Here is a 115,343-nt window from a genome sequence, read left to right as displayed (position 1 = left end):
TTCTCGCCGCGCGCGGCCGGGCTCGCCATGCTGCCGATGGCGCTACCGCTGTTCATCGTGCCACGGATCGTCACGTCGTATCTTTCCCACCGCCTGACCGGACGCACCCTGCTGACCGCGGGGCTTGCGCTGGTGAGCATCGGCCTTGGCCTCGTGGCGCTCGTCGCCGGCCATCAGGATTATCGCTGGATGCTGGCGGCCATGCTGGTGACCGGCCTCGGGGCCGGCCTATTGAACGGCGAGACCACCAAGGTCGGGATGACCGTCATTCCCGCGGAACGGGCCGGCATGGCATCCGGCATCTCCGGCACGATGCGGTTCACCGGCATCGTGATCGGGTTCGCGGCACTGGGCGTGGTGTTGTTCAGCCGGATCTCCGTGCTGATCAGCGCGGCGCTCCCGGCGATCGATGACAACGCGAGAGCTGGATTTATCCGCGATGTCGCCTCGGGAAACCTGTCGGGCGACGGCATACCGTCAATTTCCGCAGCAACGCTCCACGCGCTGGCGCTGCAAAGTTTTACGGCGGGCTATACGATGCTGTTTGCGGCCAGCGCCGCATTCTGCCTGGTCGCCACCATCCTCACCTGGTGGCTGGTGCAGGCTTCCGACACCCAGCCGATCGCAAAGAAGCAACGCAGGACCGAACGCCCTGTTCAAGCGCCATTGGCCGTGCCAGCAGAAGGCGAACCATCGGACCGCGCCCTGATGCCGCGCGAACGCCGCCGGGTTTAAGATTCGTCTCACGCCATTCGCTGGCTCGCTATACCGTGCCCGGTTAGCGGCTACTCGATCTTCAGGCCCGACGATTTCACGACCGCCGCCCAGCGCGCATCCTCGCTGGCGAGATAGGCGCCGAACTCCTTCGGTCCCAGATCGCGGGGGATAGCGCCCAAGCTCACGAACTTTTCGGCCATCTTTTGCGACTGCATCACCTTGGTGATCTCCGCACCGAGCTGATCGACACGCGCTTTCGGCGTGCCGGCCGCGACCACAATGCCGAGCCACGCCGACAGATTGATCTCCGGAAAGCCTTGCTCGGCAAGCGTCGGTGTATCCGGAAATGAGGGGACACGCTTGGAATAGGCGCTGGCAAGCAGCCGCATCTTGCCCGCGCGGATGAAGGGCTCGGTCACAGTAACCGTATCCATCGCGACGTTGACGACGCCCGCCATGAGATCGTTCATTGCCGGCGGGCTGCCCTTGTAGGGAACATGCAGGATGGTGATGCCGGCGCGCTGCTTGAAGACTTCCATGCCGAGGTGCGAGAGCGTGCCATTGCCGGAGGATGGATGCGTAAGCTTCTCCGGGTTCGCCTTCGCATAGGCGATCAACTCAGGCACGCTTTTGATCGGCAGCGATGGATTCACCACCAGCAACAGCGGCAGATCGGCGACCAGCGCCACCGGTGCCAGATCCTTGAAGGTGTCATAGCCGACCGTCCTGTACATATGCGGGTTGACGACCAGCGAGGCCAATGGCGCCAGCACCATCGTGTGGCCGTCAGCCGGCGACTGAGAAAGTGAGGCCAGCGCCATGCTGCCGCCCTGCCCTGGCCTATTTTCCACAATCACGGTTTCGCCAAGCAACGGGCCGAGCTGGTCGGCCAACAGACGCGCGACCAGATCGGTTGCCTGTCCCGGCGGAAATCCGACCAGGATCCGCGTGACTTCGGCGCTTCGCACATCGCCTGCCATCAGAACAAAGGCCATGACCGCCATCAAGACGCGTCGCATATCGAATCCTCCCCTTGAGCCTCTTTGGGCTGTTTATTAAATGACCTTGGCGTCGCGCAGCCGCTCTATTTCCTGAGCGTTTAATCCGAGCGAGCCGAAAACCTCTTCATTATGCTGTCCGAGCGACGGACCGGCATTGCGCACCGAAACGGGAGTTTCCGAAAACCGCGGCACGACGCATTGCATGCGGACGTCCCCGAGTTCGCCGTCAGGCACGGTAACGATGGTTTGCCGCGCTACGAAATGCGGATCCGCGAAGACGTCGGCAGCATCATAGATCGGCGAGAACCCCACCTCATGGGCCTGCAAGCGAGTACGCAATTCATCCAGCGTCAGGCGCGAGACGGCATCGCTAACGATCCTGTCGATCTCCTGATTGTTTTTCACGCGCGAGGGATTGTCGATGAACCGCGGGTCTGAAATCAGCTGTTCGAGCCCAAGCGCGGTGCAGAACCGCTCAAAAATGCTTTGCGTCGACGCCGCGATTGACGCCCATTTGCCGTCGGCCGTCGCATAGATGTTACCCGGCGCGGCATACTGACTGCGGTTGCCGCTGGCAACGCGCACCGCACCGAGCTGGTCGTATTCGATCGCCAGGAATTCCAACGTCCGCATCATGGCTTCGGCGACCGCGCAGTCGATCTCCTGCCCGCGCGCGGACGGATCGCCCTTGATCCGGTACAATTCCGCCAGCACGCCCACGGCGCCGAACAGCCCACCGACTGGATCCGAAATCGGGTAGCCGAGGTGCAGCGGGGTACCGCCCTCTTCGCCGCACATCCGGGTAAAGCCGCTCATCGCTTCAAATACGCGCGCAAATCCGGGCGTGCTGCGATAAGGCCCGGTCTGGCCAAAGCCGGTTACGCGCAGGATGGTGAGGCGCGGATTGATCGCCTGCAGCCAGTCTCGCGTGATCCCCCAACCATCCAGCGTACCGGTGCGGAAATTCTCGACCAGAACGTCGTATTGCGCGGCCAAGCGGCCAAGTAGCTCCTTGCCGTCCGGCTTACGCAGGTCGAGCGTGATGCCTCTCTTGTTGCGGTTGGTGACCTTCCACCATAATGGAACGCCTTCCTTGTGCGGCGCCAACCGCCGCAAGGCATCGCCGGCGCCCGGCATTTCAACCTTGAGCACTTCGGCGCCGAGATCGGCGAGCAAGGTCGAGGCGAACGGCCCGGCGATCACCGTCGAGATATCGAGGACGCGCAATCCGGCGAGCGGGCCGGAGGGAATGGCGACTTTGGGAGTTTCTGACATACGCGATCGTATCGCCGCGCCATCTTATGCGATATCTTCACATCCGATAAATCAGAATTGCCAGATCAGCATATCCCGACATGATGGATATCAAGCAGCTCAAAATCTTTGTCGACGTCGCGGCCAATGGGAGTTACGCGCGGACGGCGGCAATCGTGGGCGTTGCGCAGTCCGCGCTCAGCCGTCAGTTGGCCGCGCTGGAGCGGGGTATCGGCGGCAGGCTGTTTCACCGCACCGGCCGCGGCGTGGTGCTGACCGAACTCGGCGAGCGCATGCTGCCGCGCGCCCGCGCATTGGTCGCGGACGCCGAAGCCTGGGAAGACGCAGCGAGACAGCAGCACACGGAGCCTCATGGTGAAGTCACGCTCGGCGTGGTGCCGGTCGCCTCGCGCGGACTGATAGCCTCACTCGCTGCAGAGCTCCGCCAGCATTATCCGGGCATCCGGCTGCGGGCGCTGGAAGCCTATAGTGGCCAGGTCGAGGAGTGGCTGGCATCAGGGCGCATCGAGATTGCAATCTACAACCGCTACCGCCGCGGTCGTGTCGCCAACGCGGAAGCGCTTGCCCGCGCCGACGTGCATCTGATCGCACGGCGCGATCACCCGCTGGCGCGACGGCGCGAACTCCCGGTTCGTTCCTTCTCCGAGCTTCCGCTCGCCATGCCGATCCGCCCGAACAGCCTGACCAGCATGTTGATCGGGCTGGCCGCCTCCCAGCACTTCGAGCTGGATATCCGGCTCGAAGCGGGCTCGACACCGCTGACCAGGGACGTGATGCTGGCATCCGACCTCGCCACCGTCTCGCCCCGCCACGTATTCGCGCGTGAGATCGCCTCGGGCGAACTGGTTGCCATTCCGGTCGTTCGGCCCAGGATCGTGCAGACGACCTGGATGTCCCTGAGTTCGCATCATCCGCCATCGAGCTCAGCGCAGATCGTGGCGCGCCTCATTCGCCGGTTGGCTGCAAGGCTGCGCACGGACAAATAGATTGAGTGCTGAACGTTGCTTAAACAGGCGCAGTACCTTCCGTCAGCCAATAAGGCCCGCAGGTGGCAAAGACAGCTTTACCACATGTCGATTGATGTGAAACGGCTGCTCGGCCACGTCGTGCTTGCCGCGCTTACCGCTTGCAGCTTCCTTGCCGGCACCAAAACAGCGACAGCGCCGCGTTGAGCTGGATGGCGGACCGGTTCGCGAACGTTCCGGCGACGAGCGATTGCCCGGGCTGAACGAAGCTGCCCGGGCGAGGGTAAGGAGGCCAGTGGTTCGATTCTTGCATTTACCGGCAGGCTATAGCGATCTCGAGCGAGAGATATCATGGCTGTTCTCATTCGCGGCGGCACGGTCGTCAATCATGATTATTCCCGGCGCGCCGACGTGCTCGTCGACGGCGAGACCATCGTGGCCGTCGGCGCCGCCATCGATCCGCCTGCGGGTGCCGAACTGATCGACGCCGGCGGCTGCTATGTGATACCGGGCGGCATCGATCCGCACACCCATCTCGAAATGCCGTTCATGGGCACCTTTACGACGGACGATTTCGAATCGGGAACCAAGGCCGCGCTGGCCGGCGGCACCACCATGGTCGTCGATTTCTGCCTTCCCGATCCCGGGCAATCGATGCTGGCGGCCTATCAGGATTGGCGCCGCAAATCCGAAACGGCCGCGGCCGATTACGGCTTCCACATGGCGGTGACGTCGTGGTCGAAACAGGTGTTCGACGAGATGGAAATTGTCGTCAAGACCTACGGCATCAACACCTTCAAGCACTTCATGGCTTACAAGGGCGCGCTGATGGTCAATGACGACGAGCTTTACAACTCGTTCGCGCGTTGCGCCCATCTCGGCGCCATGCCGCTGGTCCATGCCGAGAATGGCGATGTCATCGCGCGCATGCAGGAGGCCCTGCTCGCGCGCGGCGTGGTCGGCCCGGAAGGCCACGCCTATTCACGGCCCCCGATCGTCGAGGGCGAAGCGACCAACCGCGCCATCATGATCGCCGACATGACCGGAGCGCCGCTCTATGTCGTGCATACGAGCTGCCGCGAGTCGCACGAGGCGATTGCGCGGGCGCGCGCCGGCGGCAAGCGCGTCTATGGCGAACCGCTGATCCAGCATCTTCTGCTCGATGCGAGCGAATATGAGAGCAAGGACTGGGACCACGCCGCACAGCGCGTGATGTCGCCGCCATTCCGCGACCGGTCGCACCAGGATAGCCTGTGGGCGGGCCTGCAATCCGGATCGCTTCAGGTGGTCGCAACCGACCATTGCGCTTTCACGACCGCACAGAAGCGGCTCGGCCAGGGTGATTTTCGCAAGATCCCCAACGGCACCGGCGGCCTCGAAGACCGCCTGCCTCTCCTATGGACCGCCGGGGTCGCGACCGGCCGGCTGACCAGGGAGGAATTCGTCGCGGTCACCTCGGCGAACATCGCCCGCATCCTCAACATCTATCCGCGCAAGGGCGCGATCGCCCCGGGTTCGGACGCCGACATCGTGGTGTGGGATCCGGCCGCGAGCAAAACCATCAGCGCCAAAACCCAGCTCAGCCGCATCGATTACAATATATTCGAGGGCTACGCCTGCACCGGCGCGCCGGCGATCACGCTGTCGCACGGCAGGATCGCCTGGCAAAACGGTGACCTCCGCGCCGAAAAGGGCGATGGCCGCTATATCGAGCGGCCGCCGTTCTCGCCCATTCATGTCGCCAATTCGACCTGGAAGGCACAGAGCGAGCCGAAAGCGGTGTCGCGTTCCGCCGTTACGCCGTAAGCGTCACAGTTGTTGGGTCGCGCTACGGATTTGCCGCTGCCGTCATCTGGCGACCAGCCTGGGCGGATTCGGTCGGAGCGGCGGAGGGCTCGGACAGGCAGCCACGGCAGATGACGAGCCTGTCCTTCAACTGCGCTTCGGCGATCGCGGTCTGGTCCGGCTGTTGTGCCGCGAAGCTATCGGCAGCGCGCGCCTGCGCCGCCTGATCGGGCTGCATCGCATTCAGCGATCCGGTGACAATTTCCGCCTCGGGGCGGCGCGGCCGCCTGGTCCGCGGGGTTCCCTGGTCCGGGGCCTGCCCTGCTCCATCCCATGCCATCGCCGGACCCGAGGTCGGCGCCGCCATATACATATTGGCGACGCTGCCGCAGCCGGTCAGGCCAAGACAGAACAAGATCAGGGCCGCCGATCGCTGCATGGACATCCGGACACTCCGCTCAAAACCGCCGTTCCCCTGCTTATGCTAATTTCTTGAATTAAAGCCTAAGGCATCGGCGATTGCGGGATTGCCGGTCCCGTCAGTATTCGCGCCCAGACCGGCGAACCGATGGGAGGGACCATGCGAAGGCGGATTTATAGAGATTGATAAGGTGGTGGGCGCGACAGGGATCGAACCTGTGACCCCTACCATGTCAAGGTAGTGCTCTCCCGCTGAGCTACGCGCCCTAAAACCAATCGTGTCGGGTGGCGTCCGTATATCGGCTCCGGGGCGGGCAGGCAAGGACGCTTGGCCGCGATCCTTCACCTTCCTTGGGCCGATCCGGGGGCCGAATTAGGCCGCCAGCATCTTGTTCACTTCGCTGACCAATTCGCGAAGGTGGACGGGTTTGGCCAATACTTTGGCATTCTTCGGCGCTTCCGAATCCGAATTCAGCGCCACCGCCGCAAAGCCGGTGATGAACATGATCTTGATGTCGGGATCGAGCTCCGAGGCGCGGCGCGCCAGCTCGATGCCGTCCATTTCGGGCATCACGATATCGGTGAGCAGCATCTCGAACGGCTCCTCGCGCAGCCGCTGATAGGCCGACATGCCATTATCGTGGGACGAAACCTGAAAACCCGCATTTTCCAGTGCCTTGACCAGGAAACGGCGCATGTCGTTGTCGTCTTCGGCAAGAAGGATTTTATGCATGGCGGTGGATCGTCGAATCCGAATGAGAGGGGAGGTGTCCGGTTTACTAAGCCGACCGAGAGTAAATTTCGGGTGAAAAGCCCGCCGGCGCGGCTCGCTGTGTTCAAGAAGATTTGTGGACCGGAACGCCGGATAAATCAATCAACGCAGGCGTTTTCTCCCATCTCAGAGACGTTCCAGCCGGTTTCGGATTTTTTCGCTTGGCAGGACGGCCGCGATTACCGACAATGTGCCTCCATAAGAATTTCCGTCCTTTTGGCAGGATGATACGTCCAGAGCGACGGATTCCAGGGACGGCGCCAAGGATGACCCCATTGGAAGGCGAACTATCGCCCCCGTTCGAAATCGTGGAGCCATCCGAGTGGCGGGCGCCCGTTATCTTCAATTCCCCCCATTCGGGCTCGGTCTACCCGCTCGACTTCCTCAACGCCTCGCGCATCGATCTCACGGCGCTGCGGCGCTCTGAAGATTCGTTCATGGACGAGTTGATCGAGGGCCTGAGCGCGCGCGGCTTCCCGGTGGTCCGGGTCAACTTTCCGCGCTCCTATGTCGACGTCAACCGCGAGCCCTACGAACTCGATCCGCGGATGTTCATCGGGCGATTGCCCAGCTTCACCAACACGCGGTCGATGCGGGTGGCCGGCGGTCTCGGCACCATTCCGCGCGTGGTCGGCGACGGGCAGGAGATCTATCGCGAGCGCCTCAGCGTCGACGACGCGCTGGCGCGGATCGAGGCGCTCTACAAGCCCTATCATCGCGCGTTGCGCCGGCTGATCAACAAGGCGCATCAGGCGTTTGGCGCGGTGGTCGTGGTCGACTGCCATTCGATGCCGTCGATCGGCGTAGCGCGGGACGAGCCGCGGCGGCCGGACGTGGTGATCGGCGACCGCTACGGCACCAGCTGCGCGCCGCTATTGCCCGATTTGGTCGAGCAAACCATGCGCGCGCTGGGCTATTCGGTCGGACGCAACAAGCCCTATGCCGGCGGCTTCATCACCGAACATTACGGCAATCCGGCCAGCGGACTGCATACCGTCCAGCTTGAACTCAACCGCGCGATCTACATGGACGAGCGGCGGCGCGAACGCGGCCCGAGATTCGAACAGATCGCGAAGGATTTCGCTACCCTTGCCGATGTGCTGGCGACCGTGCCGCTCGGCGAGCTCGGACCGTTCCAGGCCGCGGCGGAATAGCTCGCTTCCCCGTCGACCTCTTTCGTCATTCCGAAGCGATGCCACCGACTCCCCGCGAAGTGCGGCCCGATGACAGCTTAAGCATCGAACCTAGAATTCAGAAGTTGCAGCTTGAGATTCCAAGTCCGCGCCAACGTCCGCTTCCCGGAAAAAAAGCAATGAGCGAGACCCCAAAAGAAAAAAGGGCCGCTTGAATGACAAGCGGCCCAAGTCTAGGGAGGAAACGCCCAAGGAGGGCAGCGATAGCGCAAGGCGCTACCGCACCGCAACAATATGCGAGCGCGCTGCACAAAAGGCAAGGGTTTTTAATCCATTTCCCATGCAAATTTCGCCGGGCTTGCGCGCATACAACACATGGCGAGGACTTCCGGTCCTTCTGTAAATCCAATGGCTTAAGCCAATGCCCGGCCGGACGAGCGCCTGATCCGCGGATCGCTCTCGATTTCGTGACCGGCTTGGTTACCAAAAACCCACCGCCGCTCCGGCCGATTCCTGCATGCAAAATACCAGTGACTGAATCGGGATGTCCGTGCGTGATTCGCCGGATTGGGCTAGGCAATAGCCGAAGCAGTTTCCGCATCCTGACTTTAAGGAACAACCGTGACGGTCATCGATTTCACAGCCTTCATCGGCCGGCTTGCGACCGCCTCCGGCGAGACCATCCTGCCGTTCTTCCGGACCTCGCTCAGCGTCGACAATAAAAGCGTCGGACGCGACTTCGATCCGGTGACCGAAGCCGACCGCGCCGCGGAGGCGGTGATGCGGCGGCTGATCAAGGCGAATTTTCCCCAGCACGGCATTATCGGCGAGGAATTCGGCAGCGAGCGCGAGGACGCCGACTATGTCTGGGTGCTCGATCCGATCGACGGCACCAAATCCTTCATCGCGGGTTTTCCGATCTGGGGCACGCTGATCGCGCTGCTGCACAAGCGCACGCCCGTATTCGGCATGATGCACCAGCCCTATATCGGCGAACGTTTTAGCGGCGACAGCGGCTCGGCGCATTATCGCGGGCCAACGGGCGAGCGGAAGCTGGCGGTACGGCGGTGCGCCGCGCTCAAGGACGCGACCCTGTTCACCACCAGTCCGCTGTTGATGAACGCCGCCGACCGCGCCATCTTCGGCCGCGTCGAGGAAGCGGCGCGGCTGACGCGCTATGGCGGCGACTGCTATTCCTACTGCATGCTGGCGGCCGGCCATCTCGACCTCGTCATCGAGACCGAGTTGAAACCCTACGATATCGCCGCACTGATTCCGATCATCACCGGCGCCGGCGGCGTCGTCACCACCTGGGAAGGCGAACCCGCGCAGAGCGGCGGCCGGATCATCGCCGCGGGCGATCCGCGCCTGCACGAAGCCGCCCTGAAGCTGCTCAACAGCTAAAGCCTTATCGGTTCTGATTGAATCAGAACCGGGCTCTAACATTTTATTTGACGCGTTTTCTTCACGCGAACCGGAAGCCATTTCGCTCGAAAACGCTATCGAGCAATGCCGGCCCGACTGCCTCGAAAGCCTATGGAATGGCGGCCCCGCGCAAATGCTCGACCAGCAGCTTGGCCGGCCGCGGCAGCGACTTGAAACTGCGCGCGCAGATCACGAGCTTGCGGTTGGCCCAGGCGTCGCGGATCCGGACCGTGGCAAGCGGCATCGATCTCGCACAGCGTCTCGCCGCCACTTCCGGAACAACCCCGATGCCGACATCGGCCGCCACCATCTGGCAGATCGCGTCGAAATCGCGCAAGCGGGCCCGGAAACGCAGGCGCATGCCGAGCCGCGCGGCATGCTTGGCGATGTGAAGCTGGAGCGCCGTCGCATTCGTCAGCCCGACGAAATCGTGCCCGGCAACTTCCTGAAAATCGATCTGGCGGCGGCCGGCGAACACTCCGCGTCGCGCCGTTACCAGCATCAGGCGATCTTCGCTGAACAGAAATCGCTCGATATTGTCAGGCAAGGCGTGTTCGGCGGCAAAGCCGACATCGGCCGCGCCGGTCGCAACCGCCGCGGCAATATCGGTGCTTTCGCGTTCCTCGACATCGACATTGATATCCGGATGCGCGCGCAAGAAAGCCGCGAGCGCTTTCGGCAGATGCTCGGACAGGCCGGAAGTGGTGGCGAGCAAAAGGACGCTGGCCTTGGCGCCGCTGGCGAAGGCTGCGAGATCGCCCTGCATCGCCTCCACATTGTGGATCACGACCCGGGCATGATCGAGCAGGCTTTCCCCCGCCGCGGTCAGTTCGATCCCGCGCCGGCCGCGCTTCAGCAATGTCACGCCCAGCGCCTGTTCCAGCCCCTTGATGCGCGCACTGGCCGAGGCCAGCGCCAGATGGGCCGCCAGCGCGCCACGCGTGATGCTGCGCGCATCGGCCACCGCGATGAAAAGCTGCAAGTCGATCAGGTCGAAACGCATGGCGGTTTCCTAACCCTCATGGCGAGGAGGCGCCTTGCGCCGTCTCGGGCCGTGAGGCCGGTGACATCATCCTTCGAGATGCGGCCAAGCGGCCGCTCCTCAGGATGAGGATTGGCGGGATGCCTTCGTCATAGCCGAAGGCTATATCCGTAACCTCCAGATTGTGCCGGTGGCGCCGATCGGTCAATGTGCCCGGCATGTTCGACCCTCTCCTCTTCTTTATCGCGGCGGCGTTCCTGCTCGCCGGTTTCATCAAGGGCGTCATCGGCCTCGGCCTGCCGACGGTGTCGATGGGCTTGCTAGCGGTGACGATGCCGCCCGCGCATGCGCTTGCCATCGTGATTGCGCCGGCGATCATCACCAATATCTGGCAGACCTTTGTCGGCCCCTATCTGCTCGGCATCATCAAACGGTTGTGGCCGCTGATGTTGGGCACGGTGGCCGGCATCTGGTTGAACGGGGGGATGCTGACCGGGCCGTATGCCCGCTATGGCACCATCGTTCTGGGCGTGTTGCTGATGATTTACGCCGTCGTCGGCCTGAATAAACTCGCTTTCAGCGTCGCGCGGGGCAACGAAAAATGGATCGGCGGTATCGTCGGGCTGGTCACCGGTATGATTTCCGCCGCGACCGGCGTGCAGGTGATCCCGTCGATGCCGTATATGCAGTCGATCGGCATGGAGAAGGACGAGCTGGTGCAGGCGCTCGGGGTGTATTTCACCGCCGCGACGCTCGGGCTCGCCTACAATCTCACCGGCGCCGGCCTGTTGAATGCATCGACCGCGCTGCCCGGGATGGTCGCAATGGCCTGCTCCTTCGCTGGCATGTTCATCGGCCAAGGGGTGCGCTCGCGGCTGGAGCCGGAAGCCTTCCGCCGCTGGTTCCTGATCGCGATGATCTTTCTCGGCATCTATCTCGTGGCTATCGCGATCTACAATATCGCGCGCGCCTAGAGCGTTTTCGAGCGAAAGCCTGCCCCGGACTTGATTCGGGGTGGATACCGGTGCGCGTGAAGAAAACGCGTAGAACCGATCATGACGACCGCACTCACCCAAACAGCGGCGTACCCGGCACGAAGGCGTCGAACGCCGCCCAGAATTGCGACCGGTAGCGGTCCTGTTCCTGCAAGATTTCGTGCTTCGAGCCGGCGATGACGAGATGCGAGCCGGCGCGCAAATGATAGGCGAACTCCTCGATCGCCGGCGTCGAGACCACGCTGTCGTTGCTGGCGGCCAGCATCAGGATCGGCTGCCGGATCAGCGAGGGATAATGCGTGGCGCGGAAAGTATGCATCGCGCTGAACGCCGCATCGGCCCACGCGATGGTCGGCGCCGCGATGCCCAGCGTGGGGTCTTCCGCGAGGATCGCCGCGTTGCGCGCATAGCGCACGGGATCGCTGGTCACGGGATTGTTGACAAAGGACGACAGCCCCACCAACTGGCCGTTGCCGCCCGGGATGTAGCGGCCGCCCTGCCCCGTCAGCCGCAACAGACGCAGCAGCGCGGTCGGCAGAAACGAGGTGCGGCGCCCGGGAAGGTCGATCATCGGCGCCGACAGCACCATGCGATCGAACCAGCGCTTGCCGGCATAGGCGATGCGCAGCATCACCGCGCCGCCCATCGAATGCGCCAGCGCGAAAAACGGCGGCGGGCAGTCCGGCAGCACCACCTGCTGCACGAAGGTTTCGACGTCGATTTCGTAATCGGAGAAACGGCGGACATAGCCCTTGCGCGGATCGCGCAGGCGGCGGGACGAATGGCCCTGCCCGCGCCAATCGATCATCGCCACCGCAAAGCCGCGGTCGCGCAGGTCGCGCACGGTCTCGAAATATTTTTCGATTGTCTCGCCGCGCCCGGTGAAGACGCAGACGGTGCCTTTGCGGCCGGCAGGCGGCGCCCAGCGCGCAAACCGCAGTTCCGCGCCATCCGGCGTCTTGATCGTGCCCGAGACGACATCTTCCGGAACGGGATTGGCGGGAATCGAGACGAGCGTCATGGGGGACCGGCTAGGGGAAAAACGCTGGAAATCAAGGGCGCAAGCAGCAAAAAACGGCGCGTCCCGACCCTCTTGAACGCCCTTGGCGTTTCACCCATATCATCCCCGTGCAGGCCGCTACCAGTGTTTCGGAACCGAAATCACAAGGCTTCGAAATCACCAGGCTGCACAAGGACGAAAGCCCGGCCCTATGGCGGGCGGGTTAACTGCAACAGTCGCTCAATGGAGGACTATCCTATGCGTACCTACGACCTTACCCCGTTTTATCGTTCCACCGTCGGCTTCGATCGTCTCTTCTCCCTGCTCGATCAGGCGACCTCGGACGGCAGCCCCGGCTATCCGCCCTATAATATCGAGCGTACCGGTGAGAACAGCTACCGCATCACCGTCGCCGTGTCCGGCTTCGCGCTGGGCGAGCTTTCGATCGTCGCGAAGGAAAATACGCTGACGATCAAGGGCGAAAAAACCGCCAACGAGAACGGCCAGGATAAATCCGAGGTGCTCTATCGCGGCATCGCGGCCCGCGCCTTCGAGCGCGCATTCCAGCTTGCCGATTTCGTGCAGGTGAAGAACGCCTCGCTCGAGCACGGCCTGCTCCACGTCGATCTCGTCCGCGAAATTCCCGAGGCCAAGAAGCCGCGCAGCATTCCGATCAGCTCCGGCGGCCAGGCTCCGCAGGTGGTCGACGGCTCGGCTGCCAAGGTCGCCGCCTAAACAGCGGCTTCTGATTTCGGCAGGTATTGGCTGAAACGAAACGCCCCGGGAAACCGGGGCGTTTTTTGTGGCTGGAATGACGCGTGACGTTGAGCTCACTCAAACCCCTGCACCTTCGGCATCTCCTGCGTCGGCAGGATCTGCGGCGGCGAAGGCTTGGCCTCGGCCGTGCCCGGAGTGGCAAGTGCCGGAGCGGGCGGCGTATCGGCCGGCCTTACCTGATTGGCCGCTGACTGCTGCTCCGGCGCTGGAGTGGGCTTGGCTGCAAGCGGTTTCGACTCCGGCCCGCCCTCGATGACATGCGGCGGCGTCTCCCTCGGCAGCGGTACCACGGACGGCATGCGGCTCGCGACGCGCGGTATCAATGCCGGCGGCCGCGGCACGCCGCTGGCCTGGCTCACCGGCGGCAATGGCCCCGCCGGTCCATAGGCGCCGGTCGGGCCGTCATAAAAATTTGCGCCCATACGATAAGCCGGAACGAAGCGGATGATCCGCCCGTCACGGGCGTCGATCACCAGGCGGCCGTCGTCTCCACCGCGATCGATCACGGCAATCGTATAGACGAAGCCGTGCTGGTGCGGAGTTCCGAGCGGCGAAAACCCGTTCTCGCGCACCACCGTATAGACCTCCATCGCCGGCAGCAGCCGCGGGCCATCGCGCTCGACCGCGCCCGGCGGCATCGCCGCGGAAGGTCCGTCGAAATCGGAAACCAGGACATAGCGGGGATTTCCGGCCCCAGATGGGGCCAGCATCTGGGCATTTGCGGACGCGGCGGCCAGAATAACGCCTGCCGACATGATCCATCCCGTGAACAGCTTCATCGCCTCACTCCTGTAAGCCCCCGATTCTTGCAGACCCCTACTCCTGTAGGCATCCTGGTTCCGGAGCTTTTTTGCTCCTTGGTCCCACCCGTAATCTCGGTGCGGAATCCGGCGGTCCTTGGGCCGGATCGCGGCGCGGCCGCCTCAAATCCGCGGCGCTGGCTGCATCGGACGAGCGACTTTCACGCGCTTGTGTGATAGAAAAAAATTTGGCATGGTCGGATTTAGGACAGCTTAACTGTCTTAATTGCGGTGCTTGCCCGGCACGGGGATTGCACTGAGCGTCGGGCGCGCACGCGCCAGAAGGCCAAGGGCAAGGTCGTTCATCCTGACGTTGAACGCCCGGGCCTTTAATTCTGAAAATGCGGCTCGCGGAGGACGAGCGGTGGCCCGGTGGGTGCCGCAGCAGCCAAGGTGCGCCGCCACAACGGTGAGGCACTGAGAGGACTTGAAAATGAGCGGGTCGGAATTCGAGCACGAAAACGTCGTGACGGCTGTGCGGTCGGCGGCCTCGGATTCGAAACCTGTCGAAGCCTTGCACACCGAAACCTTGCACAACGAAACCTTGCACGCGTCACAGCGCGAACATGATTGGCGGCCGCCGGCCGAGGGACTTTACGACCTCAGCCTGGAAAAGGATTCCTGCGGCGTCGGCTTCATCGCCAACATCAAGGGCAAGAAATCGCACCAGATCGTCTCCGACGCGATCAGCATCCTCTGCAATCTCGAGCATCGCGGCGCGGTCGGCGCCGATCCGCGCGCCGGCGACGGCGCCGGCATCCTGGTGCAGATCCCGCACGCCTTCTTCGCGCGCAAGGCCGCCGAAATCGGCTTCCAACTGCCGAATCCCGGCGAATACGCCATCGGCGCGCTGTTCATGCCGAAGGAAACGGCGTGGCGCAAAGTCATCAAGAGCATCATCGCCGACCAGATCAAGGCCGAAGGATTGGTGCTGCTCGGCTGGCGCGACGTGCCGACCGACAATTCCTCGCTCGGCGAAACCGTCAAGCCGACCGAACCCGCCAACATGCAGGTGTTCATCGGCCGCAACGGCACGGCCAAGAGCGAAGACGATTTCGAGCGCCGGCTCTACATCCTGCGCAAGTCGATCTCGCAGGCGATCTACCAGCGCCGCGAGCGCGGCCTGGCCGGCTATTACCCGGTCTCGATGTCGTGCCGCACCGTGATCTACAAGGGCATGTTCCTCGCCGACCAGCTCGGCAGCTACTATCCCGACCTGCACGAACCGGATTTCGACAGCGCGCTGGCGCTGGTGCATCAGCGCTTTTCCACCAACACTTTCCCGACCTGGTCGCTGGCGCACCCCTATCGCATGGTGGCGCATAACGGCGAGATCAACACGCTGCGCGGCAACGTCAACTGGATGGCGGCGCGGCAGGCTTCGGTCAGTTCGGAACTCTACGGCAGGGACATCAGCCGGCTGTGGCCGATCTCCTATGAAGGACAAAGCGACACCGCCTGTTTCGACAACGCGCTCGAATTCCTGGTGCAGGGCGGCTACTCGCTGCCGCACGCGGTCATGATGATGATTCCGGAAGCCTGGGCCGGCAATCCGCTGATGGATGAGCAGCGCCGCTCGTTCTACGAATACCACGCCGCGATGATGGAGCCGTGGGACGGCCCCGCCGCGATCGCCTTCACCGACGGCCGCCAGATCGGCGCCACGCTCGACCGCAACGGCCTGCGGCCGGCGCGCTATCTCGTCACCCGCGACGACCGCATCGTGATGGCGTCCGAAATGGGCGTGCTGAAGATTCCGGAGGACCAGATCGTCACCAAGTGGCGGCTGCAACCCGGCAAGATGCTGCTGGTCGACCTCGAACAGGGCCGCCTGATTCCCGACGACGAGATCAAGTCACAGCTGGCCAAGAGCCATCCCTATCGCGAATGGCTCCGCCGCACCCAGATCGTGCTGGAAGAACTGCCGGACGCGCCGGTCAAGGGCATGCGCTCCAACCTGCCGCTGCTGGACCGGCAGCAGGCGTTCGGCTATTCGCAGGAAGACATCAACATCCTGATGACGCCGATGGCGGCCACCGGCGAGGAAGCCGCGGGCTCGATGGGCAACGACACGCCGATCTCGGCGCTGTCGGACAAGCCGAAGCAGCTCTTCACCTATTTCAAGCAGAATTTCGCCCAGGTCACCAACCCGCCGATCGATCCGATCCGCGAGGAACTGGTGATGAGCCTGGTCTCGATCATCGGGCCGCGTCCCAACCTGTTCGATCTGCAGGGGCTTGCCGCCACCAAGCGGCTTGAAGTGCGCCAGCCGATCCTGACCGACGCGGATCTGGAGAAGATCCGCTCGATCTCCGACATCGTCGACAGCCATTTCAAGTCGCGCACGCTCGACACCACCTTCCATGCCGGCTTCGGCGCGGCCGGGATGGAGCAGGTGCTCGACGAATTATGCGCGCGCGCCGAAGCCGCGGTCCGCGAGGGCGTCAACATCATCATCCTGTCCGACCGCATGACGGGCTCGGACCGGATTCCGATTCCCTCGCTGCTCGCCTGCGCCGCCGTGCATCATCATCTGATCCGCGTCGGCCTGCGCACCTCGGTCGGTCTGGTGATCGAATCCGGCGAGCCGCGCGAGGTGCATCACTTCGCCTGCCTCGCCGGCTACGGCGCCGAGGCGATCAATCCCTACCTCGCATTCGAGACCATCGTCGCGATGAAGGACCGGCTGCCGGGCGCGCTCGACGATTACGAGGTCGTCAAGCGCTACATCAAGTCGATCGGCAAGGGCCTGTTGAAGGTAATGTCGAAGATGGGCATCTCGACCTATCAATCCTATTGCGGCGCGCAGATCTTCGACGCGATCGGATTGAAGGCGGATTTTATCTCGAAATATTTCGCCGGCACCCACACCCGCATCGAAGGCGTCGGCCTTGCCGAAATCGCCGAGGAAACCACCCGCCGCCACGCCGACGCGTTCGGCGAGGCGCCGGTCTACAAGAACGCGCTCGATGTCGGCGGCGAATATGCCTACCGCACCCGCGGCGAGGACCACGCCTGGACCGCGGAATCGGTCTCCGCGCTGCAACACGCGGTGCGCGGCAATTCGCTGGAGCGCTACAAGGCGTTCGCCAAGATCCTCAACGAGCAGTCGGAGCGGTTGCTGACGCTGCGCGGCCTGTTCAGGATCAGGAACGCCGAGGACGAGAAGCGCAAGCCGGTACCGCTCAGCGAGGTCGAGCCTGCCAAGGACATCGTCAAGCGTTTCGCCACCGGCGCGATGTCGTTCGGTTCGATTTCGCGCGAGGCGCACACCACGCTCGCCATCGCCATGAACCGGATCGGCGGCAAGTCCAACACCGGCGAAGGCGGCGAAGAGGCCGATCGCTTCAAGCCGCTGCCGAACGGCGATTCGATGCGCTCGGCGATCAAGCAGGTGGCCTCGGGCCGTTTCGGCGTGACGACGGAATATCTCGTCAACTCCGACATGATGCAGATCAAGATGGCGCAGGGCGCCAAGCCCGGCGAAGGCGGACAACTGCCCGGCCACAAGGTTGACGCCACCATCGCCAAGGTCCGGCATTCGACGCCGGGCGTCGGCCTGATCTCGCCGCCGCCGCACCACGACATCTATTCGATCGAGGATCTGGCGCAGCTGATCTACGACCTGAAGAACGTCAATTCGGAAGGCCAGGTCTCGGTCAAGCTGGTTTCCGAAATCGGCGTCGGCACCGTCGCCGCCGGCGTCGCCAAGGCGCGCGCCGACCATGTCACCATTTCCGGTTTCGAAGGCGGCACCGGCGCCTCGCCGCTCACCTCGATCAAGCATGCCGGTTCGCCGTGGGAGATTGGCCTCGCCGAAACCCACCAGACGCTGGTGCGCGAGCGGCTGCGCAGCCGCATCGTGGTGCAGGTCGATGGCGGCTTCCGCACCGGGCGGGACGTCGTGATCGGCGCGCTGTTGGGCGCCGACGAGTTCGGCTTCGCCACCGCGCCGTTGATCGCGGCCGGCTGCATCATGATGCGCAAGTGCCACCTCAACACCTGCCCGGTCGGCGTCGCGACCCAGGACCCGGTGCTGCGCAAGCGCTTCACCGGCCAGCCCGAGCACGTCATCAACTTCTTCTTCTTCGTCGCCGAGGAAGTGCGCGAGATCATGGCTTCGCTCGGCTACCGCAGCTTCAACGAGATGATCGGCCAGACCCAGATGCTCGACCAGTCGAAGCTGGTGGCGCATTGGAAGGCCAAGGGACTCGACTTCTCGAAGCTGTTCGTGCGCCAGAAGGAACTGCCCGGCCAGAAGATCCACCATTCCGAAAACCAGAACCATCATCTGGAAGCCGTGCTCGACCGCCGGCTGATCGAGAAGTCGCAAGCCGCGCTCGACCGCGGCGCGCCGGTCAAGTTCGACATGGAGATCAACAACACCGACCGTTCCGCCGGCGCGATGCTGTCCGGCGCGGTGGCGAAGATCTATGGCCATGCCGGCCTGCCGCTCGACACCATCCAGGTGAACTTCAAGGGCACCGCCGGACAGGCGTTCGGCGCCTGGCTGGCGCGCGGCGTCACCTTCGACCTCGAAGGCGAAGGCAACGACTATGTCGGCAAGGGCCTTTCCGGCGGCCGCATCATCGTCAAGCCGCCGCGGGAATCCGGCATCGTGCCGGAAGAATCGATCGTGGTCGGCAACACCGTGATGTACGGCGCGATCGAGGGCGAATGCTATTTCCGCGGCATCGCCGGCGAGCGCTTCGCGGTGCGCAACTCCGGCGCGGTCGCGGTGGTCGAAGGCGCCGGCGATCATTGCTGCGAATACATGACCGGCGGCATCGTCGTGGTGCTCGGCAAGACCGGGCGCAACTTCGCGGCCGGCATGTCCGGCGGCGTCGCCTATGTGCTGGACGAAGAGGGCTCCTTCGACAAGCTCTGCAACATGGCGATGGTCGAACTCGAACCGGTGCTCTCGGAAGAGATGATCAACGAGGACGCCTATCACCACACCGGCGATCTCGAGGCGCATGGCCGGGTCGACGTGTTCAAGGACCTGCTCGATGCCGATGTCGAGCGGCTGCATATCCTGATCACGCGCCACGCCAAGCTAACCGGCTCGAAACGCGCCGCCGATATCCTCGCGAACTGGAAGACGTGGCTGCCGAAATTCCGCAAGGTGATGCCGGTGGAATACCGCCGCGCGCTGAAGGAAATGAAGGCCAACGCGGACGCCGAGCCGAAAATCGCGATCGGGGCGTAGTCACACGAGACCGTCATTGCGAGCGTAGCGAAGCAATCCATCGGGCCGCAGTGCAAGAATGGATTGCTTCGTCGCTCCGCTCCTCGCAATGACGGGGGCGTGGCGGAAAGAAACGAAGACGAACTTGAGAGATGCAGGGGCCTGGACGTAATGGGCAAGATTACAGGTTTTCTCGAAATCGAACGTCACGATCGCAAATATGCGCCGGTGGCCGAGCGCCTCAAAAGCTATCGCGAATTCGTCGTTCCCTTGAGCGAGAAGGAAACCCGCGACCAGGCCGCGCGCTGCATGAATTGCGGCATTCCCTATTGCCACGGCACCGGCGCCGTCGCGCCGGGCACGCCGGGCTGCCCGGTCAACAACCAGATCCCCGACTTCAACGATCTGGTCTATCAGGGCAATTGGGAAGAGGCCGCACGCAACCTGCATTCGACCAATAATTTTCCCGAATTCACCGGCCGCATCTGTCCCGCGCCGTGCGAAGCCTCCTGCACGCTCAACATCGACGACAATCCCGTCACCATCAAGACCATCGAATGCGCGATCGTCGACCGTGCCTGGGACAATGGCTGGCTCAAGCCGGAAATCGCACCGCACAAGACCGGCAAGAAGGTCGCCGTGATCGGCTCCGGCCCGGCGGGGCTGGCCTGCGCGCAGCAGCTCGCGCGCGCCGGCCACGAGGTGCATGTCTATGAGAAGAACGCCAAGGCCGGCGGCCTGCTGCGCTATGGCATTCCCGACTTCAAGATGGAGAAGCATGTCATCGACCGCCGCGTCGCGCAGATGGAAGCCGAGGGCGTGACGTTCCATTACGGCGCCCCTGTCGGCGGCGCGGCGCCGGGCGCGATTGATCCGCACGAGCTGGCGAAGCAGTATGACGCGCTGGCGCTGACCGGCGGCGCCGAAGCGCCGCGCGACCTGCCGATTCCCGGCCGCGACCTCGCCGGCATTCACTTCGCGATGGATTTCCTGCCGCAGCAGAACCGCCGCGTCGCCAGCGAGCCGCTCAACGGCACGGCCGACATTCTCGCCGGCGGCAAGCATGTAGTGGTGATCGGCGGCGGCGACACCGGCTCGGACTGCATCGGCACTTCGTTCCGGCAGGGCGCGCTCTCGGTGACCCAGCTCGAGATCATGGCTGCGCCGCCCGAGCACGAGGACAAGGGCCTGACCTGGCCGAACTGGCCGTTGAAGATGCGCACCTCCTCAAGCCAGGCCGAAGGCGCCAGGCGCGAATTCGCGGTGCTGACGCAGAAGTTTTCCGGCGCCGACGGCAAGGTGGCAAAACTGCATGGCGTGCAGGTCGATGACAAGTTCAAGCCGCTGCCCGGCACCGAGTTCGAGATCGAGGCGCAGCTCGTGCTGCTGGCGATGGGTTTTGTGCATCCGGTGCATGAGGGCCTGTTGAAGACGCTCGGCGTCGATCTCGACCAGCGCGGCAATGTGCGGGCCAACACCGAGAACTATCAGACCTCGAAGCCCAACGTGTTCTCGGCCGGCGACATGCGCCGCGGCCAATCGCTCGTGGTCTGGGCGATCCGCGAGGGCCGGCTCTGCGCCCGCGCGGTCGATCAGTTCTTGATGGGGACGACGAATCTGCCGCGGTGAGATTCGGCTGGCCGGTTCATGGCTGCCCTTCGAGATTGCTACAGTTGGGTGGGAACCGCGAACAGCATGCTGTAGCATTGATAAACTTGGCGAATTGTCTCGCCGGTGCTTCGCTACGCCATTGCAACCGCCCCGGTGTCCCGAGCCCCATCGCCCTCAGGCCCAGCGCGGTCTGGAACGATCATCCGTGGTGCTCGTTAACTTGCCTCTGTGGCAAGGAGGCCGAGGCATGAGGACAATGACCGTAGCTCTCGGAACGGCCCTGGTGCTGTGTAGCCCGGAGACGTTCAGTGCGGCAGCGCATGCGCAAAAGGCCAGGGGCGTTCGCGAACCACGCGAGATCGTCACCGTGGTAAAGCCAACTCCTTACTGGGATTATTATATCGTTCCACGATATCGTTATCGCCCGCAGGACGATCGGGTCGATCCATACGGACCGCCCGTAGCGCCGGTGATACGCTATGGAAATCAAGAGGAATATATTCCGGCGTGGAACTGAATAGTAAGCGTAGCCTGGATGATCGAAGCGACATCCAGGATTTCATGTCCCGGTTTTAGTCCCGGCGCCGACGGCAAGGTGTAGAACCGCATTGGGTGTGTGGAATTTCGCACTATTTCGCGAGCATTGCTAAAGCTCGCTAGATTGGAGCAAACACGACCATACTAGAATTCCGTCAGACGGTTCCGCGCCCTAAAGCCGTGTCGCTTCCAGCATGTCGGTGACACCAATCGGCCGCACCAGATAAAAATCGCAATCTGCCCCGACCTTCTGAAGGTTCGCGATGTCTTCGGTCCTCTTGTGAAAGTCGTAGCGATAGCCAAAATGAATTGACTTGATCATCTTTGGGTCCAGATTCCATAAACACACAGGTGGCGTACCGTCTACGCGCTCGTTACAATCAGACAACCGCTTCAACATTCTCCATTCGTTCTGGTATTCCCAGCATGAGTTCTTGACCAAAAAGGAATAGTAAGGATTTCGCCAAAAATTTTCTATGTACTCATCCGTGTAGATCACTTTCCTTAGAAGTGACCGTTCCTCTTTTTTATCACTGTGAAAAAAGAAACTATGAGCGCTGTCCAGTCCCACGACAAAACCGCCAAAGCTTTCGGCGTAGCGGAGCCACATAGCCTCATTTAGAGGATCCTCGGTAAGTGATAAAATTCCTACCTTTGCCGAGATCTCCTCCATCAACTTATCGAAATCCGCTTCAAGGCGTGCAAAAATCACCGTCAAAAGCGGTCCGATGATCTGCTGCGCTTGCTCCAACTGTGAATGGATAAATGCATGGCCCGCTGGAGAAGTTAGTATCGCCTCCAAGTGAAGTCCTTCGCTCCGTGTTATTTTGCGACCTAGCTCCTCCTCGCCATAGTCAGTGCATTTTTCGAGCAAGACGTCTTTGTCATTAAACACGCGGGGCAGGACATGCCTAAGGCCGGTTTCTATATATTTTCGAAGTCCGATGTCGCGAGCTTCTTTCCATCGGCGGCTCATCTCGCGAGGATCGTCAAGAGTTTCTTTCTGAGAGAATCTCATCTGAGGACGAGAGAAGAACTCTCTTCGTGCAGAGGAAAAGTATTTGTAGATAGAGGCCGCGACGTACTTGGCCTCCTCAACCTTCTCTACGTCGGGATCGAGAATAGAGGCTAGATCGAACTGATCCGGTATCTCGCTAACGTATTTGTTGGCCAGCCCCAAGAGTACTCCTCCTAACGATCTAATGTGTTCAATGGACGCTTTCGGACAGGTCTTCTTCAATCGAATCGATAAGCGAACATTACGACACGCGCATCCTAGAAATGCAAAAAACAACCGCAGTATGTAGGATGGGTGGAGCGAAACGATACCGATCCATTGCAGTTTGCGAAGCTGATCGATTTGGCTAAGGGCTCAATCCTCCCCGCACATCGGTGAGCCGAAGCGACGTGAGCACGCCACTGATTTGCCCGACGGGCAATTCCTGTCCACCCCATCCCGAAAAAATATTTAGCTTCTCCCTGCGCTAAAATCAGCATTATGGAGTCGCCCGTCCCGCCTCGATCAGAGGGGCGTATCGCGATCGTCACGAACGTGGAGCGCGGGATGCGGTGGACGCGGCGGCGCGCAGGACGAAGCGCGCATGCTGCGGACGGCGAAGTCGTGTGGTCCTGACGCCCCGACGCTGGCGTCAAGTTGGTGACGATGCCTGCGCATCACGCAAGTGATGTCGCTTCGCATCGCACTGACGACAGTGGCAAGAAAGCCCGGTCACTGGGGAGAGCGCGAAGGAAACCGTTAAAACCATTGCGCAGGGAAGGCCGGACTGATCCGCCTACACCTGTGGTGACTTCCGTGTGCTTCCATTTTCTGCACACGGACCGCGGGTGCTGCGGGCACCCGGCCTTCCCCGCGCCCTCGTTTGAGGGTCGCGCTGCGCCCTCTTGTTTATCGGGCGGATGAATTTCCTGGCCAGCTCGGGCGCTTCGCGCCGCGAGGATGCGGAGGCTTGTCAGTATCCGGCGTCGTTGCGAGGAGCGCCAGCGACGAAGCAATCCAGCCTTTTTCGCAGCGTTATGGATTGCTTCGCGGAGCCTGTCATCGGGCGCGCATTCGCGCGACCCGTTGGCTCGCAATGACGCCGCCTGAATTGAAATGGCTGTTTGACAATCGAATCAGAAGCGGGTTCCCACCTCTTGCTGATGGAAAAGACAGAGTTGCCGGGATAGGCAATCTGTCATTGCCGCGCCTGCCCCGGCAATCCATCCGCTTCGTAAGACTCTTGGGAAGATCGATGGATACGCGGGTCAGGCCCGCGTATGACATATTGAAGTGGATCAATTCTGCGCCCGCACCCCAAGCATCACCACGGTCGACGCCGAGCTTGCGCCAGCGACGTTGGAATCGAGGATGTCGCGGCGCAGCGTGCCCTTGATCCAGAAGTTGCGGGTCAGTTTGTAAACCAGATCGCCTTCGATCGTGTAGATCTGGTCGTCGCGGCTGTCGCCCTGATAGTCCATCGTGCCGTAGGTGAATTTTCCGATCGCGGTCAGCCAGCGGCGGAAATCGTGATCGACCTCGACGGTGTAAAGCCGCGTCAGCACGCCGGAGGTGAACGGCAGCGTGGTCTCGTCGATCGAGGTGGTGGAATAGAATTTCGCCGTGGTCAGCGGCGTCGGGGTCCAGGTCAGCGACGCCGCGGTCAGAAGCCCCGCGAGCTGGTTAAGCCGCGGATCGATATAGTTCCGCGCCTCGTAGCCGATCGAGATTTCACCGGTCAGCAGCCGCGAGAATTCAAAGGACGTGCCGGCCTTGGCGTAGGCGCCGTTGGAATCGCGCTCAAAGCCGTCGCGGTCGAATTGCAGGTCATGCACGCGGGTATCGCCTTCGACCTCGACGAACGGCTTCAGCGCCGGATTGACTTCATAGCTGACACGGCCGACGCCGCCGTATTGGTTGAAGTTGCGGTCGTCATTGGTCGAGGTGGTGCCGTCGGTGAGCGAGGAGTTCTGATAGGCGGTGCGATCGAAGGTGGCGCCGGCGGCGACGTCCAGGCGGTTGAAACCCTGGTCGATGCCGAGCGTGCCGCCGACCGTGGTGAAGATCGGATAGCGCGTCAGCCCGGCCTGGACGTTCGGGCTGCCCGGATTGTCGGTGGAAACCAGAAGGCGCGCCTGCGCGGTCAGGTGGGTGTCCTCGGTCACGTCGATGCGGCCGTCGACATGGCCGTTGAAGCTCGGCCGGCTGACATCGGTCGGCGCCGAGGAGACCGCGTTGTCGACGGTCGGCGGCAGGGAGCCGTTATAACCGGTGAAGGAGCCGCGGAGATCGGCGACCAGCGCGTGCCGATCCCAGTCCGACACCGCGAGAAATTCCGGCGCGACCACCCAGAATGGCAGGCCCTTCGGGGTGTCGGTCCGGCCCGGATTGGTATCATAGCCGCCGCTGACCTCGACCGCGGATTTGATCAGGAAGCTGCCGGCGTAATCGCCGACCGCGCCGAATGGATCGTCGTCGAGCTTCAGCCGCTTGCGCGGCGGCTGGCCGGCGACGGTACCGGCCATCGCCGGCGGCAGCGGTGTCTTGTGGGCGGACTCCGACGGCGCGATCGACAGCCGCAGATAGCCGGCCGCATTGACCGGCGGCGGATCGGGCACGGGACTGCCGGGACCGGGCGGCGGTTTCGGCCTCGCCTGGCCGGGATAGAATTTCGGCTTCTGGCGAACGCGATTGAGCGAATCGAAACCGCTATCGGCCGCGCCGTTCGCCGCCGGCAGGCCGTATTGCGGGATCTGGCCGATCCGCGACGGCGCCGGGGCTTCCGCGCCGCGCAGGCCGTCGTCGTTGGCGGAATCGCCGGTGCTGCCGTCCGCGTTGCTGTCATCGGCGGCGTTGCCGCTCAGCGCGGTCCTGCGCAGCGGCAGGTTCTGCGGCGCGACGAAACCGCCCGCCACCGGCCGGAACAGGTCCGGAGTCAGCGTCTGCGCATCGGCGCAAGTTTCATTGAGCGCGATCAGCGCCAGGGAGAGCGCAAGGCATGGCAAAAGCGCGCGCCAGGTCATGGCGCGCTCGCGACGGCCCGTTACTGGACCCGACATCACAATGGAAATACCCCAACGAATTCATATGCTTGCCGATCGAGTTCCACCCACACGGGAATACGCCCCAGGAAAACGTCGTTAACGGAGTTAAAACAATTATGGTTAAAGAGGCGTTGAGAGGCGGGGGCGCGCGTCGCCTCGCGGTTTGCGCCATGCTAAGAAGCCGGCCCGGGGCTAAAGCCCTTCCTGGAAGTCAGATATGGCCAAACCGAAACCGCTGGTGACGAAATCATCCAGTCCCGACACCGCGGATAGCGCGGTGGCGTCCGCCCTGCGGACGCTCGACGCCGAGGGCAGCGGGGTCGCCGCGATCGCCGCCGCACTTCAGGGGCCGCTTGGGCCGGCCTTTACCGCGGCCTTCAACCTGATCCACGGGGCCAAGGGCCGCGTGATCGTCACCGGTCTCGGCAAATCGGGCCATGTGGCGCGCAAGATCGCCGCCACCTTCGCCTCCACCGGCACGCCCGCTTTCTTCGTGCATTCGGCCGAAGCGAGCCACGGCGATCTCGGCATGATCACCGCCGACGACGTCATCGTGGCGCTGTCATGGTCCGGCGAGCAGCCGGAGATGAAGAACCTCATCACCTACGCCAAGCGGTTCCGGATCGCGCTGATCGCGATGACGGCGGAAGCCGGCTCGACCCTGAGCAAGGCCGCCGACGTCGCCCTGACCCTGCCCAGGGCCCGCGAGGCCTGCCCGCACAATCTCGCGCCAACCACCTCCTCGCTGATGCTGCTGGCGCTCGGCGACGCGCTGGCGATCGCGCTGCTGGAAGGCCGCGGCTTCACCTCGGTCGATTTCAGCGTGCTGCATCCGGGCGGCAAGCTCGGCGCGCTGCTGAAATATGCCCGCGACCTGATGCATACCGGCGAGGCAATCCCGATCAAGCCGCTCGGCACCCGGATGTCCGATGCGCTGGTCGAAATGTCGTCGAAGGGTTTCGGCTGCGTCGGCATCGTCGATCCGCACGGGCACATCGTCGGGATCGTCACCGACGGCGACCTCCGCCGTCACATGCGCCCGGATCTGATGACCGTCCCGGTCGACGACGTCATGACGCAAAATCCCAAGACGATCAGCCGTGATCTGCTCGCCAGCGAGGCGCTGGAAATCCTCAACTCCTCGAAGATCACCGCGCTGATCGTGACCGACGCCAGGAAGCCGGTCGGCATCGTGCATCTGCATGACCTGTTGCGCGCGGGCGTGGCGTAATTGGCTTCACGCCGCGGCCACCGTCGGGGTTCGTCCCATCGGCCCGCACGCAGTGTTACTCAGCTTTGTTTTGTCTGCAGGACCGAGGCGCCGGTTCAGCCGGCTTTTCCGCTACTTGACTGTCAAATCCAGCCCTGAAGCTCGCGCAGCACGAGTTTCCGGATCACGTCCATGCCGGGTTCGCTGTCGTTGAGGCAGGGAATCGCCGTGAACTGCTCGCCGCCATGGTGCTTGAAGATCTCAGCGTTTTCGCCCGCGATCTCTTCCAGCGTTTCCAGGCAATCCGCGGCGAAGCCGGGCATGACGACGGCGACACGGCGCACGCCGTCCCTGGCCAGTTGTTCGATGGTCCGGTCGGTATAGGGCTGAAGCCACTCGGCACGGCCGAACCGGGACTGGAAGGTGAGCAATAGCTTTGTTGCGTCCATGCCTAAGCGCTTGCGCAGCGCCTCGACGGTCGCGATGCAGTGCGCCTGATAGGGATCGCCCTTGTCGACATATTCCTTCGGCATGCCGTGAAACGAAGCCACGATCAATTCCGGCTTGAAGGGCAGGCTCGCCAGATGCGCGTCGATCGAGACCGCCAGCGCTTCGATATAATCCGGATCGTCATAATAAGGCGGGGTCACGCGCAAGGCCGGCTGCGCGCGCATCCGGCTCAGCACCGCGAACGCTTCGTCGCAGACGGTCGCCGAGGTCGCGGCCGAATATTGCGGATAGAGCGGCATCACCAGCAGGCGATCGCAGCCCTGCGCGGCCAGCGCCTCGATACGCGAGCGGATCGACGGATTGCCATAGCGCATCGCCCAATCGACCACGACGTGGCCGTGGTCTGAAATCGCCGTAGCCAGTTTTTCGGATTGCGAACGCGTGATGGTCTTGAGCGGCGATTCGTCGTTCTCGGTATTCCAGATCTTCAGATAGTCGCGCGCCTTGCGGGCCGGGCGGGTGCGCAGGATGATGCCGTTGAGCACCAATCTCCAGAGCAGCCCCTGATTTTCGATCACCCGCGGATCGGACAGGAACTCCTTCAGATAAACCCGCACTCCGGCCGCATTGGCGGTGTCGGGGGTGCCGAGATTGACCAGGAGAACGCCGACACGCGGCGGTCTCGCCCCAATGAAGGCTTTCGCTGTTGCTACGGGACTGACCTCGGTCATGGCATCAGGGCTTCGCGCGTCGGACCATCCTTGTCAAGATAACGGCGCGTTCGATACTGTCGCACGATGCCGAGCCTCGGGGAGGAACCATGACGGCCGCAGAATGGTGCGTCTTCGGGACGTTGCTGCTTTATTTGCTGACGATTGCACCGGTCAGATGGATCGGTTTTCGCCGTTTCGACAATTCCAGGCCGCGCGACTCCGCCTTCTACCAAGATCCGATCGCCGCGCGCGCGCTCGGCGCGCATCAGAACGGCATCGAGGCGTTTCCGTTCTTCGCCGTCGCCGTGCTGCTAGCGGAATTTCGCGCCGGCCCGCAGCGTTACATCAACGAATTGGCGGTGCTGTTCCTGATCGTCCGGATCGCCTATGTCCTCACCTATCTCGGCAACCGGCCGACGCTACGCTCGATCCTGTGGGCGATCGGCTTTGTCATCAACATCGCGATCTTCTTCCTGCCGGCGATCCGAAATTATCTGCCGATCTAGGGCAGCCAAGGGGATTTAAGACTCGTCATTGCGAGCGAAGCGAAGCAATCCAGAGGCTGCAGGCGAAGACCGGATTGCTTCGTCGCGGAATTCATCATCGGATCCGCCGAAAGCGGGACCCGATGGCTCCTCGCAATGACGGCAAACACGCCCTCGCATTCTCGCGACAGGAACTGCCCGAGTCATGCATCGACCTCGCCCCGAAAAATCAGAGGGCGCAGCGCGCCTCCCGAGGGAGGGCGCGGCGCGACCCTCGAAGGGAGGGCGCGGGGAATGCCGGGTGCCCGTGGCACCCGCAGCCTCGCGTGCAAAATGTAGAAAGCACACGAGTTAATCACCACAGGCGAACCGGGAACACCCGGCATTCCCTGCACAATGGTTTTAACGGCTTATATCGTGCTCTCCCCGGCGACGAATTCGTCTTGTCACCGTCGTCGACGGATTAAAGGTTTTGCCGGACCCGGTTGGGTCAACTTCACCTCCGCCGACTTGGCATCAGCAACGGATGCCAGGACCACACGGCTTTGCCGTCCGCATCAGCGCCGTTCGTCCACGCGCCGTGGACCGCTCACAGGCCCCATCAATAGGAGACCCGCCCTGCCATCCCGCCACGCGCCCGGCGCTGCCGCGTCCACCGCATCCTGCCCCGCGTCCGTGACGATCGCGATACGCCCCTCTGGGGGACAGGACGGCGGCGGATATGGAGGTGATTTGGGGCAGATGGGAACGGGAATATTTTTGGAAATGGGCCTGGACCGCCCGACTCAGCAGATCGTGCCGTTCTCGGATGAGGGCGTACATCGATACATAGAGACGTTGGCGGAGGTCCGTTGCGGTGTGCCTTTTGGACTCAAGTCGGACATCGCGTAAGGTCCGAAAAGGGCGATGAAGAGACATCCCCAACCTCACGGACGGCCTCTCAAATCAACACTGCGAACCGATCAAGCGGCGAGCATCGCGCTGTTGCGACGCCGATATCGTTCTGACGCATATAGATACTGGCGTTGGACGATTACCCCAAATAGCTCAATGAGCGTTTGTACTGATTCTTAGACCGCTTTGGGTCATTCACGTCGATGTTGGAATGTCGGCAGCATGTCCGGTTTGGGAGTGCTTCCGGAAAGGCTGGTTCCCCGTCGATGATGCTACCCGAGACGTAGCGAACGCCGGCGATTGGGCCGTCTGGGGCTTAGATCAACTCGCTGCGCGCAGTGACCCACATATGCGGATGCGCTTGCGCCGGGCTGGCAACGAGAGTCCCGGCCAGCAGCAACAGCGGAGTCAACAGCCGGCGCATGACGACGTCGTCGCTCAGGCCGCCTCCGGCGCGTCCAGCAGGCCGCGGCGGCGCAACAGCGCGTCGGGCTCCGGCTCGCGGCCGCGGAACGCGACATAGGCGTCTTCCGGATCGCGCGAGCCGCCCGATGCATAGATGTCGTCGAGCAGGCGCTTGGCGGTTGCGGGATCGAAGATGTTGCCGGCCTCCTCGAAGGCGCCGAACGCATCGGCATCCATCACCTCCGACCACATGTAGCTGTAATAGCCGGCGGCGTAGTGATCGCCGGAGAAAATATGGCCGAATTGCTGCGGACGGTGCCGCAGCGCGATCTCGGCGGGCATGCCGATCTTTTCCAGCTCCGCCCGTTCGAACGCCCGTACGTCGCGGCTGGCCGCGGCCGGCTGGCTGTGGAATTCGAGATCGATCAGGGCCGAGGAAACGAATTCGACGGTGGCAAAACCCTGGTTGAATTTGCGCGCCTCGAGGAAGCGCTTCAGCAGTTCGTCCGGCAGCGGCTCGCCGGTCTGGTAATGCCGGGCGAACTGCCGCAGCACCTGGGGCTGTTCCTGCCAGTGCTCGTAGAGCTGCGAGGGCAGTTCGACGAAATCGGTGAACACGGAGGTTCCCGACAGCGACGGATAGGTCACATCCGACAGCATTCCGTGCAGCCCGTGGCCGAATTCGTGGAACAGGGTACGGGCGTCGTCCGGCGACAATAACGATGGCTCGCCGCCCGCGCCCTTGGCGAAATTGCAGACATTGATGATGAACGGAGAGACCTCGCCGTCGAGCTTCTGCTGGTCGCGCAGCGAGGTCATCCAGGCGCCCGAACGCTTGGAGGGCCGGGCGAAGTAGTCGCCATAGAACAGCGCCTTGTGCTTGCCGGCTCGGTCCTTCACCTCCCAGACCCGGACATCCGGATGCCAGACCGGGACGTCCTTGCGCTCGGCGAAGGTGACGCCGAACAGACGCGTGGCGCAATCGAAGGCGGCCTGGACCATGTGGTCGAGCGAAAGATAGGGCTTGATCGCGGCGTCGTCGAAATTGGCTTTGGCCTGACGCAGCTTTTCGGCGTAGTAGCGCCAGTCCCACGGGGCGAGCGCAAAATTGCCGCCTTCCTCCGCGACCAGCGCCTGCAACTCCTCGCGATCGGCCAGCGCCCGGGCCCGGGCCGGCTTCCAGACCCGCTCCAGCAGGCCGCGCACGGCCTCCGGCGTCTTGGCCATCGAATCCTCGAGCCGGTAGGCGGCGAAGGTCGGATAGCCGAGCAGCCGGGCGCTTTCCTCGCGCAAGGCGAGGATCTCGACGATGGTTTCGTTGTTGTCGTTGGCGTTGCCATTGTCGCCGCGGGCGATGAAGGCCTTGTAGGCCTTCTCGCGCAGGTCGCGCCGGGCGGCGCTTTTCAGGAACGGCTCGACCGAGGAGCGCGACAGCGTCACGATCGCCTTGCCGGCCATGCCGCGCTCCCCGGCGGCGGCGCTCGCGGCCGCGACGAAGCTGTCCGACAGGCCGTCACGGTCGGCCTCGCCGAGTTCCAGGAACCAGTCCTGCTCATCGCCGAGCAGATGATGGCTGAAGGCCGTGCCGAGATGGGCCAGCCGCTCGTTGATCTCGGCCATCCGCGCCTTGGCTGCGTCGTCGAGCCCGGCGCCGGCCCGGTGGAAACGGGTATAGGTGCGATCGAGCAGCCGCATCTCCTCGCCCGTCAGCCCCAGGCCGGCGCGGTTGTCGCGCAGCATCGCGATCCGGCCGAACAGCACCGCGTTCATCGTGATCGGATTCCAGTGCCGCGCCATCCGCAGCGAGACTTCCTTGTCGATCTCCAGCAATGCCGGGTTGGAATGCGCCGAGACCAAGTCGTAGAACACCGCCGACACCCTGGCGAGCAGCTTGCCCGAACGCTCCAGCGCGGTGATGGTGTTGGCAAAGTCCGGCGCCGCCGGATCGTTAACGATCGCAGCAATCTCGGCGGCGTGATCGACGAAGGCCTGCTCGAAGGCGGGAAGGAAATGTTCGGGCGCAATCTCGTCAAAAGGCGGCGTCTCGAACGGGGTCTGCCACGCCTTGAGAAGCGGGTTTGCAGAGCCTCGCGCGCTGACTGCGGTTTCCAGGGTTTCCGACATCACAATTCCCGTTTTCGCCATGATTGGGTTTGGTGGGATTATAGCACGCGACGGGCGTTTTTGGGCCTTTTGTGCTTGATAGCAGGGGCCTTTTCGGAGAGATTGCGCCCCTCAAACAGGACCCTTTCCGATGAGCTCACAGCCTTCACCGACCCCCGCGCGCGCGATCGCCTGGCCCAGCGTCGTCACCGTCATCAGTGCGGCGATCCTGATCGGCGCCGAAGTGTTCGGCGCGGCGTTCGCCGGCGGCTGGGCGCTCGCGATCCTGTTCGGCCTCGAGGACACCGGCGCGCACATCCTGCAAGCCCTGCTGTTCGTCGCCGGCGTCTTCGTCATGATCGCGTTCATCCGCGGCGCGCAGCGCGTCGAGCCGTTCTCGCGGCGCGCTTGAACGCGTGAAGGCCTTTTGACGCAAGAAAGCCTTCTAAAGACAGGAAAGCCTTGCGCTACAGGCTTCGTGTGCTCGGCAGCTTCGCTGCCGATGTCCCCGCCGCATTAAAGAAACTTAACAGTTGTTCAGACTCGGCGGCGTGTACGCGCTCGCACGCAAAAATTTGACCCGCGTGGGAAAAAAAATCTTGCACCGCGGTTTCAAAAACCCTATTTGCGTTCTTGCCCAATTTCGCACGTGCCTGTGGTCGTGTGTCAGTCGGTAGGTATCCGGACAAGAGGCCGGACAGCCGCCAAGGGATGAAGAACCGAGGGTCGCTCAAGCCGACGAAAGCTTGAGAGGCCAGCATCTCTCTCCAGGGATGCCGCTGAAGGTGCTTCGCTCCTTGCAACCGTGACTGGCAGCCGGAGGCGAACCGGCGCACCCCGCTCTCCACGGGGGACGCGACTTAAAGCAACGACGGATCGGGCTTTTTTGGTCTCTACCGGCATTCCACCGCCGGCGCGGGCTACTGAAAAGGCTTGTCCTTCATTGCCAGGTGTGCGGGCGGGAAATTCCCGACCAATCCACGGCAGCACAATTCGGATCTTGAGTTCGAGGCTTGTCGCGTCTCCATCGTGCGGCAACGCCAAAGCACTCATGTCCGGGAATCATTTTGAACGGGTCCCGTCGCTGGGCCGTTTGGAGGGTGCTATGACCGAACGTATTCAGGAATTCCTGCGTCTCCGCCGCAGCGAGGGCCTCGACACCGAGCCGTGCCTCGTCGTCGACCTCGAAGTCGTGCGCGACAACTATCAGACCTTCGCCAAGGCGCTGCCGGACAGCCGCGTGTTCTACGCGGTGAAGGCCAACCCCGCGCCGGAAGTGCTGTCGCTGCTGGCCTCGATGGGCTCGTGCTTCGACACCGCGACGGTGGCCGAGATCGAAATGGCGCTGGCCGCAGGCGCGACGCCGGACCGCATCTCCTTCGGCAATACGATCAAGAAGGAGCGCGACATCGCGCGCGCCTTCGCGCTCGGCATTCGCCTGTTCGCGGTCGATTGCGCCGCCGAGGTCGAGAAGGTCGCCCGTGCCGCCCCCGGCGCCAAGGTGTTCTGCCGCATCCTCTATGATTGCGCAGGCGCCGAATGGCCGCTGTCGCGCAAGTTCGGCTGCGATCCGGAAATGGCGGTCGAGGTGCTCGACCTCGCCAAGCGCCTGGGCCTGGAGCCGTGCGGCATCTCGTTCCATGTCGGCTCGCAGCAGCGCAAGGTGAAGGCATGGGACCGCGCGCTGGCGATGGCCTCGACCGTGTTCCGTGACTGCGCCGAGCGCGGGATCAACCTGTCCATGGTCAATATGGGCGGCGGATTCCCGACCAAGTACCTCAAGGACGTGCCGCCGGTCGTGCAGTACGGCCGCTCGATCTTCCGTGCGCTGCGCAAGCATTTCGGCAACCAGATCCCGGAGACCATCATCGAGCCGGGACGCGGCATGGTCGGAAATGCCGGCATCATCGAGACCGAAGTCGTTCTGATCTCGAAGAAGAGCGACGAGGACGAGGTGCGCTGGGTGTACCTGGACATCGGCAAGTTCGGCGGTCTCGCCGAGACCATGGACGAGTCGATCCGCTACGCCATCCGCACGCCGCATGACGGCGCCGAGATGACGCCGTGCGTGGTCGCGGGCCCGACCTGCGATTCCGCCGACGTGCTGTACGAGAAGATGCCGTATCCGCTCCCGGTGACGCTCGAGATCGGCGACAAGCTGCTGATCGAAGGCACCGGCGCCTATACGTCGACCTACTCGTCGGTGGCCTTCAACGGCATTCCCCCGCTGAAGACCTACCACATCTGATCCGGCCTCCACTGAAGGCCTGAATAGTCGGGAGCCGGCATAGCCGGCTCCCATCCCCGTCATTCGAATTACGCACAACGCTTCTCCGCGGCATCAACCGCCGTTGGAGGCGAGGACTGACGTGCCATGACTGCTTTGCGGAAGACCCATGTTGCCCTCATCCCGAATGCCGCTCCGTTCGCGATCCGTGCGGAACGGGCATCGGACGTCGTTGCGCGCGAAGCCCTGCTGGATGCCTGCTTTGGCGCGAACCGCCAGCTGCGCACCTGCCAGCGCCTGCGCGACGGACGCGCGCCTGCCGAAGGCCTTGCCCTGTCGGCCGTGGCGCGGGGGCTGTTGTCCCGAATTCGAAGTTCGCAGTGCCTGCCCCAAGACCGGGAGCGAACTTCGAATTCGATCGGGACAACAGCAGACTTAACGTTTGCGTGTGGCGATTCTTTCGGAAATTCCCCAGAAGGTGCGTGCCGCGAGGGTGTGGGGAGTTTCCGAAACGCCACACGCCTGGTCGGAACCGTGCGGTTGTGGCACGTCAGCGCCGGGGGCATCCCGGCGCTGATGCTCGGCCCGCTGGCGGTAGACAACGACTACCGCAAGCTCGGCGTCGGGGCCGCGCTGATGGACGAGGCACTCGCGGCGGCGAAGGCGCTTGGCCACGGCGCGGTGATTCTGCTGGGCGATGCGCCCTACTACGCCCGCTTCGGCTTCTCGCCGCTCAAGACCGGCGAGTTGTCGCTGCCCGGCCCGTTCGAGCGCGACCGCCTGCTCGGCCTCGAACTGCGCAAAAACGCGCTGGACGGCGCCTGGGGCATGATCGTGCCGACCGGCGCCCCGGCGCCCAAGCTTAAAGCTTCGCGGGCGAGGAACGCGGCGCGGCTGATACCGACCGCGGCATGATTGCCAAGATTATGCTGCTTACCCCATCCGCCATGCGCGGCGCCGAGGATTTGCGCGTCCGCAGCACCATCACCACCCTCCTGCTGGTCATGATCGCGGTCATGATCGTCAGGGATGTACTGACGCGCCGCCGGAACCGGCTGCGCGCCCGCGCCCGGCGTGACATCTCGTTCGCCGTGCGATAGCCAAAGGCCATCGCGGTTTCGAACGAAAGCCTGCCCCGGACTTATTGATCCGGGGGGCTTCCGGTTCGCGCGACGAAAACAAGTTAAAATAAAAAGAGCGAGCTTTGGTTCTGACTGGATCAAGACCGAAGCTCTATCGGCACCACCTGTGTTCTGTTCTTAAATCGAGGTCCTGAATGTCACGTCGTCTCATTTCCACCGGCTCTCCGTTTGAAAAGACCGCCGGCTACAGCCGCGCCGTCGTCGACGGCGATTTTGCCTTCGTTTCGGGCACCGCCGGCTATGATTACACGACCATGACGATGCCGGCCGATGTCACGGGCCAGACACGAAACTGCTTCAAGACCATCGCGGCCGCGTTGAAAGAAGGCGGTTTCGCGCTGACCGATATCGTCCGCGCGACCTATTACGTCACCCAGCCTGCGGATGCAGACGCCGTGTTCGCGGTCTGCGGCGAATATCTCGGCGAGATCCGCCCGGCTGCAACCCTTCTGGTGGTCGCTCACTTGCTCAAGCCCGAGATGAAGATCGAGATTGAAGTGACCGCTAAGCGACGGCCCGCCTGATTTCCCCTGACAACCAAGACCAGCTGGAGAACCATTCATGAGCCCGCCCGCGCCAATCCACGCCAAGATTTCCGGCCCCATCGTCATAATCGGCTTCGGCTCGATCGGCAAAGGCACCTTGCCGCTGATCGAGCGGCATTTCGACTATGACAAGTCGCGTTTCGTCATCATCGATCCGCATGAGGACGGCGAACTCGCCAAGCAGCACGGCGTGCGCTTCATCAAGCAGTCCGTCACCCGCGACAATTACCGCGAGCTGCTGGTGCCGCTGCTGACCGCGGGCGGCGGCCAGGGCTTTTGCGTCAACCTGTCGGTGGACACCTCCTCGGTCGACATCATGACGATGTGCCGCGAAATCGGCGCGCTCTACATCGACACCGTCGTCGAACCGTGGCTCGGCTTCTATTTCGACAAGAACATGGGCCCCGAGAAACGCTCGAATTACGCGCTGCGCGAGACGCTGCTCGCGGCCAAGCACAAGAGCCCGGGCGGCACGACCGCGGTATCGACCTGCGGCGCCAATCCCGGCATGGTGTCCTGGTTCGTCAAGCAGGCGCTGCTCGACATCGCCCGCGACACCAACACCCCGTTCAACGAGCCGAAGAGCCGCGAAGGCTGGGGCCAGCTCGCCCACAAGCTTGGCGTCAAGGGCATCCACATCGCCGAGCGCGACACCCAGCGCGCGAAGAAGCCGAAACCGATGAACGTATTCGTCAACACCTGGTCGGTGGAAGGTTTCGTTTCCGAGGGCATGCAGCCGGCCGAGCTCGGCTGGGGCACGCATGAGAAATGGATGCCGGAGAACGGCCGCAAGCACGAGACCGGCTGCCAGGCCGCGATCTATCTGCTGCAACCGGGCGCCAATACCCGCGTGCGCTCCTGGTGCCCGACGCCGGGCGCGCAATACGGCTTCCTCGTCACCCATAATGAATCGATCTCGATCGCCGATTATTTCACGGTGCGCGACGGCCAGAACGTGGTGTACCGGCCGACCTGCCACTACGCCTATCACCCGGCCAACGACGCGGTGCTGTCGCTGCACGAGATCTTCGGCGCGGCCGGCAAGATGCAGCCGGAATGGCACATTCTCGACGAAAACGAGATCGTCGACGGCATCGACGAACTCGGCGTGCTGCTCTACGGCCACGGCAAGAACGCCTATTGGTACGGCTCGCAGCTCTCGATCGAGGAGACGCGGCGGGTCGCGCCCTATCAGAACGCGACCGGCATGCAGGTGTCGTCGGCGGTGCTTGCCGGCATGGTGTGGGCGCTGGAAAATCCGGAAGCCGGCATCGTCGAGGCCGACGAGATGGATTTCCGCCGCTGCCTCGAAATCCAGACGCCCTATCTCGGACCGGTGAAGGGCTATTACACCGACTGGACGCCGCTCAACGACCGGCCCGGCCTGTTTCCGGAAGACATCGACAGCAGCGATCCCTGGCAGTTCCGGAATATATTGGTGCGGTAGGGACATCACCGTCATTCCGGGATGCGCGCAAAGCGAGCAGACTCGGAATCTCATGCCGTAATCTCCGGATTCCGGGTCTGCGCCTTCGGCGCATCCCGGAATGACGGCGAGCTACGGAATCATTGTTGCTTCGGCTGGATCGGCCGCGCGGTCTTTTCGGCCGGGGCCGGCGGCAGCGCAGAGGCGGCGCCCTGCTGTTGCGCCTGCGAATCGGGGCGCGCGGGCTCGGGCGCCGGCGTGGTCGGCCGCTCGCCGCCGGGCTTTGACTCCGCGGGGGCCTTGTCCTCAGTCGCAGGCGCCGGAGAGCCCTGCAACGGCGGCGTCGCCTGCGCGACATGCGACCGATCTTGAATAACAATTTCAGCAAGCGAGAGGCCGGATATCGCAAACCCCGCCACGGTCATGACGGATGCGATCAGCAACTCACGCCTGTAAATGTGCCTCTTCTCTTCCGGGATCATGTCGCACCCACCGCTCTGCTTTATTTTCAACGGCGGTAACCAGGCATGGTTCCAGCACGAATAGGGCAGAAGGCTCTAATCCCTGGTGCTGACTTCCCAGGTGGCGTGGCGAACGCCGGGCAGCCGCTCCAGGTCCGTCACCACCTCGTCAAGCTCGCGCGGCTCGATCGCGGTGCTGACCAGCGTCGCAACGATCTCCAGCAGGTCGTCGCCATGTTCGACGACATCGACATCGGCCACCGGATATTTTGCACTCTCCAACCGTTCCACCAGGCGGTCACGCATGTCCGGCAGCGCCTCCGGCGTCACCGTGAGCTTGAACTGGTAGGTCGCCTCCAGCGCCTGTTCGTTGACCGGGATGCGGTTGATGGCGTTCACCAGCGGACGCAGCAGGGTGTTGCCGGCCAGGATGAACACGGTCAGCGCCGCCGCCTGCGCGATCATGTCGGCGCCGGCGCAGGATCCGACGGCCGCGGAGGCCCATAGCGTCGCCGCGGTGTTGAGGCCGCGCACATCCATGCCCTGCTTCATGATGACGCCGGCGCCGAGGAAGCCGATGCCGGAAACGACATAGGCGATCACGCGCACCGCGCCGTCATTGCCCGACAGATGCATCGCCAGATCGACGAAGGCGGCCGCGCCGACGGCGACCAAGACATTGGTGCGAAGCCCTGCGGTGCGCTGCCGGTATTGCCGCTCGGCGCCGATCAGGGTGCCGAGCACGAAGGCGCTGGCCAGGCTGACCAGCGTGTCGAGGAAATCATAGAGCTGAAAGGTGGTCAGAAACCGCATCTGGCTTTCTCAATAAGGCCGTATGCGGTGTCTATCACAACTCCACAAAACCCGCGTCGCCATCCTCGGCGGCGAACGCAAGCAGCGTGCTCTTCGCATTCCAGCCGAGCGCCGAGACCGCCGCGGCGCCGTTCTTGCGCACCAGGATCTCCGCGCCGTCATTCAGCCGCACCAGCAGGATGGTGCCGTCGCTATAGCCGGCGGCGAGCACGTCCTGCTTGGGATGGCAGGCGACGACGGAGACCCGCGCCGCCAGCGGCGCCAGCATCGCCGGCTGCTTGCCCATCGGGCCGTCCTTGCTGGCGAACGGCCACAGGATCACGGTATCGGCGCCGGAAGTCGCCAGCGCCTTGCCGCCGGCGCTCCATGACATCGACCTGACGCGGCCGGGATAGCCGGTCATGCGCATGTGCCGCTGGTCCGCGAGCCGCCAGCCATGCAGCGCCGGCTCGTGCATCGTCGTGACCAGAAATTTGTTGTCCGGGCTGAACACGACCCCGAGATGGGAGCCCGCCCATTCGAGGAATTCGGCATTGCCGGCCATGTTCGGAAACCACAGCGTCACGCCGTTGTAATGCGCGATCGCAAGCCGCAGCCCCTTTGGCGCAAACGCGAGCCCGCCGACGGTCGAGGGCACCTCGAACGACTTGTCCTCGGCCTTGCCGCCGCGGACGAAAGCCGTCTTGCCGACCGACCACGCCACCGCGCCGTCCGGGTGTAGTGCGACATTGTCGATCCAGCGCCGCTTCGGGTCCGTCGCCAGCAGCGTGACCTCGCCGGCCTTGTCCAGCGCGACGAGCCTGCCGTCATCGCCGCCCATGACGAGGCGCGCGCCGTCGGATGCCGTACACAGGATGCCGCCGCCATGAACGGCGACCTGCGAAATCTCACCCTCGGCACTCACCAGCGCGACATTTTCCTCGGCGCCGACAAAGGCGGCGCGATCGCCCAGGAAATGCACCGACGTCACCGGCATGCCGATGACGAGCGGGCGCACCCGGTCGGTGATGGAAACGATGGAAGCTGAATTTTCGGTCGGATCGAACTGTTTCATTACGCGGTGATGCAGCTTTCAAAACCTTCGCGGATCTTCTGCTCCGGCAATTCGCGGCCGATGAAGACAAGCCGGCTTTCGCGCGGCTCGCCGTCCTTCCATTTCCGCTGATGGTCGCCTTCGAGCATCATATGCACGCCCTGGAACACATAACGGTCGTCATCGTCGCTGAAGGAGAGAATGCCTTTCGAGCGCAGGATCTTCTGGCCTTCGCTGGCGACCAGGCTTTGCAGCCAGGGCATGAATTTCGCCGGATCGAGCGGCTTGCTCGACCGCAGCGACAGCGACTGCATTTCCTCGTCATGGTAATGCTTCAGGCCACCGTGACTGTGAGCATCATGGCCATGATCGTGGTGATGATGGTCGTGGCCGTGATGATGATCGTGATGGTCATGGTCGTCGCCGGCCTCGAGGAAATCCGGCTCGATATCCAGAATGCGGTCGAGGTCGAACGCGCCGCGCTCCAGCACGTCCGACAGCGCGACCTGGCAGCGCTCGGTGCGGTGCAGCTTGGCGTAAGGGTTGATGGCCCGGATCCGGGCCTCGACCTCGGCCAGCTCCGGCTTTGAAACCAGGTCGGTCTTGTTGAGCACGATGACGTCGGCGAAGGCGATCTGGTTCTTGGCCTCCGGCGCGTCCTTCAGCCGGTCGCTCAGCCATTTGGCGTCGGCGACGGTGACGACCGCATCGAGCCGCGCGTTGTTCTGCACGTCCTCGTCGACGAAGAAGGTCTGCGCCACCGGCGCCGGATCGGCCAGCCCCGTGGTCTCGACGATGATGGCGTCGAACTTGCCCTTGCGCTTCATCAGGCCGTCCAGGATGCGCACGAGATCGCCGCGCACCGTGCAGCAGATGCAGCCATTGTTCATTTCGAACACTTCTTCGTCGGCACCGATGATCAGGTCGTTGTCGATGCCGATTTCGCCGAATTCGTTGACGATGACGGCGTATTTCTTGCCGTGGTTTTCCGACAGGATGCGGTTGAGCAGCGTGGTCTTGCCGGCGCCGAGATAGCCCGTCAGCACCGTTACAGGGATTTTTTGCGCGGGAATTTTAGAGGACGAAAGCTCAGCCATGACAGCTCCGAACAACAGGAATTTCGCGGCGCACCGTGCGGCGGGGAAGGCCCCCGCCCTCAATCGGCCAGCGCGCTCATCAGCGCCTTTATATTGTGCCTGACCATGTCAATGTAAGTGGGGGCATCGCCCTTTTCGCCGCTCAGGCTGTCGGAATAGAGCGTTCCGCCGATCTTGACGCCGGTCTCGGCCGATATCTGGCGCATCAGCCGCGGATCGCTGATATTTTCAAAGAAAACCGCCGGGATTTTGCCGGCTTTGATCTGGGAGACGATAGCGGCGATATCGCGCGCGCTCGGCTCGGATTCGGTGGAAACGCCGAGCGGGGCGATGAATTCGATGCCGTATTCCGCGGCAAAATAGCCGAAGGCGTCGTGGGTGGAGATCACCTTGCGCCGCTCCGCCGGAATTTGCTCGACCGTCGCCCGCACCTCGCGGTCGAGCTCGTCGAGCTGCTCGTCATAGCGTTGCTCGTTGGCGCGAAAAAAAAGCGCGTCGGCGGGGTCGGCGGCCACCAAAGCCTCGCTGATGTTGCGCACATAAATCCTGGCATTGACGACCGATTGCCAGGCATGCGGATCGGCCTCGGAGCCGATCCGGCGCGGGGTGATGCCCTTGGTCGCGGTCACCATGACAGCCTTGCCGCCCGAGGATTGCACCAGCCGCGGCAGCCAGCCCTCCAGACCGAGCCCGTTGATGACGACGAGCTGCGCATCCGCGACGCTCTTCGCATCCGCCGGCGCCGGCGTATAGACGTGGACGTCGCCGTCAGGGCCGACGAGCGTCGTCACGTCGACGCGGTCGCCGCCGATATTGCGCACGAAATCGCCGAGGATCGAGAAGCTGGCGACGACGCTCAACCGCGCCTGCGCCTGCATCGGCAGCGCCGACGCCGCGAGCACCGAACAAATCAGCCAGAATCGGAAACGCCGCATTTTATGACCTCTACGCTTCGAGATGACGGCCGGGAAACAACTGCCGGACCAGGCCGCCGACGGTGCCGAACGCCACCGAGCCGGCATACAGCATCGCCGCCACCAGAATGATCGCAGGCCCCGACGGCACCCGGGTCTGAAACGACAGCACCAGCCCGGCATAGCCCGAGACGATCGCGCTTGCGACCGCGATGCAGATCATGCCGCTGATATCGCGCGACCAGAACCGGGCGATGCCGGCGGGCAGGATCATCAGCCCGACCGCGAGCAGGGTGCCGAGCGCCTGGAAGCCGTTGACCAGATTGACCACGACCAGCGCCAGAAACGCCAGATGCGCCGGCGCACCGGCACGGCTCACGGTGCGCAGGAAAACCGGATCGACGCTCTCGATCACCAGCGGACGATAGATCACCGCCAGCACCAGCAGCGTGATCGTGGCGTTGAAGGCGATCACCAGCAGCGTCTGGTTGTCCATCGCCAGGATGTTGCCGAACAGCACGTGCAACAGATCGATATTGGTGCCCTTCATCGAGACGATGGTGACGCCGAGCGCCAGCGAGATCAGGTAGAATGTCGCCAGCGAGGCGTCTTCCTTCAGTTCGGTCGTGCGCGCGACCACGCCGGCCAGAATCGCGACGGTGAAGCCCGCGATCAGTCCGCCCATCGTCATGGCGAACAAATTGAGCCCCGACAACAGGAACCCGATCGCAGCCCCCGGCAGGATCGCATGCGCCATGGCGTCGCCGACCAGGCTCATCCGCCGCAGCATCAGAAACACGCCGATCGGCGCGCCGCCCAGCGCCAGCGCGATCACCGCGGCGAGCGCGCGGCGCATGAACTCGAATTCGGTGAAGGGCGCGATCAGCGCATCGTAAACCGCCATGTTCAGGCGGCCCGCGAAGACATGTCGTCGACGGCGCAGGCGGCGGCACCGTCGTCGAACGCTTCGCACATCCGCCGCGCTTCCAGAAGATTTTCCGCCGTCAACACCTCGGCGGTCGCGCCCCAGGCGACCTTGCCGCGCGCCAGCAGCAGGGTTTCCGGGAAATGGGCGCGCACCAGATCCATGTCGTGCAGCGCCGCCACCACGGTCCGTTTCTCGCCGTGCCAGCGGCCCACCAGCGCCAGCAGATCGGCCGACGTCTTGGTGTCGATGGCATTGAACGGCTCGTCGAGCACGATCACCCGCGCGTCCTGCAACAGCACCCGCGCGAACAGCATGCGCTGCATCTGGCCGCCGGACAGCGTTCCGATCGGGCGGTTCTCGAAACCGTTGAGGCCGACCGACGCGAGCGCCTGGATGATCTTTCCGCCCGCGCGCTTGTCCACGCCGCCGAAAAAGCCGGTCGAGCGCCAAAGCCCGGTGCCGACAAAATCGAACACCGAAATCGGGAAGCTGCGGTCGATATCGGCCGTCTGCGGCAGATAGGCGATATCCCGGACATCGAGGCCATCGGAGGCGATCGCGCCCGAGAGCGGCTTGAGGATGCCGACGATGCCGCGGAACAGCGTCGATTTGCCCGCCCCGTTGGGACCGACCACCGCGAGCAGGGCGCCGGAGGCGACCTCGCCGTCGAGGTGATGCACCGCCGGATGCCGGTCATAGCCCAGGGTGACGTCACGGAATTGCAGTTGCGCCGCCATGCTCACCTCATCGCAAGCCAGACAATGGCCCACAAGCCGGTGCTGACCGCGACCGCGGCGCTGAGCCGGGCGGTGACCGTCATGCGCAGGATCGACCAGGACGCTGCCTGTGCCGGATGCGGCGACGCCGGGCCGTGACGGTGAACATGCGGGAGAGCACGGCCGGAGCCGTGGCCAGGGGGATCGGAACCAACCATCACATCACGTTATATTATAACATAACAATTGTCCACCGAAACGCTCGAAAAGGCGCTTATGGGGATGTTTGGCTCAGGTGAGGTGGCGTATCAGCGCCAATCCGGCGAACAGACCCGCAATCGACAGCGCCACGGAACCCAGCACGTAGAACAGCGCCAGACCGAGTTCGCCGCGCTCATAGAGCAGCGCGGTGTCGAGCGAGAACGCGGAGAATGTCGTGTAGCCGCCGAGAATGCCGGTCATCAGGAACAACCGCCACGGCTGCGAGGCCTCGCCCTTGAAGGCGAGATAACCGGCGATCAGCCCCATGACGGTCGAGCCGGTGATGTTGATGATGAAGGTACCGTAGGGAAACGCGGTGCCGATGCAGCGGGCGCATGCGATATTGATGGTGTGGCGCAGCGAGGCCCCGAGGCCGCCACCAATGAAAACCAGGAAATAGCTGAACATCGCGCACTTTCCGCGTCGGACCTGATGGGATCACCCAGCGGACGTTTTTGCCGTAACGGAACCGGCCCCGCAAGCCCGCCAGACAAACGAAAGGGCGGCAACCGAGGCTGCCGCCCTGCGTGGAATTACGTATCCGACGCGTATCAGGCCTTCGAGAACAGTTCCTCGACATATTCCCAGTTCACGAGGTGATCGAGGAATGCCTTGAGATAATCCGGACGGCGGTTGCGATAGTCGATGTAGTAGGAATGCTCCCAGACGTCGCAGCCGAGGATCGGGGTGGCGCCGTGAACCAGCGGGTTCTCTCCATTCGCGGTCTTGGAGATTTCCAGCTTGCCGTTCTTCACCGACAGCCACGCCCAGCCGGAGCCGAACTGGCCGACGCCGGCGGCGGCGAAATCGGTCTTGAACTTCTCGAGACCGCCGAGATCCTCGGTGATCTTCTTTTCCAGGGCGCCCGGCAGTTTGCTGCCGCCGCCATTCGGCTTCATCCATTTCCAGAAATGCAAATGGTTGTAGTGCTGGCCGGCATTGTTGAAGACCGCGGCGTTCTTGCCGAACGAGCCTTTCACGATCTCTTCGAGGGATTTGCCCTCGAATTCGGTCCCCTTGATCGCATTGTTGCCATTGGTCACGTAGGCTTGGTGATGCTTGTCGTGGTGATATTCCAGCGTTTCCTTCGACATATGGGGCGCAAGGGCGTCATGGGCGTAAGGCAGATTGGGAAGCGTGAAGGTCATGGGATGATGTCCACAATGATGGGGAGACGTGATTTAACGGGAAACCCTTATAGAAGGTTCCACCGCTCTTAAACACAGCAATTCGGTCGATCAAGCCGGAGACAGGTGACGCGAAAATGACCATCGAAGTCGAGGTCTTGAATGGGGATGCCTCCTGGCCGCTGGCAAAACCGCTGTTCGATGCGATCTGGCCGCCGGAAGTGGTGGCGAAGCTGCCCTGGGCCGGAATTGTCTTCGCCCGCGCCGAATTACGGGTGCTGCTGCAGAATGAAGCGGAAGAGGTGCTCTGCCATGTCGGGCTGCATCGCCGCGACATCACGTGGAATGGGCACAAGATCCGGGTGGCCGGAATCGGCGGCGTCTTGACGCGGGAAGATGCGCGGCGTCATGGCTATGCTAGCATCGCGCTCAACGCGGCCATCCAGACCCTCAAGGATGAAGGCTCGACGCCGTTCGCCCTGCTGTTTTGCGAACCGCACAACGCGCCGTTCTATATGGCGCGCGGCTGGAAGCCGTTCGACGGCGAAATCCATGTCGATCAGCCCCAGGGCCGCATCCGTTTCGAAGCGATGGCTCCCTACGTCTACGATCTCAAACGCGCCCCGCAGAAAGGCGTCATCGATCTCTGCGGCTTGCCGTGGTGACAAGCGCCTAAAGTTGCAGGCCCCGCAGCACCAGCTGGTTGAGCCGGGAGGCAAAGGCCGCCGGGTCTTCCGGCAACTCGCCATCGAGGATTTGCGCCTGCTCCAGCAGCAGGAACGACAGATCCTTTGCATCGTCGCGCGCACCTGAGATCGCCGCGACCAGCGGATGGCGCATGTTGATCTCGAGGATCGGCTTGGTGACGGTGCCGCGGTTCTGCTGCGCCAGCAGGCGTTCCAGCGCGCGATCCTGCCCGTCGCCGCCGGCGACCAGGCAGGAAGCGCTCGATGTCAGGCGCTGCGAGGCCCGGACGTCGGACACCCGCTCACCCAGCGCGTCCTTGATCACCGCGATGGTCGCCGCCTCGTCCGTGCTAGGCTTCTCGCTGTCCTCGGATTTCTCGTCCAAAAGCGGGACCAAGCCGAAATCGACGTCGCCCTGGCTCAGCGATTTCAGCGGCTTGCCGCCGAAATCGAGCGGCGCGGCGGTCCAGAACGCATCGACCGGATCGGTCAGCAGCAACACCTCGATGCCGCGCGCCTTGGCCGATTCAAGTTTCGGATTCGACTTCAGGCGCTCGACGCTGTCGCCGGTGAGATAATAGATCTCGGTCTGGTTGGGCTTGATGTCCTCGACATATTGCTTCAGCGAACGCTTCTCGCCCGTGGTCGTGGTGAAGCGCGACAGCGCCAGCAATTTCTCGCGCCGCTCATAGTCCTCCCACAGCCCTTCCTTGATGACGGGGCCGAACGCGTCCCAGATTTTGGCAAAGGCTTCCGGCTCCTTGTCGCCGAGGCTTTCCAGTTCCGAGATCACGCGGCCGGTCACGGCTTTGCGGATCTGCGCGAGCTGCGGATTGTTCTGCAGCATCTCGCGCGAGATGTTGAGCGGAAGATCCTCGCTGTCGATCACGCCGCGGATGAAGCGCAAATAGGCGGGGTAGGATATCGGCATCGTCGGCGATGAAGACGCGGCGGACATAGAGTTTGACCTTACCCTTGCGCGACGGCTCGAACAGATCGAACGGCTTGGTCGATGGCGCGAACAGCAGCACGGCATAGGACTGGCGGCCTTCGGCGCGATAATGCAGCGTCATCGCCGGCTCGTCGAAGGCGCCGGCGATCGATTTATACGCCTGCTTGTAGTCTTCTTCGGTCAGCTCCGATTTCGACCGCTGCCACAGCGCGCTGGCCGAATTGATCTGGCGCGGCTCGCCCTCTTCCGGCACCAGTTCGATCGGAAACTGGATATTGTCCGAGTAGTCGCGGACGATGCGTTCGATCTCGTAAGCTTCCAGATATTTTTTGGCATCCGGCTTCAGATGCAGCACGATCTCGGTGCCCCGCGTGATACGCTTGGCATCCTCTTCGCTCGCCTGCGCGATCTCGAATCCGCTGCCGCCGGACGACGTCCACATCCAGACCTCGTCGGTTCCGGCACGGCGGCTGGTGACGACGATGCGCTCGGCGACCATGAAGGCGGCATAGAAGCCGACCCCGAACTGGCCGATCAAATTGGCGCCTTCCTTGGCCTCGGTCAGGCGGGACAGAAAGGACTTGGTGCCGGAGCGCGCGATGGTGCCGAGATTGTCGATCAGTTCCTGGCGCGACATGCCGATGCCGTTGTCGACCACCGCAAGCGTATCCGCCTTCTTGTCGGGCACGATGCGGATTTTCGGCGGCTCGCCGTCGGCGATCAGCTCCGGCGCGGCAATCGCCTCGTAGCGCAGTTTGTCGCAGGCATCCGACGCGTTCGAGATCAGTTCGCGCAGGAAGATGTCGGTTTCCGAATAGACCGAATGCACCATCAGGTGCAGGAGTTCGGCCACTTCAGCCTGGAACGGCTGGGTTTCAGCGGACATGGCGGTATCGGCGGTCATTCTCTGGCTCGCTGGATGTCGGGTACGGATAATCCGGAAAACCCGATATAGCGACCCTATTCCGGCTGGCAAGTTTTGCGGCGATGCCGCGGTTTCGAGGCCTGCGCCGGTTGCCACCCTCCCCGGCTGGCCATAATAGATAGGAAAATGCATCGGGAATGGGGGGCTGCCGCCGATCGGCCATTCCGGATAAAGCGAAAAAAATGAAAAAATAAAGTGAAGGGTAAGGGGTCACGCCGATGGAAGCTCGCCTTAACGCCGCATCACATTTCGCTCAGCCGTGGTCGCCTTCGCCGGAAGCCGGCGATATCGTCAAAGGCATCCATGCCATGCTGCATCCGCGCAACATCGTGCTGGTGGGCGCGACCGACAAGCCGGGCAACTACGCCGAGCGCATCTGGAACAACCTGATCAAATACAAATTCGAAGGCGGGCTTTATCCGGTCAATGCCAGGCGTGAAACCGTCTGGGGCGTGCCTTGCTACCCGGATTTCGCCAGCCTGCCGGAAAAGCCCGATCATGTGCTGGTGCTGGTGCCGGCGCGTTTCGCCGTTCAGGTGATCCGCGATGCCGCGGCGGCCGGCGCCCGGTCGGCAACCATCGTCACCTCGGGCTTCAGCGAATCGCAGGACGCGGAGAGCCAGCGGCTCGCCACTGAGCTGCGGGAAGCCATCAGGGAAACCGGACTTGCGGTGACCGGCCCGAATTGCCTCGGCAACTTAAGCGCCGGCGAAAAGATCTTCACCAATATCGACGACCGCATCGTCACCATGGAGCAAGGCCCGGTCGCGATCGCCGGCCAGTCCGGCGCGATCGTGATGGCGATCCGCCAGGCGCTGGAGGATCGCGGCGTCGGCGTCGGCTACATGGTCACGACCGGAAACGAGGCCGGACTGGAGACGCCGGACCTGATGGCCTATTTCGCCGCCGATCCCTCGATCCGCGTGATCGTGGTCTATCTGGAAGGCGTGCGCAACACCCGGACGTTCCGCGAGGCCTGCAAGGCCGCGCGCGCCGCCGGCAAGCCGGTGATCGCGCTGAAACTCGGCGCCTCGGAAGGCGGCCGCGCCGCAGCGATGGCGCATACCGGCGCGCTCGCCGGCTCGATCGAAACCTTTGACGCGATCTCGGCCCGCGAAGGCGTGATCCGGGTGCGCGGTCTCGATGAGCTGATCGAAACCACCGAATGTTTCGTCCATGCCGACCCGCCAAAGGGCAACCGGCTCGCCGCCGTGACACTATCGGGCGGCAAGCGCGGCCTATTGATCGACGCGTTCCACGCCGCCGGACTGAATTTCGCGCCGCTCGGGCTGGGCGCCAGCGCAAAGCTTGCAAACATGCTCGGTCCCGGCAGCATCGTCGGCAATCCGCTCGACGCGGGATTCGCCGCGGTGGTCGATCCCTCCGTCTACATGCAATCGATCCAGGTCATGATCGACGATCCCGACACCGACATCGTCATCATCGACGCCGAATTGCCGAAAGCCCCGCATGAGCTGCGCGAACGCAATCTGCACATCGTCAACGACAAGGCGGCGAGAGCCAACAAGCCCGTCATCTATATCAGCACGATGTCGATCGGCTTCACCGACTTCACCAAAACCTTGCGCCAGTCGCTGCCGCATATCGTGGTGATGCAGGGCCTGGACCGCGCCGTCGGTGCGATCAAGGCCCTGATCGACTACGCCTCGCTGCGCAAGGAAGTGCCGGATGCGGTATCGAGCTCCACCGCCGCGGCGCGCGCGACGCTGGAGCGAACGCTCAAGGACGCCAAAGGCGCCGCGCTCGACGAGGTCGCCTCGAAAAAACTGCTGAAGGCTTACGGCATTCCGGTCTCGAAGGAAGCGATCGCGCAGACGGCGACCGACGCCGTGAAGATCGCCAGGAAAATCGGCTTTCCCGTCGTCGCCAAGGTGGTCAGCCCGGACATCCTGCACAAATCCGACATCGGCGGCGTGGCGCTGAACCTCAACAGCCCGGCCGAAGTCAGGAAAGCCTTCAGCGCCATCACCGCGCGGGTGAAGCGCCTCAAGGGCAAGCCGAAGCTCGAGGGAATCCTGATCGCGCAGCAGGTCAAGGCCGATCTCGAACTCGTGGTCGGCGCCTCCCTCGACGCCGAGATGGGACCGGTGGTGCTGTTCGGCACCGGCGGCGTCGATATCGAACTGATCAAGGATGTCGCACTGGCCGGTGCGCCGCTCGACGCCGACGAAGCCAGGCAATTGATCGGCCGCACCAAGGCCGGCGTGAAAATAAAGGGCTATCGCGGCCGGCCTGCGCTGCACGAAGCTTCCGCCGTGAAGGCGCTGGTCGGCCTCTCCAACCTCATCGCCGATGCCGGCGATCGCATTGCCTCGATCGACGTCAATCCGTTCCTGATCAACGCCAAGACCGGCGTCGCCGTCGATGGCTTGATCGTCCTCAACAATGCCGCAGCCCGGCATGCGGCAAAACATTGAGGCGGCTGACCGATGGCCGCGTGAATATCGCGGGTTAATCCTTTCTGAATTCCGATCGGGCACCGTGGAACCGGCGAAACGTACCTTTCAGCCGGACCGCCTTGCCGGTACAATCCGGACAATGGCGATCTGCAACGGCCGCTCCGCCCGGATGCATCGCGGACCGGCTTGGATGGCTCTTTGAATGAAGGCACGGGCGACCAACTTCCTGATCGGAGCGGCGACGCTGGCGGTGATCGCCGTGGGGTTTGCCGGCTTTCTCGGATTCCGCAAAATCCACGGCATCCAGCGTAGCCCGCTTCGCATTGTGTTCGAGGGCTCCGCCGCCGGCCTGCGCAAGGGCGGCAGCGTGAATTTCGACGGCGTCCAGATCGGCGAGGTAACATCAGTCCGGCTGGACGGCCCGCGCAGGATCGTGGCGCTGACCATGGTCGATAACAGCGCCCCGATCCGCGAGGATACGGCGGTGGGCCTGGAAGCGCAGGGGCTGACAGGCTTGATGGCGATATCATTGATCGGCGGCGCGCCCGGTGCGCCTGCCATGCCGCGGGACAAGGATGGCGTTCCAACGCTGGAAGCCGACCTCTCCGAAGCGCAATCGATCCGCGACACCTTGCACAATATTGATCACGTCCTCGTCGACAACAGGGACACCATCAGGAATGCGCTCCAGAGCTTCGAGACCTATACGGGGGCGCTGGCGGATGAGGGCGACGAGATCGACGGCATCATGCGCAAGGCCGATACGGCGTTTGCCAGCTTCAACAATACGATGGCCAGAATCGACGATGCCGTGCCCGATCTCACCAAAGGCAAGGACGGCGAATTATACCAGAAAGTGCAATCGCTCCACGAACTGGCCGAGAGCTTCAAGAAACGCTCGGCCGCCTTCATGGAGGACGGCCGCCGCACCTTGCAGGATGTCAGCGACGGCGCCAACGCGATGAGCCAAAAGCTCACACCGGCAAGGCGCTGATCGCAGCCGCCTTCCTTGATTTTAATGCCCCTGGATCAGACGCGGCACCGCAAGCGTGAACCAGGGCACGAAGGCCACGACCAGCACGCCGACGATCAGCACCGCCAGATAAGGCAGCATCGCCCGGCCGGTCGATTCAAGGCGGCTCTCGGACACCGTGCAGGAGACGTAGAAGCCGATGCCGATCGGCGGGATGAAGATGCCGACGCCCATCGCGAGGATCATGATCATGCTGTAGTGGATGATGTCGATGCCATATTGGCTCGCGATCGGCATCAGCAGCGGCCCGAGGATGATCAGCGCCGGCAGCCCTTCGAGCAGCGACCCGACCACGATCAGCAGCACGATCGACCCCAGCGTGAACACGATGCGGTTGTCGCCGGCCGAATGCAGGATCGCCGCGAGGCTCGCCGGCAGGTTGGCCGCAGTCAGCGTCCAGGCAAACGAGAAAGCGGCGGCGATGATGAAGAGCACCATGCCCGCCAGCAGGCAGGACTCCACCGCGATGTCATACAGCGCCTTGACGCCGACGGCGCGGTAGATCGCGAACGCCAGCACCAACCCGTACAGCACCGCCACGCTCGAGACTTCGGTGGGCGTTGCGACGCCAAAGCGAATGCCGATCACCATGATGACGGGCATCACCAGCGGCAGCACGGCGCCGCCGGTGGCGCGCAGCAATTCGGATGCGGTCGCGCGTGGCGCCGATGTCATGTTGCCGTGACGCGACAACGCGTAGTTCAGCACCATCAGCAACAGCGCGATCACCGCGGCCGGCATCAGCCCGGCGATGAACAGCGTCCCGATCGAAATCGGCGCCACCGATCCCAGCACCAGCATGGCAAGGCTCGGCGGGATCGTCTCCGACATCGCCGCCGACGAGGCCAGCACCGCCGCGCCCTGCTCGGGCCTGTAGCCCTGCCGCTGCAGCTCACGGCGCAACACCGAGCCGACCGCGACGACATCGGCGATCTTGGAGCCGGAAATGCCTGACACCATGTAGATCGTCAGCACCACGACCTGCAGCAGGCCGCCGCGCATATGGCCGACCAGCGTCATCGCGAAACGGACAAGACGCAGGCTAATGCCGCCTTTCTCCATGATCAGCCCGGCCCAGATGAAGAACGGCAGCGTCAGCAGGATATAGTTGCTGGTGCCGTCGAACGTGTTCTGCGCCACCGCGATCAGCGGGACCACGCCGCTGATCAAGAGAAACGTCAGCGAACCCAGCAGCATGGCGAAGCTGACCGGCAGTCCCAGCAACACCGCCAGCAGGAATGCGATCAGCATGACGCCCAGCGCCGCGCCGTTGTCGAGATGCAGCGAGGGCACGACGCTGACCGCGTAGACGAGGCCAACCAGCAGCACGATGACACAGGCCGCCGGAACGACGTCGCGAAGCGCGTGGACATAGACCAGCCGCTCGATCGCGAACAAGGCGGTGAGCGCGAGTCCGACCGTCAGCGGCAGCACCAGCCATGCCGCATTGATCTGAAGAATCGGCGTGTTCGATGTCGCCGAGATCGCCAGCAGATCAAGCGAGACATAGCCCACCACCGCGGCGGCGACCAGAATTAGTAAATCGATTCCGATCGCGAATGATGTTCGCCAGCGCGGCGAAAACTTTCCGGTCAGGAATTCGACCGTCGTATGATGGCGGGCGCGAAAGGCCAGCGCGCCGCCGACGAACGCCGTCAGCGACAGGAACAATTTGGCGGCTTCGTCGGCCCATAACAGCGATTGGTCGAACCAGAATCGCGACACGATTCCGGTCAGGACGATCGCAAGCTGGACCACCAAGGCGAGCACAAGGATCGCGCGAAACACAAGGTCCAGCCCGTTCAGCCCGGCGCGAAGCCGGGCCGCGACCACACCGCGCTTGACCGCCGGTTCTCCGGGGCCGGCCAACTCCGGCATAGGGTCAAGCGCGCGACCGGAAAGCAGCGCGAGCGGCTCAGCCATGCCCGGCTTCCTTCAGGACGGCATCGTAAAGATCGGCCCCGATGATGTCCTTGAACTGCGGATACACGCTTTCGGTCGCCTTGCGATAATCCTCGCGGTTCACTTCGACGATCGCCATGCCCTTGGCCTTGTAACGCTGCGCGACCTCGTCGCTCCGGGCGGCGATGGTGGTCCGCCAGTCCTTGGTGAGGTTGATGGAGGCGGCGCGGATGGCTTCCTGCGCATCCTTTGGCAGCGCATCGAACTTGGCCTTGCTCGCCATCATAACCCCGACATTGTAGACCTGATTGGTCATGTTGATGGTGTTGACGATCTCGTCATGCTTGGTCGCGGCGAGCGAGATCATCGGCGTCTCGACCGCATCGATGACGCGCTGCGACAGCGCCAGATAAACTTCGGTGAGGTCGATCGCGACCGGACTGGCGGCGAGCGCGCGGAAGGTGGCGGCGAAAATGGCGCCGGGCTGCACCCGGATTTTCAATCCCTTCATGTCGGAGGGCTCGGGGACTTTCCTGTCGATGGTCGACACCACGCGCCATCCCCAATGGCCGTAGCCGAGGCCATAGATGCCCTTCGACGGCAGCATATCGAGCAGCTTGGCGCCGGTCGGCCCGTCCAGCAACCGCTCGGCCGACTCCGAGTCCGAAAACAGGAACGGCAGGTCGACGACCTGGAATTTCGGAAAGATCGTGTCGATGAAACCTGACGTATGCGCGCAGAAATCGATGATGCCGGTCTGCAAGCCCGTGAGGATGTTGGTGCCGCTGCCGAGCTGGCCAATGCTGAACACCTGGATTTCGACGGCGCCGGAGGTGCGCTTCGAGACATCCTCGGAAAAACGCTTGAGCACGTCGTAGAGCGGATGGCTCTGGGTGTCGGCGAAGGTCAGCTTCAGCGTATGGGCCGGCGCGGCGGCCCACCCCGTCCGACCCACAAAGGGCGCCGCCACCGACGCCACGATGCCGGACGCGCCGACCTTCAGAAGCTTGCGTCGCTCGATCATGTTTTCTCCCTGACATTTTCTTGTTGTGCGCTTGTCGCGCTTTACGGACCGCCAGTAGCACGAGTTCCGGCCGCTGCCTATGGCCCGGAGCCATCGGCGTTGGCGGAAGACGCCGCCTCCCGTGTCAGCCTTTCCCCGTTCGATCGCGGGACGGACGACGTCGCCGACGGAAGCGACCGAGCGGCAAACCGAACCGTGCCCGGATAATTCGAGCTCAGCCGACGGAAGCGCCGCCATCGACCACAACGATCTGCCCGGTGCTGAAGCCGTTCTTCATCAGGTAGACATAGGCTTCGGCCAGTTCGTCGGCCTCGCCGGGCCGGCCGACCAGAAGACTCTGCTCCGCACGCTTGTACATGGCCTCGCGCGCTTCCGCCGGCATGCCGTCCCATAACTCGGTCCTGACCAGGCCCGGACAAACCAGATTGACGCGCAGCGGCGCCAGTTCGACCGCGAGCGCGCGGGTCAACGCTTCGGAAGCGCCGCACACGCTCGATATCATGCTCCAGCCCTTGCGCGAGCGGCGCGACGCCATGCCGGACGACAGCACGATCGAGCCGCCTGTGCGAATATGCGGCGCACCATGTTTGACGGCCAGGAACGAGCCCCAGAAGCGGATGCCGAAAAAATCCTGCGCCCGCTCCAGCGACAGCGTCTCGATCGGTTCGCTCAGCAAAGGCTCGCCCGCCGTGTAGACCAGATGATCGAAAGCGCCGATCCGGCCGAAGCAAGACCGGATGCTTTCCTCTTGGGTCAGATCGACAGTGAAACCCTCCGCCGCGCCGGATAGCTGTGACTTGGCCCGGTCGACCTTGGCCTGGCTGCTGGAGGCGATGACGACGGAAGCGCCCTCGCCCTCGACCTTGCGTGCGATGGCCAGTCCGATTCCCGACGTCCCGCCGAGAATAACGATCCGCTTTCCCTTCAAATCCATGTTTGTCTCGCATCCCTGCTGGAGCATGATCGGTTCGGTGCGCTCCGCTATATAGGCGGCCTGCCGAACGGCAATAAGATAGAGAGCCTTTGCACGCGGTCTCGACGCGGCCGCACCGGCATTCGCGCGGCCGCCTTGGTCGGCGCCGCACTACACCTCGATATTGATCAGCCTGGCCGCGGTGCGGCCGAGGATATCGGCCCGCTGGCCATCGCTAAGCGAGGGCGTCGCGAAGATGGGATCGAGCGGATGCAATTCCCAGGGATAAGGATAGTCGCTGCCGAGCACGACCTGGCTCGCGCCGACCTGCGCCACCAGATGCCGCACGGCCTCGGGCGTGAACACCAGCGAGTCGAAATAGATCTGCTTGAGATATTCCGTGGGCTGTTTCTTCAGCCCGATATCCGCGTTGCAGCCCTTGGGGTTGACGAGGCAGGCATGATCCGACCGGTCGGCGTAGGAAGGCAGGTAACCGCCGCCATGCGCGGCGATCACCTTCAGCTTCGGAAACCGGTCGAACGTACCCTCGAAGATCATGTGCGACAGCGCGATCGTCGTTTCCGCCGGATAGGCAATCGCATTGGTGAGCCAGCCATTGCCGGCCAATTGCCGGTTGAGCTCGGGAATGCCTTGCGGATGGATGAACAGCGGCACGCCGAGTTCTTCCGCCTTGGCCCAGACCGGATGAAATTTGGGATCGGAAAACACCACGCCATTGACCGTGCCACCGATCGCGGCGCCCTTCAGGCCCTGCTTTTTCACCGCAATTTCCAGTTCCTGCGCGGCAAGATCTGGCGCCTGCAAGCTTAGCGAGGCGAAGCCCGCGAACCGGTCGGACTTCGACGCGCATAGTTCCGCCAGTTTTTCGTTCTGAAGCTTGACGACCTGTCCCGCGAGGTCGCGATCGCGGTCATACCAGTTCGGATTGATCGACAGCACTTCCAGATCGATCGCCTGCGCATCCATCGCGGCAAGCCGCTTGTCGATGTCGATGACCGTCTCGTCATTGCCTCGCACCGGGATCAGCGGCAGCGGGCCCAGCAGCGCGCTGGCCTCCGGGATCACGCAATGCGCGTGAATGTCGATGGTCTTGACCCGCTTGCCGTTGACCATGACGGGCAGCTTGCGATGTTGCGGCGGCTGGGCCTGCGCGCTTCGCAACAGACCGCAGCTACAGAAAACGATGCCGCCGGCAGCGGCGGTGCCGGCCGTCTTCAGGAAATCACGGCGCGTGCTCATGATCATTACCTCCCTGTCGTTTGTTCGCTGGCCCGGTCTGATGCCGCCAAGCCTTGCTGGTATCGGAAGCTAGCGTAGGACAAGTCACGGACGGGCAGCAAGACCGCTGCCGTCGCGCATGAAATCAAAACAACGCTTATGTGTCCTTGCGCAACGGCGGCCCGAGGAACTCCACGTTCCAGCGCCGGCCAAACGCATTCAGCACGTCGCGGGCGGGAATACCGGCCTTCATGACCTCGCCAAGCTCGGTGAAGAACGCCGCCGCATCCAAGCCCGGCAGGATCATGACCAATTGTTCCGCAGGCGTGTCCGTAACATTGACGAAGGCATGCGCGACGCCGCCGGGCACGCTGACCACGTCACCCGCTTCGGCGTGGAAACGCCGGTCGTCGACCTGATAGAGGTAGCGCCCCTTGAGAATCCTGAACACCTCGGTCTCGGGATGCCGGTGCAGCGGCGGCCCAAAGCCCGGCGCGTTGACGGTTTCGATCATCTCGAGCGCCCCGCCCGAGACCCGGTTGGGCAAGCGCACCCGCAAATCGAGGCCGATCGCCGGAATTCGAATCGGCTCTTCGCCAGAATGCGATTGCCAGTGACTGAACGTCATCGGGGCACCTCTACCGGAAATTGGACGATCCGCCCGGATTGAATTACGGCGATTTGAGTCGCACAACATCCGCTTTAAGGAAACCGCAAAGCCATCGCACGGGGCAATAAGTGACATATCCGCTTTCTACGACTCGCCGTCAGCTCCCCTGCAATTCACCACCCCTTATTGCATCGGTCCATTTCGCGCGGCGATGCGTTGCCGCAATCGGTTTCTCATGCCTGGTCTCCGGCGCGCTGGCAGCGGAGAAGCCGCCGCTAAGCCCGGACAGCACAGCACCCCTCGCAACCCCATCGCGAATTTCGGCTACGATCGAGTTCGGGCTGCCGGCGCTGGCTTCCGCCATCGAGCAGGACATCCCGCGGCGGCTCGCCACGATCGACGAACGCATCAGTTGCGTGCATCGCCGGGTGCTGGCCTTCAGGGTCAACGCCAATTGCGACGTTTCGGGCTTTGTCGAACGCTCCGGGCCGGTTTCGCTGTATGGGCGGGGCAACCGCGTCTACGGCGCGGTGCCGATCCATGGCGAGATCGAGGGCCAGGGCTCCAACCGGTTCACCGCCCGCATCCACGGCGAGACCGAGGCCAGCGCCACGATCGAGGCCGAAGCCCGTCCGCAATTGCTCCGGGACTGGTCGCTCGACCTGAATTTCAGCGATGGCTTTCGCTGGAGCGAACCGCCCATCCTGCATGTGCTCGGCCGCGATATCCCGCTGGCCAAATATGCCGAGCCGAGGATGCGAACCCAACTGGCCCGCATCCGGTCGCGGGCGCTGGCCGCGGCGCGACGGCTCGATTTGCATGACAAGGCCGCCACCGCCTGGCAACAGGCCTTCGAGCCGATCAAGCTGGCCGATACCCCCGAGATCTGGCTGCAACTGACGCCGCAAAGCGCGGCGTTCGCCGGCGTGCGTGCCAATGCCAAGATCCTTTCAGGCTCGCTCGAACTTTCCGGATCGGCCACCACCACCATCGGTCAGGCACCGCCCGCCGTGACGCCGACGGCGCTGCCGCCGCTCGGAACGGATGTCTCGGAACCCGGCACCTTCGACGTCATCCTGCCGATTCTTGTCAGCTACGACGTCCTGCGCGACAAGATCGTGCAGGTGATCGATGCGGCGCCGAAGGGCGAAAATGTGGTTCGCGAGGTTCAGGTCTATCCTTCCTCGGGAAAACTCGTCATCGGCTTGCGCATCGCGAAAGCCTCCGAGACCGATGCCGCCGCGGGCGAATGGGTCTATCTGTCCGGCGCGCTTGACGCCGATACCGGCAAGCAAACCGTTCGGCTCTCCGACCTGTCGGTACAGGGCGTACCCGTGAGCGGGATCGGCGCGATGTTCGCCGACAACGCGCTGCTCGGACGGTTGAAGGAACAGGCCTATGTCAGCTACGGCGTCGCGTATCAAAATCTGCTCAACGCCGCCAACCAGCGGCTGACACGGCCGTTGAAAAACGGCTACCGGATGGAAGGGCGTCTGACGTCGGCGAAGCTCGACAAGGTCTTGCTGCCGGCCGACGGTATCAGCATCGCGCTTCGCGCCAGCGGCGAGTTGAAGATCCTGTACGGATTGTGATGTCGTCCGCCGGTCGCCACATCACTTACCGATGCGTCACTTATCGCGGCTCTTGCGGGAGGAAGGCCGCCGAGGCCGTTGCTTCACGCGCGCTATGGTCTTGTCGGAGGACGGCGCTGACGCCGTCCGCTTGTCGGCATTGGCCGGCACACGAAGCCCATCGACGAAGACATCGACCAACCGCAGGACGCTCTTCTTCCAGCCGGGCTGATCGTGCATGTAGCACATGCCGACCAGCGCCCGCAGCAGATCCTCGGGACTGATATCGGCGCGGATCTCGCCGGCCGCGACCGCGCGCTCCAGCAAGGTGCCGACCGCCTTGATCAGGCGTTCGAATGTATGGGCATAGAGTTCCGACGAACTGTGTACCGTAAGCGCCAGCGCGGCCAGCATGCCCTTCTTGGTGGCGACGAACTCGACATTGGATTGCAGCCAGCGGCGCAGCGCTTCGACCGGCGTCGTTTCGCTCTCTAATTGGTCCGCCAATTCGCTGAGCTGCTGCACCTCGCGCCGGTAGACCGCCTCGAACAGGGCCTCGCGCGTCGGGAAGTGACGGTAAAGCGTCCCGATGCCGACGCCGGCCCGTTTGGCCACCGCCTCCAGGCTCGCCTCCGGACCGCCGGCGCTGAAGACGGCTTTGGCGGCCTGCAATACACGCTCGTGATTGCGGACCGCATCGGCACGGGGCCTGCGAACGGGTGTTGCGGATTGATTTGCCATCCGATGAATCTAATCACGATTCGATGGGATCAAATCGGATCATCATCTCATCCCTTTGTTTGAACATGATCTTATCGGAAAATCGGTTACCGCTTTTGCGTCTCATATTCCAGTTTTTCGTCCCCTTGCGAAACGGAGGATGCCTCCGTATATGCCGGTAGAGCCGGCCCGAACCCGCATGTCGATCGGCGCGGGCGGCCGTGATTCAGTTTGAACCATAGCATCGCATCCATCGGAGCACTGCATGAGCTTCTCCATCAGCCTCACCGTCAACGGTGTACGGCGGGACGTCGAGCTGGAAGACCCCCGCGTCACGCTGCTCGACCTCCTGCGCGAACGTCTTTACCTGACCGGCACCAAGAAAGGATGCGATCGCGGCCAATGCGGCGCCTGCACGGTGCTGGTCGACGGCCGGCGGATCAATTCGTGCCTGGCCCTGGCGGTCAGCCATGACGGCGCCGACGTGCTAACGATCGAGGGCGTCGCGCGCGGCGACCTGCTGCACCCGGTGCAGGCTGCCTTTATCGCGCATGACGGTTTGCAGTGCGGATTCTGCACGCCCGGCCAGATCATGAGCGCGATCGGATTGATTCAGGAAGCGCAGGCCGGCGACGACCCCGAGCGCATCCGCGAAGGCATGAGCGGCAACCTGTGCCGGTGCGGTGCCTATGCCGGGATCACGGAGGCGGTGCTGGATGCGCAGAAAAGCCTCGCCGAGGCCAGCCAGAGGCGCTCCGCATGAAAAACTTCGATTACGTCAGACCTTCGACCGTTTCCGAGGCGATCGCGGCCGCCACCGAACCGGATGCGGCCTATCTCGCGGCCGGAACCAACCTGCTTGACCTGATGAAAGGCGGCGTCGTCCATCCGAACCGTCTCGTCGATGTCACGCGCCTGCCCGGACTCGACCGCATCGAACACCTGCCCGATGGCGGCGTCCGCATCGGCGCGCTGGTTCGCAATGCCGATCTGGCGCACGATCCGGATTTCGCCCGGTCCTATCCCTCGATCGCCGAGGCGCTGCTGTCCGGCGCATCGGCGCAACTTCGCAACGCCGCGACCGTCGGCGGCAATCTGCTGCAGCGAACGCGGTGCAGCTATTTCTACGACGTCGCCAGCGCCTGCAACAAGCGCGAACCGGGTAGCGGTTGCGACGCCCATGACGGCGAGAACCGATTGCACGCCGTCCTCGGCTGGAGCGAGGCCTGCATCGCCACCCACCCGTCGGATTTCTGCGTGCCGCTTGTCGCCCTCGACGCTGTCGTGGAGATCGAGGGCAGAACCGGCCGGCGCGAGGTTGCGCTCGAGGCGTTTCACCTTCCGCCCGGCGATACGCCCGAGCGGGAAAACGTGCTGGAGCCCGGCGATTTGATTGTCGCCCTGCGGCTGCCCAGCGAGGCGCGCTCGTTCTCGGCCCATGCGCGCTATCTGAAGGTCCGCGAACGCACCTCCTATGCCTTCGCGGTCGTGTCGGCGGCGGCGGCCTTGCGGATCGAAGGCGGCGCGATCTGGGATGCGCGGCTTGCGCTCGGCGGCGTGGCCACCAAACCGTGGCGGGCCCGCGCGGCGGAAAAGATCCTGGCGGGCTGCAATCCCGACCTGGCCACCTTCCGCGCCGCCGCCGAAACCGCGCTCGCGGACGCCAAGCCCTCGGGGAACAATCAATTCAAGATCGCGCTCGCACGGCGGATTGTCGTGCGCGCACTGACGCTGGCCGCAGCCGGTACGCCGCGGCGCATTCCGGCCCTGCCGGCTTCCCCGTTCTCATCCATATCCGGAGCGTTGCATGGTGCCTGAGATCAGCCTCACCCAATCACCTTCCCATTCGCGGCATGGTTCGAATATCGGGCAGCCGCTGACCCGCCGCGACGGCATCCTCAAGGTCAAGGGAGAAGCCCGCTATGCCGCGGATAACCACCCGCCCGGAATGCTCTATGCGGTTCTCGCGGTCAGCCATATCGCGCGCGGTCGCGTGAGCTTTCTTGACGTGCGGGCAGCCAAGAGCCATCCGGGCGTTGTCGATGTCATGACGCCCGCGAACAAGCCGCCGCTCGCGGAGGATCCGGACGCCAAGACCAATCCCTTCATGTTCCGGCTCGATCTTCTGCAAAATGACCTGGTGCGTTATGCGAACCAGCCGATCGCGGTGGTGATCGCCGAGACGCTGGAAGCTGCGACCGAAGGCGCGGCGCTGCTGTCGCCACGCTACGAAACCCAGCCGCCCCGCGTCGGCCTCGATTCGAATGAGAGTTTCGTGCCGCCCGCCGTCGGCGTCGGCAATCCGTCCGAACTGCGGCGCGGCGATGTCGAGGCGGGTCTGGCCGCGGCGTCGAGACAGATCGATGCGACCTACGAGACGCCGACCCAGTACCACAATGCGATGGAGCCTCACGCCATCGTGGCGGCGTGGGACGGCGATGCGCTGTCGATCGATACCCCGAGCCAGGGCCTTGCGATGGCGCAGGGGCGGATCGCGGGACTGTTCGGCATTTCGCCGGAGAATATCCATATCCGCAGCCCGTTCCTCGGCGGTGGCTTCGGCTCGAAAGGCCTGATCGCGGGCCCGCAGATCCTCGGCATCATGGCGGCCCGGCTGGTCGGCAAGCCGGTCAAGCTGGTGCTGCGCCGTGAGCAGATGTACGGCCCCGTCGGCCACCGGGCGCCCACCCGCCAGCGGATTCGCATCGGCGCCGACAATGCGGGCGCGCTGACCGCGATCGACCACCACGCCAAGACGGTGTCGAGCAGCTTCGACGATTTCTTCGAGCCGGCCGCCGACGCCTCGCATACGCTCTACGCAAGCCCCGCCATCGCCACGTCGCATGAGGCAATCCGGGTCGACACCGGCACGCCGTTGTTCATGCGCGCGCCCGGCGAGGCTACCGGATCGATTGCGCTGGAAAGCGCGATCGACGAGGCGGCATGGGCCTGCGGGATGGATCCGCTCGCCTTCCGCATCAGGAATTATGCCGAAGTCGAGCCGATTTCCGGCAAGCCATTTTCCTCGAAAGCCCTGCGCGAGTGCTACCGGCAAGGCGCCGAACGCTTTGGCTGGTCACAGCGCCCGCTTACCCCGCGGCAGTTGCGTGACGAGGCAGGTCTTCTGGTCGGCTGGGGCATGGGCACGGCGACGTTTCCGGCGCTGATGTTCCAGGCCGAGGCGCGCGCGGTGATCCGCAGCGACGGATCCGGCGTGATGGAAACGGGCGCGCACGACATGGGTCAGGGCGCCTGGACCGCCTTTGCCCAGATCGCGGCCGACAGCCTCGGTCTCGACCTCGCGCAAATGGAGTTCAAGGCAGGGACTTCCGATCTGCCGGATGCGGGCATCGCCGGCGGCTCGGCTCATACGGCGACCGCGGGCACGGCGATCCACAATGCGGGCACCGCTGTCATCGCCAGGCTCGAGGAGCTCGCCACCAACAACGAACGCTCGCCGCTGTTCGGCGCGGGCAATGCCGGAGTGATCGCGCGTAACGGCCGCCTGTTCCGCCGCGACGATGAAACGCGCAGCGAGAGCTATGCCGATATTCTCGGCCACGCCGGACTCACGCAGATCGAGGCCCGCGGCAAGAGCACCGCAGACCCCGCTTCGCAATCGACCTACGCCATGCATGCGCACGGCGCGGTGTTCGCCGAAGTCAAGGTCGATCCTGATCTCGGCCAGATCCGCGTCACCCGCCTGATCGGCGCTTTCGCCGCGGGACGGATCATCAACCCCCGTCTGGTGCGCAGTCAGATCTTTGGCGGCATGATCTGGGGCATGTCCTTTGCACTGCACGAGCAGGCCGTCATGGATCGCCGCTCCGGCCGGACGCTGAACGCCAACCTTGCCGAGTACCACATCCCGGTGAACGCCGACGTCCCGCCGATGGAAGCGTTGATGATCGACGAGCACGATCCCTATGTAAACGCGCTGGGCATCAAGGGCGTCGGTGAAATCGGAATCACGGGTTCGGCCGGCGCCGTTGCCAACGCGGTCTGGCACGCCACGGGGATCCGGGTACGTCGCTTTCCGATCAGGATCGAGGATGTCCTGACACCGGATCCGCACTGAAGTCGAACATTGCGCCCATGAGGGACGCAAGAAAGCGCGGCGACTTGCCGGGCGGGATCGTTCCGTTCCGGGCGATGTGACAGTTCGATGATGCCCACCGGACTATTCGAATGATTCGCCTCGTTGACGCCGCCCAGAGTGCCCTTGACTTATTGGGCACCATGGTTACTATCATAGGTACCATGGTATCCAATTATGCCAGCTCTGCCATGCATAAATATACATGACAAACGAATAGGATGACGGGTGCTCAAGAAATGGACAGAGCCTTCCTGTGCGGAGCCGTGCCGCAGCAGGCGGGCGTTACGCCCGGTCAGATCCGGCGCGGCTGAACGGTCGGTGTCAGCTTGAGACTGCGCGGCGCGCTTTCCGCTGTGCAGCCTCATCCGGGCCGATCAGGTCGAGGAGTTCGATGAACGTCTTTTTTTCCTTCGCGCTGAGAGGCCTCAAGGCTGCATTGAGCGCGCGATAATAACCGGGCAGCGCCTCAGCCAGGAGGCTTCTGCCTTTCGATGTCATGGTGACAACCGAGGCGCGGCCGTCGGTATCGTGAGATGTGCGGCGGATCAACTTGTCCTCTTCCATGAAGTTCAGCACCCGCGCCGTGTTTTTCTTGGAGATGCCTAATTGCCTGGCAATCTCGACCGGCATCAGGTGCTTCTCCGCCGAGCGCTCCAGCACGACGAGAACAAGGAAACGCGCTTGTGATAGCCCATGATGCGAAAAATGTGCTTCCAGATCGCGGATGAGATGGCTGGCGACGCGCAGCAGCCGCAAGCAGGCAGCGGTGGCGTCGATCTCCATCTCGGGAAAGCGGTCCGCGAAGCCCTTCAGCATCCGGGCGTCGGGAAGATCCTCCAGAAAAAACATGAGTCAACTCTTATGAATTTAGTTACCAAGGTAACCAGTGCTCCGATGCCTTGTCAAGAAACCAAGGGCCCCAGTTCCGGACAGGTGCTCACCATGGCGGTCGCCGCGGGCGTGACGGTCGCGAACCTGTATTACAACCAGCCGATCCTGGCTGAGATCGCCACATCGCTGCACGCCAAGGAAATCGAGGTCGGTTATCTGCCGGCGCTCACGCAGGCGGCCTACGGCGTCGGGCTGTTTTTTCTGGCGCCGCTCGGCGACATGTTCGACCGCAAGAAGCTGGTGCTGGTCCTGCAGGGGCTTTTGTGTCTGGCGCTGGTCGCCATTACCTTCGTCCAGACGCTCCCTGCGCTTTATGTCGCCAGTGTCCTCGTCGGCCTGTTTGCAGTGTCGACACAGATCATCATGCCGATGGCCGCGGCGCTGGCCGCGAACAATGCCAAGGGCAAAGTGGTCGGCACCGTGTTTACGGGTGCTCTGATCGGCATCCTGTCGGCCCGGATCGTCGGCGGCTATCTCGCGGAATGGGCTGGCTGGCGGTCCGTGTACGGCGTGTCGGCCGGACTTGTGCTGGCCGCCACCATCGTCTTTGCGGCCATGTTGCCGCAACGCGCGTCCCATCACACCGGGCATTATGGCGACCTGCTCAAATCCACCCTGCTGCAACTGAAACGGGTCCAGCTCCTGCGCGTCATGCTGGTCGGCTCGCTGGTCTTCGGTCTGTTCTGTTCGTTCTGGACTGCGCTCACGTTTCATCTGAGCGGCCCGCCCTTCACTTACAGCAGCGACCGGATCGGCCTATTCGGCATCCTAGCCATCGCCGGCGCGGGCGCGGCATCGGTCTTCGGGCGGATCGCGGACAAGCGGCATCCGTTGCGGATACAAATCCTGACGGTCTCCATCATCATCGCCAGCATCGTGTGCCTTTTCCTGTGGCCGTACAGCGTACCGGCCCTGGCGGTCGGCGTCCTCCTGCTGGACGTCGGCGTGCAAGCCACACAGGTCAATAATCTCGCACAGATTTACGGGCTGGATGAGACCGCGCACAGCCGGATCAATACCGTTTACATGACGACGCTGTTCCTGGGTGGAGCGATCGGCACCTATGGCGGTGTTCTGGCCTGGAATTTCGGCGGCTGGCCGCTGGTATGTGGCCAGCTTCTGTTATGGGCCGGGCTCGCTTTGGCGATTCTGTTGTTTCGGCTTTACCGCGAAAACGGCCGACGCGCCTAGAACCCTTTTGGTTCTGATTCCATCGGAACCAAAAAGGCTCTAAAATGGCGGACGCAGTACCGAGCTTCATTCGGGATCACGTCGGAGGCAGATATGCGCGTGAAATCAGTATATGCTCACTCTCTCGTTGCGATATTGCTGAGCGTTGGGGCTGCATCTTTCCCGGTGGCGCCGGTCGCGGCCCGAAGCTCATGTTCGGCCGAGCTTCAGCGCACGCGTATCGCCGTCAACAAGGCTCTGGCTCAACACGCGGCCGCGGGACCCTTTGCGCCGGAATCGAAATTCGCAAAACTCGGCCATCAGCCGACGCCCTCGACCCTCGCGCAGGCGGAGAGCAAGTTCGATAATTGGCCGAATGGCAGCGACGCGGTTGCGGCCCTGCAACGGGCCCGTCAGGCTAGCAAGGCAGGCGATTCCCAGGCGTGTCTCGACGCGCTGCGGGACGCCCGCACGGCGATCGGTGCAAATCCCTAAAGCTTCGGTTCTGATTGAATCAGAACCGAAGCTCTGGATTCTTGTTTTGACGCGTTTTCTTCACGCGTCCACTTCGCTCAAAAACGCTGCAGCGCCGACAACCCTGAATCGACCCTTATTTGACCCTGTTCTTGGCGAGCTTGCGCGCGAGCGTCCGGCGGTGCATTCCGAGCCGGCGTGCCGTTTCGGAGATATTGAAATCCGCCTCGGCCAGAACTTCGTGGATTCGTTCCCATTCGAGGTTCTTGATGGAGGTCGGCCGCTTCGTCAGCTTCACCGAAACATCGCCTTCCGCGCGTTGGAAAGCCGCCTCGATGTCGTCGGTGGTCGACGGTTTCGCGAGATAATGACAGGCCCCGAGCTTGACCGCCTCGATGGCGGTCGCGATGCTGGCAAAGCCCGTCAGCACCACGATCTTTATTCCGGGGTCGCGCTCATGAAGCAATTTCACGCATTCCAGTCCCGAACCGTCGGGTAATTTGAGATCGACGACGGCGTAGGCCGGTACGAACGTCTCGATCAGCTGGGCGACTTCCTCGATTTCCCGGCACAGGCGAAGCTGGTAGCCGCGGCGCTCGAACGAACGGCTGAGCGCCCGGGCAAAGGATGCATCGTCCTCGACGATCAGCAAGGCGCGCTCAGTGTCCATGGCCGTCTCCCGGCAACAGCGCCGCCAGCGGGAATGTCAGCGTGACGATGGCCCCGCCGAAAGCTCCGTTCCGGGCCGAAACGACGCCGCCCAGCTTGCGGACGACGTTGACGACCAGAAACAAGCCCAGTCCCCCACCGGGCCGGCTCTTGCTCGACTGATATGGCTTTCCGAGCGCCGCCAGCATTTCCGGCGTAAAGCCCGGCCCCTCGTCGCTCACGGTAACGCAAAGATTGCCGTCGGCACGGCTGATCTCGGCCATCACATGAGCTGGTGAGGCTTCGAGCGCGTTATCCAGCAAACTGAAGATAACCTGTCTCAGGGCCGTATCGGATACCACCGGCTGATCCTCACCGAAGGAATTGACATAGTCGAAGCGCTGCGGCGAACGGGCGGCGCGCCACTCGGCTGCGAGCTCGTCCATGAAGGTGTTCACGGTCGTCCGCAGCGTTCCTTCGCCGCGCACTTCGCCCGAGGATAGCAGAATACCGGACACAATGGACTTGCATCGCTCGACCTGGGCCTGCATTTCGTCAATCTCATGCGCCAGTTCGGGAACTTTCTCCAAGTCTGGCATATGCTGCCAATCGTTCAAAATGACGGAAAGCGTCGCAAGCGGCGTCCCGAGCTCGTGCGCCGCCCCTGAAGCGAGCAGTCCCATCCGCACGATGTGGTCCTCTTCCGCTGCCTGTTCCCGCAGCCGCGCCACATGCGCATCCCGCGCCCGGAGGTTGAAATTGATTCGCCCGATGAAGAAGACCAGAAGCACCGAGGACAACAGGAAACAGACGAACATGCCCGCGATGTGAACGGCCAGGAAATCGCCGTCATCCCGATAGACATCGAATACCGGCAGATAGAACTGCGTCAGGGCGATGAAACAACAGCTCGTGATGAACACGAGAATCCAGGTCAAGCGCGCCGTCAACAAAATCGCGGCGAGCGTCACTTGCAGCAGATAAACCGAGATAAACGGATTGGCGGCGCCGCCGCTCAGATATAGCTGCATCGTCAGCGCGGCGACATCGAGCAGCAGCGACGCAAACAATTCCGCATTGGTTACATTTGCGCGGCGGCGGTAGCGGTCCACGCTGACAATGTTCAATCCGATCAGGAATACGATGACCGCGATCATCTGAAGGATCGGAAGCGCGATGCGGAACAGCCACCAGACGATACAGATCGTGACCACTTGGCCGGCGACCGCAAGCCAGCGAAGCTGCACCAACAGCAGCAGGTTTCTCCTGTCGGTTGCCCGGTCGATCGAAATCGTCGTGCTCCTGGTCGCAAGATCCGGAGGTTAGCGGAAAGACTCCGTTCTCCCGCGGGAACCCATCCGGAAATCAGAATTCGATGTCAACCGGCCTTGCCCGGGCGCCGCTCCTGCCATCCGGCCCAAATCGTCCAGGCCGCCAGCATCGCCGCCAGCGCGAACCATGTCAGCGCATAGGTGAGGTGGTTGTTCGGGAACGCGACCACGGTCAACCCGCCGACCGGAAACGCGCCGGGATTGTCCGCCGCCGCGTCGGCGTCGATGAAATAAGGCGCTGCCCCGGTCAAGCCGCGGCTGCCCGCCATGGCCGCCACATCCCGGGAATACCAGCGGTCGGCGGCAGGATCGTTGTGACGGAGAAAAGCCCCGCCCGGCTCGCTCAGCCGCAGCAACCCGGTCACGGTCGCCTCGCCCGAGGGGCCGGCAAGGTTCTGCCATTCGGAACGGTCCAACGGCACGAACCCGCGATTGACCATCACGATGAACCCGTCATCGGCCCTGAACGGCGCCAGCACCCAATACCCGCCGCCCCGCTCGGTGACGGCCAATGCCAGGGCCGGCGCAGCGTCGAGGAAATGCCCGCTCACGCTGACATGACGATAGGCATCGTCAGCGGCATTGATGCGCGGCCATAATGCGGGCCCCGGCGCCGCCACCGGCGCCGCATGTACCCGCCGCTCGACGCGGTCGATCAGATCGAGTTTCCACACGCGGCGTTCGACTTGCCAGACACCAAGCCCGGTCAGGGCCAGAACGCCGATGGCGGCAAGGATTGCCGGGATGATGCGCGCCCGCCGCGACCGTGGCAGCGCGTCGCCGGCAGGCTCGCGCCCCGGCGCCGCGCTGTCGGCGGCAAGCGTCACGGCATCTGACTCATGCCCGGATCAAGCACCATGTTGGCGTTGAGGTGATACATCACCCAAAGCGAACCGGACAGCGTGATACCCACCAGAACCAGCGTGAACAGCAGCGCCATCAGGGTCCAGCCGTTCTCCGAACGCGGGTTCATGTGCAGGAAGAAGATCATGTGAACGATGATCTGCACCACCGCGAAGGCCATGATGACCAGGGCGGTCGCCTGCTTCGAGGACAATACGTCGCCCATCACAAGCCAAAATGGGATGACCGTCAGCACCACCGAAAGAAAGAAGCCGGTCAGATAGCTGCGCAACGATCCGTGTGCAGGCTCGTCGGCATGGCTATCGTGGTGGTCGACATGCGTATCGGCGTTCATCGCAAAAATCCCATCAGATAGACGAACGTGAACACGCCGATCCAGATGACGTCCAGGAAGTGCCAGAACAGGCTGAGGCACATCAGACGGCGGCGATTTGCCGTGACCAGACCGTGCCGCGCGACCTGCACCATCAGCGTCACCATCCAGATCAGCCCGAAGGTCACGTGCAGGCCGTGCGTTCCGACCAGCGTAAAGAAGGAGGAAAGAAAGGCGCTGCGCTGCGGGCCGGCGCCGTCATGGATGAGATGCGAAAACTCGCTGAGCTCGATCGATACGAAAGCGATGCCGAACAATGCGGTGACGACAAGCCATCCCTGCGTCGCTCCGACACGCCCTCTTTCCATCGTCAGCATGGCGAAGCCATAGGTAATCGACGACAACAACAGCATCGTCGTGTTGATGGCGACCAGGGGCAGATCGAACAGATCTTTCGGCGACGGTCCGGCCGCGTAGTTTCCGCCAAGCACCCCATAGGCCGCAAACAACATCGCGAAGATGAGACAATCGCTCATCAGATAGAGCCAGAACCCGAGCATCGTGCTGCCGCCCTCGGCGTGATGCTCGTCCTCGACGTGGAATACCCGCGGTTGCCCGCCGGATGCAGCGCTCGTTGTCATCGTGTCGGTTGCGCTCATCGTCTCAGGCCTGCGCTGCGAGAAGACGCGTCCGCTCACCTTCGGCCTGCACAACGTCCTCCTTGGGGAAATAGAAATCGCGATCGTAGTTGAAGGTGTGAATGATGGCCGTCAAGACGAGAACGACGAAGCTCAGGGCCGCGAGCCACCATATGTACCAGACCATTGCGAAGCCGAAGACCACGGCGATCGCGGACAGGATCACGCCGGCGCCGGTATTTCGCGGCATGTGAATCGGTTTGAACCCTTCCAGCGGACGACGATAGCCGTGTTTCTTCATATCCCACCACGCGTCCAGATCGTGGACCAGCGGCGTAAAGGCAAAATTGTAGGCCGGCGGCGGCGAGGACGTCGACCACTCCAGCGTCCGGCCATTCCAGGGGTCCCCGGTCAGGTCGCGCAGGGCCTCGCGGTTGCGGATGCTGACGAAAATCTGAACCAGGAAGGACAGAATCCCGAGAAAGATCAGCACCGCTCCGAATGCCGCGATGAAGGTCCAGATCTGCAAGGACGGATCGTCGAAATGCCGCAGCCGCCGCGTGACGCCCATGAATCCGAGCACGTAGAGCGGCATGAAGGCGAAGTAGAAACCCACCACCCAGAACCAGAACGACATCAGCCCCCAGAACCGGTCGAGCTTGAAGCCGAACGCCTTGGGAAACCAGTAGGAGATGCCCGCGAACACGCCGAACACGACGCCGCCGATGATGACGTTATGGAAATGCGCGACCAGGAACAGGCTGTTATGCAGAACGAAATCGGCGGGCGGCACCGCCAGCATAACCCCGGTCATGCCGCCGATCACGAAGGTCAGCATGAACGCGACCGTCCACATCATCGGCAGTTCAAAGCGGATCCGGCCGCGATACATCGTGAACAGCCAATTGAATATCTTGGCACCTGTCGGGATCGAGATGATCATCGTGGTGATGCCGAAGAACGAATTGACGCTGGCGCCCGACCCCATCGTGAAGAAATGGTGCAGCCAGACAAGATAGGAGAGGATGGTGATGCAGACCGTCGCATAAACCATCGAGGTGTAGCCGAACAGGCTTTTGCCGGAGAAGGTCGCAGCGACCTCCGAATAGATACCGAACACCGGCAGCACCAGGATGTAGACTTCAGGGTGCCCCCAGATCCAGATGAGGTTCACATACATCATCGGATTGCCGCCGAAATCATTGGTGAAGAAGTCGGTACCGACATAGCGGTCGAGCGACAGCAGAACCAGCACGGCCGTCAGCACCGGGAACGAGGCGACGATCAGGATGTTGGTGCAGAGCGCGGTCCAGGTGAAGACCGGCATCCTCATCATCAGCATGCCGGGCGCGCGAAGCTTGACGATGGTCGCGATCAGATTGATCCCGGACAGGGTCGTGCCGACGCCGGCGACCTGAAGCCCCCAGATATAATAGTCCATGCCGACGTCGGGACTGTAGGCGATCCCCGACAGCGGCGGATAGGCCAGCCATCCGGTGCGTGCGAATTCGCCGACGAACAGCGACATCATCACCAGCACGCCGCCGCCGACCGTCATCCAGAAGCTGAAATTGTTCAGGAACGGAAACGACACGTCGCGCGCGCCTATCTGCAGCGGCACCACAAAGTTCATCAACCCGGTGACCAACGGCATCGCGACGAAGAAGATCATGATCACGCCGTGAGCTGTGAAGATCTGGTCGTAGTGATGGGCGGGCAGAAAGCCCTGCGAATCCCCGAACGACATGGCTTGCTGCATGCGCATCATCAAGGCGTCCGCAAAGCCGCGCAGCAGCATGACGATGCCGAGCACCATATACATCACGCCGATCCGCTTGTGGTCGACGCTGGTGAACCACTCGCGCCAGAGATAACCCCACAGCTTGAAATAGGTGATGGCGCCGACCACGGCGATGCCGCCGGTGGCTACCCCCAGGAACGTCACGACCAGAATCGGCTCATGGATCGGAAAGGCGTCGAACGTGAGCCGGCCGAAGACGAGCTTGAGAAAGGAAGATTGCGCAAACATGAAACGATCCGCTTTAGGAACCCGACCGACGAAACGCGATCCGCAATGCGCTTGGGCCTGACGTGGGCGGCAAGGGCGTGAATGAGGGGAGCCGCAAACCGGCGCCGACCAGCCGCGCGGGCGCGGGGTCGGGCACAGCCGAGAACGGCGCGTCCGGCTTCGATCCGGTCGGCTCGTCGGGCGTACACAGGCTCGCGACATAGGACGGCTCCACGCCGAACACCGCGCCGCGCCGCGCATATTTGTCATATTCGAACGGCATCAGGTTGGCGGAGCCGGTGATACCGAGCCCGCCCTTGGCATCGATCGCGCTCATTTCGCTCATGCACATCTTGCTCGGCTCGACGCAGAGCTCCACGATGGCCTTGAACAAGGTCGGATCGACGCTCGAATAACGATGCACCGGCTCGTCCTCGCTTGGACGCTCCAATGTCAAATAAGCGGCCCGGTCGAGCCCGGTACCCTGCGCCTTGGCCTCTGCGACCCAGGACTTGAAATCGTCATCGCTGACGCCGCGAAAGGTGAAGTGCATTCCGGAAAATCCGGCGCCGCTATAATTGGCCGAAAATCCCTCATATACGCCGGGCCGGTTGATCACGGCCCTGAGCTGGGTCTGCATCGCAGGCATCGCATAAATCTGGCCGGCGAGCGCGGGAATGTAGAAGGAGTTCATCACCGACGAGGAGGTGATGCGGAACTCGATCGGCTGGTTGATCGGGGCGGCAAGATCATTGACCGTCGCGATGCCGTAATCGGGGTAGATGAAGAGCCATTTCCAATCGAGCGCGACCACGTCGACCCGCAGCGGCCTTGTATCCTCGGGCACGGGCTGATCGGCGGAGATCTGGCTCAGCGGCCGGTAGGGATCGAGCAAATGCGTGCTGGCCCAGGTGATGGCCCCGAGGCAGATGATGATCAGGAGTGGCAAAGACCAGATCATCAACTCGAGATAGGTCGAGTGGTTCCAGTCCGGCTCGTAAACCGCCGCGCTGTTGGACTGCCGGTAGCGCCACGCGAACACCACGGTCGTCACCATGACCGGGACGATGATCAGCAGCATCAAGATGGTGGCTTCGACCAGGAGATCGCGCTGCTGGAGCGCGACATAGCCCGATGGCGAGAGGACCACGGCGTTGCAGCCCCCAAGGAGACCGCAGGCGGAGAGGAGAAGGGCGATGGTGCGAAGACGCTTCAAGGCGGGCCTGCCGACAATTTCGTATTCCAGCGGGTTGCAGTAGCCTTGCCGGGTCCCCCGGCCCATTGGACAATTTGCCCAATGCCTAAAACCGTCGGTCGATGACACAAGCGGAAGCCTGCCGTGTTCCGACGGCATGCTTCAAAGACCGTTAAAATTCAAGGTAATCTAGCGCGCCATGATTGCAAACACCGCCGCGTCCGCGCCGCTTCCCGGACAAAATGCGCAAGGATCGGATGCTCACGACAGCGTAAGTTCGGGCGAGATCGCCGTTGGCGTCATCATCGGCCGGACATCGGAGTTTTTCGACTTCTTCGTCTACGCCATCGCCTCGATCGTGGTGTTTCCGAAGCTTGTATTCCCCTATGTCGACGCGCTGACCGGGACGCTGTATTCGTTCGCGATCTTTGCGCTGGCTTTCATCGCACGGCCGCTCGGCACCACGATCTTCATGGCGGTCGACCGCGCCTATGGCCGCGGCGCGAAGCTGACGATCGCCTTGTTCATGCTGGGAACCTCCACGGTCGCGGTGGCGTTCCTGCCCGGGTATCAGAGCATCGGCGACGCTTCCGCCATCTTGCTCTCGGTGCTGCGAATCGGTCAGGGCCTCGCGCTCGGCGGCACCTGGGACGGGCTGGCCTCGCTGCTGGCTCTCAATGTACCCGACAAGCGGCGGGGCTGGTACGCGATGATCCCGCAACTCGGCGCGCCGCTCGGCCTGATGGTCGCCAGCGCGCTGTTCGCCTTCTTCATCACCACCTTGTCGGCAGGCGATTTTCTTGACTGGGGTTGGCGTTACCCGTTCTTCGTCGCCTTCGCGATCAACGTCGTCGCCCTGTTCGCGCGGTTGCGCATCGTCGTCACGCCGGAATATTCCGAACTGTTCGGCAGCCGCGATCTTGAACCCGAACCCGTCGCCAGAACGTTGCAGGTAGAAGGCCGCAACGTCGTCATCGGCACCTTTGCACCGCTCGCGAGCTTCGCGCTGTTCCATATGGTGACGGTGTTCCCGCTTTCCTGGGTGTTCCTGTTCACGCAGGATAGCCCCGGCCAGTTCCTGATCATCGAGATGGTTGCCGCGGCGTTCGGCGTGGTGGCCATCATTGCATCGGGACCGATCGCGGATCGCATCGGCCGGCGGACGCTGCTCGGGGCATCGGCCGTGGCGATTGCCGCCTTCAGCGGATTCGCGCCGCAACTGCTCGATGCGGGCGGCGTCGGCGAAGCCGCCTTCATGCTGCTCGGCTTCGTGCTGCTGGGAATCTCGTTCGGGCAATCATCGGGTTCGGTCGCATCGAACTTCTCTCCCGCGCATCGTTATACGGCGTCCGCGCTGACATCCGATTTCGCGTGGCTGTTCGGCGCCGGCTTCGCTCCACTGGTCGCTCTTTTCCTGGCCAGCCGCTTCGGACTGCTGTCCGTCGGCGCCTACCTGCTCTCCGGCGCGGCCTGCACGCTGCTGGCGCTCATCCTGAGCCGCCGCCTCGATCGCGCATAGCGCCGGACCGACTTATCCCCGAAGCGTCATTCCGCTCGAACCCGAAAGCCCGCTATTCCAATGGAATAGCGGGCTAAATCTTGGTTATGGGGATGCACAACCACCGATACCGGCCCCCGCTGGCGTGATCATTCGAAACGGAAAGTTTGTTCCGGGCTCAGCGGCGTGCCTTGCGGCCGATCCGGATTCCGCTGCAGGTGTCCACGGGCGCCTCGGAAGGCGCACCAGAACAGATCGACCGGCGATCGGCGTCCCCTTCCCGCCGCCGCGCATCGCCGCTGCGTGAAATGAGGGAATTTTAAGGAGTTGTGTCTAAAGAAGTGGAGAAATATCTGACGCGGTCATTTCGCCAAGGCTTTCATGTCTGCTTTGTCCACCGATCCAGATGACGACGCCAAAATGTTCGAGCTCGCGCCGGTCTCGCTCTGGATCGAGGACTATAGCGCTGTTCGGGCGTTGTTCGAACAGTGGCGCGCGGAAGGCGTCGACGATATCAAGACGTTCCTCGCTACGGTCCCCGATCGCGTCCGGCAGTGCTCGGAGCGTATCCGCATCCTCAAGGTCAACCGCAAGACCCTGTCGCTGTTCGGCGCCCGCGATCTCGCTCATTTAACGGCCAATCTCGGCCAGGTGTTGCGCGACGACACCTTCAAGAGCCATGTCGAGGAACTTGCCCAGCTCTGGAATGGGCAGGCCAGCTTCTCCAGCCACACGGTCAATTACACGCTGACCGGCGAGCGTCTCGATATCCAGCTCAACGGCACGATCCTTCCCGGTCACGAACAGACATGGGACCGCGTCATGATCGCGATCGAGGACGTGACCAAGCGGGAAAACGCCCGGCGGCGCCTCATGGACAGCGAGAACTACGCCTTCGGCCTGTTTGCCCACTCACCGGTCTCGCTTTGGGTGGAGGATTTCAGCGCCGTGAAACGGCTGATGGATGACGTGCGCGGCCGGGGCGTCGAGGACTTCCGCGTCTTCACCGACGTGCATGAGGAGTTCGTTTCGCGCTGCATGAGCGAAATCCGCGTCCTCGACATCAATGGCCGGACGCTCGAGTTGTTCGGCGCCCCCGACAAAGAGACGCTGTTGCGCAAACTCGCCGACATATTCCGCGACGAAATGGAGCCCCATTTTCGCGAGCAGCTTGTCGATCTGTGGGACGGCAAGCTGTTCCAGCAACGCGAGGTGGTGAACTATGCGCTCGATGGCACCAAGCTGCATCTGTTGCTGCAATTCTCGGTGCTGCCCAAACATGAACACGACTGGTCGCTGGTGCAGGTCGCGCTGACCGACATCACCGCGCGCAAGAAAGCAGAAGCCTATCTCGAATATCTCGGCACCCATGATGTGCTGACGCGCACTTTGAATCGCTCGTTCTATGTCGACGAACTCAATCGGCTTGAACGCAAGGGCCCGCGGCCGGTCACCATCATTATCGCCGACCTGAATGGGCTGAAGAGCGCGAATGACGAACTCGGCCATGCCGTTGGCGATGCATTGTTGCGCCGGGCGGGCGAAGTGTTCGGCTCGCTGGTCGATAAGCCGGCTTCGGTCTCGCGTATCGGCGGCGACGAGTTCGCGGTCTTGCTGCCTGGCACCGACGGTGCCATCGGAGAAGCTGTTCTCTCCTCGCTCTCGGAGCTCATCGAGCTCAACAACCAGTATTATCCCGAACTCCCGCTGAGCATCTCGACCGGGATCGCCACCAGCCGGCCCGGCGACCGGCTGGAACAGGTGGCCAAACGCGCCGACATGAAGATGCTTCATGCCAAGCGCTTGTATTACTTGCAGGCCAATCGGGATCGGCGCGTCACAGGCGCCGCGTGAACTGCCTGAGGCCGGCACGTACAACCCGGACGACATCCCGCCTCCATGAGGTTGGCGCGCCATCCGTGCCACGCGAACGTTTCCAAGATCGCAGGGCAGCGCGCTCCTGCGATGCTCATTGTTGAAGCCGCGCTGGACGGCAATGGATGCTGTCGGTCGCCGGAAAATGAATGGTCATGCAGTTCGTCAGGATACGCGCCGCAGACCCACTCTGTGAGTCATGCCGCAGGGGCGGGATCGTATTCGCCACCTACATTCCATACTGAAAAAGCCCGCCAGAGGCGGGCCAATTCACTGATATTGCTATCAAATCTTGGTTGCGGGGACATGCAACCATCTCAAATTGCTATTTCAGGCGGTCGCTTAGCGTGCCCTCCGAAGGCAAAGATCACACGTTCGAATCGTGTCGGGTGCGCCATGAAATCAATGACTTAGCCTAACCGTTCTGATGTGAGTGAAAGTAAAACTCACCACAAACTCACCAAAAATAATCCGGCGCTAGCGCGGAATCTGCGGGAATCGCGCCGGTTCTTTGTACAGTATCGCGTCCGGTCCCTTACGGAGTTTGGGTCGCAACCTTGGGCGGGAGGGCCCGTTCGCTGATGCCGGGTGAGAAATTTGGTTTAATCAGATTCTTGGATCATTCGAACGCGCGAGTTACGTTCAAAGCGCGGACAGGAAGCCCATGAGTTCGAACGATGGCGAGCGCCGAGACGGTGAAGCTGATGCGCAACTATCAGACGCTGACACCCAGCGGCACCTCGGCGAATGGATCGATCTGTGGGCCGACGACGGGGGTGCTCGAATTCCCCTATGCACCCGCCGGCCGCCGCCGCGCCTACCAGGGCAAGGCCGACATCCTCGCCTACGTGAAGCAAGCGACCGGCAAGGTCGCCGCCGACGCCGTCGAACAGATGCGGATCTCCCCGATGCTGGACCCCGGCATGATGGTGGTCGAACTGTCGATCAAAGGCCGCGCGCGTGCCAACGATGCGCCCTACAATCAAAGCTTCATCATCTTTTTCGAAGTCCAAGACGGAAAGCTGCGCCGCCATCGCGAATATTGGAACCCGTTGATCACCATCGACGCCATCGGCGATCGGGACAAATGGACCGCGGGCTTCGGCTTTCCCAAGGAGCCGGGAGCGTGAGCGGCCTCGTACTGGTGACAGGTGACGCCGGTAAGACGGGGCGCCGCATATGATGAAAGTCGCTGTGCTCGGAGCGACCGGCCGGACGGGTGGACTGGTCGTTGAGCAGGCGCTCAAGCGAGGGCATCGGGTCGTCGCCTATGTCCGGCGCGCCGGCGCCTTGCGGGCGAGCGAAGGGTTGGAGATCGTGGTGGGCGAGCTGTCCGATTCAGAGCGCCTGCAATCGGCGATCAGCGACGTCGATGCGGTCATCTGTTGCCTCGGGACCCATCGGCGCAAGCCGGTGGATCTGATGCAGACGAACCTGCCGCTGATCGTCGAGGCGATGAAGCGTACAGGCCGTACGCGGCTGATTCTTCTCTCAGCCTATGGCGTGGGGGAAATGGCGCGAACGGCCTCGCTCGCAGCCAGGATCATCTACAAGACCGTGGTCGGTTCGGTTTTTCGCGATAAGGAGCGCTCGGAGGTTGGTCTGCCGAAATCGGGCCTCGACTGGACAGGGGTCTATCCGGTGATGCTGACCGACGGCCCGCTGATTGAGGCGGTGGAGGTGCGCTCCACGGACGGGGTGAAGAAGGTCAAGGGCCTGCCGAAGGTTTCCCGCGCCAACGTCGCCAAAGTGCTGCTCGACGCAGCCGAGGACAGCCGAACCATTCGGCAGAAATTGCTCGTCACCAGCAAGGGCTCTGTCCGCTGACCTGACCACCGTGTCTTCGAATGATTTGGTCGGCGTGATCACCGCCGTCTCGTTGGCAACCGTCGACTTGAGTGACGTGTCGTCACGGATCGCCCATCCTGTCGGCTCGTTCTTTGGTTTGATGCGGTCTTGAAAAAAGTGGACGGAGGTAGTTACAGAAAGGGGACGTTGCGGGACAAGCTGTGCGAAAACCTTCCAGTCATCCTGGTCTGACCGACTCCCCAGGGTCCGTCACTGTCACCGGACTGCCTCTCCGTGGTGGAGTTTGTCGCTATTTGCACACCACTTGACCCAAAAGGTTGGGTTGTTCCATCAATGCATCGCATGCGTCGCGCCATGCCGGATCGCCAGAGTAAAAGGTGCTGCGAAGGAAGGCCCAGGTCATGCGCTGGACCAGAGCGACCCGCTCGGGGTTTTCATCCGTCGTCTCGGTGACCGTATACCCCGATATGCCGCCGAGCATATGCTCCCCGCCAAACAGCGTGAGGAGGGCCTTGGCCCCGGGGCTCAGGTAGTAGGGATCGTAGAACCAGTCCGGGCCGCGAACGGTCAATGGAGAATGATCGTTGTCGCCAGCGACCACCAATGTCGGCGTCTTCAATTCTGAGAAACAGGAGTTCAGATATGGGAGGTGTTCAGCGGCGAACGCGCTGAGGTCCTTTCCGCCGAGACCGCCTGCAGCCAGCAGAACACCGACGCTGATCCGAGGGTCAGACATGTCTTGCTCCTCCTGGCCCTCAGAGCCGACCATTTGGGCGCCAAGCAGCATCCCCGTGGTCTGACCACCGAACGAGTGCCCGGCCGCCGCGACGCGACTGTGATCGACACGGCCGGCGAGCCCCGGCAAGGAACGCTCAAGGACGTCAAGATTGTCGAGCGCCCGCTTAACGTCATCCACCCGAAAGCGCCAGATCGACGGCCGCCGAGGATCATCCTCGCTGAGACCCATCCGCCTTGAATCCAGATGCGTCGGCTGGATCACGACGAAACCATGGGCAGCCCAATAGTCGGTCAGGGGCAAGTAGCCGTCCATGGACGAACCAAAGCCGTGCGAGAAAACGATGACCGGCAAATCGACGCCCACCACCGGAGCGGATATCCGCACCTGGAGATCGTCACCGCGCTCCGGAGCGGGCAGCACAATCGAGCGCACCGATGCAACCGGGGACGGCGCGCTCATATTCGCATCTTTGTAGCTACGGGCTGCCAGGGCCATCGTCGAGCACCTTCTTCACTGCCGTCCGCCCCCGAGCACCGTCCCCCAACTCAGGATCTGCCGCTCGGTCTACAAAATTGACCAAGCCTGGATAGGCGACTACAAATTAGGCCGTCAAACGCATATCTTCAGGACCAAGTCATATGGAATTGACCGTAGCCGAGGGATCGCGCACCAATTGCCGGGGCGTTAGCGAGGTCCTCAACCGCGTCGGTGACAAGTGGACGGTGCAGGTGGTGGTCGCGCTTCACGAGCGACCTCAGCGGTTCAACGAGATCAAGCGCGGCGTGAACGGCATCTCGCAGCAGATGCTTATCAAAACGCTGAAGACGCTTGAGCGTGACGGTATGGTCGAGCGAACGGTTCGCTCCAGCACGCCACCGCAGGTGCAGTATGCGTTGACTTCGCTTGGCTGCTCATTGGCGGAGCCGGTGCGCCATCTGGCGGAATGGGCGCTCGCACATCTGGGCGCCATTCATGACAGCCAGGTCCGCTTCGACGAAGGGATCACTAGAAAGATTGGCGGCTAGGAAAACAACCGCCTTTGCCGCTCCAATTTGCGCAGCCCCATATGCCTGACCGTTCTCGCAGGTTGGCATAGCCAGCGTAGGAGATCGGGGAGGAGCTATCTATGCTTTGCCGTTCGCATTATCTGCGCGATCGTTCGGCGCGACGATCCTGGAATAGCTGCACATGATATCTTGGGGGGACGGCGAAACGAACTACGGCGCGAGCGCATGAAATCCTGCAGCCCGCTCGCCGGATCGAAGCTACAGCCACATAACTGCGCAGTTTCAGCAGCGACGGCCCGTCTGACAGTGGGTCCATGAGCCATCCTTCGTCGTGGTGGCTGTCCCCCCCCCCAAGCCGGAGAACAACATGCCTGTGGAGCAACTCGCGGACAAGATCGTGATCGACACCAACAACTACATGCCCTGGTGCGACGACCACTACCCCGTCATCGACTCGGGTGAGAAGACGGTTCATGAGCTCCGTCAGGAGCAGCTAAACGGTCCCCCCTTCATCGTGAAGAGGTCGTCTGGCTGCTTGGCCTCGCTCGCCGAGACCATCATGTTCGCAGTTCCTGCCTCGGATGTTCAGCGCCAGGCGGTAGCCGGGAGGTATCGCGATGCAGGTGGGCAAGATCTCGATTTGCAACATATCAAGCGTCTCGTAAGAATGGCGACAGCCGCGGTGGCAGTGGCTGGGCCAGTCTGTCCTCCTTACTGAAAGTTGTCGGCATTACTTTTTCACTATTCTACAAAGCCGTCCGGTCAACCTTCCGTCCGCCGTGCAGATCGAGCGTTTCATCCAGCCAGTTGAAGACGACTTCGTCCTTGTAAGCCAAGGCGCCAGACTGGCAGTGATTCTCGGCTCCATCTTCACTGGTAAATCGGACAAGTTGCTTAGGACATTGCAATGCGTCGTAGATTTTCTGCGGCTGACCGTTAGAAAACCCGTCGCTTTCAGCGTCCATGACCAAGCAGGGGCATTGAATCTGCTTGGCGATACCCTCCATCGAGTACGACTTCGTTCTTGTCATGAAATCAGCGATACCTGACGCACCAAACGCCCAGATACCGTGTGGTACGGCCCAGCGCAGGCCCGTATTGTTCTGCATGCCTTTTTGGATGATATTCTCGCACTTCACCGTGTCACCCGCGTCGAGAGCGGCGACAGCCTCTTTTGGCAGCAGACCCCGAAAGTCGTACATGCCGTCAAAGAAGACAGCCGCGCGAAACCTATGCTCGAAAGCCACGGCACGAGCAGCGAGGAAGCCGCCCAAACTCATTCCCATGAGCGCGAGATTGGCGCCGTCGACATCTGGCCTCGTCAGTGCGTAGTCCACGGCAGGCGTCACCACCGCTTCCCAGTCATGACGGAGATGGAGATGTTGTTCACGGATCGGCGCCCCCTGCCCCGGACCATCAAACGTCAGACAGTTATAGCCCCTCCGTACCGCCGCGGCCGCGCCGAAATAGAAAAGCTCCTCGAGACTCGAGTCGAACCCGCCGTGGAAGATCAGTGTGGGGCGCGGCTTGCCTGAATTGTCCACCTTATAGAAATATCCAGGGAGCGTGGTCCCTTCGTAAGGAATTTCTACCGGCTCCCAGGTTGGGCCAGTGAGCTTCGCCGCTTCGGCGTACGCCTGTTGCGACGCTCTGGACTCCGAGAGAATGCGGGGGTCTGCAGGATCGCCATGCAGATAGAATTCGGCCGTCCGGAAGTAGGTGGAGGCCCGCAGATATCCTTCGCGGGCGCTTTCCAGGTGACCTGCGCCCGAACTGACGTCGGCGCGCGACAAGATCCGGCGTGCCAGCTTGTCCCATTCCGTGAACCAGCTCTCGAAGTCACCTTCCATAATTCGTTCGGCGGTCGCGATCATCTCGCCAATATCGGAGCCACCGTAATAGGTGAAGCCCAGGTTGCGAACGAATTCGAATGCAAACGACTCATCTCTGAATGCGACCTTCATGGTGTTCTCCGGTCCGTTGGTTCTTTGTGAGCCGCAATCTACCGATGTCGGAGAAGCAGCCGGGGGATCTACTCGCTTCGGCCTTTGCCGGGCCGACCTCTGCTCCATGATCCGCCTCGCGGCATTCCCGACTCCGTAAGACGGTCGGCGGCGAAACGTCCCAACGACACTTGTCGCGTCGGGGCGGATTTGCTGCCGAGAGGTCGGTACCGCATGACCAAGAAGCTTTTCACCGTGTCGTTCATGGTCTATTCATCTATGGATGGAACGCTATCGTTCCATCCAACTGGGGATGCCAACGATGGAACGCAAGCGTTCCGACGATAATTATTTACCACGCCAGCCGAGCGGAGCGGCCGTGATGCGGGTCGAGGTGACGGATGCGCTGTCGCGCGCGTTCTTCTCCGAATGGTCGCGGGTTGGCTACGCGGCGCTCAGTCTCGAGCGCGTGGCCAAGGCGGCAGGCGTTGGCAAGGCGGCGCTTTACCGGCGCTGGCCCTCCAAGGCGGCCATGGCGAGCGACCTCCTCTCGCGGGTCGGCCTGACGCTCACCGAAACTGGAGATATGGGCTCGCTAGAAGCGGATGTGCGGGCGCTGCTGCTCGCCTTCCGGCGCGTGCTGCGTCATCGCTTGATCCGCCGAATCCTGACCGATCTTCTAGCCGAGATCGGACGCGAGCCAGCGCTTGAGACGGCGCTCCGCCCGTTCCAGCAGGCCCGGCGCGATCGTGTCCAACAGCTAATCGAACGAGCCATCGCGCGTGGCGAGCTTGCCGCAACGGTGGACCGGGAAACGATCCTCGATTTCCTGGTAGCGCCGCTCTACTGGCGGCTCGCGGTTACCAAAGGACGCTCCGACATCGCGTATATCGAGCGTCTCGTCCGCATGACAAAGGCTGCAATGGCGGCGGGTTGAGCAATGGCGACTTTCAGCGCCGGTCGAACGAATCCGCCGCCTGGTCAGTCGACGTCGGCAACGGGTGCGCGCACCGCCGATCTCGTCGTCATTGACGGATCGCCGCTCGTCGCCGGCTGTCGGTCAGACGGGGAGCGGGTTCTGGGCCATGCGTTGGCGCCCGATCTCGGCCGCCTCTCGCACCACGGCAAATCCGTAATCGAGCATGTCGCGCTCGTAGTCGGCCAGTGCCTTGGCCAGTACCGTCTCGCCACGCGCAACCGCCCTGAGCGCGCGGCCGAGCAGCGCGCCATCGCGCATCGCGACGTTAGCGCCGCGTCCCAGCGTTGGCGTCATTGCGTGAACGGCGTCGCCGAGCAGGGTGACGTTGCTCGGCGCGTCTAGCGCGAAGGGTACGCTCGTGTACATCTTCACGAGGAAAAAAGCCGAGGGCTCACCAGCGCGGACGAGCGACGCGGCGCGATCGGGCCAGGCGCCGATCACTTCGGCCGCCACACGCTGCAGTGTTTCGCCGGATGCGTCGTGCAGTTCGGCCGGGAAGTACTCGTGCCGACCACCAACGATACAGACGATATAGTCCTCCTGGGGGCGCATGGCGGCGCCCGGCGCGAACCGCTTAGCCGCTTGTTCGGGCGGCACTGGGAAGAGGACCGAGCCAAGACCCAGGAAGACCTTCCGCTCATCGGACGCGATCGTGAAGATGTCCTCCAGCGTCTCTCTCGGCACGATCGAGGAGGCTTTATCGATCGGAACGCGGCCGTAGATCGCGGTGATCCCGGCATCCACCGTGTCGCGACCCGGCGCACGCTGGCGGCACACCGGCGAGCGTACGCCATCGGCGCCAACCAGGACATGGCCGCGCGCTGTCGTGCCGTCGGTGAAATGCGCGACCACCCCATCGATCGTGCTCTCGTATCGGTCGAGCGCCTTGCCGTAATGGATGGCATCGTCGAGGCCGGCGAGCAGGATCTGGCGCAGCGTGGCGCGATCGACATTGGCATGGGCTGGCGGCCCGTCATGCTGCGCGGGCCAGACTCCCTCGCCGTGTTCGTCGTCGGTCGGCAGGCGCTTCATGACCGTTAGGTCAGTGCGCAGTATGGTCGTAAACGGCTGTGTCCGCTGCGAAGTCGCCTCGAACACTGTGTGCAGCTCGCTTCCCAGAACCTCCTTGGCGGCGTTGATCGCGTCCGCGTCAAGATGGAGGCGATAGCCCTGCGGCCGGTCGAAGGGGCTCGGGTCGCGCTCGAAGATCTGAAAGCCGATACCAGCGCGACGTAGCGACTGGGCTAAGGTAAGGCCGCCGAGACCGGCTCCGATGATGAGAACTTGGAATCCAGGCATGAATCGTCCCTTGCGGAAAGAGTGGCAAGAGACGCACCGGCGGCTATTGCAATGAGGCAAAAGCACTTGCACGAACGCATCAGCGTTGCCCGGACTACCTACCGGGCAGTGACTTTCGTACGTCGGCTGCAATAATGGGTCGCTTGCGACTTGGCGTCAAGCCCGTGTGCGATCAACCGTCCCGTTCCAAGCCAAGACGCAGAACGGCAGCCAAAGCAGGCTCACGACTGATGCTATGTCCGCCTTCGAGACGGCGAAGGAAGCACGCGAATGACGGCGGCACGCGCGGAGCCACCGTCGACCGCGGTTCGGTCCTAGCGATCTGCAGTGCTTAGGGTGGAGCGTTCAAGAGTTGACTCATCGACATCGTCGGGAATCTCCTGCCTCAATCTCGGACCTTGATCGAGCCGGCGCTCATCGTCAGCATTCCGGCATTATGATCAACTTCCTGGCGGCGATTATCGACTTGTCATCAGAACACCTCTCATCGTCGAAGCAGCGACAGGCGTCGATCGCCGCGAGATTCAGGGGTTGACCGCACCACCCGCATAGTCCGGAAGCTGAAGCGAGCTATGCACGAGCCTCGATGTCTCGCCCCGTAGCTCGGCCTCTCCGGACGACCTCGCCGCCGTGAACGCGCGGTTACGGGCATCGAGTTCTTCGGGCGTACGCGGCAGGAGTAAACCTCCACCGCGGGTCGCCAGCGCCTGATTCGCTTCGATGAAGGGCCGTATGATTCGTTCATAGGACGCGAAGGCTTCGGTCGGGACTGCGTGCGTGGCCAGTTCTCCGGCCAGCACATAGGCGCCAACCAGCGCCAGGCTGCTACCCTGGCCTGATAGGAAAGAGGGTGCGTAGGCAGCATCGCCCACCAGCACGACGCGGCCTGCGGACCAGCGCGGCATATGGATCTGACTGACGGTGTCAAAATAAAGATCGTCCGATCGCAGCATCGCTTCGACCAGACGGGGAACTTCCCAGCCATCGCCGGCGAACACCTTGGCCGTCCGTCTGCGTTGCGCGTCGATATCAGGATGCGAAAGGAACGGCGGCTCGTCGGCCGCAAAGGTCAGGAAGCCGTGAAGCGTATCGCTGTCGCCGACCGCGTATACCCCTGCCATGCGGCCCGGTTCGGCATATGTGACCCCTTCGTGAGAAAGACCGGCGTAGTTGGGCAAGGAGAAGAGGTTGAAGCAACGACCGAGATAACGGTTGAACTGCTGCTCCGGCCCGAACGCCAGGGCACGCGTCTTCGAATGCAAACCGTCGGCGCCGACAACGATGTCGAACCGGCCCTGCGCGCCGCCCTTGAACCGGACGTTTATGCCGGCGCCATCGTCCTCCAGCACGTCGATGGAATCGTTGAACCGATAGTGGATCGCCGTATCTCGCGTCAGCTCATGCAGCAGCGAAGTCAATGCGCCGCGCGGCAGCTCGATGTCGCGACCAGAAACGCCGCCCGTTAGGGCTTCGGGCCTGATGACGCCGATCGTTGCGCCGGCGGCATCGACAAAGGTGAGCTTGCGCGAGTCGATATGAGCCGCCTTGAGTTGTGAAAGCAGACCCATGCGCTCGACCACGTCGATCGCGGTGCCGCGCACGTCAATCGGATAGCCGCCGCTGCGGACAGCATCGGCGCGTTCGACGACGGTGACATCGAAGCCAAATCGGTGGAGCCAGTAAGCGAGGGCCGGCCCAGCGATACTCGCGCCGGAGATCAGGACGGTCCCGTGGAACGGATTGCGAGCGGTCGTGGCAGGCATAATGATCCCCATTCCAATCATAGATATTTGCTGGCTGTCGAAGCTTAACGCTGCAGCGCCTCGGGGTTCGCGATCCGAACGGGCTCTCTGTCCAGCCAAGCCGTCACGGACTCTACGATGTCCGAATAGACGGCGCCCAGCAGTTCACGGGTGACGTATCCAAGGTGAGGCGACAGCGTCACGTTCGGCAGACACCGCAACGCATGATCCGATGGCAGCGGTTCGACGTCATAGACGTCCAATCCCGCTCCGGCGATCCGTCCGGCTCTGAGTGCCGCGACAAGAGCCGCCTCGTCGACAATCGGGCCTCTGGAAATGTTGATCAAATAGGCGCCTGGCTTCATCAGGGCCAGTTCGGGTGCAGCTACGAGACCTCGCGTACGTTCCGACAGCACCAAACCGATAGAAATCACGTCGGATTCTCTGAAGAGAGTCTCTTTCTCGACGCGGCGCACGCCGACCGCTGCCGCGGCCTCGTCGGTCAGATTCTGGCTCCAGGCGATCACCTCCATCCCGAACACCTTCGCGTATTCGTTGATGCGCTTGCCGAGCCTGCCAAGACCAAGAAGGCCGAGCGTCTTGCCAGACAGCGTCACCCCTGCGGTGGTCTGCCATCCTCCCTCGCGCATGCGTCGATGTTCTTCGCCCAGATTGCGCACCGTCGCCATCATCAAGCCCCATGCCAGTTCCGGCGTGCCGTTGCCGGCTGCGGCGAATCTGGGGGTGGCGAAGTTCGGGTGGGCCACCAGGATGCCGCGTTCGCTGGCGGCGGCCATGTCCAGGTTCGTCAGGCTCATGCCGACGATCGTCATCAGTTTCAAGTTCGGCAGCCGCTCGATCAGCGTGCGCGGAAAGGCCATACGCTCGCGGAGGGTGCAAACCACATCGAACGGCTGCAACGCCTCTGCGGCCTCGTCCTCGGAGAGGTGACGGTCAAACACGGTTATGTCCGCCCTGGTCCGCACAGCCGACCAGTCGGCAAGCTCGAGCGCGACGCTGGCGTAGTCGTCGAGTATCGCCACTTTGGTCATGCCGTCTTCCGTTTGTTCAACGATGCCGATTGGCTGGGTGTCGCCTACCGGTTAGATAAGATGCAGCAATGTTTCCTATAATCCGGCGATAGGGAGAGTCAATAAGAATCATGGATGCATCTTATGAGGCGTAAAGTGGGCATGGTGAAAGGTGGGCGGCGCCGCGGCGACGCCCTTGAGGAAGCGATCCTCGATGCGGCCTGGGGGGAATTGTTGGACCATGGATATGCCGGCTTCACGATGGAAGCCGTGGCTAAGCGAGCGGGTACGAGTCGTCCTGTCCTGGCTCGCCGCTGGCAGAGCCGAAGCGATCTGGCCGTCGCGGCCATTCGAAATTACAACAAAAATAATCCCATCGACGTGCCGGACCTTGGAAGTGTCCGCACCGAATTGATAACTCTGCTCCAGAAACTCTCTGACCGCGGCACAAGGACCATGACAAAAGTCCTGCTCACCATGAACGACTACTTTACGGAAACGAATTCAAGCATTGCTGATCTGAGGGACAGATTGACTGACGGTAGCAAGTTCGAAGAGGTGATAAAGCGCGGAGTGGCTCGAGGAGAACTGGATCAAAGCAAAATCACCCCGCGGATATCGTCCCTGCCTCTCGATCTTCTCCGCCACGAAGTGCTCATGACGCGAAAGCCTGTTTCGAAGGCCGTAATTGTCGAGATTATAGACACAATGTTTCTACCATTGGCGGCCCGGCGTAGCGCCGGGCAGCCCTGATTGCACCGCGGTGCAATTGACTTAGCGCCCGGCCCTTAGGCCGCCGTCCAATCCACCTCGCGAAGATCGGTGAGAAGGTCCTGTCCGCGGGTCTCCCATCCCAACTGCCGACGAGTCAGGCTGCTGGAAGCCGCCAGATCGATCGCGGCGAGGGGGGCTATGACGCCGAAATAGTCTAGGGCTTCTTGTCCCGTGATCGACTCGACTGGCATCTTCAAGCCGGCGCCGATGACTTCAGCAATGTCACGCATAGGGACACCCTCTTCGCCGACCGCGTGATATCGCGCACCGGCCACGCCCTTCTCAAGCGCAAGCTTAAATAGCGTCACGGCGTCGGTGACGTGGACGGCCGCCAGTCTGTTCTGACCGTCGCCGACATAGGCGACCCGGCCCTTTTTTCGCGCGAACTTGATATGCTGGGCGATCCGACCCTGATGGCGCGTGTCATGCACCTGCGACAACCGCAGCACGATGACGCGTCCGCCCTTGGCGATGACGGCGTCCGCCGCTTCCTCGGTCGCCGCGCGGGAAAACTCAGCCGAACTGAAATGACCATCGGTCTCTGTTGCTGGGCTTTCAGTCTTCGACCGACGCACGAGCCCGGTGCCCGAGGAAACGACGAGCGGTCGATCCGAACCCAAGATGGCCTCACCCAGCGCCTCAATGACCTTGCGGTCTTCCTCGCTATGTTGCTTCAGATTCCCGAAGTCGTGATTGAAGGCCGCGTGGATCACGCCATCGGCTGTTTCCGCTGCCGCACGCAGGCGGTCCAGGTCGTTTACGTCGCCACGAAACGCTTCCGCGCCTGCATTGGCGAGTTGCTCGGCGCTTTTGTCGGAGCGGCTAAGGCCAACGACCTGGTGGCCAGCTTTGATGAGTTCGGGGACGAGATAGGAACCGATAAAGCCGGTCGCGCCTGTCACGAACACTCGCATCGCACAGCTTCCCATGATAAACGGAATTGCCGTCCGTTTATATACGGAAGGCAATTCCGTTTATCAAGCTCGGTGCAGAGGATTAGTGAGTAAGAGCAGTTCGGACATCGCGGAACAGGCGGCAACGGCTCGAAATCTGCGGGCCGATGCGCAGCGCAATCATGACCTGTTGGTGGATGCTGCAGCGGTCGTGTTCGCCACATCCGGTGTCGATGCACCGATGAAGTCAGTCGCCGACCAGGCAGGGGTCGGCGTCGGAACCGTCTACCGGAGGTTTCCGAGACGCTCCGATCTGATTGTCGCCGTGTTTCACCGAGAGGTAGACGCCTGCGCGGACGCTGCACCACTCCTGGCAATGCAATATGAACCTTTCGAAGCGCTCACGCACTGGATTGAGCGGCTGCTGGACTTGATCGTGACCAAGCGAGGGCTGGCGGCGGCGTTGCATTCCGGCGAACCGGCCTACACATCCTTGCGCGACGACTTTGAAGTACGCCTCGTACCCGCATTGCAGGGCCTGGTCGAGGGGGCCCGCACCGAAATCCGTGCTGACATAACGGCGGCAGAGCTCTGGAATGCGCTTGCGCGGCTTTGCGCGCCAGCCACTGTCGACGATTTTGAGCCGACACGGCGAATGGTGGACGTGCTTATCAATGGGCTCCGCGTCGAGAGCAGGCGACTTAGCGACACGCGCGATTGAGCGGAGGGCTCAGCCGAGCGACGAGATAGTCAGACACATCCCAGACGTCGCCGGTGTCAGAGATCAACGCGATATAACCGTCGGGACGGATTAGCACAGGGGTGGGATCGCCCGCACTGTAGCTCGGGCAAGATAACCTTCGGAGTCTGCGACTTCGCCAGGGCTGGGAGAATTCATTGCGGAGCGAATGGACAATTGCCCAAGCCGCTCCTACGATAAGGTAGCGGCAAAGCCGCTATGCCATGGTCCCTGACCCGCAGCACAGGTATTTCGTGATGGCAACCTCTGCGGCACACTTGGAGTGCCCATGATCTGTGCCGGAGGTCAATAGCGAGCGATCTTTCCAACTTTGAAGATTACACGCTGGCCGCAAAGCGGTGCAAATCCAACCGACGAAAAAACAAAAAATACTCGTTCGGCGATGGCCCATCACCGGACGGCGGACAACCGGGGTAAGGTCGGCGCGGCTGAGGCCGCAAGCCAGACAACGCGAAGCGTTGTCTAGTCAGATAGTTATCCTTCTAAATCACAGTTGATCGTTACGCTTCCTCTTGCCCGCGTCGTAATAGTTCGCTTGGGTTCCTCCCCCGGAGGGAGGCAAGGCATGGAAACGTATACGCGCCAGGAGCTGCATGACCTAGTCTGGTCCAGCCCGATGCGGGACGCCGCAAAGAAGCTTGGGCTGTCTGACAATGGGCTCCGGAAGCATTGCGTGAAGGCGTTCGTGCCCCTGCCGCCCCAGGGACACTGGAACAAGGTGCATGCCGGGCAGAAGGTCAAGACAACTCCACTGCCGCTCCGACCGCCCGGAATATCGGATGAGATTACGGTCGGTGCATGGGACTATCGCGCATACAATAATCGCTTGATGGAGATCGAGCCGGTGGCGCCGGTGTTCGAGGAGCCGATCGAGATTTTGCGCGAGCGGGTTGCCCGCAATCTCGGCGTGGTGGTAGCGTCAAAAAATCTCTCGCCACCTCACGCAGCCTTCCGCCGCCAGGTAGAAGACGACGCTCGTCAAGCGACGCAATCGACCTGGTATTCCTCGCTCTTTAATGGCCCACTTGAGAAGCGACGCCTGCGTATCTTACAGGGTCTCTTCTACGGCCTGAGCCGACTTGATTGCTCGGTCACCGTGCAGGGGCGAGAAACCCGCACAATCTACATTGGTGTCGGCCAACAGAGCCTGTCCATCGCGCTCGAGCGCGCAGCGACTCGCAAGAGAGCTGTCGACGATAAGGACGTCGAGCGCCTCAAGTTCAGTATCCTTAGGGGTGTCGGGTCCGAAACCGAGCGTATTTCGTGGACGGATACCGAAGAACAGCTGCTCGAGGCTCAGCTCAGCACCATTGCAGTTGAGATCATCGTGGCGGGAGAGATGCAATACCGAGAGCATCAAGTCCGGGTTTACGAGGAGGCAATCCGGCGCCGTGAGGAGATGAAGCAGGAGGCCATCCGGAAACAGATCGAGCAAGAGAAGGCCGAGCGTGAGCGTCTTATCAAGCTTGAGGCCGCGAGATTGAAGCGACTCACGGACAGCGCCGAGAACTACCATCGCGCGCAGACGATTAGGGCGTTTGTAGCATCGGTCATCAATGCATCTAAGGAAGGTACTGATCCAGAACATATCGGGCTCTGGAAGGAATGGGCGCTTCTCCAGGCTCATCAACTCGACCCGATTGCTACAGGACAGATCTGGGATGACGTGAAGGACATCGCTTAAACGACGGGTAAGGCTCCCCTCGCGGCTGCACCCAATAGCCAGCTTATGGGTGTTGCCGCTGCTTCAAGCGTTGTCTTCGCTTCGCTGCGGAGACGTTTGACTCGGACGTCTGACGAGCTTCATCGGCTACCCGGAGGACCGGTCCGCATAGCATGCCTGAGACATGTACATAGAGAGTCTAGAGTCAGGATAATGTCGGGGTATTATCCTCCGAGGCGAACCAGCGGATCGATCCCGCAAAACTGATTGCCCCGATACTGGCTCGCTTTATGACCACAAAGCGCGCAGGTCATCGTCCTCGCAGCAAGATCAGTCTATATGAGGTCGGCGATGCCGACCGTGCGTTCCCTCATACCGACGAAGAAGATCCAAGAAGCCTTGCAGTGCGGGATTGTCATTGCCGCTCAGCCAGCAGGCGTAATATGGCACCAGGCTTGGCCCATCGTTGTCGGACACTTCACGGTAGATCACGCCGGGGTGTCGCGCTCCAGCGTCCGCCTCATACAGGAGCGTGACGTCGGGCTCGATACCGACAAGGCTAAGCGAGAAATCACTGCCGACGTTGTGCTGATGGATCGAAGGGACGTGGCCCGAGGCCTTGAGCTTGGCTACAAGATGATTTTTCAACTCGGGACCGGGATCACGGCCGAGGAATATCTGCTCCTTGCGCAGGTCTTCCCATGTCAGGTTCTTCTTGCTGGCAAGACCGTGAGAGTCCGGCATCGCGACCAGCACTCTTTCCTGCCACAATCGGATAACGTCGTGTCCTCGATGACGGAAGTGGTCGGCCACAATGACGACGTCGATGGCACCGGCATGGAGGCGCTCCATCAAATAACGCCGTTCGCCGTCGGTGTATTGGATCTCCACATGGGGAAAGCTGTTTTTGTATTCGCGGAGCGCCGCGCGAAGATGACCTCTTCCCGGCGAAACATAAAGACCGATCTTGAGCCAGCCAGTTTTCCCGCGACCGACCGTCGATGCGTTGACCAGGACAATATTGAGTTCGTCGAGGATGCGGCGTATCTGCTCTAGAAATCCATCTCCCGCCGTCGTCGGCCGGATTCCGTGTCGATGCCGATCGAAAAGTTTGACACCGATTTGCATCTCCAGCGCTCTAACCCTGCGGCTCACGGTGGAAGCCGGAATGCCAAGCAACTCGCCGGCCTTATGAAAGCTGCCCTGCTCGGCCGCCACCAGGCTCTGGATCAAGATCACAAGCTCGGTGTTCCTGATCATGGGCAGACCTTACCAAATCAGGTAGCTTTGATCGAAATCGCGATGGGCGACGACATCGCTCGGATCGATCGCCTGCATGGTGAATAACTCTCCTAGTGATGTCCAAGCGGTGCGTAAACGGGCGGCGCCGGCCGGTACGGAACGACCGAGTTTCCAAAATTCTTGCCGTATTGCTGCTGGACACCGGGGATATTCACGACGCCGGTCTTGGTGTCGGGTGAGCGCGCATCCAGCGGTGGGGTGTTTAGAACAGGATTGGTCTCGTCGACCTTGCGCTTGAGCTTCTGATTGAGTTGTTCGAGCGCGTGGTTCTCATCGTCCTTGCCGCCGGTCCCGCTTTTGCCGTCGCCGTCGCCTTTGTGATCAAGCTGATCGTTGATCTTAGGTGGCTGCGAGGGCGGGCTAACGGAGATCTCGGGCAGCGTGGTCTGGGCTTCGGTGCGAGCCGGCATCATGGCTGGCACCACCATGGCAACCGCAGCAACGATCACCGCGCGCATCCAACTCCCCGCCACCACGACTTGATCGGCGTTAGATGTCTTCATCGCGTCGCCCTCACCTGCACCACGAGCGTGCTGAGCCTGGTATTGAGCGCCTCAAGGTTGACACTGCCGATGCGGCCACCTCCGACACATTTACGCCTACAGCCGATGCTTGCAGTCTCGCCGAAGTTCGCGACCGGAACAGTGCCGGTGACGCGAAAGCCGCGGGCGACCAGTTTGCCGCGCACCGCCAGACAATAATTGACTGACAGATAAGAGAAACGCGTCTCGCCGTGGCCGGCGCGATATTTCATCACGGCGGTACACAGGTCTCCACCCGCCAAACGCCACGCTTGCGCCAGATAGGTCACGCCGTAATGAATGTTGGTGGCTGGCGCTGCGAGATCGGTGTTGTTTCCAACGAATCCAAGCATCCGCGCGGTGGATGGCAGGATCTGCATCAGGCCGATCTCGCCGACCCCGCCGATCGCGGCGGGATTGTAGCCGCTCTCCACCGCCATGACCGCTTCAGCGATTTCCGGCGAGAGGCCTGTTCCTGCGGCTTCTTTCTCGATCAAGGCGCGATAGCTGGCATGGGAGTCGAGGCCACGCAGCAAGGGCGGCGCACCTCTCGCGGTGTTGTCGTTGGTTTGGTCTTTTGTATCAGAGGCATCCGTCGGCGCATCTCTTGTCAGTTCCCGCGGCTCGATTTCCGCGACGCGCGTATCGGACGGGGGTGAAGACAGCAGCAGTTCCGCGGATGCCAGATCTGGCAAAAGCATCGCGAATGCAACCAGGACGAAACCGATTGCGACATTCGATCGGCGATGCGCCTGATGGCGACACCGTGGCTTGCGCATCGCCATCTCACTTGCCTCCTGCCGGCTGTTCTTTCGGCCGAAGCGCAAGCCGCAAGCGCAAGGGTTGGAGCATGTCCGTCGGCGGCGTGCCTACATTGTCGCGGGTGAGCAATGCCCGCAGATGGACCGCGATCTGATCGTCATCGAGGCCGTCGAATTCGAGACGCTCGACTTTGCCGTCGGGTAGAACCCATGTCCGCGCCACGAACGTCAGCGGCGGCGCATTCGATTCGGTGCCACGTTTAGCTATGTACTGCTGAAACGAACGGGCGTCCTTGTCGTCGGCTGCGAGCCGCTGCTCGAAACGTCCCTGCAACTGCTTGGCGAAGGCCTGCCACGCCGCCGGCGCGGTCGCGGCGGAGCGATAGCCGACATCTTGCGCAACAGCGGCGGATGTCCCTGCGCCAACAGCGGCGAACAATCCGGTCACTGCGCCGAGTGACCGCAGGGCGCGTCTCCACCAGGCCGTATGATGACGGTTATTGGCCACGGCGACGGCGCTTTTCGTCGGTATCATCGACGTTATTGTCTTCCGTTCCCTGAGAGCCGCCATAGCCGACGACCTCGACCATGATGATCGAAGGCTGGTCTCTGTTCGATTGCCCCGGCAGGCCTGTTTGCTGCGTTGCTGCGGTGGTGTTGGAAGCCGTCGTCAGCGCTCCGATGTTGGGCACTGCCACCACTGGCACGCCGGTGGTCGTGCCGTTGACCTGGATGTTGAAGGCGTTAAGCACCAGCAACGCGACGATGTTGAGGTCGTTTGCGCTCCGGATGCCGGCGGCGCCCGCATCGACCGTGCCGTGCGGCGTGGTCAGTACCACGTTGCTCAACGTTGGGTCCTGCCCGGGAACGCTCAACAGCGCACCGACGCCTGCCCCCGTCACCAGCCCCGCCGGGCTGACGCGGCAATAGCCATCGACGTCACACACTAGCCGCAGCGGCGGATAAGCGGCGGAGCTCTTCTTCCCCTTGCCGGCGTTGAGGTCGCCATTGGCCGAGAACAATTCGACGTTGCCGCCTTGCTCGGTGAAGATGCGGCTCTGGAACACTTCCACGCTGCTATCGGTATAGCTGCGGATGCTGCCGCCCTGGAGCGTCAGGATGCCCTGCTGCGCCGGCGTCAGATTGTCGGCTGAATTGCTGCCAACAAAAGCGTTGCCGCCTGGTCCTAGAATGTTGATGTCGCCGCCAGTCTGGGTTTCGATCAGCGAGTGCGCCATCCGCAGATCGCCAGTATGCACCGTGACGGAGGCGCCGTTGCTGCCGCCGCTGTTGTTGTCGGTATAGCCAAGCGAAGCCGGGAACAGCGTGGCGATGGTTTCGTAAGCCCGCGCGTATTGCCCCTTATACGGGCTTGCCGGATTGCTGAAGTCCAGATTGACCTGGGTCAGAAAGTCGAGGAAGGCGCGCTCGACCAGGAGCTTCTGCCGCGCCGGCGACAATGTCTGGAATGTTGCCCAGGCCTGGTCTTCGCTCACGCCGAGAATATTCGCGATGTCGGGCAGATACGAGATGCCATCGGTGCCTGCCTTGGCCGGATCGACATAGTTAGCGATCGCGGCCGCGACATCGATGCCCGGCCCGACCCCGAACAGCGTGGTGATATTGGCGCCTCCGACCGGTAAATAGGAAATCGTACAGGCGGAGCCACAACCCGAATTGCTGCCGTCGCCGACCGCGAGAATGCCGCCACCGGAAGCGCCGGTGTTGGTGAGGAACGGTCCAAGGTTGCGCCCTGCTTCAACCAGGAAATCACCAGGACCATAGAGCTTGAGGGTGCTGGTCATGTCCTGAAAGTTGCCGTTGGCAAGGCTGACCTGCTCGGCCAGGATATCGCGGCCGGCGATGATGCTGGTGATGTCCGAGCCGTTGTTGTTCTGGCCGGTGAAATTGGTGTTGATGATATCGCGCCCCGCCTGAACCTTGGCTGGCTTGATCAACGTGAAGGTGCCGGTGATGTCGTCTCCGGCATAGATGATCACCGGATCGGGATCGCCGGCGTGTACGGCGGACGCCAGCACCGTCGGAGCCGCTATGCCGAGCGCCCCGGTCGGCGCCGCCGTGCCATCTAGCATGGTGATCGCATAGCCGAAGGAGTTGGGACCCTCCGTGCTGATCGACCCGCTGGCCTGCAAGGTCAGCGTTCCGGTCGCAGACGGAATCAGGTTGAGCGAGGCATTCGCCTGGATGTTGCCGCTGACGGCGTCGATTTCCAGCGTTGCCGGCAACACCAGACTGCTCGACCCCGTCGACGGTAATAGTAAGCTGCTCAACGAATTCTCCGTAACCGTCACGTCGCCCACGACGCTGGTCAGCGATACGCCGCTGGTCGCGCCGTAAGTAGCGAAGGCCGTGCCCAAATAAGCCCGCCCCCCCGTACCATTACGCACGCCGTCCGGCAGAGAAGAAGCCGGAGTGTAAGTCCCCGCGATGTCGTTATTGAACTGCGCTGGATCATAGATGCCCCCCAGCGTGATGGCGTTTGCATCCACCAAGCTTATGAAGCCATTTTGTACCGCGAGTTCGAGCGCATTGCCGGCGCTGTCCGATCGGGTCGCGCCATCGACCTGAACCGTCCCGGTACCGTTGCCGACCAGGAACGCGCTGCCGACGACGTCGCCGCCGGCCTTCACCAGCAGATTGCCACCGCCATAGCTATACTCGGTCGCTGCCGGCACCGCGGCGGTGCCCCCGGCCACCAGAAGCGTCTGGGGCGACGACACGATGACATCCTTGATGCTGCCGCCCGCCGTGAGCGTCACGTTGCCGCCACCGAGCGCGCCGATGCCATCGGCGTAGGTGGCATAATTGACCCACGCCGCCGTCTGGGCTGCGAGTGTGCCAATGGAATTGGCGCCCGTGAATTGCGCGCTGGAATTCCCGTTGGCCACCATCAGATGGTAATACCAGGACGACCAGCTATCGCTCCCGTCGAGCGAGGCGGTCTCCACCCCGAGGATGTCGCCGCCCGTCTTGATCGTAACCGCCCCGCCACCCTGCGCCCAGGTCGGCGTGCTCACCAGGCCGTTCGGAGCATTCTGATAGCCGGAGGGAAGGCTCGGCGCGGTGAAGTCGGGCGGCGGCGTGAGCGCGGCGCCCGCGGTATAGACCGCGCCTGGCGCGACGGTGTCGGTGAGTTCGAAGCTTCCCGCGGCGGTGATGTCGATCGAGCCGGTGCCGGTGCGGACCAGCGTGCCAATGCTGATCGTTGCAAGCACGCCATTGCCGGACGTTGATTGCGCGTTTGCATAAGACGTGTGTCCGCCAATGGTGACGTCGCCGGTCACGATTGAGGTCAGCGACGATACCGGCGTGACCGCATTCGGATCGACCGATGATACGCCGTTCGCCGAAAAATAGGCACCACCGACAAAATCATAGGAGAAGCTATTGCCCAGGCTGGAGGGCATCAGAGTGGCGGCCGTGGTGGTGTTGTAGTCGGACAAGGTCACCGCGGTACCCAAATTATTAGTCGTACTGCTAACGCCAGGATTGTTAGCGATGGCGTTGGCGACGACGGGAACGGCACTGCTGGCGATCACGGGAAGCGGGGTATCCGTGACGGCGGGAAGATAGGGCAAAGCTACGAGCCACACCGATGACGGTTGGTGTGTGGTCGATGTCCCCGCGAGATTGCCAGGCTCAACCTTACTTGCGTAGTAGCCGCTTACATAGTCGGTGAAATATAGGGTTTTTGTATAGGTCTCATAATCTTGCGCAAAGCTCGCCTCATTGGCTTGTGGCGGCAATGGAGCAAGAATAGTCGCTGGATAAGCAGAAGTGCTTCCGGCTAAGGCTGTATGCGCGGCATAATATCCCGTCATGAAAGTTTTCATGGCAGCATAGTAGGAAGCATAGGCCGACGCATAATTCGCATATGACGTGTAGTCGGCCGGACTATTATCAAAATTGCTCAGGTTTTGGGTTGTTCCATTTACAGAACTTGCTGACGTCGTAAATGTCGTCCCCGTCTCCAAGGAACTGGAATTCGCTCCGACATAATTTGTATTGTACGCCGTTATATAGGCGAGATAGGAAGCATAGCTCGAAACGTTATTTGAAAAGCCGGGCACCGATATATAATCCACCGAAGCAGATTTCCCCACTCCGCCCACCGCCCTCAAGCCATAGAACGCATAATAATAATAGTAATATCCGTACCAAGCATTTTCGAGAAGGGTGCTGTAATTCGAGGGGAAAGCTGTCATCAGCGGCGGCGTAAACTCACCGCCCGTACCGGCACCGGGCATTGTTAATGTTGATACAACGCTCGTAACGTAGGTATTGTAAAAATTGCTGGCGCACCCCGAGGTCGCAGTGTAGCAGGCCCCGGTCAAGGCATTGCCCGATGGATCCTTACTTGGCAGTCCGCCGACAAAGAACGGATCACTGGTCTCGTAGAATCCATCACTGATGGTGGCGTTTACCTGAACATTGTTGGCGGCACGTAATGTCAGGGTACCCGGCTCAACACCGTTGGTGGTGCGATAGAAGAGATTGAACGCACCCGTCGCCGTGTTGTAGATGCCGGCTCCCAAATTCCAGTTCGAGGCAACGGTGATGTTACCGTTGTTGATGGTAGTGGACGGATTGACAAGATCGATCTCGGGGCGGAGATGCAACATCGAGGGCGGCAGGGCCGAGCTGGTCGTCGAGCCGTCAGCCCGTTTCACTTGCAGTTGTGCGTCAGCGAAATCCGTTGCCACCATCGCGCTGTTACCGCTGAACGGGTCGTTGACGAAGTTCAGCAGCGTGGTCTGGTAGAAGCCTACATGCGGCAGGTAGGCACCGCTGGCCGGGGCTGCTGCGGTCGACACCGGATAGAGTCCGCCGGTCGCCGAAATGATCTGGGTGCCGGATGCGTCGAAGAATCCGGCCGGATCGATGATGCCGTCGAAATGCGCGTTGAGCTGGGCCTGCTGGGCCGTTGTCAGCGCATTGTATTGCGCGACGGTGGTGACGGCGCCGCAGCCGCCGGGGATCAAAGAGCAGCCGTCGGTCGTGCTCCAGACCGCAAAAGCGTCGGCAACGAGACCGTTACCTGACGGATTGCCGTTCGCGTCGGCGTTGGTGACAACAGTGCCCTTGAAGCTGACATTGATGTCGTTGTTTGTGAGGATTGGCGCGCGAATGATGACGGAGCCGCCGGTGTTGTCGATGCCGGCGCCGCCGGGACCGCCGCTGACGTCAAACATGGCGCCCGAAGCGACGGTGATGGCCCCGGAGCCTTGCACGTTCTCATAGCCATACATCGTGTTCAGCGTCCCATCGGGCGTGCCGTTGGTGCCGAGCGTGATGGTGCCGCCGCGCTGCACATTCGTCGAGGCGCCGTTGGCATAGGCCGGATCATTCGGATCGTCGGCCTGATAACGGGCAAAGAGCTTTGCCGTTGAACCGATGATGACGCCGGTGGCATTGGCCGTGCCGGCGGCACCGATCGTGGTGCCGGTGGCATAGAGCGCGATGGTCCCGCCGCTCGGGCTTGAAGCGTCAATAGTGCCATCGACGAGGATCGAGCCGTTGTTGGCGACCAGCAGCACGTTGCTGGATGTCAGGGTCTGGCCCTGCGAAATGACGATGTCGCCCTGCCCAAGGTTGACGTCGAAGCTGCCGGTGAAACCCGTGAGCGGGAGGTTGCCCGTGAGCGTGTTGACCGAGAGGATGAAGTTGCCGCCGAGATCGTTGTAGGCGGCATTGCCCTTGAGGGTGCCTCCCAGCGTCGCAGCGCCGTTCGTGGCCTGGATGCCAAGTGTGCCGGCATAGCCATTGCCGGCAGCCGAGACGTCGATCAGCGTGTTGGCGCCGAGCGAGACATTGCCGGCGTCGGCGATCAATCTGACGGTGCCGCCTGGCGTGTCCTCGGCGAGATCGAACAGGGAGATGCGAGTGCCTGTGGCGCTGATCGAAGCATTGCCGGTGAGCGTCACGTCACCTGTGGTTGCCTCAAGCGTGATGGCGCCTCCCTGCGCGATCACCGTGCCACTGTCGAGGACGCTCGCGGCCGTCAGCGTCAGCGCGCCGCCGACGTCGGTGGCGGCAAGAGCGGGCGCTGTTCCCGCCCCCTGTGTGATGGTCAGGCTGCCAAGCGGGTTGGCGGCGCTGCCGAAGGCCTGGACGCTGCCGGCGTCAGCGATCACTGCCGGCGCGGTCAGGGTAACATTGATGCCGGTGGCCGTGGTGCTGCCGCTGCCGGTAAACAGAATCTGCTGACCCGCGGTGAACGTGGTGTCGATGAAACCGTTGAACGACTTGGCGCCGGTGCCGAAGATCACAGCGCTGGTGGCGTCGACGATCAGGTGGCCGTTGCTGCCGGTGATGCCGCCCGTCGTGCTGACGCTCGCCTGGCTATTGACGAACGCAACGTTGGTCGCGGTGACGTTGGTGATGCCACCATCGCTGTAAAGACCGCTGCCGTCGAACGTCAGCGTGCCGATCGGCGCATCGGCGCTACCGACCGAGGAGTCGCCATAAAAGTTGAACACGGAGCCGCTGCGCAGGCTGACCGTGTCGGCGCCGGCGAAGGTGGCAAGCAGTTGCTGCGATATTGTCAGGCCGCCGGTGCCGGTGGGCACGTTGCCGAGACTGACGACGCCGCCAGAGAGATCGTAGTTCTTCGCCAGCAAGGCAGCATCTGCCGCAATGGTGGTACTGCCGCTGGAGTCGAGCGTCAGCGCGTTGCCGCTGAGCGTGACGCCGCTGCCGATGGTGAGTTGACCGAGTGCCGTGGTGGAGATTGGCCCGGTCGCGGTGGGGGTCGTAGCCGGCGGCGTATAGGAGCCCGGCACGAAATTCCTCGTCACCGACACCATGCCGCCATTGGAGACGCGCAGCAACGAGCCGTCGCCGCTGACGCCCGTGCTGTAACCGGTCAGCGCCCCGGAACTAGGATCGTGTTGTGCGACCGGATCGACGCCGAACACCAGCGCATCGGCGGACGTGTTGGAGACACTGCCCTTGGCGGCAATGACGCTGCCGGAATCGACGACGAGGCCTCGGCTGCCATCGGCGCTGGTCGGCGCCAGCGAGACCAGCAGCAGGTCGGGCGCGCTCAGGGCATGGCCGGCGTCGGTATCGACTTCGAGGTTTTTGGCGGTGGCGCTGATCAACGTGCCGGCAGCGGTCGAGGTGCGGGAGCCACCGATCAGCACGCTCTCGACGCCGAGGTTGCTGATCATGTCAGCGTCCAGGAACAGATAGCCGTTATAGGCGCTGTTCGACGCGAAGCTCTGCCGCAGGTCGCTGGCCACCACCAGCATATTGGTGCCGGCGATGTCGAGCTGGCCACCGCGCCCCCCCTCGGCCGGTACGAACAGGTTGGTGGCGTCGAGCGTGAGTGCATCGGCGACGGCGACCACCAGTTGGCCGGCGTCGGCGGCGAGCCGCGGCGTTGCTGTGCCGTTGGCGGTAGCGAGGTTGGCGAAATAGCTGTTGCCCGAGGCGATGTCGATCTCGGTGTATTTTGTCCAGGTCGCATTGGATTGAATCTGCAACAATGCGGTCTGCGAGGACCGGCTGCCGTCGATCGCATTGCCGAGCACGCCGGTCATGTTGATGGTCCCGTCGGGACCGACGGTGTTGACGGGCATGGTGCCCGCATTGGTGGAGGTCACTACCACGCGATAAGCCCCGGGCAATGTCGCATACATCGCAGGCAACAGGGTGTAGGTGCCGGCGGCGATGCCGTTGCCGCCGGGAAGCGTGACCGACATGCCCGGCGCGACGGTATTGCCGAAGCTCGGATCGTAGGCTGCGACCGTCGCCTCGTAACTCGGTACCAGCGCATAGGTATTGGGTGTGGTCAGCACGTTGCGGCTGCCGCCGGTGCCAGGGACAAACTCGGTGGCATAGACATCGCCGCCGCCGCGCTCGTCGATCACCGCGCCTGACTGGGTGTTGACGTTGGCGCCGCCGAGCACGATCAGCTTGGCGGGCGGGCCATTGAGAACCAGCCCGCCATCGCTCCAGTTGGTGCCGTCGACGGTGGTGCCGTAGGGAATGCTGAGCCCGGCGGCGGACACCGAGGTCACACTGTCCGGTGTTAAGGTGACGCTTTGGGTGGCGACGGTGCGGTTGGCGCCTACTGTTGTCGCGAGCGATGCAAGAATCGGGTTGAACGCACCAAGACCCACGTTGCCGACCGGATCGTAGGGATTGGTGCCGGTGTCGGCGGCGCTGCCGAGAAAGATCGCCGGCAGAGTCTGGCCCTGACCATAGCCAAGCTGGATGGTGCCGAGTGGCGCGTAGAGCGCACCGCCTTGAACAATATTCTTCGCATCGACAAGGATGGCGCCGTTTGCCGATAGAGGCGCATAAGGCGTCGCGCCGTTGGAGGCGAAGACAATGGTGTTGTGGGTACCCGTTGCCGTGCCGGGAGCGAGCCCGAGCGACATCAGCAGGAAGGCGGTGTCGGTGGCGGGATAGATCTCGCGCGCCGTCAGCGTCAGATTGTCCGCGACCAGCAGCGCCCCCGGCGATGACAGACCTCCATTGCCATTACTGGTCAGGGCGCTGCCGCTGACCAGGCGGATAGTGGCCAGATAGGCGCTGATATCAGGATCGGTGGTCGGCAGGAAACGGATGTCGCCGTCGCTAACGAGGTTCACCTGGCCGGCATTGGACACGCTGGCGACCCCGGCGAGATCAATCTGCGCGCTGGCGTTCAGCGTCAGCGTGCCGTCGGCCAATGTCGGGGCTGTCACGGTCCCGCTCAGGAAGCGGATGTAACCGGCATCGAGATTTACACTCACACCGACGCCGTTGGTTCTAATGGTGTTGATGCCAGAGCCCGTGGCGGTCGAAGCGTAGGCTGACAATGGGGACAATGGCGTAATACCCGCCGGCGCCAGCGTGATACTGCCGTTCAGATCAAGCGCGCCGGGGAGATTGAGGTTGACGCTGCCGCTGAACGTGATCGGGCTGCTAAGTGACACTGAGTCAAGCCCGCTGTGGATGGTGTTGATGGTATCCGCGGTGATGAAGGCGACGCTGCCGGTGTTCGGCAACAATGCAGCGAGTTGCGCTGGCGTCCCCGGTGCGTTGGCGCCGCTAAAGGCCGCACTCATATCGCCACTCTGTGCGATGACGATGTTGCCATAGCCGGCGATGTCGATGACGTTGTCGACGTTAACGATAGCGCCGATGTTGAGCGTTCCTCCCGATGCCTGCGGCGCACCACCCGCCGCGTTGATCGTTCCAGCAAAATACAGGCTGTCATACCGGCCATTGGCCACGTTCGCCGCCTGGGCGCTGCTGTAGAGTGTCAGCGTTCCGCCGTTGCTCCACACGCTTTGCAGAACAGTGCGCGGTTCACCCAGCCCGCCGGCTCCTGGCGCCTCGACAGTTGCGCTCGTCCCTTCAAGGTTGAATCGTGACCCCGCCAGCGCGACGATGGCACCGTCGCTGGCGATTATAATCGAGCCCGCATCAAGCGCCGTTCCGGTGGCATAGGTGGTTACCTTGGGGTTTGGCACTAACACGCCCGAGACATCGAGCACGGCATTGGCGCCGATCCAGACATCCTGCGCGGCCAGCGAGCCGCCTTGTGTCAAGGTTTCGTCGTTGATCAGCGTAATGCTGCCTGCCGGCGCGATGATGCTACCGAGCACGGTCACCGGTCCGCCCGCGGTGAGCGTGATCGCAGCCTGCGGATCGGCAACGATGCTGGCGCCGCTGTCGATCAGGATGCCGGCACTGGTGCTGGCGTCCGCAGCCGCACTATAAATATACGGATTCTCGGTGAGCGTCAGGTTAACCGGGTGGCGCTCGCCGTCCGGCGCGAGGCCGAAGCTGGCGAAGTCGCGTACTGAAGCGCCCGTCGCCGGCAGCGCCGTGGCGCCGGACAGCAGATAGTTGTTCTGCCGTAGCGCAATAGTGGTGCCTGATGTGACGGTGACACTGCCATAGGTGCTGGTCAGACTATAATTGGAGAAGCCGTTGCTGGCGAAGAACGACGCCGGCAGCACCACGGTGCCGGCTTGCGCGCCGGAGATGATGGAAGTGACATTCGTAGCATTGCCGTCGATGGTGATGCCGGGCGCCTGCAGCGTGAAGGTGCCACCGCTCGACAGACCTCCGGCATAGATGGTGCCGTCGATCGTCACCGTGGCCGTGTTGGCTGCCGTCGGGGCATAGGAATTGCTGCCAAAGGCAAAGGTTCCGGAAGCCACCTGGTTGTTCTGCCACGATCCCGCATAGGTGACGAGCGAGACATTGCCGCCGTTACCTTTCGGAAGGCCGTCAGTGCCCAGCGCCAGCCTGCCGTTGGTTCCGACATAGCCGCCGCTGGAGACGTCGAAGATGCTGCCTGACGCGAGTACGATCGACTGGGTCGCATCGTCCGCAGTCACATGGGTCGCGGTATCAAGCTGGGCGTTCTTGCTCAGCACATCGGTGGTGAGCGAGACCGAGCCGCCGTTGATGTAGGCCGCTCCCTGGAACGCGGCGCCGTTGAAACCGGAATCGTTGACCCACAATCCGCTAACATCAATCAGCGCATCGGGACCGATAGTCAGCGGCGTGGCATTGACCGGCAGCGCCGTGCTGCTGGAGGGAACGAAGCCGGTGATGGCGATGCTGCCGGCGTGAGCGGTGAGCGTGCCGTCGATGGCGGTGGCGCCGCCGAGCTTGATGCTGCCGCCTGATAATACCGACAGGCTGGCGCCCTGGTTCATTGAGAGGTCGGAGGCACCCGTGATCGTTATCGAGCCGAGCCCCATCGTCGACAACGCATCGGTCGAATAGGTGATCGTCGGCAAGCTATCGACCGTGGCCGGCAGTGACAGTGTCGATCTCAACGTAAAATTCGATCCGAGCACGTCGGACGTCGTGCCCGCGAGTACGACAGCATCGGGATTGCTAGTGCTATCGGTCGCCTTGAGATTGATGGTAAGCGACGCGCCACTTGGCAACTGATCGGGTGTCGCCTGGGCTCCGTTGGTACCGGTGCCGGCTTGGCCGAGTTCGAGCTGATGCAGGCCGGTGACGATATCGCCGACGATGTCGCCTTCCAGCACCGGGTTGACCGCGCTCACGCTCAGGCCGCCGGCACTGACGCCGTCGATATAGCCCGGCTTGTAGTAGCCCTTGCCGCCGATCGAATTGTTGTAAACTTCAGTAACGTCCCAGTGCGGATGATCGACCACGAATCCATTGGCAATCTCGTTGCCGATGAACGGATTGGCGCTGCCGATGTCGTAGAGCCGTCCGTCCGAGCCCACCAGCCGCGTCGTGCTAATGGTGCTGCCGGTGTACTGGATCCAGCCGCCGGAGACGTTGATCACCGATCCTGACGCCGTCAGCGCATCGGTGAAGGCTGCGCCGGACCCGCCGCCGATCGACAACGAGCCGCCCTTGGTCAGGAGCTGATCGATGTTCTGGGCGATATTGGCGAGGTAGCCGGCGCCCGAGGACGCAAACAGCGGCGAGCCGACCCAGGTCAGACCGTCGGCGCGGGTGCCGGTCAGGCCGAGATCGATAGTCACGGTCTGGCCGATCAGGCTCTGCGCCAGCGGACTATCGGCGACGTCATTGGCCGTCACCTTGAACGTAAATAATGTGTCGCTGACGGAGCGGATGACGCCGGTCAGCCCGGCGAGGTTGATCTCACTGCCCCCTTCGAGCAACACCCGGCCGAGCGGCGGCTGCGTGGTGCCGTTGCTTACGATCGGCGCCGACGTCACCGTCATGTTGGCGCTCGGCGCCAGGATCAAAGAATTCGGCTGCATATCGAGATTGGTGGTCGCGATATCGATATGCGGCGCCACGAAGGCGGCGAGCGAGGCGGCATCCGAGAGAATGGTCTCTCCATTCTCGTCCGGCAAAATCGTCGTGACGCTGTTCGATCCGAAGATCGTGTTGCCAAGGCCGGAACCAGCCGCACCGGTGGCCGTGATGGTGATGGAGCCGGCGCGGGTGATGCTGGTGGTCGCCTCCGCATAGCCGAGTTGTTCGACGCTATCGCCGACCAGGGTGATATTGCCGCGCGTCGAAGTCAAAATCCCGGTCACATCGTTGACGGCGAGCGCACCGCCCGGCACCGACGGCGGCTGATAAACCAGGCCCTGGCCGAGCAGCGCGTTGGTGACGGTAAAGCTGGTCTGCGTCGAACCTGACGCCGGTGCCGTCAGGAGGACATTGTTGCCCGCCGCCAACACGATCTGTCCGGCCGCGGTCTCGATGCTGCCAGCATTGTTCACCTGTGGCCCGATCAACGCCACCAGGCCGCCATTGTCGAAGCCGCTGATATTGGTTGAGATCGACGCGCCGGGTAGAACCTGGACGCCGACATTTGTGCCAGCACCGCTGCCCGCGGAGAACACCAGCGTGCCCCCCGCATTGCCGCCAAGGCCGTTGGTATACAGACCGCTGTTCAGGAACGCGGTGTTACCGCCGTCTTCGTTCGACGGCGCCATGAAGTTGGCACCATTCACGGAGAATGACGTGTAGCTGCCGCCCGAATTGAAAACGCCGGCATTGCCGGCCCCGTTGCCGGCGAAACTGTTGATGTCCATCGACGAGGCGATCAGCGAATGCACGTTGATCTGGCTTGTGCCGCTGAAAATGATGCCGTTGGGGTTTATGATCAACACCGTGCCGTCGGCCTTGATCGAGCCCAGAATCTGGCTCGGCGATCCCGTGGCGTCGATACGGTTCAGCGCCACCCAGCTATTGCCGTTGGCCGAGTTGCCGCCGGTCTGGTCATAATAGAGCGTGGTGTTCTTGCCGATATTGTACTGCTGCCAAGTCATGATCGCGCGCTGCGCGGTCTGCTCCACGGTAACCGTGGTCTGGCCATTGCTGGTCGACTGGGTCGGCGCGTTGGCGTTGACCCACAAATTGGCGGTGCCCGCCGCGATCCGCGGATCGACCACCAAGCCTCCCGCCGACAGCCCGTCGGTGACGGTGGTCGATGCGGCGGCCGCCGCCGCGCGAGCAGCGGCCTGTACTGACTGCAACGACTGCAACGCGTGGGTGACACGCGACATCGCCTGCGCAGCATTCTGCGCCGCCTGTTGTGCCTGCTGCTGGGCCAATTGAGCCGCATAGGCCGCGGCCGAGGTCGCGGAGGTGCCCGCTCCTCCTCCGCTGGCGCCTACCGTGACCGCATGCGCACTCGGCGAACCCAGCACCAGCGCCAGGACGCTCGCGCCTGCCAGCAGCATCTGACGCGTCATGCGCCGCGACAGGATCGGCGCGCTTCGCGACGGCTGCTCGCGTCGATGTTGGCGGGACCGACGCGAGCGGCAAGTTTTGGTGGATGCGGCGGACATGGCAGGTCTCTTTCGGATGGGGCGGCTTGACGGACGGGCGTGATCGCGGCGAAATCGAACGGGGCGCTTACGCCGCGTCCACCGGTGCGGTCGCAGGCGCCTGGTCGTGTCCCAACGGGAGCGGTTGCTGACCGTTCAACGCAGTGCCGGAATTGGCTGCCTTCGCCGAAGCCAGTTTGGGCGTTTCCTCGCGCAGATAGGCGATCAATTGCTGGATGAGGTGATCCCAGATTTCGATTTGGCCACGCAGGTAAGCGGGCAGCACGCCGCCCGCGACAGAGATATCGAGCGAAAGCACCAAGAATGGCTGGCTGAGCTGCAATCGCGCAAAACGCCGGGTCGCATTCCACCGGTTGACCAGCTCGAGCGGCAACTCGCCCTGCACCTGCAGCACGCCGACAAAAGCGATGTCGACGAAATTTTCAGCGGCGCCCGCGAGCCGGTTGCCGGGGCGGATGTCGAAGGAAAGCCCCGCGGTGGCCGAACGCAGATACACGCTGTTGGCAACCGGATCGGTCACCGTCTCGACCCGGTAGCCGGCCTGTTGAAGCACATCGCGCAGGCTGCCGAGGGTGAGATGGGTGATGGTGGTTTCGGACATGACGGGCTCCGTAAGAGAGTAATCGGCGATGAAGGGTGAATGGGTGATGATCTGGATCATGACTATTGAATCTGCTCCGGCACGAGCGTAGCGGCCGCACTTTCGGCGCGTTGGGACGCTTCGCTTTGGCGTGACGGATCGTGTGGCCAGGACTCTGATTGCGACCGGGCCTCGGATTGCAGCTCCGTGGCAGCGTTGGTGGGCGGCGAGCGATACCGGACCGTTGTCTGTACCTGCAGCACCATCCGGCGAATTGCGCTCGCCAGATCCGGCAGGATGTCATCCTTGAGCCAGTCGCAGGCTACACGGGTGAACTGAAGATGACGCGCCGCCACCTCGGCGGAATGGCTGCGGTCCCCTGCCCCACCCGCAACAAGACCGCTGCGGCCGGCGGCGAGATCGCCAAAGAACTTCGCCTCGATACGCACGACCGGGGCCGAAACAACAGCCCCGGCTTCACCGCGGCGCCTGTTCTCAGCCGACCGATCCCGCAGCGTCGCGCTGGCATCGCCGATCAGCATATGAAGATGGCGGTAGACGTCGCCGCCGCTGGCCAGGATGTCGGCAAGACCGATATCACGTCCGAGGATCAGGTCGGCCTCGATCGCAAAGCAAAGCTTCTCCGCTCTGCCCGGCACATGAATAAGCTTCCGGACCTGCCAGCGCGTCACGCCGCTGACGTGCTCGCTGCTGCCGTTGATCTGGAGGCTGCACCGGACCGTCAGACAGGTCACGCCGTCAGCATCCGTCGCGATGCGGTCGCCGAACTGCAGCGACATCGTGCAGCCGGGCGACAGCGAACGGCTGCCCGGGAGCAAGGCGGTGTCGCAGCGATAGCCACACGCTTCCAGCCCGGCACGCAGCCGCTCGCCGGTCAGGATCGGTATGGATTGCGGCGTCGAGATCGACGGCGAAGTCGACATGGAACGACTACCTTGTGGTCCGGGGTTGCTCGCTGAGCACTTTCGACAACGCGATCTCGTTGAGCACCGGCGGATTGCGCTTGATCAGTTCACCGAGATAGGCCTGCCGCAACATCTTGGCGCGCTCGACCCGCATCTGCTGCACCAGTTGCTCGCGCACCTCCGGCAGCGTGCGGGTGTAGGACGCCTTGGTGTCGACCAGCTTGAGAATATGCCAGCCGTCGTCGAGCCGGATCGGCTCGGACACGGCGTTCTTGGCCAGCCCCATGACCTGGGTGCGGATTTCCGGACGGATTTGGGGCTCTGCGACCCAGCCGAGATCGCCGCCATTCTTGGCATCGTTCTCGTTGGCAAGGGCGGCAAAGTCCGCGCCGGGCGTCTTTAATTTACGAGCAATATCGTCGACGGCTTTCTTGGCGTTGTCCTCAGTGGCCTTATCCGCATCTTTCGGCGATGCGACGAAGATCTGCGAAAGCTGGAACTGGCGCGGCATCAACAATGCAGTGCGGTTGGCATCGTAGACTTTCTGCAGTTCGTCATCGGATGGGTAATTTGCCGGCGGCTGTGAGGCGGTCTGCAGATATAATTCCACGAGAGCGTTTTCGCGGATGCGGTCGAGTTGCGCCGCCACATTCGGCTGCTGATCCCATTTCTTGGCGACCACCTCCTGCAGCACCAGACGATTGGCCAGCATCATCCGCACCGCCTGGCTGAGCAGCGCCGGATCCTGCGCTAACGCCCCCTGCTCGCGCGGTCCGAGGGCAGCGACATAACCGCGGATCTCATCCGCCGACACATTGGCGTCACCAACCCGCGCGACGATATCGTCGCTGCCGGATGCCTTGCCGATTGCCGCTCCTTGCGTGGCCGGCTGGACCCCCGCCTGAGCCAAAGGCGCCTGTGGCGCGGGCTTCGGCCTGGCGGACGCCTGCACCGGGCGCGGCGCCGTTGGCGCTGTCTGGGCAAAACCTTGAACCGGCGCGCAGATGAGGACTGCGGCGACAGCCGCGATGGAAGCCGGCGTTCTGGCTCTGAAGATGATCGCGTTGCTCATGGTGATGCCTTCTGGTCGAGGAACTTGTCGTTGGTGGTCTGGATCTGGTTCTGAATTTCAACGCGGCGCAGCCCAAGCACCGGCTCCCGCGCGACGATGGTGTCACCGATGGTGACCGCCTTGTATTCGTGCAGAAGCTCGTTACCGGCCTTGAACATCTTGCCGTTTTTATCGACGCAGCTCTTGGCGCTGGCCTTGTAGGCATTCGCCTCGCCTTCGAACTTGGCGCGCTCCGCATCCTTGGCTCGCGCCACGGTGGCGGCCTCCTCATAGGCAGCCTTCCATTTCTCGAGCGTCTCGTCGCGCTCGGCGAGGCGCTTGTTGAACTCCTCGATCGCCTCGCGATGCTGCTTTTGGACGTCTCGCACCTCCGCCTTGGCGGCATCGACCTGGGCCTTGGCTGCGGCTTTCTCGCGATCGCTATCGGCGACGCGGGCCTGCAGCGCGGTGCGCTGGTCTTCCAGTTGGCGTGTTTGCGCGGTCGCGCTGCGCAAGGCCTCGCGCAGGCGATCGGTTTCGGTATCGGCATAGGCCCCGCTCGACAAGGTTACTGCCGATACCGAGAGAAGCGCCGCAAGGCTGATGATGCGCGTTTTCATGATCAGAACTTCGCGTTGAGGTCGACTTGCAGGACGTCGACGGCGTAAGGCGAGCCGGCGACGTTGGTGGCGCTCATCCAGCGCGCCGTCATCCAGACATTGTCGCTGAGGCCGTAATTGCCGCCGAGGAAGTAGCCCTTGAGGTTGGTGCCGCCGAGGCCGAAATCGGAGTCGACGAAGGCATCGATGGTGGCATCCGATTCCAGATATTTGTAACCGACATGCACGTTCCAGTCGCCGAGGTGCTTGATCTCCGTATTGCCGACGGTGACACGTCCCAGCCAGCCTTGATTGCCGCCGTTGAAGACGCTCGGGCTGCCATCCACGCTCGGCCCTTTGTTGTTGACCGCGGTCTGGATCATGAGATTGCGGTCGAACGCGGTGTTCACGACATAGTCGCCGTCGAACACGATATGGGCGGGCTGGAACTGGCTGAGATCGACCTGGCCGCTGACGACCAGCGGACGATATTGGCTGGCCAGGCCGAAATACTGATACTGGATCGCGCCGTTGTTGTTACCGACCGGATCCGGGATGATATTGCGCAGCGTCATGTAGGTGTTGCCCTTCTGCGAGAACAGCGGGCGATTCAGATCGGTGTCGCAGACATCGGACGCACTGGAGACCGTACAGGGATCGGAGAGGTGACCCTGGACGTTGTCGAAGTCGTAATAGGCCACCGCAAAGCGGACGGCATATTCCGGATTGATCTTGTAGCCGAAGCCGGCCTGGCCGCCGAACAGCCACTTGTCGTTGCTTTCGAATTTCGTCGGTGCGCCCGTGGTCGGATCGGTCGGGGAAGCGCCGGCGGATCCGAGATTGATACCGGCATTCAAGTCGGTGTTGTAGATCGGGAATGCACCGCCGACAGCGAAGGGCGTGAAGCCTTCGAACATCTCGCGCTTGGCCTGTACGGCGAAGCCGTCGAAGCCGAGCTCCTTGTACCAGACCAGATCAGTCGGCGACCAGAACGGGTTGTCGAAGCGGCCGACCGAGAGCGCAAAGTCCTCGTTGAACGATTGATACTTCACAAAGCCGCGGTCAAGCCAGAGCTCGTATTTGGAAAAATCGCCGCCATTGTTACCGAAGGTCTGGTTGGTGGAGACCGGCGAATTGCTGTCGCCGGTCGCAATCCGCAGGCCTGCGGTGAAGCCGTTGCTCAGGTCTGCGTCCATGCCGAGCCGCGCACGGAGGCGGAACTGCTCGCGGTTCTGCGAGGTGTCGAAGCTCGGCGCAAAATAGGGATTGGTCGGGCCATCGTCGAACGGCGAGCCGTTGTTGATGGCGCTGAAATTGGTGGCGCCAGTCGGATCATTGCCGGAGGGAAAGAAACTGCCCTGATAGCGCGCCCGGATGTCTCCATAGAAATGGATGCGCTGCGCCCATTCCGGATAAGCACCCGGAGAGGCCCAATTTTCCTTTTCTGCCTTTGCCATCACCTCCTGTTTAATTTCTTCACGTAACTGGCGTTTGACGATCTCCGGCACATACGTCACATGCCGAGTGCCGGGCGGGTTTGCAGCGGCCGCAGCCGCGGTTGCCGCCTTGGCGGCTTCGTCAGCCTTGGCGGAAGCGTCCTTTGCCGCCTGCCGCGACACATAGGCTTCGTCATCAGCCTGCTTGATCAACGCCTGGGCGTCCTCCTCCTTCAACATGCCGCGCTTGACCATCAGATTGATGAGATTGATCGTGGCGTTCGGCGAAGTCGGTATTGCCTGCGACAATGACGGCTTTTTCGGATCGCTCTTCTTGTCGCTTTTACCGGCGGAGACGCTGCCTGGATCCGCGGCGTTCTGGGCAAACGCCGGGGCCGCACCGAGCAACGCGCATAGCGACACCGCCAATGGAAGCTCGCGCCAGCGCGCATGTGAATTCATGTCAAACATCAGTCCCCAGTCCTTTACTAATCGTCAGTTCGTGTTCGTTACGATCGTCGCGCGCATGTCAGCTCGCCCGGCGTGCGGTGAGGCGCGCCACCAGCGGCATCGGCATGTCCTTGGGCGGTGGCTCGCGCAGCATCAGGCCACCGAGCACATCGTTGCGAATGACCGCGTCAAGTTCGGCGTCGCCGGTCGATGACACCAGTTGCACCCGACTGACATGGCCCGTGCCGTCCGCCCATAGCCGAACCTGCACCTGCATCACCGCGTTGCGGGTCCTGCTGTTGGCGCGCAGCGCCGCCTCGATCTGGGATTGCACAATCGATGCGTACCAGCCGAAGCGACTGCCGCCGCCTCCGCCGCCATAGGGATTGCCGCCCGGCTTGCCGCCGAGGTTGAACAGATCGCCGGGACCGACCGCTTTGGCGTCGAGCGACAGCGGGCCTGGCGGCTCGTTGTTCTTGGCGTCCTTGACCGGCTCGTCTTTCGGTTTCTCGAGCGGCTTGTCTTCCTTGAACTCCTGTTCCGCCATTTTCGGCTGCTCGATCATCTTCTGCTCGGGCAGTTTTTGCGGCGGTGGCGGAGGTGGCGGCGGCACGATGTTGACGATCGTGAGCTCGCGAACCTGGCGCGGTGGCGGCATGTCGTCATGGCCCATCAGTAGATAGACCCCGCCGCCCAGAAGCACGGCGATCACCGCAATCGACGCGCCGTAGCGCAGATACGAATTGCGCTGGTTGCGCCGTTCGGCGGGCGCCACACCGGTATGCGTCGCACTCGGATCCTTGATTGTTGCGCGCACGATCACGATGCGGCCTCCATGGTGACCGGATCGGAGAGACGCTCAGTGACGTACTGTGCCACGAACTTCACGACGGTATCGAAGTCGGTGGTCTCGACCGCAATTCGGGTGTCCGGGACCACCTCGATGACGAGGCGATAAGTCGCCCGCTCGGCGTGGAATTCCACATAAGCCGCATGATCGATGGTCAAGCGTGACCGTGGACGCCGCGACAATGTCAGCAGAAACGTGTCGCTCGCCGTCGTGTGAGTGGCGACACGCCCCCGCAACAGGTCCGCAAGCTTGACCAGGAGAGCCTCGCCGCGGATCGGAAACGGCAGCACGACGGCAACACCTGGGCGCGCCTCACCATCCCCGGCAACCGGCGCAACGCTGTGCCCGGGCGCAGGAACGACACTCGCTGGCCGCACCGAGGCAAACCAGGCCCGCAAGCGCAGCAACAGGCCGCCGGCAGCGGCATGATCGATGGAGTCGTGCGTGGGTGCGGGCCGCATCATGAGCCCCGCTCCCCTGCGCAAGGCCCGACCGTGAGATTTTCCGATCTGCGTCTGTCATCATAGGCACGCCAGAAGTCGCGCTCGCGGCGATGGTTCTGGATGCCGCGAAGTCCGGCCAATGCGACTGCGATGACGTTGGTGACGATCCATATTTCCATCATGCGCACCTCGCGCCCGGGCCAATCCACACCATCGACAGCATCACCGAACATAACGAAGCCCATGATCCGCTCACTTCACCAAGGGTTTGGTTGCGAGCCCGACCTGGGTGAGGCCGATGCGGCCCAAGAGATCGAGCACGTCCATCACGTTCTGGTACTGCGCCTGCGAGTCGCCGCGCAGCACGACCGGGAATTCCGGCGTCAGCGCTTTTTGCTGCACTAGGCGCTGCTCCAACTCCGGCAGCGTCACCGGAATGGTGTCGAGGAACAGCTTTCCATCATTAGCGACGGTGATTGCCTTGGTCGTTTGCGTGGCGAGACTCGGCGCGGCCGAGGCTTTCGGCAGATTGACCTTCTGCCCCTGCACCGTGGCCGTTGTCATGATGATGAAGATCACCAGCAGGACGTAGGCGAGATCCAGCATCGGCGTGATGTTGATGTCGTCATACGGCTTGGCATCACTCTGGATCTGCATGGTCGTTACTCCGCCGCCATGCGGTGATCGACGGGATCAGGACGCTCGCGGTCGGCGGAATAGGACTCCGCCATCTTCGTGACGAACTCGTCGACGAAGACCTGCATATCGGTGGTCAGATCCTTGATGCGGGAAATCAGGTAGTTGTAGCCAAACAGGGCCGGGATCGCGACGGCAAGGCCGGCCACCGTGGCGACCAGCGCCGCCGCGATACCCGGCGCGATGGCGTTGACGTTGACGTCGCCGCTTGCCGCGATCGCCGCGAAGGTGATCATGACGCCGACCACGGTGCCCAGCAGTCCAAGGAACGGTCCACCCGAGATCGCGATCGTCAAAACCACCATCAGGCGGTTGAGCTTCTGCATCTCCTTGACGTAACCGCTGTCGAGCGCCGCGCGGATCGCCGCGATCGACGTCGCCGATAGCACCGGTGCCCGCGTTCCGTTCTGACCGAAACGGCGGCTGATCTCCGCGGCGCCGATGTGATAGATGCGGTAGAGTGAGGACGACCGCATCATGGCTGCGTCAGCGGCTCCGAGACGCCCGCCGAGGGTCGCGATCTCGTCGGCATCGCCGCCGTCGAGCATCGTCAGGTCTGAAGAGACCTCGCGAAAGCTCTTCATGAAGCGATCGTTGGCCCTGGTCTGCTTGTTCAGATACGAGACCCGGTCGACCATCACGACCCAGCTCAGCGCGGCCATGATCACCAGGATGCCGATCACCACCCAGCCATCGAGCGTGACCGATTTGAGGATCACCGCGAAATAGCCCGACAGCCAGCTTGCGGTTTCCTCATCACCGCTGAAGGAGATCAGTTTCGCGGTATCCGGTCCCTGCCCGATCGCCGCAAACTTGATGAAGCCCGCTGGCCGGGCAACCTTGGCGATCTGCAATTCATCGACGTCGCCGATAAAACCCGCCATGGCGGCTACCACAACAGGCGTTGCCGCGGCGGCGTCTGTTGCCGGGACCGCGCCACCGTCCGCAGCCGGCGCAGTGGGGGCTGAGGACTGCGCGGTTGCGGACGGGGCCGGCGCGACCGGAGGTGCGCTGGAGGTTGCCGTGTCACCGCCGATCAGGGCGACCGTGTTCAGGGCCGGCAACGTCGCCGCCACTGACCCATAGGGAGCGCCATCAAGGGACAGCGTGACCTGGCCGTTGTTCGCGACGACCGTGAGATTGTGCCAGCTACCGGGAGCAATGGCGGCGCCCGAACCGCTGCGCTGAACGGTGCCAGCATTGGTGACTTCGACGAACGGGGCACCGTTGTCGAGGCCGATGACGAGGCCGCTCCCGGCAGCGCCATCGCGGCGGCTATAGAGAGCGGCGTTGGGCTGCAGCGCCGCCGGCTTGATCCAGATCGACCAGGTGAACGGCGCGCTATTTGCCATACCAAGCGATGGCGAGGCCGGCAATGTCAGCGCGGTGTTGCCGTTAAGACGAAGACCCGTGCCGATGATCGAGCCATCCGCCGGCTGGCCGACGCTCTGTGCATTATTCGCCCAGACCGAAGAATCCAGCGCCGGCGTGCCGCGCTCGTTGAAGTGATAGACAAGCAGCGTGTCCGGATCGTAGGTGCCTTTTGGATCGGCCGTCGCAACGGCCTTCTTGTTGCCGGAGTAGAGCCATATCTCGGTCTTGGCGCCCGGTTGCACGTTGGGAACCGCCACCCAGACCAGCGCCTCGGCGAGCAGGGAATCGTATTTCTCGATGTGATGCTTCAGTGGGGTCTTGTCGTCGCCGGCCACGAAGCGCAGATCACTGCCGTCATCCTTGGCCGACGCAAACCGGAAATTACCTGCATGCAGCCGGATCAGAACCGGCGTGGTGCCGATCGGATCGGTGATGTTGGCGCCCGACGCGCTGGCGTCGATGGTGATCTTCTTGCGCAGCGACCAGTCGTCGTTCCACCACGCCTTCGCCGGCGAGGGCAGCAGCGTCAGCACGGCAACGAACCCGAACAAAGCCGCCGTCACAACATTGGCGGTTGCCCGCCGAAACACCGATTTGCGCTCGCGCATATCACCTAGCCCCATCGTCATCAGAACTCACCCCAAATGCGGAAATTGAAGCGCGGATCGTTCGCCCGCGTGTATGTCTGGCTGATCATCGGCACCGACAACGCCAGCATGCCGTTCATGTAATTGAAGACCTTGAAGCGGGTGCCGACCCCGTAGCTCCAGACGTCGAACTGCGACTGCTGATCCGGCAGCGGGTGCAGCACGGTTGCCCTGCCGGCGTCGGTAAAGGCAAAGAACCGCCATTCGTTGAAAGTCGTGAAATGCGGCGTGCCCTGCCCGGTCTCGTCCTTGATCTGCTTTTGCAGCATGGAGCCGACATCGGGGGTGCGCAGTTCGAGATTGCCGACCACGCCCTCGTCGCCGAGCACTTCGGACTCGAGATAGCCGCGCACGGTGTCGAGACCGCCGAGGCTGAGCTGTTCGGAGGAGACCAGCGGCCCGTCCGCGA

The 115,343-nt window shown here is 62.7% G+C and carries 94 protein-coding genes, 1 tRNA gene and 1 pseudogene (2 of these 96 cut by a window edge); 37 read left to right on the top strand and 59 right to left on the bottom strand.

Annotation, left to right across the window (positions count from 1 at the left end; translation table 11 throughout):
• Window positions 1-735, top strand: partial view of an MFS transporter gene (locus HB630_RS15570; RefSeq protein WP_213773134.1) — the final stretch only. 909 nt of this gene lie to the left of the window's left edge; 735 of the gene's 1,644 nt are visible here — the last part of the coding sequence; its start codon lies off the left edge, out of view; its stop codon occupies window positions 733-735.
• A gap of 50 nt (window positions 736-785) precedes the next feature.
• On the opposite strand, the gene HB630_RS15565 is transcribed toward HB630_RS15570, so the two are convergent.
• A complete protein-coding gene (locus HB630_RS15565) occupies window positions 786-1,736 on the bottom strand; it encodes a tripartite tricarboxylate transporter substrate binding protein (protein ID WP_213773133.1) in 951 nt (316 codons plus the stop codon).
• Between the two features lie 36 nt (window positions 1,737-1,772).
• Complete coding sequence (locus tag HB630_RS15560; RefSeq protein ID WP_213773132.1) at window positions 1,773-2,993, bottom strand: CoA transferase; 1,221 nt, start codon at window positions 2,991-2,993, stop codon at window positions 1,773-1,775.
• 80 nt (window positions 2,994-3,073) lie between these two features.
• Between HB630_RS15560 and HB630_RS15555 the strand changes: the two genes are divergently transcribed.
• Both HB630_RS15555 and hydA read left to right on the top strand, forming a co-directional pair.
• A complete protein-coding gene (locus HB630_RS15555; RefSeq protein WP_213773131.1) occupies window positions 3,074-3,979 on the top strand; it encodes a LysR family transcriptional regulator in 906 nt (301 codons plus the stop codon).
• Window positions 3,980-4,309: 330 nt separating this feature from the next.
• Complete coding sequence (gene hydA / locus HB630_RS15550) at window positions 4,310-5,764, top strand: dihydropyrimidinase (protein WP_213773130.1); 1,455 nt, start codon at window positions 4,310-4,312, stop codon at window positions 5,762-5,764.
• Window positions 5,765-5,786: 22 nt separating this feature from the next.
• Here the strand turns inward: hydA and HB630_RS15545 are convergent, their stop codons facing one another.
• From HB630_RS15545 to HB630_RS15535, 3 genes are all read right to left on the bottom strand, one after another.
• Window positions 5,787-6,188 (bottom strand): hypothetical protein, encoded by a 402-nt coding sequence (locus tag HB630_RS15545; protein ID WP_213773129.1) that lies wholly within the window; start codon window positions 6,186-6,188, stop codon window positions 5,787-5,789.
• A 167-nt stretch (window positions 6,189-6,355) separates the two neighbouring features.
• Window positions 6,356-6,430: transfer RNA gene (locus tag HB630_RS15540), tRNA-Val, on the bottom strand.
• Between the two features lie 106 nt (window positions 6,431-6,536).
• The gene (locus HB630_RS15535) at window positions 6,537-6,896 is read right to left on the bottom strand and encodes a response regulator (protein ID WP_212417990.1); all 360 of its coding nucleotides are present in this window, start codon (window positions 6,894-6,896) and stop codon (window positions 6,537-6,539) included.
• Between the two features lie 305 nt (window positions 6,897-7,201).
• Between HB630_RS15535 and HB630_RS15530 the strand changes: the two genes are divergently transcribed.
• Window positions 7,202-8,089 carry an N-formylglutamate amidohydrolase gene (locus HB630_RS15530; RefSeq protein WP_213773128.1) on the top strand — a complete coding sequence of 296 codons (888 nt, stop codon included), beginning with the start codon at window positions 7,202-7,204 and terminating at the stop codon, window positions 8,087-8,089.
• A gap of 600 nt (window positions 8,090-8,689) precedes the next feature.
• Entirely contained in the window at window positions 8,690-9,472 is a 783-nt protein-coding gene (gene hisN, locus HB630_RS15525; protein WP_213773127.1) for a histidinol-phosphatase, read from the top strand.
• 130 nt (window positions 9,473-9,602) lie between these two features.
• Here the strand turns inward: hisN and HB630_RS15520 are convergent, their stop codons facing one another.
• The gene (locus HB630_RS15520; RefSeq protein WP_213773126.1) at window positions 9,603-10,496 is read right to left on the bottom strand and encodes a LysR substrate-binding domain-containing protein; all 894 of its coding nucleotides are present in this window, start codon (window positions 10,494-10,496) and stop codon (window positions 9,603-9,605) included.
• 197 nt (window positions 10,497-10,693) lie between these two features.
• On the opposite strand from HB630_RS15520, the gene HB630_RS15515 reads away from it, so the two are divergent.
• Window positions 10,694-11,449 (top strand): sulfite exporter TauE/SafE family protein, encoded by a 756-nt coding sequence (locus HB630_RS15515; RefSeq protein WP_213773125.1) that lies wholly within the window; start codon window positions 10,694-10,696, stop codon window positions 11,447-11,449.
• A gap of 94 nt (window positions 11,450-11,543) precedes the next feature.
• Here the strand turns inward: HB630_RS15515 and HB630_RS15510 are convergent, their stop codons facing one another.
• On the bottom strand, window positions 11,544-12,491 hold the full coding sequence (locus tag HB630_RS15510; protein ID WP_213773124.1) for an alpha/beta hydrolase: 948 nt from the start codon (window positions 12,489-12,491) through the stop codon (window positions 11,544-11,546).
• Between the two features lie 237 nt (window positions 12,492-12,728).
• On the opposite strand from HB630_RS15510, the gene HB630_RS15505 reads away from it, so the two are divergent.
• Window positions 12,729-13,205 (top strand): Hsp20 family protein, encoded by a 477-nt coding sequence (locus tag HB630_RS15505; protein WP_213773123.1) that lies wholly within the window; start codon window positions 12,729-12,731, stop codon window positions 13,203-13,205.
• A 95-nt stretch (window positions 13,206-13,300) separates the two neighbouring features.
• Here the strand turns inward: HB630_RS15505 and HB630_RS15500 are convergent, their stop codons facing one another.
• The gene (locus tag HB630_RS15500; protein ID WP_213773122.1) at window positions 13,301-14,026 is read right to left on the bottom strand and encodes a hypothetical protein; all 726 of its coding nucleotides are present in this window, start codon (window positions 14,024-14,026) and stop codon (window positions 13,301-13,303) included.
• A gap of 454 nt (window positions 14,027-14,480) precedes the next feature.
• On the opposite strand from HB630_RS15500, the gene gltB reads away from it, so the two are divergent.
• The 3 genes from gltB (at window position 14,481) to HB630_RS15485 (ending at window position 21,363) form a co-directional block, all read left to right on the top strand.
• On the top strand, window positions 14,481-19,256 hold the full coding sequence (gene gltB, locus HB630_RS15495) for a glutamate synthase large subunit (protein WP_213773121.1): 4,776 nt from the start codon (window positions 14,481-14,483) through the stop codon (window positions 19,254-19,256).
• Window positions 19,257-19,406: 150 nt separating this feature from the next.
• The gene (locus HB630_RS15490) at window positions 19,407-20,864 is read left to right on the top strand and encodes a glutamate synthase subunit beta (RefSeq protein WP_213773120.1); all 1,458 of its coding nucleotides are present in this window, start codon (window positions 19,407-19,409) and stop codon (window positions 20,862-20,864) included.
• 238 nt (window positions 20,865-21,102) lie between these two features.
• Window positions 21,103-21,363 carry a hypothetical protein gene (locus HB630_RS15485; RefSeq protein WP_346656098.1) on the top strand — a complete coding sequence of 87 codons (261 nt, stop codon included), beginning with the start codon at window positions 21,103-21,105 and terminating at the stop codon, window positions 21,361-21,363.
• A gap of 192 nt (window positions 21,364-21,555) precedes the next feature.
• Here HB630_RS15485 and HB630_RS15480 read toward each other — a convergent pair whose 3' ends face one another.
• Both HB630_RS15480 and HB630_RS15475 read right to left on the bottom strand, forming a co-directional pair.
• A complete protein-coding gene (locus HB630_RS15480; protein ID WP_213773118.1) occupies window positions 21,556-22,563 on the bottom strand; it encodes a DUF2971 domain-containing protein in 1,008 nt (335 codons plus the stop codon).
• A 1,115-nt stretch (window positions 22,564-23,678) separates the two neighbouring features.
• On the bottom strand, window positions 23,679-25,403 hold the full coding sequence (locus tag HB630_RS15475) for an outer membrane beta-barrel protein (protein WP_249780874.1): 1,725 nt from the start codon (window positions 25,401-25,403) through the stop codon (window positions 23,679-23,681).
• A 238-nt stretch (window positions 25,404-25,641) separates the two neighbouring features.
• On the opposite strand from HB630_RS15475, the gene HB630_RS15470 reads away from it, so the two are divergent.
• Window positions 25,642-26,655, top strand: coding sequence for a KpsF/GutQ family sugar-phosphate isomerase (locus tag HB630_RS15470; protein ID WP_213773116.1), 1,014 nt, complete (start codon window positions 25,642-25,644; stop codon window positions 26,653-26,655).
• Between the two features lie 122 nt (window positions 26,656-26,777).
• Here the strand turns inward: HB630_RS15470 and hemH are convergent, their stop codons facing one another.
• Window positions 26,778-27,815: a ferrochelatase gene (hemH, locus tag HB630_RS15465; RefSeq protein WP_213773115.1), complete on the bottom strand. Its 1,038-nt coding sequence runs from the start codon at window positions 27,813-27,815 to the stop codon at window positions 26,778-26,780.
• Between the two features lie 89 nt (window positions 27,816-27,904).
• Here hemH and HB630_RS15460 point away from each other — a divergent pair, with 89 nt between their 5' ends.
• Complete coding sequence (locus tag HB630_RS15460) at window positions 27,905-28,303, top strand: MAPEG family protein (RefSeq protein WP_213773114.1); 399 nt, start codon at window positions 27,905-27,907, stop codon at window positions 28,301-28,303.
• Window positions 28,304-29,614: 1,311 nt separating this feature from the next.
• On the opposite strand, the gene HB630_RS15450 is transcribed toward HB630_RS15460, so the two are convergent.
• Window positions 29,615-31,705, bottom strand: a complete 2,091-nt coding sequence (locus tag HB630_RS15450; protein WP_213773112.1) for a M3 family metallopeptidase — start codon at window positions 31,703-31,705, stop codon at window positions 29,615-29,617.
• Window positions 31,706-31,835: 130 nt separating this feature from the next.
• Between HB630_RS15450 and HB630_RS15445 the strand changes: the two genes are divergently transcribed.
• From HB630_RS15445 to HB630_RS15415, 6 genes are all read left to right on the top strand, one after another.
• Window positions 31,836-32,096, top strand: coding sequence for a hypothetical protein (locus HB630_RS15445; protein ID WP_213773111.1), 261 nt, complete (start codon window positions 31,836-31,838; stop codon window positions 32,094-32,096).
• A 693-nt stretch (window positions 32,097-32,789) separates the two neighbouring features.
• Entirely contained in the window at window positions 32,790-33,932 is a 1,143-nt protein-coding gene (locus HB630_RS15440) for a type III PLP-dependent enzyme (RefSeq protein WP_213773110.1), read from the top strand.
• Window positions 33,933-34,058: 126 nt separating this feature from the next.
• Window positions 34,059-34,826, top strand: a complete 768-nt coding sequence (locus HB630_RS28410; protein WP_249780873.1) for an N-acetyltransferase — start codon at window positions 34,059-34,061, stop codon at window positions 34,824-34,826.
• Window positions 34,823-35,011 (top strand): hypothetical protein, encoded by a 189-nt coding sequence (locus tag HB630_RS15425; protein WP_213773109.1) that lies wholly within the window; start codon window positions 34,823-34,825, stop codon window positions 35,009-35,011. Before HB630_RS28410 ends, HB630_RS15425 begins: the two co-directional genes overlap by 4 nt.
• A 176-nt stretch (window positions 35,012-35,187) precedes the next feature.
• On the top strand, window positions 35,188-35,577 hold the full coding sequence (locus HB630_RS15420; protein ID WP_213773108.1) for a RidA family protein: 390 nt from the start codon (window positions 35,188-35,190) through the stop codon (window positions 35,575-35,577).
• Window positions 35,578-35,614: 37 nt separating this feature from the next.
• Entirely contained in the window at window positions 35,615-37,045 is a 1,431-nt protein-coding gene (locus HB630_RS15415) for a homospermidine synthase (protein WP_213773107.1), read from the top strand.
• Window positions 37,046-37,164: 119 nt separating this feature from the next.
• On the opposite strand, the gene HB630_RS15410 is transcribed toward HB630_RS15415, so the two are convergent.
• From HB630_RS15410 to HB630_RS15365, 10 genes are all read right to left on the bottom strand, one after another.
• Entirely contained in the window at window positions 37,165-37,467 is a 303-nt protein-coding gene (locus HB630_RS15410; protein WP_346656097.1) for a hypothetical protein, read from the bottom strand.
• Window positions 37,468-37,581: 114 nt separating this feature from the next.
• Window positions 37,582-38,298: an MgtC/SapB family protein gene (locus HB630_RS15405; protein WP_213773105.1), complete on the bottom strand. Its 717-nt coding sequence runs from the start codon at window positions 38,296-38,298 to the stop codon at window positions 37,582-37,584.
• A gap of 34 nt (window positions 38,299-38,332) precedes the next feature.
• On the bottom strand, window positions 38,333-39,352 hold the full coding sequence (locus tag HB630_RS15400) for a WD40 repeat domain-containing protein (RefSeq protein WP_213773104.1): 1,020 nt from the start codon (window positions 39,350-39,352) through the stop codon (window positions 38,333-38,335).
• Window positions 39,352-40,428, bottom strand: a complete 1,077-nt coding sequence (locus HB630_RS15395) for a GTP-binding protein (protein WP_213773103.1) — start codon at window positions 40,426-40,428, stop codon at window positions 39,352-39,354. The genes HB630_RS15400 and HB630_RS15395 overlap by 1 nt, the downstream gene beginning before the upstream one ends.
• A 59-nt stretch (window positions 40,429-40,487) precedes the next feature.
• Window positions 40,488-41,363: a metal ABC transporter substrate-binding protein gene (locus tag HB630_RS15390; RefSeq protein WP_213773102.1), complete on the bottom strand. Its 876-nt coding sequence runs from the start codon at window positions 41,361-41,363 to the stop codon at window positions 40,488-40,490.
• A 10-nt stretch (window positions 41,364-41,373) separates the two neighbouring features.
• On the bottom strand, window positions 41,374-42,246 hold the full coding sequence (locus HB630_RS15385) for a metal ABC transporter permease (protein ID WP_213773101.1): 873 nt from the start codon (window positions 42,244-42,246) through the stop codon (window positions 41,374-41,376).
• A gap of 2 nt (window positions 42,247-42,248) precedes the next feature.
• Window positions 42,249-43,007 (bottom strand): ABC transporter ATP-binding protein, encoded by a 759-nt coding sequence (locus HB630_RS15380; RefSeq protein WP_213773100.1) that lies wholly within the window; start codon window positions 43,005-43,007, stop codon window positions 42,249-42,251.
• 2 nt (window positions 43,008-43,009) lie between these two features.
• Window positions 43,010-43,204 carry a hypothetical protein gene (locus HB630_RS28405; protein WP_249780872.1) on the bottom strand — a complete coding sequence of 65 codons (195 nt, stop codon included), beginning with the start codon at window positions 43,202-43,204 and terminating at the stop codon, window positions 43,010-43,012.
• Window positions 43,205-43,277: 73 nt separating this feature from the next.
• Entirely contained in the window at window positions 43,278-43,655 is a 378-nt protein-coding gene (crcB, locus tag HB630_RS15370; RefSeq protein WP_213773098.1) for a fluoride efflux transporter CrcB, read from the bottom strand.
• 143 nt (window positions 43,656-43,798) lie between these two features.
• Window positions 43,799-44,395, bottom strand: coding sequence for a superoxide dismutase (locus HB630_RS15365; protein ID WP_213773097.1), 597 nt, complete (start codon window positions 44,393-44,395; stop codon window positions 43,799-43,801).
• Window positions 44,396-44,511: 116 nt separating this feature from the next.
• Between HB630_RS15365 and HB630_RS15360 the strand changes: the two genes are divergently transcribed.
• Complete coding sequence (locus HB630_RS15360; RefSeq protein ID WP_213773096.1) at window positions 44,512-45,039, top strand: GNAT family N-acetyltransferase; 528 nt, start codon at window positions 44,512-44,514, stop codon at window positions 45,037-45,039.
• 7 nt (window positions 45,040-45,046) lie between these two features.
• Here the strand turns inward: HB630_RS15360 and htpG are convergent.
• Window positions 45,047-46,916 (bottom strand): annotated as a pseudogene (gene htpG, locus HB630_RS15355) (molecular chaperone HtpG).
• A gap of 239 nt (window positions 46,917-47,155) precedes the next feature.
• Here htpG and HB630_RS15350 point away from each other — a divergent pair.
• Both HB630_RS15350 and HB630_RS15345 read left to right on the top strand, forming a co-directional pair.
• Entirely contained in the window at window positions 47,156-49,375 is a 2,220-nt protein-coding gene (locus HB630_RS15350) for an acetate--CoA ligase family protein (RefSeq protein ID WP_213773095.1), read from the top strand.
• A gap of 184 nt (window positions 49,376-49,559) precedes the next feature.
• Entirely contained in the window at window positions 49,560-50,351 is a 792-nt protein-coding gene (locus HB630_RS15345; RefSeq protein ID WP_213773094.1) for an MlaD family protein, read from the top strand.
• A 21-nt stretch (window positions 50,352-50,372) separates the two neighbouring features.
• Here the strand turns inward: HB630_RS15345 and HB630_RS15340 are convergent, their stop codons facing one another.
• From HB630_RS15340 to HB630_RS15320, 5 genes are all read right to left on the bottom strand, one after another.
• The gene (locus tag HB630_RS15340; protein WP_249780871.1) at window positions 50,373-52,313 is read right to left on the bottom strand and encodes a TRAP transporter large permease subunit; all 1,941 of its coding nucleotides are present in this window, start codon (window positions 52,311-52,313) and stop codon (window positions 50,373-50,375) included.
• A complete protein-coding gene (locus HB630_RS15335) occupies window positions 52,306-53,316 on the bottom strand; it encodes a TRAP transporter substrate-binding protein (protein ID WP_213773093.1) in 1,011 nt (336 codons plus the stop codon). The genes HB630_RS15340 and HB630_RS15335 overlap by 8 nt, the downstream gene beginning before the upstream one ends.
• 214 nt (window positions 53,317-53,530) lie before the next feature.
• Window positions 53,531-54,250, bottom strand: coding sequence for an SDR family oxidoreductase (locus HB630_RS15330; protein ID WP_213773092.1), 720 nt, complete (start codon window positions 54,248-54,250; stop codon window positions 53,531-53,533).
• 150 nt (window positions 54,251-54,400) lie between these two features.
• Window positions 54,401-55,489 (bottom strand): amidohydrolase family protein, encoded by a 1,089-nt coding sequence (locus HB630_RS15325; protein ID WP_213773091.1) that lies wholly within the window; start codon window positions 55,487-55,489, stop codon window positions 54,401-54,403.
• A 136-nt stretch (window positions 55,490-55,625) separates the two neighbouring features.
• Entirely contained in the window at window positions 55,626-56,096 is a 471-nt protein-coding gene (locus HB630_RS15320; protein ID WP_213773090.1) for a cupin domain-containing protein, read from the bottom strand.
• Between the two features lie 110 nt (window positions 56,097-56,206).
• Between HB630_RS15320 and HB630_RS15315 the strand changes: the two genes are divergently transcribed.
• The gene (locus tag HB630_RS15315) at window positions 56,207-57,670 is read left to right on the top strand and encodes a DUF4403 family protein (protein ID WP_346656096.1); all 1,464 of its coding nucleotides are present in this window, start codon (window positions 56,207-56,209) and stop codon (window positions 57,668-57,670) included.
• 36 nt (window positions 57,671-57,706) lie between these two features.
• Here the strand turns inward: HB630_RS15315 and HB630_RS15310 are convergent, their stop codons facing one another.
• Window positions 57,707-58,390 (bottom strand): TetR/AcrR family transcriptional regulator, encoded by a 684-nt coding sequence (locus tag HB630_RS15310; RefSeq protein WP_213773089.1) that lies wholly within the window; start codon window positions 58,388-58,390, stop codon window positions 57,707-57,709.
• Between the two features lie 244 nt (window positions 58,391-58,634).
• On the opposite strand from HB630_RS15310, the gene HB630_RS15305 reads away from it, so the two are divergent.
• The 3 genes from HB630_RS15305 to HB630_RS15295 are packed head-to-tail and all read left to right on the top strand — an operon-like array spanning window position 58,635 to window position 62,447.
• Window positions 58,635-59,132 carry a (2Fe-2S)-binding protein gene (locus HB630_RS15305; protein WP_213773088.1) on the top strand — a complete coding sequence of 166 codons (498 nt, stop codon included), beginning with the start codon at window positions 58,635-58,637 and terminating at the stop codon, window positions 59,130-59,132.
• Window positions 59,129-60,187: a xanthine dehydrogenase family protein subunit M gene (locus tag HB630_RS15300; protein WP_213773087.1), complete on the top strand. Its 1,059-nt coding sequence runs from the start codon at window positions 59,129-59,131 to the stop codon at window positions 60,185-60,187. The genes HB630_RS15305 and HB630_RS15300 overlap by 4 nt, the downstream gene beginning before the upstream one ends.
• Window positions 60,177-62,447, top strand: coding sequence for a xanthine dehydrogenase family protein molybdopterin-binding subunit (locus tag HB630_RS15295; protein ID WP_218626129.1), 2,271 nt, complete (start codon window positions 60,177-60,179; stop codon window positions 62,445-62,447). Before HB630_RS15300 ends, HB630_RS15295 begins: the two co-directional genes overlap by 11 nt.
• A gap of 342 nt (window positions 62,448-62,789) precedes the next feature.
• Here the strand turns inward: HB630_RS15295 and HB630_RS15290 are convergent, their stop codons facing one another.
• Complete coding sequence (locus tag HB630_RS15290) at window positions 62,790-63,317, bottom strand: MarR family transcriptional regulator (protein WP_213773086.1); 528 nt, start codon at window positions 63,315-63,317, stop codon at window positions 62,790-62,792.
• A gap of 45 nt (window positions 63,318-63,362) precedes the next feature.
• On the opposite strand from HB630_RS15290, the gene HB630_RS15285 reads away from it, so the two are divergent.
• Together HB630_RS15285 and HB630_RS15280 are read left to right on the top strand one after the other, a co-directional pair.
• Complete coding sequence (locus HB630_RS15285; protein ID WP_213773085.1) at window positions 63,363-64,550, top strand: MFS transporter; 1,188 nt, start codon at window positions 63,363-63,365, stop codon at window positions 64,548-64,550.
• A gap of 93 nt (window positions 64,551-64,643) precedes the next feature.
• A complete protein-coding gene (locus HB630_RS15280; RefSeq protein WP_213773084.1) occupies window positions 64,644-65,024 on the top strand; it encodes a hypothetical protein in 381 nt (126 codons plus the stop codon).
• A 115-nt stretch (window positions 65,025-65,139) separates the two neighbouring features.
• Here the strand turns inward: HB630_RS15280 and HB630_RS15275 are convergent, their stop codons facing one another.
• The 7 genes from HB630_RS15275 to cyoA form a co-directional block, all read right to left on the bottom strand.
• Window positions 65,140-65,673, bottom strand: coding sequence for a response regulator transcription factor (locus tag HB630_RS15275; protein WP_213773083.1), 534 nt, complete (start codon window positions 65,671-65,673; stop codon window positions 65,140-65,142).
• Window positions 65,663-66,898, bottom strand: a complete 1,236-nt coding sequence (locus HB630_RS15270) for an ATP-binding protein (RefSeq protein ID WP_346656104.1) — start codon at window positions 66,896-66,898, stop codon at window positions 65,663-65,665. Before HB630_RS15270 ends, HB630_RS15275 begins: the two co-directional genes overlap by 11 nt.
• Window positions 66,899-67,029: 131 nt before the next feature.
• A complete protein-coding gene (locus tag HB630_RS15265; RefSeq protein ID WP_213773082.1) occupies window positions 67,030-67,809 on the bottom strand; it encodes an SURF1 family protein in 780 nt (259 codons plus the stop codon).
• Window positions 67,806-68,180, bottom strand: a complete 375-nt coding sequence (gene cyoD, locus HB630_RS15260) for a cytochrome o ubiquinol oxidase subunit IV (protein WP_213773081.1) — start codon at window positions 68,178-68,180, stop codon at window positions 67,806-67,808. Before cyoD ends, HB630_RS15265 begins: the two co-directional genes overlap by 4 nt.
• Entirely contained in the window at window positions 68,177-68,800 is a 624-nt protein-coding gene (gene cyoC / locus HB630_RS15255; protein ID WP_213773291.1) for a cytochrome o ubiquinol oxidase subunit III, read from the bottom strand. Before cyoC ends, cyoD begins: the two co-directional genes overlap by 4 nt.
• A 22-nt stretch (window positions 68,801-68,822) precedes the next feature.
• Complete coding sequence (gene cyoB, locus HB630_RS15250) at window positions 68,823-70,826, bottom strand: cytochrome o ubiquinol oxidase subunit I (RefSeq protein ID WP_213773080.1); 2,004 nt, start codon at window positions 70,824-70,826, stop codon at window positions 68,823-68,825.
• A gap of 13 nt (window positions 70,827-70,839) precedes the next feature.
• On the bottom strand, window positions 70,840-72,021 hold the full coding sequence (gene cyoA, locus HB630_RS15245; protein WP_213773290.1) for a ubiquinol oxidase subunit II: 1,182 nt from the start codon (window positions 72,019-72,021) through the stop codon (window positions 70,840-70,842).
• 178 nt (window positions 72,022-72,199) lie between these two features.
• On the opposite strand from cyoA, the gene HB630_RS15240 reads away from it, so the two are divergent.
• The 4 genes from HB630_RS15240 (at window position 72,200) to HB630_RS15225 (ending at window position 77,200) form a co-directional block, all read left to right on the top strand.
• Window positions 72,200-73,519 (top strand): MFS transporter, encoded by a 1,320-nt coding sequence (locus HB630_RS15240; protein ID WP_213773079.1) that lies wholly within the window; start codon window positions 72,200-72,202, stop codon window positions 73,517-73,519.
• A gap of 360 nt (window positions 73,520-73,879) precedes the next feature.
• Window positions 73,880-75,352 carry a diguanylate cyclase gene (locus HB630_RS15235; protein WP_213773078.1) on the top strand — a complete coding sequence of 491 codons (1,473 nt, stop codon included), beginning with the start codon at window positions 73,880-73,882 and terminating at the stop codon, window positions 75,350-75,352.
• A gap of 698 nt (window positions 75,353-76,050) precedes the next feature.
• Window positions 76,051-76,503: a PhzA/PhzB family protein gene (locus tag HB630_RS15230; protein WP_213773077.1), complete on the top strand. Its 453-nt coding sequence runs from the start codon at window positions 76,051-76,053 to the stop codon at window positions 76,501-76,503.
• Between the two features lie 52 nt (window positions 76,504-76,555).
• Window positions 76,556-77,200: an NAD(P)-binding oxidoreductase gene (locus HB630_RS15225; RefSeq protein ID WP_213773076.1), complete on the top strand. Its 645-nt coding sequence runs from the start codon at window positions 76,556-76,558 to the stop codon at window positions 77,198-77,200.
• A gap of 271 nt (window positions 77,201-77,471) precedes the next feature.
• On the opposite strand, the gene HB630_RS15220 is transcribed toward HB630_RS15225, so the two are convergent.
• Window positions 77,472-78,416 (bottom strand): alpha/beta fold hydrolase, encoded by a 945-nt coding sequence (locus HB630_RS15220; RefSeq protein ID WP_213773075.1) that lies wholly within the window; start codon window positions 78,414-78,416, stop codon window positions 77,472-77,474.
• Between the two features lie 143 nt (window positions 78,417-78,559).
• Here HB630_RS15220 and HB630_RS15215 point away from each other — a divergent pair, with 143 nt between their 5' ends.
• Both HB630_RS15215 and HB630_RS15210 read left to right on the top strand, forming a co-directional pair.
• A complete protein-coding gene (locus HB630_RS15215; protein WP_213773074.1) occupies window positions 78,560-78,946 on the top strand; it encodes a helix-turn-helix domain-containing protein in 387 nt (128 codons plus the stop codon).
• Window positions 78,947-79,295: 349 nt separating this feature from the next.
• A complete protein-coding gene (locus HB630_RS15210) occupies window positions 79,296-79,646 on the top strand; it encodes a hypothetical protein (RefSeq protein WP_213773073.1) in 351 nt (116 codons plus the stop codon).
• A gap of 28 nt (window positions 79,647-79,674) precedes the next feature.
• Here HB630_RS15210 and HB630_RS15205 read toward each other — a convergent pair whose 3' ends face one another.
• Window positions 79,675-80,892, bottom strand: coding sequence for an alpha/beta fold hydrolase (locus HB630_RS15205; protein WP_213773072.1), 1,218 nt, complete (start codon window positions 80,890-80,892; stop codon window positions 79,675-79,677).
• Between the two features lie 301 nt (window positions 80,893-81,193).
• Here HB630_RS15205 and HB630_RS15200 point away from each other — a divergent pair, with 301 nt between their 5' ends.
• Window positions 81,194-81,808 (top strand): TetR-like C-terminal domain-containing protein, encoded by a 615-nt coding sequence (locus HB630_RS15200; protein ID WP_213773071.1) that lies wholly within the window; start codon window positions 81,194-81,196, stop codon window positions 81,806-81,808.
• A 123-nt stretch (window positions 81,809-81,931) separates the two neighbouring features.
• Here HB630_RS15200 and HB630_RS15195 read toward each other — a convergent pair whose 3' ends face one another.
• The 3 genes from HB630_RS15195 to HB630_RS15185 form a co-directional block, all read right to left on the bottom strand.
• A complete protein-coding gene (locus HB630_RS15195) occupies window positions 81,932-83,149 on the bottom strand; it encodes an NAD(P)/FAD-dependent oxidoreductase (RefSeq protein WP_213773070.1) in 1,218 nt (405 codons plus the stop codon).
• Between the two features lie 524 nt (window positions 83,150-83,673).
• On the bottom strand, window positions 83,674-84,912 hold the full coding sequence (locus tag HB630_RS15190) for an FAD-dependent monooxygenase (RefSeq protein ID WP_213773069.1): 1,239 nt from the start codon (window positions 84,910-84,912) through the stop codon (window positions 83,674-83,676).
• A gap of 44 nt (window positions 84,913-84,956) precedes the next feature.
• Window positions 84,957-85,943 carry a D-2-hydroxyacid dehydrogenase family protein gene (locus HB630_RS15185; RefSeq protein ID WP_213773068.1) on the bottom strand — a complete coding sequence of 329 codons (987 nt, stop codon included), beginning with the start codon at window positions 85,941-85,943 and terminating at the stop codon, window positions 84,957-84,959.
• 123 nt (window positions 85,944-86,066) lie between these two features.
• On the opposite strand from HB630_RS15185, the gene HB630_RS15180 reads away from it, so the two are divergent.
• Entirely contained in the window at window positions 86,067-86,675 is a 609-nt protein-coding gene (locus HB630_RS15180) for a TetR/AcrR family transcriptional regulator (protein WP_213773067.1), read from the top strand.
• Window positions 86,676-86,710: 35 nt separating this feature from the next.
• On the opposite strand, the gene HB630_RS15175 is transcribed toward HB630_RS15180, so the two are convergent.
• A complete protein-coding gene (locus HB630_RS15175) occupies window positions 86,711-87,610 on the bottom strand; it encodes an SDR family oxidoreductase (protein ID WP_213773066.1) in 900 nt (299 codons plus the stop codon).
• Window positions 87,611-87,695: 85 nt separating this feature from the next.
• Between HB630_RS15175 and HB630_RS15170 the strand changes: the two genes are divergently transcribed.
• Together HB630_RS15170 and HB630_RS15165 are read left to right on the top strand one after the other, a co-directional pair.
• On the top strand, window positions 87,696-88,310 hold the full coding sequence (locus HB630_RS15170; RefSeq protein WP_346656095.1) for a TetR family transcriptional regulator: 615 nt from the start codon (window positions 87,696-87,698) through the stop codon (window positions 88,308-88,310).
• A gap of 604 nt (window positions 88,311-88,914) precedes the next feature.
• The gene (locus HB630_RS15165) at window positions 88,915-90,033 is read left to right on the top strand and encodes a hypothetical protein (RefSeq protein WP_213773064.1); all 1,119 of its coding nucleotides are present in this window, start codon (window positions 88,915-88,917) and stop codon (window positions 90,031-90,033) included.
• 309 nt (window positions 90,034-90,342) lie between these two features.
• Here the strand turns inward: HB630_RS15165 and HB630_RS15160 are convergent, their stop codons facing one another.
• The 16 genes from HB630_RS15160 to HB630_RS15085 form a co-directional block, all read right to left on the bottom strand.
• Window positions 90,343-91,272 (bottom strand): LysR family transcriptional regulator, encoded by a 930-nt coding sequence (locus HB630_RS15160; protein WP_213773063.1) that lies wholly within the window; start codon window positions 91,270-91,272, stop codon window positions 90,343-90,345.
• Between the two features lie 92 nt (window positions 91,273-91,364).
• Window positions 91,365-91,772: a hypothetical protein gene (locus HB630_RS15155; protein ID WP_213773301.1), complete on the bottom strand. Its 408-nt coding sequence runs from the start codon at window positions 91,770-91,772 to the stop codon at window positions 91,365-91,367.
• 41 nt (window positions 91,773-91,813) lie between these two features.
• Entirely contained in the window at window positions 91,814-92,536 is a 723-nt protein-coding gene (locus HB630_RS15150; RefSeq protein ID WP_213773062.1) for a transglycosylase SLT domain-containing protein, read from the bottom strand.
• An 85-nt stretch (window positions 92,537-92,621) separates the two neighbouring features.
• The gene (locus tag HB630_RS15145; protein WP_213773061.1) at window positions 92,622-93,131 is read right to left on the bottom strand and encodes a hypothetical protein; all 510 of its coding nucleotides are present in this window, start codon (window positions 93,129-93,131) and stop codon (window positions 92,622-92,624) included.
• On the bottom strand, window positions 93,094-105,786 hold the full coding sequence (locus tag HB630_RS15140; RefSeq protein WP_213773060.1) for a filamentous haemagglutinin family protein: 12,693 nt from the start codon (window positions 105,784-105,786) through the stop codon (window positions 93,094-93,096). Before HB630_RS15140 ends, HB630_RS15145 begins: the two co-directional genes overlap by 38 nt.
• A gap of 163 nt (window positions 105,787-105,949) precedes the next feature.
• Window positions 105,950-106,483: a YbjN domain-containing protein gene (locus HB630_RS15135; RefSeq protein WP_213773289.1), complete on the bottom strand. Its 534-nt coding sequence runs from the start codon at window positions 106,481-106,483 to the stop codon at window positions 105,950-105,952.
• Window positions 106,484-106,545: 62 nt separating this feature from the next.
• Window positions 106,546-107,406 carry a hypothetical protein gene (locus tag HB630_RS15130; RefSeq protein ID WP_213773059.1) on the bottom strand — a complete coding sequence of 287 codons (861 nt, stop codon included), beginning with the start codon at window positions 107,404-107,406 and terminating at the stop codon, window positions 106,546-106,548.
• A gap of 7 nt (window positions 107,407-107,413) precedes the next feature.
• Entirely contained in the window at window positions 107,414-108,460 is a 1,047-nt protein-coding gene (locus HB630_RS15125) for a peptidylprolyl isomerase (protein WP_213773058.1), read from the bottom strand.
• Window positions 108,457-109,059 (bottom strand): hypothetical protein, encoded by a 603-nt coding sequence (locus HB630_RS15120; RefSeq protein ID WP_213773057.1) that lies wholly within the window; start codon window positions 109,057-109,059, stop codon window positions 108,457-108,459. The genes HB630_RS15125 and HB630_RS15120 overlap by 4 nt, the downstream gene beginning before the upstream one ends.
• A 2-nt stretch (window positions 109,060-109,061) precedes the next feature.
• Window positions 109,062-110,945: a putative porin gene (locus tag HB630_RS15115; RefSeq protein ID WP_213773056.1), complete on the bottom strand. Its 1,884-nt coding sequence runs from the start codon at window positions 110,943-110,945 to the stop codon at window positions 109,062-109,064.
• A 58-nt stretch (window positions 110,946-111,003) separates the two neighbouring features.
• Window positions 111,004-111,699: a TonB C-terminal domain-containing protein gene (locus tag HB630_RS15110; protein ID WP_346656103.1), complete on the bottom strand. Its 696-nt coding sequence runs from the start codon at window positions 111,697-111,699 to the stop codon at window positions 111,004-111,006.
• Between the two features lie 44 nt (window positions 111,700-111,743).
• Window positions 111,744-112,238, bottom strand: a complete 495-nt coding sequence (locus HB630_RS15105) for a hypothetical protein (RefSeq protein WP_249780869.1) — start codon at window positions 112,236-112,238, stop codon at window positions 111,744-111,746.
• Window positions 112,235-112,462, bottom strand: a complete 228-nt coding sequence (locus HB630_RS15100) for a hypothetical protein (RefSeq protein ID WP_213773055.1) — start codon at window positions 112,460-112,462, stop codon at window positions 112,235-112,237. Before HB630_RS15100 ends, HB630_RS15105 begins: the two co-directional genes overlap by 4 nt.
• 7 nt (window positions 112,463-112,469) lie before the next feature.
• A complete protein-coding gene (locus tag HB630_RS15095) occupies window positions 112,470-112,874 on the bottom strand; it encodes a biopolymer transporter ExbD (protein ID WP_213773054.1) in 405 nt (134 codons plus the stop codon).
• A 5-nt stretch (window positions 112,875-112,879) separates the two neighbouring features.
• Window positions 112,880-114,895 carry a DUF2341 domain-containing protein gene (locus HB630_RS15090; protein WP_249780868.1) on the bottom strand — a complete coding sequence of 672 codons (2,016 nt, stop codon included), beginning with the start codon at window positions 114,893-114,895 and terminating at the stop codon, window positions 112,880-112,882.
• Between the two features lie 20 nt (window positions 114,896-114,915).
• On the bottom strand, window positions 114,916-115,343 hold the end of the coding sequence (locus HB630_RS15085) for a ShlB/FhaC/HecB family hemolysin secretion/activation protein (protein WP_213773052.1). It continues 1,342 nt past the right edge of the window; the window shows 428 of its 1,770 coding nt (coding positions 1,343-1,770); the start codon falls outside the window, past its right edge; its stop codon occupies window positions 114,916-114,918.

It is taken from the genome of Bradyrhizobium sp. dw_78, assembly GCF_018449525.1.
Taxonomy (GTDB): Bacteria; Pseudomonadota; Alphaproteobacteria; order Rhizobiales; family Xanthobacteraceae; genus Bradyrhizobium.
Note: the sequence above shows the minus strand (reverse complement) of the source record. Positions and strands in the feature narration are given on the sequence as shown.

Excerpts from the sequence above, each read along its gene's own strand:
- HB630_RS15565 (WP_213773133.1), bottom strand. The coding sequence starts at position 1,736 with ATGCGACGCGTCTTGATGGCGGTCATGGCCTTTGTTCTGATGGCAGGC.
- HB630_RS15560 (WP_213773132.1), bottom strand. The coding sequence starts at position 2,993 with ATGTCAGAAACTCCCAAAGTCGCCATTCCCTCCGGCCCGCTCGCCGGA.
- HB630_RS15555 (WP_213773131.1), top strand. The coding sequence starts at position 3,074 with ATGATGGATATCAAGCAGCTCAAAATCTTTGTCGACGTCGCGGCCAAT.
- hydA (WP_213773130.1), top strand. The coding sequence starts at position 4,310 with ATGGCTGTTCTCATTCGCGGCGGCACGGTCGTCAATCATGATTATTCC.
- HB630_RS15545 (WP_213773129.1), bottom strand. The coding sequence starts at position 6,188 with ATGTCCATGCAGCGATCGGCGGCCCTGATCTTGTTCTGTCTTGGCCTG.
- HB630_RS15535 (WP_212417990.1), bottom strand. The coding sequence starts at position 6,896 with ATGCATAAAATCCTTCTTGCCGAAGACGACAACGACATGCGCCGTTTC.
- HB630_RS15530 (WP_213773128.1), top strand. The coding sequence starts at position 7,202 with ATGACCCCATTGGAAGGCGAACTATCGCCCCCGTTCGAAATCGTGGAG.
- HB630_RS15520 (WP_213773126.1), bottom strand. The coding sequence starts at position 10,496 with ATGCGTTTCGACCTGATCGACTTGCAGCTTTTCATCGCGGTGGCCGAT.
- HB630_RS15515 (WP_213773125.1), top strand. The coding sequence starts at position 10,694 with ATGTTCGACCCTCTCCTCTTCTTTATCGCGGCGGCGTTCCTGCTCGCC.
- HB630_RS15510 (WP_213773124.1), bottom strand. The coding sequence starts at position 12,491 with ATGACGCTCGTCTCGATTCCCGCCAATCCCGTTCCGGAAGATGTCGTC.
- HB630_RS15505 (WP_213773123.1), top strand. The coding sequence starts at position 12,729 with ATGCGTACCTACGACCTTACCCCGTTTTATCGTTCCACCGTCGGCTTC.
- HB630_RS15500 (WP_213773122.1), bottom strand. The coding sequence starts at position 14,026 with ATGAAGCTGTTCACGGGATGGATCATGTCGGCAGGCGTTATTCTGGCC.
- gltB (WP_213773121.1), top strand. The coding sequence starts at position 14,481 with ATGAGCGGGTCGGAATTCGAGCACGAAAACGTCGTGACGGCTGTGCGG.
- HB630_RS15490 (WP_213773120.1), top strand. The coding sequence starts at position 19,407 with ATGGGCAAGATTACAGGTTTTCTCGAAATCGAACGTCACGATCGCAAA.
- HB630_RS15485 (WP_346656098.1), top strand. The coding sequence starts at position 21,103 with ATGACCGTAGCTCTCGGAACGGCCCTGGTGCTGTGTAGCCCGGAGACG.
- HB630_RS15475 (WP_249780874.1), bottom strand. The coding sequence starts at position 25,403 with ATGACCTGGCGCGCGCTTTTGCCATGCCTTGCGCTCTCCCTGGCGCTG.
- HB630_RS15470 (WP_213773116.1), top strand. The coding sequence starts at position 25,642 with ATGGCCAAACCGAAACCGCTGGTGACGAAATCATCCAGTCCCGACACC.
- hemH (WP_213773115.1), bottom strand. The coding sequence starts at position 27,815 with ATGACCGAGGTCAGTCCCGTAGCAACAGCGAAAGCCTTCATTGGGGCG.
- HB630_RS15460 (WP_213773114.1), top strand. The coding sequence starts at position 27,905 with ATGACGGCCGCAGAATGGTGCGTCTTCGGGACGTTGCTGCTTTATTTG.
- HB630_RS15450 (WP_213773112.1), bottom strand. The coding sequence starts at position 31,705 with ATGTCGGAAACCCTGGAAACCGCAGTCAGCGCGCGAGGCTCTGCAAAC.
- HB630_RS15445 (WP_213773111.1), top strand. The coding sequence starts at position 31,836 with ATGAGCTCACAGCCTTCACCGACCCCCGCGCGCGCGATCGCCTGGCCC.
- HB630_RS15440 (WP_213773110.1), top strand. The coding sequence starts at position 32,790 with ATGACCGAACGTATTCAGGAATTCCTGCGTCTCCGCCGCAGCGAGGGC.
- HB630_RS28410 (WP_249780873.1), top strand. The coding sequence starts at position 34,059 with ATGACTGCTTTGCGGAAGACCCATGTTGCCCTCATCCCGAATGCCGCT.
- HB630_RS15425 (WP_213773109.1), top strand. The coding sequence starts at position 34,823 with ATGATTGCCAAGATTATGCTGCTTACCCCATCCGCCATGCGCGGCGCC.
- HB630_RS15420 (WP_213773108.1), top strand. The coding sequence starts at position 35,188 with ATGTCACGTCGTCTCATTTCCACCGGCTCTCCGTTTGAAAAGACCGCC.
- HB630_RS15415 (WP_213773107.1), top strand. The coding sequence starts at position 35,615 with ATGAGCCCGCCCGCGCCAATCCACGCCAAGATTTCCGGCCCCATCGTC.
- HB630_RS15405 (WP_213773105.1), bottom strand. The coding sequence starts at position 38,298 with ATGCGGTTTCTGACCACCTTTCAGCTCTATGATTTCCTCGACACGCTG.
- HB630_RS15400 (WP_213773104.1), bottom strand. The coding sequence starts at position 39,352 with ATGAAACAGTTCGATCCGACCGAAAATTCAGCTTCCATCGTTTCCATC.
- HB630_RS15395 (WP_213773103.1), bottom strand. The coding sequence starts at position 40,428 with ATGGCTGAGCTTTCGTCCTCTAAAATTCCCGCGCAAAAAATCCCTGTA.
- HB630_RS15390 (WP_213773102.1), bottom strand. The coding sequence starts at position 41,363 with ATGCGGCGTTTCCGATTCTGGCTGATTTGTTCGGTGCTCGCGGCGTCG.
- HB630_RS15385 (WP_213773101.1), bottom strand. The coding sequence starts at position 42,246 with ATGGCGGTTTACGATGCGCTGATCGCGCCCTTCACCGAATTCGAGTTC.
- HB630_RS15380 (WP_213773100.1), bottom strand. The coding sequence starts at position 43,007 with ATGGCGGCGCAACTGCAATTCCGTGACGTCACCCTGGGCTATGACCGG.
- HB630_RS28405 (WP_249780872.1), bottom strand. The coding sequence starts at position 43,204 with ATGGTTGGTTCCGATCCCCCTGGCCACGGCTCCGGCCGTGCTCTCCCG.
- crcB (WP_213773098.1), bottom strand. The coding sequence starts at position 43,655 with ATGTTCAGCTATTTCCTGGTTTTCATTGGTGGCGGCCTCGGGGCCTCG.
- HB630_RS15365 (WP_213773097.1), bottom strand. The coding sequence starts at position 44,395 with ATGACCTTCACGCTTCCCAATCTGCCTTACGCCCATGACGCCCTTGCG.
- HB630_RS15360 (WP_213773096.1), top strand. The coding sequence starts at position 44,512 with ATGACCATCGAAGTCGAGGTCTTGAATGGGGATGCCTCCTGGCCGCTG.
- HB630_RS15350 (WP_213773095.1), top strand. The coding sequence starts at position 47,156 with ATGGAAGCTCGCCTTAACGCCGCATCACATTTCGCTCAGCCGTGGTCG.
- HB630_RS15345 (WP_213773094.1), top strand. The coding sequence starts at position 49,560 with ATGAAGGCACGGGCGACCAACTTCCTGATCGGAGCGGCGACGCTGGCG.
- HB630_RS15340 (WP_249780871.1), bottom strand. The coding sequence starts at position 52,313 with ATGGCTGAGCCGCTCGCGCTGCTTTCCGGTCGCGCGCTTGACCCTATG.
- HB630_RS15335 (WP_213773093.1), bottom strand. The coding sequence starts at position 53,316 with ATGATCGAGCGACGCAAGCTTCTGAAGGTCGGCGCGTCCGGCATCGTG.
- HB630_RS15330 (WP_213773092.1), bottom strand. The coding sequence starts at position 54,250 with ATGGATTTGAAGGGAAAGCGGATCGTTATTCTCGGCGGGACGTCGGGA.
- HB630_RS15325 (WP_213773091.1), bottom strand. The coding sequence starts at position 55,489 with ATGAGCACGCGCCGTGATTTCCTGAAGACGGCCGGCACCGCCGCTGCC.
- HB630_RS15320 (WP_213773090.1), bottom strand. The coding sequence starts at position 56,096 with ATGACGTTCAGTCACTGGCAATCGCATTCTGGCGAAGAGCCGATTCGA.
- HB630_RS15310 (WP_213773089.1), bottom strand. The coding sequence starts at position 58,390 with ATGGCAAATCAATCCGCAACACCCGTTCGCAGGCCCCGTGCCGATGCG.
- HB630_RS15305 (WP_213773088.1), top strand. The coding sequence starts at position 58,635 with ATGAGCTTCTCCATCAGCCTCACCGTCAACGGTGTACGGCGGGACGTC.
- HB630_RS15300 (WP_213773087.1), top strand. The coding sequence starts at position 59,129 with ATGAAAAACTTCGATTACGTCAGACCTTCGACCGTTTCCGAGGCGATC.
- HB630_RS15295 (WP_218626129.1), top strand. The coding sequence starts at position 60,177 with ATGGTGCCTGAGATCAGCCTCACCCAATCACCTTCCCATTCGCGGCAT.
- HB630_RS15290 (WP_213773086.1), bottom strand. The coding sequence starts at position 63,317 with ATGTTTTTTCTGGAGGATCTTCCCGACGCCCGGATGCTGAAGGGCTTC.
- HB630_RS15285 (WP_213773085.1), top strand. The coding sequence starts at position 63,363 with ATGCCTTGTCAAGAAACCAAGGGCCCCAGTTCCGGACAGGTGCTCACC.
- HB630_RS15280 (WP_213773084.1), top strand. The coding sequence starts at position 64,644 with ATGCGCGTGAAATCAGTATATGCTCACTCTCTCGTTGCGATATTGCTG.
- HB630_RS15275 (WP_213773083.1), bottom strand. The coding sequence starts at position 65,673 with ATGGACACTGAGCGCGCCTTGCTGATCGTCGAGGACGATGCATCCTTT.
- cyoD (WP_213773081.1), bottom strand. The coding sequence starts at position 68,180 with ATGAACGCCGATACGCATGTCGACCACCACGATAGCCATGCCGACGAG.
- cyoC (WP_213773291.1), bottom strand. The coding sequence starts at position 68,800 with ATGACAACGAGCGCTGCATCCGGCGGGCAACCGCGGGTATTCCACGTC.
- cyoB (WP_213773080.1), bottom strand. The coding sequence starts at position 70,826 with ATGTTTGCGCAATCTTCCTTTCTCAAGCTCGTCTTCGGCCGGCTCACG.
- HB630_RS15240 (WP_213773079.1), top strand. The coding sequence starts at position 72,200 with ATGATTGCAAACACCGCCGCGTCCGCGCCGCTTCCCGGACAAAATGCG.
- HB630_RS15235 (WP_213773078.1), top strand. The coding sequence starts at position 73,880 with ATGTCTGCTTTGTCCACCGATCCAGATGACGACGCCAAAATGTTCGAG.
- HB630_RS15230 (WP_213773077.1), top strand. The coding sequence starts at position 76,051 with ATGGCGAGCGCCGAGACGGTGAAGCTGATGCGCAACTATCAGACGCTG.
- HB630_RS15225 (WP_213773076.1), top strand. The coding sequence starts at position 76,556 with ATGAAAGTCGCTGTGCTCGGAGCGACCGGCCGGACGGGTGGACTGGTC.
- HB630_RS15220 (WP_213773075.1), bottom strand. The coding sequence starts at position 78,416 with ATGGCCCTGGCAGCCCGTAGCTACAAAGATGCGAATATGAGCGCGCCG.
- HB630_RS15215 (WP_213773074.1), top strand. The coding sequence starts at position 78,560 with ATGGAATTGACCGTAGCCGAGGGATCGCGCACCAATTGCCGGGGCGTT.
- HB630_RS15210 (WP_213773073.1), top strand. The coding sequence starts at position 79,296 with ATGCCTGTGGAGCAACTCGCGGACAAGATCGTGATCGACACCAACAAC.
- HB630_RS15205 (WP_213773072.1), bottom strand. The coding sequence starts at position 80,892 with ATGAAGGTCGCATTCAGAGATGAGTCGTTTGCATTCGAATTCGTTCGC.
- HB630_RS15200 (WP_213773071.1), top strand. The coding sequence starts at position 81,194 with ATGGAACGCAAGCGTTCCGACGATAATTATTTACCACGCCAGCCGAGC.
- HB630_RS15195 (WP_213773070.1), bottom strand. The coding sequence starts at position 83,149 with ATGCCTGGATTCCAAGTTCTCATCATCGGAGCCGGTCTCGGCGGCCTT.
- HB630_RS15190 (WP_213773069.1), bottom strand. The coding sequence starts at position 84,912 with ATGCCTGCCACGACCGCTCGCAATCCGTTCCACGGGACCGTCCTGATC.
- HB630_RS15185 (WP_213773068.1), bottom strand. The coding sequence starts at position 85,943 with ATGACCAAAGTGGCGATACTCGACGACTACGCCAGCGTCGCGCTCGAG.
- HB630_RS15180 (WP_213773067.1), top strand. The coding sequence starts at position 86,067 with ATGAGGCGTAAAGTGGGCATGGTGAAAGGTGGGCGGCGCCGCGGCGAC.
- HB630_RS15175 (WP_213773066.1), bottom strand. The coding sequence starts at position 87,610 with ATGCGAGTGTTCGTGACAGGCGCGACCGGCTTTATCGGTTCCTATCTC.
- HB630_RS15165 (WP_213773064.1), top strand. The coding sequence starts at position 88,915 with ATGGAAACGTATACGCGCCAGGAGCTGCATGACCTAGTCTGGTCCAGC.
- HB630_RS15160 (WP_213773063.1), bottom strand. The coding sequence starts at position 91,272 with ATGATCAGGAACACCGAGCTTGTGATCTTGATCCAGAGCCTGGTGGCG.
- HB630_RS15155 (WP_213773301.1), bottom strand. The coding sequence starts at position 91,772 with ATGCGCGCGGTGATCGTTGCTGCGGTTGCCATGGTGGTGCCAGCCATG.
- HB630_RS15150 (WP_213773062.1), bottom strand. The coding sequence starts at position 92,536 with ATGCTTTTGCCAGATCTGGCATCCGCGGAACTGCTGCTGTCTTCACCC.
- HB630_RS15145 (WP_213773061.1), bottom strand. The coding sequence starts at position 93,131 with ATGATACCGACGAAAAGCGCCGTCGCCGTGGCCAATAACCGTCATCAT.
- HB630_RS15140 (WP_213773060.1), bottom strand. The coding sequence starts at position 105,786 with ATGACGCGTCAGATGCTGCTGGCAGGCGCGAGCGTCCTGGCGCTGGTG.
- HB630_RS15135 (WP_213773289.1), bottom strand. The coding sequence starts at position 106,483 with ATGTCCGAAACCACCATCACCCATCTCACCCTCGGCAGCCTGCGCGAT.
- HB630_RS15130 (WP_213773059.1), bottom strand. The coding sequence starts at position 107,406 with ATGTCGACTTCGCCGTCGATCTCGACGCCGCAATCCATACCGATCCTG.
- HB630_RS15125 (WP_213773058.1), bottom strand. The coding sequence starts at position 108,460 with ATGAGCAACGCGATCATCTTCAGAGCCAGAACGCCGGCTTCCATCGCG.
- HB630_RS15120 (WP_213773057.1), bottom strand. The coding sequence starts at position 109,059 with ATGAAAACGCGCATCATCAGCCTTGCGGCGCTTCTCTCGGTATCGGCA.
- HB630_RS15115 (WP_213773056.1), bottom strand. The coding sequence starts at position 110,945 with ATGTTTGACATGAATTCACATGCGCGCTGGCGCGAGCTTCCATTGGCG.
- HB630_RS15105 (WP_249780869.1), bottom strand. The coding sequence starts at position 112,238 with ATGATGCGGCCCGCACCCACGCACGACTCCATCGATCATGCCGCTGCC.
- HB630_RS15100 (WP_213773055.1), bottom strand. The coding sequence starts at position 112,462 with ATGGGCTTCGTTATGTTCGGTGATGCTGTCGATGGTGTGGATTGGCCC.
- HB630_RS15095 (WP_213773054.1), bottom strand. The coding sequence starts at position 112,874 with ATGCAGATCCAGAGTGATGCCAAGCCGTATGACGACATCAACATCACG.
- HB630_RS15090 (WP_249780868.1), bottom strand. The coding sequence starts at position 114,895 with ATGCGCGAGCGCAAATCGGTGTTTCGGCGGGCAACCGCCAATGTTGTG.